General features: G+C 63.9%; 112 protein-coding genes and 2 tRNA genes (2 of these 114 cut by a window edge). 65 read left to right on the forward strand and 49 right to left on the reverse strand.

Annotated features, from left to right (window positions below; genetic code table 11):
• Both SZ64_RS15145 and SZ64_RS15150 read right to left on the reverse strand, forming a co-directional pair.
• On the reverse strand, nt 1-1,282 hold the 5' portion of the coding sequence (locus SZ64_RS15145; RefSeq protein WP_241773055.1) for an MFS transporter. The gene continues 62 nt to the left of window position 1, outside the view; 1,282 of the gene's 1,344 nt are visible here — the first part of the coding sequence; it begins with the start codon at nt 1,280-1,282; the stop codon falls past the left edge of the window.
• 82 nt (nt 1,283-1,364) lie between these two features.
• On the reverse strand, nt 1,365-1,802 hold the full coding sequence (locus tag SZ64_RS15150; RefSeq protein WP_241773056.1) for a MarR family transcriptional regulator: 438 nt from the start codon (nt 1,800-1,802) through the stop codon (nt 1,365-1,367).
• 94 nt (nt 1,803-1,896) lie between these two features.
• Here SZ64_RS15150 and SZ64_RS15155 point away from each other — a divergent pair, with 94 nt between their 5' ends.
• From SZ64_RS15155 to SZ64_RS15165, 3 genes are all read left to right on the forward strand, one after another.
• Nucleotides 1,897-3,366, forward strand: a complete 1,470-nt coding sequence (locus SZ64_RS15155; RefSeq protein ID WP_054531594.1) for a carotenoid oxygenase family protein — start codon at nt 1,897-1,899, stop codon at nt 3,364-3,366.
• Between the two features lie 25 nt (nt 3,367-3,391).
• Entirely contained in the window at nt 3,392-4,645 is a 1,254-nt protein-coding gene (locus SZ64_RS15160; protein WP_054531595.1) for a serine hydrolase, read from the forward strand.
• 89 nt (nt 4,646-4,734) lie between these two features.
• Nucleotides 4,735-5,529 (forward strand): HAD-IIA family hydrolase, encoded by a 795-nt coding sequence (locus SZ64_RS15165; protein ID WP_054531596.1) that lies wholly within the window; start codon nt 4,735-4,737, stop codon nt 5,527-5,529.
• Between the two features lie 78 nt (nt 5,530-5,607).
• Here the strand turns inward: SZ64_RS15165 and SZ64_RS15170 are convergent, their stop codons facing one another.
• Entirely contained in the window at nt 5,608-7,269 is a 1,662-nt protein-coding gene (locus SZ64_RS15170) for a GMC family oxidoreductase N-terminal domain-containing protein (protein ID WP_054531597.1), read from the reverse strand.
• A gap of 113 nt (nt 7,270-7,382) precedes the next feature.
• Here SZ64_RS15170 and SZ64_RS15175 point away from each other — a divergent pair, with 113 nt between their 5' ends.
• From SZ64_RS15175 to SZ64_RS15185, 3 genes are all read left to right on the forward strand, one after another.
• Nucleotides 7,383-7,844, forward strand: coding sequence for a DUF3237 domain-containing protein (locus SZ64_RS15175; protein WP_054531598.1), 462 nt, complete (start codon nt 7,383-7,385; stop codon nt 7,842-7,844).
• A gap of 166 nt (nt 7,845-8,010) precedes the next feature.
• Nucleotides 8,011-9,264 carry a hypothetical protein gene (locus SZ64_RS15180; protein ID WP_054531599.1) on the forward strand — a complete coding sequence of 418 codons (1,254 nt, stop codon included), beginning with the start codon at nt 8,011-8,013 and terminating at the stop codon, nt 9,262-9,264.
• Between the two features lie 78 nt (nt 9,265-9,342).
• Complete coding sequence (locus tag SZ64_RS15185; RefSeq protein WP_054531600.1) at nt 9,343-10,422, forward strand: hypothetical protein; 1,080 nt, start codon at nt 9,343-9,345, stop codon at nt 10,420-10,422.
• Nucleotides 10,423-10,430: 8 nt separating this feature from the next.
• Here SZ64_RS15185 and mdlC read toward each other — a convergent pair whose 3' ends face one another.
• From mdlC to SZ64_RS15225, 8 genes are all read right to left on the reverse strand, one after another.
• Entirely contained in the window at nt 10,431-11,981 is a 1,551-nt protein-coding gene (gene mdlC, locus SZ64_RS15190) for a benzoylformate decarboxylase (RefSeq protein WP_054531601.1), read from the reverse strand.
• Between the two features lie 4 nt (nt 11,982-11,985).
• On the reverse strand, nt 11,986-13,617 hold the full coding sequence (locus SZ64_RS15195; protein ID WP_054531602.1) for an MFS transporter: 1,632 nt from the start codon (nt 13,615-13,617) through the stop codon (nt 11,986-11,988).
• Nucleotides 13,618-13,697: 80 nt separating this feature from the next.
• Nucleotides 13,698-14,552: an SDR family oxidoreductase gene (locus SZ64_RS15200; protein ID WP_054531603.1), complete on the reverse strand. Its 855-nt coding sequence runs from the start codon at nt 14,550-14,552 to the stop codon at nt 13,698-13,700.
• A gap of 20 nt (nt 14,553-14,572) precedes the next feature.
• Nucleotides 14,573-15,601, reverse strand: coding sequence for a methyltransferase (locus SZ64_RS15205; RefSeq protein ID WP_054531604.1), 1,029 nt, complete (start codon nt 15,599-15,601; stop codon nt 14,573-14,575).
• 5 nt (nt 15,602-15,606) lie between these two features.
• On the reverse strand, nt 15,607-16,662 hold the full coding sequence (locus SZ64_RS15210; protein ID WP_054531605.1) for an amidohydrolase family protein: 1,056 nt from the start codon (nt 16,660-16,662) through the stop codon (nt 15,607-15,609).
• Between the two features lie 72 nt (nt 16,663-16,734).
• Nucleotides 16,735-18,165, reverse strand: a complete 1,431-nt coding sequence (locus tag SZ64_RS15215) for an NAD-dependent succinate-semialdehyde dehydrogenase (protein WP_054531606.1) — start codon at nt 18,163-18,165, stop codon at nt 16,735-16,737.
• A gap of 183 nt (nt 18,166-18,348) precedes the next feature.
• Entirely contained in the window at nt 18,349-19,116 is a 768-nt protein-coding gene (locus SZ64_RS15220; protein WP_054531607.1) for a nuclear transport factor 2 family protein, read from the reverse strand.
• A 124-nt stretch (nt 19,117-19,240) separates the two neighbouring features.
• A complete protein-coding gene (locus SZ64_RS15225) occupies nt 19,241-20,647 on the reverse strand; it encodes an MFS transporter (protein WP_054531608.1) in 1,407 nt (468 codons plus the stop codon).
• Nucleotides 20,648-20,843: 196 nt separating this feature from the next.
• Here SZ64_RS15225 and SZ64_RS15230 point away from each other — a divergent pair, with 196 nt between their 5' ends.
• The 4 genes from SZ64_RS15230 to SZ64_RS15245 are packed head-to-tail and all read left to right on the forward strand — an operon-like array spanning nt 20,844 to nt 23,227.
• Nucleotides 20,844-21,362 carry a nuclear transport factor 2 family protein gene (locus tag SZ64_RS15230; RefSeq protein WP_054531609.1) on the forward strand — a complete coding sequence of 173 codons (519 nt, stop codon included), beginning with the start codon at nt 20,844-20,846 and terminating at the stop codon, nt 21,360-21,362.
• Nucleotides 21,359-21,874, forward strand: coding sequence for a nuclear transport factor 2 family protein (locus SZ64_RS15235; RefSeq protein WP_054531610.1), 516 nt, complete (start codon nt 21,359-21,361; stop codon nt 21,872-21,874). Before SZ64_RS15230 ends, SZ64_RS15235 begins: the two co-directional genes overlap by 4 nt.
• Nucleotides 21,875-21,878: 4 nt before the next feature.
• Nucleotides 21,879-22,796, forward strand: coding sequence for an SDR family NAD(P)-dependent oxidoreductase (locus SZ64_RS15240; RefSeq protein ID WP_054531611.1), 918 nt, complete (start codon nt 21,879-21,881; stop codon nt 22,794-22,796).
• Between the two features lie 32 nt (nt 22,797-22,828).
• Nucleotides 22,829-23,227, forward strand: a complete 399-nt coding sequence (locus SZ64_RS15245) for a hypothetical protein (protein ID WP_054531612.1) — start codon at nt 22,829-22,831, stop codon at nt 23,225-23,227.
• Nucleotides 23,228-23,293: 66 nt separating this feature from the next.
• Here SZ64_RS15245 and SZ64_RS15250 read toward each other — a convergent pair whose 3' ends face one another.
• Both SZ64_RS15250 and SZ64_RS15255 read right to left on the reverse strand, forming a co-directional pair.
• Nucleotides 23,294-25,642 carry a DNA translocase FtsK gene (locus SZ64_RS15250; protein ID WP_054531613.1) on the reverse strand — a complete coding sequence of 783 codons (2,349 nt, stop codon included), beginning with the start codon at nt 25,640-25,642 and terminating at the stop codon, nt 23,294-23,296.
• Between the two features lie 145 nt (nt 25,643-25,787).
• Nucleotides 25,788-26,321 carry a thiamine phosphate synthase gene (locus SZ64_RS15255; RefSeq protein WP_054531614.1) on the reverse strand — a complete coding sequence of 178 codons (534 nt, stop codon included), beginning with the start codon at nt 26,319-26,321 and terminating at the stop codon, nt 25,788-25,790.
• Nucleotides 26,322-26,341: 20 nt separating this feature from the next.
• Between SZ64_RS15255 and SZ64_RS15260 the strand changes: the two genes are divergently transcribed.
• Nucleotides 26,342-27,004: a YggS family pyridoxal phosphate-dependent enzyme gene (locus SZ64_RS15260; protein WP_054531615.1), complete on the forward strand. Its 663-nt coding sequence runs from the start codon at nt 26,342-26,344 to the stop codon at nt 27,002-27,004.
• Between the two features lie 42 nt (nt 27,005-27,046).
• On the opposite strand, the gene SZ64_RS15265 is transcribed toward SZ64_RS15260, so the two are convergent.
• A complete protein-coding gene (locus SZ64_RS15265; protein WP_054531616.1) occupies nt 27,047-29,812 on the reverse strand; it encodes a [protein-PII] uridylyltransferase in 2,766 nt (921 codons plus the stop codon).
• Nucleotides 29,809-31,506, reverse strand: coding sequence for a class I adenylate-forming enzyme family protein (locus SZ64_RS15270; protein ID WP_054531617.1), 1,698 nt, complete (start codon nt 31,504-31,506; stop codon nt 29,809-29,811). Before SZ64_RS15270 ends, SZ64_RS15265 begins: the two co-directional genes overlap by 4 nt.
• A gap of 148 nt (nt 31,507-31,654) precedes the next feature.
• Between SZ64_RS15270 and lgt the strand changes: the two genes are divergently transcribed.
• The 7 genes from lgt to SZ64_RS15305 all read left to right on the forward strand — a co-directional run bounded on the left by lgt (nt 31,655) and on the right by SZ64_RS15305 (nt 38,180).
• Nucleotides 31,655-32,554, forward strand: coding sequence for a prolipoprotein diacylglyceryl transferase (lgt, locus tag SZ64_RS15275; RefSeq protein WP_082384620.1), 900 nt, complete (start codon nt 31,655-31,657; stop codon nt 32,552-32,554).
• A complete protein-coding gene (locus tag SZ64_RS15280) occupies nt 32,551-33,609 on the forward strand; it encodes an SAM-dependent methyltransferase (RefSeq protein WP_054531618.1) in 1,059 nt (352 codons plus the stop codon). The genes lgt and SZ64_RS15280 overlap by 4 nt, the downstream gene beginning before the upstream one ends.
• A gap of 4 nt (nt 33,610-33,613) precedes the next feature.
• Nucleotides 33,614-34,045, forward strand: a complete 432-nt coding sequence (locus tag SZ64_RS15285; RefSeq protein WP_054532298.1) for a VOC family protein — start codon at nt 33,614-33,616, stop codon at nt 34,043-34,045.
• Between the two features lie 127 nt (nt 34,046-34,172).
• Nucleotides 34,173-35,195 (forward strand): alpha/beta hydrolase-fold protein, encoded by a 1,023-nt coding sequence (locus SZ64_RS15290; protein WP_241773057.1) that lies wholly within the window; start codon nt 34,173-34,175, stop codon nt 35,193-35,195.
• Between the two features lie 4 nt (nt 35,196-35,199).
• Complete coding sequence (locus SZ64_RS15295; protein ID WP_054531620.1) at nt 35,200-36,216, forward strand: alpha/beta hydrolase; 1,017 nt, start codon at nt 35,200-35,202, stop codon at nt 36,214-36,216.
• Nucleotides 36,217-36,246: 30 nt separating this feature from the next.
• Nucleotides 36,247-37,284, forward strand: a complete 1,038-nt coding sequence (locus SZ64_RS15300) for an alpha/beta hydrolase-fold protein (protein ID WP_054531621.1) — start codon at nt 36,247-36,249, stop codon at nt 37,282-37,284.
• A 53-nt stretch (nt 37,285-37,337) separates the two neighbouring features.
• The gene (locus SZ64_RS15305; protein ID WP_156313661.1) at nt 37,338-38,180 is read left to right on the forward strand and encodes a hypothetical protein; all 843 of its coding nucleotides are present in this window, start codon (nt 37,338-37,340) and stop codon (nt 38,178-38,180) included.
• Nucleotides 38,181-38,183: 3 nt separating this feature from the next.
• Here the strand turns inward: SZ64_RS15305 and SZ64_RS15310 are convergent, their stop codons facing one another.
• The 4 genes from SZ64_RS15310 to SZ64_RS15325 form a co-directional block, all read right to left on the reverse strand.
• Entirely contained in the window at nt 38,184-39,980 is a 1,797-nt protein-coding gene (locus SZ64_RS15310) for a bifunctional metallophosphatase/5'-nucleotidase (protein ID WP_054532299.1), read from the reverse strand.
• Nucleotides 39,981-40,068: 88 nt separating this feature from the next.
• The gene (gene gyrB, locus SZ64_RS15315; RefSeq protein ID WP_054532300.1) at nt 40,069-42,585 is read right to left on the reverse strand and encodes a DNA topoisomerase (ATP-hydrolyzing) subunit B; all 2,517 of its coding nucleotides are present in this window, start codon (nt 42,583-42,585) and stop codon (nt 40,069-40,071) included.
• Nucleotides 42,586-42,758: 173 nt separating this feature from the next.
• On the reverse strand, nt 42,759-43,046 hold the full coding sequence (locus tag SZ64_RS15320) for a UrcA family protein (protein WP_054531623.1): 288 nt from the start codon (nt 43,044-43,046) through the stop codon (nt 42,759-42,761).
• Nucleotides 43,047-43,618: 572 nt separating this feature from the next.
• Nucleotides 43,619-43,912: a UrcA family protein gene (locus SZ64_RS15325; RefSeq protein WP_162225123.1), complete on the reverse strand. Its 294-nt coding sequence runs from the start codon at nt 43,910-43,912 to the stop codon at nt 43,619-43,621.
• A 572-nt stretch (nt 43,913-44,484) separates the two neighbouring features.
• Here SZ64_RS15325 and guaA point away from each other — a divergent pair.
• Genes guaA through SZ64_RS15340 form a run of 3 tightly spaced genes read left to right on the forward strand, consistent with a single transcriptional unit; the run spans nt 44,485 to nt 47,202 of the window.
• Nucleotides 44,485-46,059, forward strand: a complete 1,575-nt coding sequence (gene guaA / locus SZ64_RS15330; protein ID WP_054531625.1) for a glutamine-hydrolyzing GMP synthase — start codon at nt 44,485-44,487, stop codon at nt 46,057-46,059.
• A gap of 7 nt (nt 46,060-46,066) precedes the next feature.
• Nucleotides 46,067-46,516: a GNAT family N-acetyltransferase gene (locus tag SZ64_RS15335; protein ID WP_054531626.1), complete on the forward strand. Its 450-nt coding sequence runs from the start codon at nt 46,067-46,069 to the stop codon at nt 46,514-46,516.
• Entirely contained in the window at nt 46,513-47,202 is a 690-nt protein-coding gene (locus SZ64_RS15340) for a DNA alkylation repair protein (protein WP_054531627.1), read from the forward strand. Before SZ64_RS15335 ends, SZ64_RS15340 begins: the two co-directional genes overlap by 4 nt.
• An 18-nt stretch (nt 47,203-47,220) precedes the next feature.
• Here the strand turns inward: SZ64_RS15340 and phoA are convergent, their stop codons facing one another.
• The 8 genes from phoA to SZ64_RS15380 form a co-directional block, all read right to left on the reverse strand.
• A complete protein-coding gene (gene phoA / locus SZ64_RS15345; protein ID WP_054531628.1) occupies nt 47,221-48,666 on the reverse strand; it encodes an alkaline phosphatase in 1,446 nt (481 codons plus the stop codon).
• Between the two features lie 116 nt (nt 48,667-48,782).
• Nucleotides 48,783-49,337 carry a DUF924 family protein gene (locus SZ64_RS15350; RefSeq protein WP_054531629.1) on the reverse strand — a complete coding sequence of 185 codons (555 nt, stop codon included), beginning with the start codon at nt 49,335-49,337 and terminating at the stop codon, nt 48,783-48,785.
• 8 nt (nt 49,338-49,345) lie between these two features.
• Nucleotides 49,346-49,747, reverse strand: coding sequence for a hypothetical protein (locus SZ64_RS15355; RefSeq protein WP_054531630.1), 402 nt, complete (start codon nt 49,745-49,747; stop codon nt 49,346-49,348).
• A 98-nt stretch (nt 49,748-49,845) separates the two neighbouring features.
• On the reverse strand, nt 49,846-50,250 hold the full coding sequence (locus tag SZ64_RS15360; RefSeq protein WP_054531631.1) for a hypothetical protein: 405 nt from the start codon (nt 50,248-50,250) through the stop codon (nt 49,846-49,848).
• 118 nt (nt 50,251-50,368) lie between these two features.
• The gene (locus SZ64_RS15365; protein ID WP_054531632.1) at nt 50,369-50,875 is read right to left on the reverse strand and encodes a hypothetical protein; all 507 of its coding nucleotides are present in this window, start codon (nt 50,873-50,875) and stop codon (nt 50,369-50,371) included.
• Nucleotides 50,876-50,897: 22 nt separating this feature from the next.
• Nucleotides 50,898-52,322 carry a metalloprotease TldD gene (gene tldD, locus SZ64_RS15370; protein ID WP_054532301.1) on the reverse strand — a complete coding sequence of 475 codons (1,425 nt, stop codon included), beginning with the start codon at nt 52,320-52,322 and terminating at the stop codon, nt 50,898-50,900.
• Between the two features lie 69 nt (nt 52,323-52,391).
• Nucleotides 52,392-52,889, reverse strand: coding sequence for a hypothetical protein (locus tag SZ64_RS15375; protein WP_054531633.1), 498 nt, complete (start codon nt 52,887-52,889; stop codon nt 52,392-52,394).
• 189 nt (nt 52,890-53,078) lie between these two features.
• A complete protein-coding gene (locus SZ64_RS15380; protein WP_054531634.1) occupies nt 53,079-53,327 on the reverse strand; it encodes a zinc-finger domain-containing protein in 249 nt (82 codons plus the stop codon).
• A gap of 101 nt (nt 53,328-53,428) precedes the next feature.
• Between SZ64_RS15380 and SZ64_RS15385 the strand changes: the two genes are divergently transcribed.
• The 4 genes from SZ64_RS15385 to SZ64_RS15400 all read left to right on the forward strand — a co-directional run bounded on the left by SZ64_RS15385 (nt 53,429) and on the right by SZ64_RS15400 (nt 56,942).
• Nucleotides 53,429-54,415: an ABC transporter ATP-binding protein gene (locus SZ64_RS15385; protein WP_054532302.1), complete on the forward strand. Its 987-nt coding sequence runs from the start codon at nt 53,429-53,431 to the stop codon at nt 54,413-54,415.
• Nucleotides 54,416-54,423: 8 nt separating this feature from the next.
• Nucleotides 54,424-54,936 (forward strand): hypothetical protein, encoded by a 513-nt coding sequence (locus SZ64_RS15390; RefSeq protein WP_054531635.1) that lies wholly within the window; start codon nt 54,424-54,426, stop codon nt 54,934-54,936.
• A 64-nt stretch (nt 54,937-55,000) separates the two neighbouring features.
• Nucleotides 55,001-56,590, forward strand: a complete 1,590-nt coding sequence (gene nadB / locus SZ64_RS15395; RefSeq protein ID WP_054531636.1) for an L-aspartate oxidase — start codon at nt 55,001-55,003, stop codon at nt 56,588-56,590.
• 67 nt (nt 56,591-56,657) lie between these two features.
• On the forward strand, nt 56,658-56,942 hold the full coding sequence (locus tag SZ64_RS15400; RefSeq protein WP_054531637.1) for a GIY-YIG nuclease family protein: 285 nt from the start codon (nt 56,658-56,660) through the stop codon (nt 56,940-56,942).
• A 139-nt stretch (nt 56,943-57,081) separates the two neighbouring features.
• On the opposite strand, the gene SZ64_RS15405 is transcribed toward SZ64_RS15400, so the two are convergent.
• The gene (locus SZ64_RS15405) at nt 57,082-57,429 is read right to left on the reverse strand and encodes a hypothetical protein (protein ID WP_054531638.1); all 348 of its coding nucleotides are present in this window, start codon (nt 57,427-57,429) and stop codon (nt 57,082-57,084) included.
• Between the two features lie 551 nt (nt 57,430-57,980).
• Between SZ64_RS15405 and SZ64_RS15410 the strand changes: the two genes are divergently transcribed.
• The 3 genes from SZ64_RS15410 (at nt 57,981) to SZ64_RS15420 (ending at nt 60,948) form a co-directional block, all read left to right on the forward strand.
• Nucleotides 57,981-60,047 (forward strand): ribonucleoside-diphosphate reductase subunit alpha, encoded by a 2,067-nt coding sequence (locus SZ64_RS15410; RefSeq protein ID WP_054531639.1) that lies wholly within the window; start codon nt 57,981-57,983, stop codon nt 60,045-60,047.
• A gap of 154 nt (nt 60,048-60,201) precedes the next feature.
• Nucleotides 60,202-60,489 carry a hypothetical protein gene (locus tag SZ64_RS15415; protein ID WP_054531640.1) on the forward strand — a complete coding sequence of 96 codons (288 nt, stop codon included), beginning with the start codon at nt 60,202-60,204 and terminating at the stop codon, nt 60,487-60,489.
• A 162-nt stretch (nt 60,490-60,651) separates the two neighbouring features.
• The gene (locus SZ64_RS15420) at nt 60,652-60,948 is read left to right on the forward strand and encodes a hypothetical protein (protein WP_054531641.1); all 297 of its coding nucleotides are present in this window, start codon (nt 60,652-60,654) and stop codon (nt 60,946-60,948) included.
• A gap of 119 nt (nt 60,949-61,067) precedes the next feature.
• On the opposite strand, the gene SZ64_RS15425 is transcribed toward SZ64_RS15420, so the two are convergent.
• On the reverse strand, nt 61,068-61,286 hold the full coding sequence (locus SZ64_RS15425; protein ID WP_054531642.1) for a DUF2171 domain-containing protein: 219 nt from the start codon (nt 61,284-61,286) through the stop codon (nt 61,068-61,070).
• A 237-nt stretch (nt 61,287-61,523) separates the two neighbouring features.
• Between SZ64_RS15425 and SZ64_RS15430 the strand changes: the two genes are divergently transcribed.
• The 5 genes from SZ64_RS15430 to SZ64_RS15450 all read left to right on the forward strand — a co-directional run bounded on the left by SZ64_RS15430 (nt 61,524) and on the right by SZ64_RS15450 (nt 65,124).
• Nucleotides 61,524-61,907: a PepSY domain-containing protein gene (locus SZ64_RS15430; protein WP_054532303.1), complete on the forward strand. Its 384-nt coding sequence runs from the start codon at nt 61,524-61,526 to the stop codon at nt 61,905-61,907.
• Between the two features lie 61 nt (nt 61,908-61,968).
• On the forward strand, nt 61,969-62,475 hold the full coding sequence (locus SZ64_RS15435) for a hypothetical protein (RefSeq protein WP_054531643.1): 507 nt from the start codon (nt 61,969-61,971) through the stop codon (nt 62,473-62,475).
• Nucleotides 62,476-62,582: 107 nt separating this feature from the next.
• On the forward strand, nt 62,583-63,653 hold the full coding sequence (locus SZ64_RS15440) for a ribonucleotide-diphosphate reductase subunit beta (protein ID WP_054531644.1): 1,071 nt from the start codon (nt 62,583-62,585) through the stop codon (nt 63,651-63,653).
• 4 nt (nt 63,654-63,657) lie between these two features.
• Nucleotides 63,658-64,089: a hypothetical protein gene (locus SZ64_RS15445; RefSeq protein WP_199797079.1), complete on the forward strand. Its 432-nt coding sequence runs from the start codon at nt 63,658-63,660 to the stop codon at nt 64,087-64,089.
• A gap of 243 nt (nt 64,090-64,332) precedes the next feature.
• Nucleotides 64,333-65,124, forward strand: a complete 792-nt coding sequence (locus SZ64_RS15450) for a hypothetical protein (protein ID WP_054531645.1) — start codon at nt 64,333-64,335, stop codon at nt 65,122-65,124.
• Between the two features lie 49 nt (nt 65,125-65,173).
• On the opposite strand, the gene SZ64_RS15455 is transcribed toward SZ64_RS15450, so the two are convergent.
• Nucleotides 65,174-65,533 (reverse strand): hypothetical protein, encoded by a 360-nt coding sequence (locus SZ64_RS15455; RefSeq protein ID WP_054531646.1) that lies wholly within the window; start codon nt 65,531-65,533, stop codon nt 65,174-65,176.
• 174 nt (nt 65,534-65,707) lie between these two features.
• Here SZ64_RS15455 and SZ64_RS18840 point away from each other — a divergent pair, with 174 nt between their 5' ends.
• The 3 genes from SZ64_RS18840 (at nt 65,708) to SZ64_RS15465 (ending at nt 66,510) form a co-directional block, all read left to right on the forward strand.
• Nucleotides 65,708-65,860: a hypothetical protein gene (locus SZ64_RS18840; protein ID WP_193391532.1), complete on the forward strand. Its 153-nt coding sequence runs from the start codon at nt 65,708-65,710 to the stop codon at nt 65,858-65,860.
• A gap of 127 nt (nt 65,861-65,987) precedes the next feature.
• The gene (locus SZ64_RS15460) at nt 65,988-66,251 is read left to right on the forward strand and encodes a hypothetical protein (RefSeq protein ID WP_054531647.1); all 264 of its coding nucleotides are present in this window, start codon (nt 65,988-65,990) and stop codon (nt 66,249-66,251) included.
• A gap of 67 nt (nt 66,252-66,318) precedes the next feature.
• Complete coding sequence (locus tag SZ64_RS15465) at nt 66,319-66,510, forward strand: hypothetical protein (RefSeq protein WP_054531648.1); 192 nt, start codon at nt 66,319-66,321, stop codon at nt 66,508-66,510.
• Between the two features lie 30 nt (nt 66,511-66,540).
• On the opposite strand, the gene SZ64_RS15470 is transcribed toward SZ64_RS15465, so the two are convergent.
• Entirely contained in the window at nt 66,541-66,852 is a 312-nt protein-coding gene (locus SZ64_RS15470; RefSeq protein WP_054531649.1) for an REDY-like protein HapK, read from the reverse strand.
• Between the two features lie 166 nt (nt 66,853-67,018).
• On the opposite strand from SZ64_RS15470, the gene argB reads away from it, so the two are divergent.
• The 6 genes from argB (at nt 67,019) to SZ64_RS15500 (ending at nt 71,045) form a co-directional block, all read left to right on the forward strand.
• Nucleotides 67,019-67,918, forward strand: coding sequence for an acetylglutamate kinase (argB, locus tag SZ64_RS15475; RefSeq protein ID WP_054531650.1), 900 nt, complete (start codon nt 67,019-67,021; stop codon nt 67,916-67,918).
• Entirely contained in the window at nt 67,918-68,409 is a 492-nt protein-coding gene (locus SZ64_RS15480) for a hypothetical protein (RefSeq protein WP_054531651.1), read from the forward strand. The genes argB and SZ64_RS15480 overlap by 1 nt, the downstream gene beginning before the upstream one ends.
• 112 nt (nt 68,410-68,521) lie before the next feature.
• Nucleotides 68,522-68,812: a YggT family protein gene (locus SZ64_RS15485; protein WP_054531652.1), complete on the forward strand. Its 291-nt coding sequence runs from the start codon at nt 68,522-68,524 to the stop codon at nt 68,810-68,812.
• On the forward strand, nt 68,809-69,699 hold the full coding sequence (folD, locus tag SZ64_RS15490; RefSeq protein ID WP_054531653.1) for a bifunctional methylenetetrahydrofolate dehydrogenase/methenyltetrahydrofolate cyclohydrolase FolD: 891 nt from the start codon (nt 68,809-68,811) through the stop codon (nt 69,697-69,699). The genes SZ64_RS15485 and folD overlap by 4 nt, the downstream gene beginning before the upstream one ends.
• Entirely contained in the window at nt 69,699-70,406 is a 708-nt protein-coding gene (locus tag SZ64_RS15495; RefSeq protein WP_054531654.1) for a hypothetical protein, read from the forward strand. Before folD ends, SZ64_RS15495 begins: the two co-directional genes overlap by 1 nt.
• Nucleotides 70,407-70,409: 3 nt before the next feature.
• A complete protein-coding gene (locus tag SZ64_RS15500) occupies nt 70,410-71,045 on the forward strand; it encodes a MarC family protein (RefSeq protein ID WP_054531655.1) in 636 nt (211 codons plus the stop codon).
• 110 nt (nt 71,046-71,155) lie between these two features.
• Here the strand turns inward: SZ64_RS15500 and SZ64_RS15505 are convergent, their stop codons facing one another.
• Complete coding sequence (locus SZ64_RS15505; protein WP_054531656.1) at nt 71,156-71,767, reverse strand: LON peptidase substrate-binding domain-containing protein; 612 nt, start codon at nt 71,765-71,767, stop codon at nt 71,156-71,158.
• Between the two features lie 12 nt (nt 71,768-71,779).
• Nucleotides 71,780-72,715: a tetratricopeptide repeat protein gene (locus SZ64_RS15510; protein ID WP_054531657.1), complete on the reverse strand. Its 936-nt coding sequence runs from the start codon at nt 72,713-72,715 to the stop codon at nt 71,780-71,782.
• Nucleotides 72,716-72,891: 176 nt separating this feature from the next.
• Here SZ64_RS15510 and SZ64_RS15515 point away from each other — a divergent pair.
• Nucleotides 72,892-72,966: transfer RNA gene (locus tag SZ64_RS15515), tRNA-Gly, on the forward strand.
• 138 nt (nt 72,967-73,104) lie between these two features.
• On the opposite strand, the gene SZ64_RS15520 is transcribed toward SZ64_RS15515, so the two are convergent.
• Nucleotides 73,105-74,379, reverse strand: coding sequence for a hypothetical protein (locus SZ64_RS15520; protein WP_241773059.1), 1,275 nt, complete (start codon nt 74,377-74,379; stop codon nt 73,105-73,107).
• Between the two features lie 186 nt (nt 74,380-74,565).
• Between SZ64_RS15520 and SZ64_RS15525 the strand changes: the two genes are divergently transcribed.
• The 3 genes from SZ64_RS15525 (at nt 74,566) to SZ64_RS15535 (ending at nt 78,410) form a co-directional block, all read left to right on the forward strand.
• On the forward strand, nt 74,566-75,378 hold the full coding sequence (locus SZ64_RS15525) for an SDR family oxidoreductase (protein WP_162225124.1): 813 nt from the start codon (nt 74,566-74,568) through the stop codon (nt 75,376-75,378).
• Nucleotides 75,375-76,085, forward strand: a complete 711-nt coding sequence (locus tag SZ64_RS15530; protein ID WP_054531659.1) for a nuclear transport factor 2 family protein — start codon at nt 75,375-75,377, stop codon at nt 76,083-76,085. The genes SZ64_RS15525 and SZ64_RS15530 overlap by 4 nt, the downstream gene beginning before the upstream one ends.
• 150 nt (nt 76,086-76,235) lie before the next feature.
• A complete protein-coding gene (locus SZ64_RS15535; protein WP_054531660.1) occupies nt 76,236-78,410 on the forward strand; it encodes a TonB-dependent receptor in 2,175 nt (724 codons plus the stop codon).
• A gap of 204 nt (nt 78,411-78,614) precedes the next feature.
• Here SZ64_RS15535 and dcd read toward each other — a convergent pair whose 3' ends face one another.
• The 3 genes from dcd to SZ64_RS15550 form a co-directional block, all read right to left on the reverse strand.
• Nucleotides 78,615-79,169: a dCTP deaminase gene (gene dcd, locus SZ64_RS15540; RefSeq protein WP_054531661.1), complete on the reverse strand. Its 555-nt coding sequence runs from the start codon at nt 79,167-79,169 to the stop codon at nt 78,615-78,617.
• 222 nt (nt 79,170-79,391) lie between these two features.
• Nucleotides 79,392-80,390, reverse strand: coding sequence for an NAD-dependent epimerase/dehydratase family protein (locus SZ64_RS15545; RefSeq protein WP_054531662.1), 999 nt, complete (start codon nt 80,388-80,390; stop codon nt 79,392-79,394).
• 63 nt (nt 80,391-80,453) lie between these two features.
• The gene (locus SZ64_RS15550; RefSeq protein WP_054531663.1) at nt 80,454-81,344 is read right to left on the reverse strand and encodes an MBL fold metallo-hydrolase; all 891 of its coding nucleotides are present in this window, start codon (nt 81,342-81,344) and stop codon (nt 80,454-80,456) included.
• A gap of 564 nt (nt 81,345-81,908) precedes the next feature.
• Between SZ64_RS15550 and SZ64_RS15560 the strand changes: the two genes are divergently transcribed.
• Complete coding sequence (locus SZ64_RS15560) at nt 81,909-83,243, forward strand: sugar transferase (protein WP_054531665.1); 1,335 nt, start codon at nt 81,909-81,911, stop codon at nt 83,241-83,243.
• A gap of 19 nt (nt 83,244-83,262) precedes the next feature.
• Here the strand turns inward: SZ64_RS15560 and ligD are convergent, their stop codons facing one another.
• Nucleotides 83,263-84,138 carry a non-homologous end-joining DNA ligase gene (ligD, locus tag SZ64_RS15565; protein WP_054531666.1) on the reverse strand — a complete coding sequence of 292 codons (876 nt, stop codon included), beginning with the start codon at nt 84,136-84,138 and terminating at the stop codon, nt 83,263-83,265.
• A 97-nt stretch (nt 84,139-84,235) separates the two neighbouring features.
• On the opposite strand from ligD, the gene SZ64_RS15570 reads away from it, so the two are divergent.
• From SZ64_RS15570 to SZ64_RS15580, 3 genes are all read left to right on the forward strand, one after another.
• Nucleotides 84,236-84,907, forward strand: a complete 672-nt coding sequence (locus tag SZ64_RS15570; protein WP_054531667.1) for a glutathione S-transferase family protein — start codon at nt 84,236-84,238, stop codon at nt 84,905-84,907.
• Nucleotides 84,908-85,181: 274 nt separating this feature from the next.
• A complete protein-coding gene (gene msrB, locus SZ64_RS15575) occupies nt 85,182-85,580 on the forward strand; it encodes a peptide-methionine (R)-S-oxide reductase MsrB (protein WP_054531668.1) in 399 nt (132 codons plus the stop codon).
• 237 nt (nt 85,581-85,817) lie between these two features.
• A complete protein-coding gene (locus SZ64_RS15580) occupies nt 85,818-87,872 on the forward strand; it encodes a PBP1A family penicillin-binding protein (protein ID WP_156313725.1) in 2,055 nt (684 codons plus the stop codon).
• A 174-nt stretch (nt 87,873-88,046) separates the two neighbouring features.
• Here the strand turns inward: SZ64_RS15580 and SZ64_RS15585 are convergent, their stop codons facing one another.
• The 3 genes from SZ64_RS15585 to hflK form a co-directional block, all read right to left on the reverse strand.
• On the reverse strand, nt 88,047-89,573 hold the full coding sequence (locus SZ64_RS15585; protein ID WP_193391556.1) for a Do family serine endopeptidase: 1,527 nt from the start codon (nt 89,571-89,573) through the stop codon (nt 88,047-88,049).
• A 137-nt stretch (nt 89,574-89,710) separates the two neighbouring features.
• Nucleotides 89,711-90,556, reverse strand: a complete 846-nt coding sequence (locus SZ64_RS15590; protein WP_054531670.1) for a protease modulator HflC — start codon at nt 90,554-90,556, stop codon at nt 89,711-89,713.
• A gap of 3 nt (nt 90,557-90,559) precedes the next feature.
• A complete protein-coding gene (gene hflK / locus SZ64_RS15595; protein WP_241773060.1) occupies nt 90,560-91,735 on the reverse strand; it encodes an FtsH protease activity modulator HflK in 1,176 nt (391 codons plus the stop codon).
• A 93-nt stretch (nt 91,736-91,828) separates the two neighbouring features.
• Here hflK and SZ64_RS15600 point away from each other — a divergent pair, with 93 nt between their 5' ends.
• From SZ64_RS15600 to hemH, 3 genes are read left to right on the forward strand one after another with little or no spacing between them, the layout of a single operon-like run.
• Nucleotides 91,829-92,797, forward strand: a complete 969-nt coding sequence (locus tag SZ64_RS15600; protein ID WP_054531671.1) for an Mrp/NBP35 family ATP-binding protein — start codon at nt 91,829-91,831, stop codon at nt 92,795-92,797.
• A 22-nt stretch (nt 92,798-92,819) separates the two neighbouring features.
• Nucleotides 92,820-95,087: a molybdopterin cofactor-binding domain-containing protein gene (locus SZ64_RS15605; protein WP_054531672.1), complete on the forward strand. Its 2,268-nt coding sequence runs from the start codon at nt 92,820-92,822 to the stop codon at nt 95,085-95,087.
• 27 nt (nt 95,088-95,114) lie between these two features.
• The gene (gene hemH / locus SZ64_RS15610) at nt 95,115-96,137 is read left to right on the forward strand and encodes a ferrochelatase (protein ID WP_054531673.1); all 1,023 of its coding nucleotides are present in this window, start codon (nt 95,115-95,117) and stop codon (nt 96,135-96,137) included.
• A 102-nt stretch (nt 96,138-96,239) separates the two neighbouring features.
• Here the strand turns inward: hemH and SZ64_RS15615 are convergent, their stop codons facing one another.
• The 3 genes from SZ64_RS15615 to SZ64_RS18345 form a co-directional block, all read right to left on the reverse strand.
• Nucleotides 96,240-96,755, reverse strand: a complete 516-nt coding sequence (locus SZ64_RS15615) for a GNAT family protein (protein WP_054531674.1) — start codon at nt 96,753-96,755, stop codon at nt 96,240-96,242.
• A gap of 64 nt (nt 96,756-96,819) precedes the next feature.
• A complete protein-coding gene (locus SZ64_RS15620) occupies nt 96,820-97,386 on the reverse strand; it encodes an OmpA family protein (RefSeq protein WP_054531675.1) in 567 nt (188 codons plus the stop codon).
• A gap of 161 nt (nt 97,387-97,547) precedes the next feature.
• Nucleotides 97,548-97,715, reverse strand: a complete 168-nt coding sequence (locus SZ64_RS18345) for a DUF1674 domain-containing protein (protein ID WP_082384626.1) — start codon at nt 97,713-97,715, stop codon at nt 97,548-97,550.
• A 54-nt stretch (nt 97,716-97,769) separates the two neighbouring features.
• On the opposite strand from SZ64_RS18345, the gene SZ64_RS15625 reads away from it, so the two are divergent.
• The gene (locus SZ64_RS15625) at nt 97,770-99,002 is read left to right on the forward strand and encodes a methyltransferase domain-containing protein (protein WP_054531676.1); all 1,233 of its coding nucleotides are present in this window, start codon (nt 97,770-97,772) and stop codon (nt 99,000-99,002) included.
• Nucleotides 99,003-99,004: 2 nt separating this feature from the next.
• Here the strand turns inward: SZ64_RS15625 and msrA are convergent, their stop codons facing one another.
• Nucleotides 99,005-99,544: a peptide-methionine (S)-S-oxide reductase MsrA gene (msrA, locus tag SZ64_RS15630; protein ID WP_054531677.1), complete on the reverse strand. Its 540-nt coding sequence runs from the start codon at nt 99,542-99,544 to the stop codon at nt 99,005-99,007.
• A 110-nt stretch (nt 99,545-99,654) separates the two neighbouring features.
• On the opposite strand from msrA, the gene SZ64_RS15635 reads away from it, so the two are divergent.
• The 11 genes from SZ64_RS15635 (at nt 99,655) to SZ64_RS15685 (ending at nt 108,530) form a co-directional block, all read left to right on the forward strand.
• Complete coding sequence (locus tag SZ64_RS15635; protein WP_054531678.1) at nt 99,655-100,506, forward strand: class I SAM-dependent methyltransferase; 852 nt, start codon at nt 99,655-99,657, stop codon at nt 100,504-100,506.
• A 105-nt stretch (nt 100,507-100,611) separates the two neighbouring features.
• Nucleotides 100,612-101,064, forward strand: a complete 453-nt coding sequence (locus tag SZ64_RS15640; protein ID WP_054531679.1) for an SgcJ/EcaC family oxidoreductase — start codon at nt 100,612-100,614, stop codon at nt 101,062-101,064.
• A gap of 42 nt (nt 101,065-101,106) precedes the next feature.
• Nucleotides 101,107-101,958 carry an N-carbamoylputrescine amidase gene (gene aguB, locus SZ64_RS15645; protein WP_054531680.1) on the forward strand — a complete coding sequence of 284 codons (852 nt, stop codon included), beginning with the start codon at nt 101,107-101,109 and terminating at the stop codon, nt 101,956-101,958.
• A gap of 8 nt (nt 101,959-101,966) precedes the next feature.
• Nucleotides 101,967-102,467: a 2-amino-4-hydroxy-6-hydroxymethyldihydropteridine diphosphokinase gene (gene folK, locus SZ64_RS15650; RefSeq protein WP_054531681.1), complete on the forward strand. Its 501-nt coding sequence runs from the start codon at nt 101,967-101,969 to the stop codon at nt 102,465-102,467.
• 33 nt (nt 102,468-102,500) lie between these two features.
• Nucleotides 102,501-102,576 (forward strand) — tRNA-Lys (locus tag SZ64_RS15655).
• A gap of 118 nt (nt 102,577-102,694) precedes the next feature.
• Nucleotides 102,695-103,072, forward strand: a complete 378-nt coding sequence (locus tag SZ64_RS15660; protein WP_054531682.1) for a PilZ domain-containing protein — start codon at nt 102,695-102,697, stop codon at nt 103,070-103,072.
• A gap of 214 nt (nt 103,073-103,286) precedes the next feature.
• A complete protein-coding gene (locus tag SZ64_RS15665) occupies nt 103,287-105,362 on the forward strand; it encodes an EAL domain-containing protein (RefSeq protein ID WP_277813743.1) in 2,076 nt (691 codons plus the stop codon).
• Between the two features lie 57 nt (nt 105,363-105,419).
• A complete protein-coding gene (locus SZ64_RS15670; RefSeq protein ID WP_054531684.1) occupies nt 105,420-106,139 on the forward strand; it encodes a TonB family protein in 720 nt (239 codons plus the stop codon).
• A gap of 96 nt (nt 106,140-106,235) precedes the next feature.
• Nucleotides 106,236-107,276 carry a sugar phosphate nucleotidyltransferase gene (locus SZ64_RS15675; RefSeq protein WP_054531685.1) on the forward strand — a complete coding sequence of 347 codons (1,041 nt, stop codon included), beginning with the start codon at nt 106,236-106,238 and terminating at the stop codon, nt 107,274-107,276.
• Nucleotides 107,273-108,070: a class I mannose-6-phosphate isomerase gene (locus tag SZ64_RS15680; RefSeq protein WP_082384629.1), complete on the forward strand. Its 798-nt coding sequence runs from the start codon at nt 107,273-107,275 to the stop codon at nt 108,068-108,070. The genes SZ64_RS15675 and SZ64_RS15680 overlap by 4 nt, the downstream gene beginning before the upstream one ends.
• Nucleotides 108,071-108,089: 19 nt before the next feature.
• Nucleotides 108,090-108,530, forward strand: coding sequence for a DUF2721 domain-containing protein (locus SZ64_RS15685; RefSeq protein ID WP_054531686.1), 441 nt, complete (start codon nt 108,090-108,092; stop codon nt 108,528-108,530).
• A gap of 153 nt (nt 108,531-108,683) precedes the next feature.
• Here SZ64_RS15685 and SZ64_RS15690 read toward each other — a convergent pair whose 3' ends face one another.
• From SZ64_RS15690 to SZ64_RS19040, 4 genes are all read right to left on the reverse strand, one after another.
• The gene (locus tag SZ64_RS15690; RefSeq protein ID WP_054531687.1) at nt 108,684-108,992 is read right to left on the reverse strand and encodes a polyhydroxyalkanoic acid system family protein; all 309 of its coding nucleotides are present in this window, start codon (nt 108,990-108,992) and stop codon (nt 108,684-108,686) included.
• Nucleotides 108,992-109,747 carry a hypothetical protein gene (locus SZ64_RS15695; RefSeq protein ID WP_054531688.1) on the reverse strand — a complete coding sequence of 252 codons (756 nt, stop codon included), beginning with the start codon at nt 109,745-109,747 and terminating at the stop codon, nt 108,992-108,994. Before SZ64_RS15695 ends, SZ64_RS15690 begins: the two co-directional genes overlap by 1 nt.
• Nucleotides 109,748-109,757: 10 nt before the next feature.
• Complete coding sequence (locus SZ64_RS15700) at nt 109,758-110,966, reverse strand: toxic anion resistance protein (RefSeq protein ID WP_054531689.1); 1,209 nt, start codon at nt 110,964-110,966, stop codon at nt 109,758-109,760.
• A gap of 81 nt (nt 110,967-111,047) precedes the next feature.
• A protein-coding gene (locus SZ64_RS19040; protein WP_277813744.1) for a hypothetical protein crosses the window boundary here: on the reverse strand, nt 111,048-111,084 show its final stretch. It continues 95 nt past the right edge of the window; the window shows 37 of its 132 coding nt (coding positions 96-132); its start codon lies off the right edge, out of view; it ends in the stop codon at nt 111,048-111,050.

Here is a 111,084-nt window from a genome sequence, read left to right on the forward strand (position 1 = left end):
CGGGCAACATCAGGAACAGGATCAGAGAGACCACCGAACCCAGGGCCATGATGATGGAGACGGTCAGCAACTGATCGTTGCCCAGCAGCTTGAACAGCGCGCCGGCAAGCAGCGGGCTGCCCGCCGCACCAAGGCGACCGATGCCGAGCACGAAGCCGGTGCCGGTGGCGCGGGCATAGGCCGGGAAGCCGCGCGCGAAGGCGGCATAATACCCGCTGATAGCGGCATTGGTGAAGAAGCCGGTGATGATCGTTGCCCACTGCCAGCCGTTGAGGGTTTCGCGGCCAAGGCCGAAAGCGCCGACGCCCACGGCGCCGATCAGCAGCATCAACGCAGTCGGCCACTTGATGCCCAGACGCGCCATCACGAAGCCGAACAGCATCGAGCCGAAGAAGCCGCCGATGTTGGCCGTGGTCAGCACGGTCGCGGCAACCGGCGGCGGATAGCCCGGAGGATAGTCCGCCACGATCTGCACCGCGAACTTCAGGATGTAGTAGAAGGTGATTGTGTGGAACATGTAGCCGAAGGCGAGCAGCAGCGTAATCGGGCGCAGCTTCGGATTGGAAAGGATATCCGTTACCTTGGGCTTGGGCTTGCTGACATCTGCCGCAGGCAGGCCATCGAGCGGCGCCTTGCCAAAGGCGGCCAGAGTCTTGTTTACGCCGGCCAGGTCGCCGCGCGAGGCACGATAGGCGGCGGTTTCCGGGACGAGCAGCCAAAGTACCGGGATCAGCGCCGCAGTGACTACTGCGCCCGCTTCGAACACGCCATGCCAGCCGAAGGCTTCCAGGAGGCCGGTGAACTTGACCATGCCCAGCACGTCGCCCGAGGCGGCAAAGCCGCCGATAATGGCGCCCAAGGGGTAACCGGCCACATAGACACCGATGCAGAAACGCCGCCAATGGCTATTGCTCACCTCGGCCGTCACCGCATTGGTGGCGGACAGCATGCCGCCGATGCCGATGCCAGTCGCAAAGCGATAGGCGAACATGTCAGGGATGCCGGTCGCATGGCCAGCCATCCACATGCCGATTGCCATCACGATGAGGCAGGCGATCATGGTGAGCTTGCGGCCGTATTTGTCAGCAGCGCCGCCCAGCAGGACTGAACCGAAGCCCATGCCGACCAGTTCGGCAGACAGGACGATGCTGAGTTCGGCGCGGTCGATGCCCCAGTCAGCCGAGATGCCCGGCGCGGCAAAAGCGCTGGCCAGCACGTCGAAACCGTCAAGGGCGTTGAGCAGGACCATCAGGATCACGACGATCCACTGGCGCGCGCTCATCGGCGTGTCATTGATAACGGAAATCGGGTTCCCCCCCCCGGACGGAGCTGCCATTCTTCTTGATCCTCTCTCTTGCGCGGCCTCAATCGTGGATTCGCGCCAGCATTTCCACCAATTTTTCGATTTCTTCGCTCGTGAAGCGGCTCTTGAGCCATTCTTCATGTTCGTGAATGGCCAGCTTCGCCTTGGCGAGCGCATCTGCCCCCACGTCTGTGAGATAGAGTGCCTGTTTGCGGCCGTCGGTTTCCGAACGTTCGCGGCGCAGGTAATCGCGATCCTGCAGGCGGTTCACGATGGTCATGGTCGTCGCCCGGTCCATGCGCAGGCGCTGGCCCAGCTCGATCTGCGAAATGGCGGGATTTTCGCCGACCAGCCACAGGACGGAGACCTGCTTCTGGGTCAGTTCGAGATTGGCGAAGGTCTCTGCAAAGTGGCGATAGACGGCACCGTGGGCCAAACGGATATGGAACCCCACGATATCATTAAGCTCGCCAATGGCGCTATCATTGCTTTTGATCAAAGACGCCGCGCCCACTGGCTCTAACCCCACCGCTTGTCGCTTGCCTAATTGTTAGTGGAGCATACAATCGCGTGCAAGGAGAGGATTTAGACCGATGTCCCATTTCCCGAATACCCCGAATTTCACCGGCTTCAACACGCCCAGCCGGATCGAAGCCGACATTTTCGATCTCGCGCATGAGGGCGAGATTCCCAAGGAAATCAACGGCGCCTTCTATCGCGTGCAGCCTGATCCGCAGTTTCCGCCCATGTTGGGCGATGACATCGCGTTCAATGGCGACGGGATGATCACCCGTTTCCACATCCATGATGGGCAGTGCGATTTCCGCCAGCGCTGGGCCAAGACCGACAAGTGGAAGGCCGAGCATGAAGCCGACCGTGGCCTGTTCGGCATGTATCGCAATCCGCTGACCGACGATCCTTCGACCAAGGGCATGATTCGCTCCACTGCCAACACCAATGCCTGGATTTTCGCGGGCAAGCTGTGGGCGATGAAGGAAGACAGCCCGGCCCTGATCATGGACCCGGTCTCCATGGAAACCGATGCCTTCCAGACCTGGGACGGCGCGATGAAGAGCCAGACCTTCACGGCCCACCCCAAGATCGACCCGCAGACCGGCAACATGGTCGCCATCGGCTATGCCGCATCGGGGCTGTGCACCGATGATGTTTCCTACATGGAAGTCAGCCCGGACGGGAAACTGATCCGCGAGAAGTGGTTCAAGGTGCCCTATTACTGCATGATGCATGATTTCGGCATCACCGAGGATTACCTGGTGCTGCACATCGTGCCCTCCATCGGCAGCTGGGAACGGCTGGAACAGAAGAAGCCGCATTTCGGCTTCGACACCACCATGCCCGTCTATCTGGGCATCATTCCGCGCCGCGACGACCTGAAGCAGGAAGACATCCGCTGGTTCAAGCGCGACAATTGCTTTGCCAGCCACGTGCTCAATGCCTGGCAGGAAGGCACCAAGGTCCACATCGTGGTGCCGGAAGCCAAGAACAACATGTTCCCCTTCTTCCCTGACGTGCACGGCGCGCCGTTCAACGGGATGGAGGCCATGAGCAAGCTCACGCGCTGGACGGTGGACATGGCCAGCAATGGCGAGGACTTCGCCGAGATTGAGCAGCTTACCGATACTGCATCCGAATTCCCCCGCATCGACGATCGCTTCACCGGCGTGAAGAACCGTTACGGCTGGGGCCTGGAAATGGACATGAAGCGTCCTTGCGAGCTGAAGGGCGGCAGTGCCGGCGGTTTCCTGATGAACTGCCTGTTCCTGAAAGATCTGGAAACCGGCGCCGAACAGCACTGGTGGTGCGGCCCGGTCAGCTCGCTGCAGGAACCCTGCTTCATCCCGCGCAGCAAGGATGGGCCGGAAGGCGACGGCTGGATCGTAATGGTCTGCAACCGGCTTGAGGACCACCGCAGCGATCTGTTGATCTTCGATGCGCTCGACATCGAGAAGGGCCCGGTCGCCACGGTGAACATCCCCATCCGCCTGCGTTTCGGCCTGCATGGCAATTTCGTCCGGGCGGAGGAAATCGGCCTGGCAGCATAAAATGCGATAATTGGGGAGAGGATCATTGCTGAAGACGTTTCTGGCCGGCGCCACGCTGGCGGCTGGTGCTGTGTGTGTCACTGCCTGCAGTCAGCCCAATGATCCTCCTCCCGCATCCGAAGCGCTGGAAGGCAAGACCTATCCGCTGACTCCGGCAGTGATTGCCATGCGTTGGCAATTGCTCAATCCGGACGTGAACAGCTTCATCTTCCGCGAACTCGACACAATATTCGAAACGCGCCCGGTGCCGCACAGCGGCGAAGTGTGGGACCTGCCCAAGGGCAAGGCCATGGCCATGCCCGCCGATAGGTTCGGCGGCGGCAGCTACGATTACGGGCAGTTTGCGGAGCGCACTTACACCAACGCCATGCTGGTGATCCGCGACGGCAAGATCGTGTTCGAGGATTACCGCAACCGGATGGAGGACGGCTCTCCGCATATCGCCTTCTCCATGTCCAAGACGATCACTTCGCTGCTGGTCGGCATCGCGCTGGATCAGGGCAAGATCGGCTCGCTCGACGATCCGGCGACCAAATATGTGCCGCAGCTCAAGGGCACCGGCTATGACGGGGTGACGATCCGCCAGATCCTGCAGATGCGATCGGGAGTCGCTTATGAAGAGCGTTACGATTTCGGCGCCAATCCCAGCTTTGCGGGCAAGCTGCACGAACAGGCGATCGTGCTGAACAAGATGCGCTTTGCCGATGGTGCACTGGAGACGAAGCGGGCGAACGAGCCGGGCAGCACCTTCAACTATTCCACGCTGGATACGATGGTGCTCGGCTGGATACTGGAGGAAGCCACCGGGCAGAAGCTGGAAGACTATACCCGGGCCAATCTCTGGGGCCCGCTGGGCGCTGAAGCCGATGGCTTCTGGCTCGCCGATGGCCCGCCCGGTGCTGGCCGCGCACTCAACGGCATGGGTTTCAACGCCCGGCTGCGCGATTTCGGCCGGCTTGGCGAGCTGATGCTGAATGACGGGATGCGCGGCGAAACGCGCGTGATCCCGGAAGGCTGGATGAAACAGGCCACAACCATGCTGCCCACCGGCGCCCCGGCGGATCAGGGCTTCCCCGGCTATGGCTATCAGATCTGGCAGATCGACGATGAGCCGGGCGCCTATGCGGCGGTCGGCCTTGCCGGGCAGTTCATCTATGTCAGCCCGGCAACGAAAACCGTGATCGTGAAGCTGAGCTATTATCCGCCGGTTCCGCCGCCAACCGTGGACGGTGAAGTGATTTCCTATTTCAAGGCGATTGCCCATACGCCGGTGGAATAGGCGGATTTAGCGGATGCAGGATCGGGGCGGGCGCATTATCTCTCTCGTCATAAAGCAATAATCGAAGAAGCGAGGAGTGACGCCCGCCCATGACCACTGCCAATGTAAGTGACCGCAAGCCGATAGAATGCTGGCTGACCGATATGGACGGCGTGCTGGTCCATGAAGGCAATGCCCTGCCCGGCGCGGCGGAGTTCATTGCCCGGCTGGTGGAGAAACAGCGCCGCTTCCTGCTGCTGACCAACAATTCCATCTACACGCCGCGCGATCTGGCCGCCCGGCTGGAAAGTTCGGGCCTGAAAGTGCCGGAGGAATCGATTTTCACCTCTGCGCTGGCCACGGCGGATTTCCTCGCCTCGCAGCAGCCGCGCGGTACGGCTTTCGTCATCGGGGAGGCCGGGCTGACCACTGCCCTGCATGAGATCGGCTATACATTGACCGACAATGATCCCGATTACGTGGTGATCGGCGAATTGCGCAGCTACAGCTTCGAGGCGATCACCAAGGCGATCCGGCTGGTGGGCAAGGGTGCGCGCTTTATCGCCACCAATCCCGATGTCACGTCGCCTTCGCCCGAAGGGCCGCTGCCCGCCACCGGATCGGTCGCGGCGATGATCACCAAGGCGACCGGGGCGAAACCCTATTTCGTAGGCAAGCCCAACCCCATGATGTTCCGCAGCGCGCTGAACCGGATCGAGGCCCATTCGGAAACCACCGCCATGATCGGAGACCGGATGGATACGGACATCGTCGCAGGGATCGAGGCCGGGCTTGAGACGATCCTTGTTCTGACCGGTTCGACGAAGAAGGAACAGGTCGCCCGTTATCCTTTCCGCCCCAACCGGGTGCTGCCGTCCATCGCGCAGGTCGTCGATCTGGTCTGAGATAGCTGCAATGCGAAAAGGGCCGCCCCGGCATTCCGGAGCGGCCCTTTTTCATTCAGGCCAAAGCAACGCGCTGCGTCAGGCGGCGAGGGCGGCCTTCGCATCGGCCAGGATCATCGCGCTGCCCTTTTCGGCAACCATGATCGTGGGCGCATTGGTGTTGCCCGAGGTGATGCGCGGGAAGACCGAGGCGTCGATCACGCGCAGGCCTTCCACGCCGCGCACGCGCAACTGCGGGTCCAGCGGGAAGCGTTCGTCCGGGCCCATCGCGACAGTGCCGACCGGGTGGTAGACGGTTGCCGCTGCGATCTTGGCATAATCCAGGATCTGTTCGTCCGTCTCGCCGAAGGGATCGCCCTTCTGCGCCATATAGGGTTCCAGCGCCGGCTGCTGCCAGATCTTGCGGATGATCTTGAGCTGGGTGACGGCCATTTCCTGATCGTAGGCATCGGAGAAATAGTTCGGCACGATCTTCGGCGTCACGGTGCCGTCGGGCGACTTGGCGTGGATCGAACCGCGCGATTCCGGGCGCAGCTGGCAGGGGTTGGACGCAAGGCCCGGTTCCTTTTCCAGCTGCAGGCCCTGCGTGGTGGCCAGCACTTCAAGGTCCATCGAAGCGGCCATCACATGGATCTGCATGTCCGGCGTCGCCAGTTCAGGGCGCGTCTTCAGGAAGCAGCAGCCATGGGCCACGGCCATGGACAGCAGGCCCTTGCGGGTCAGGCCATACTTCACCACTTCCTTGACGAGGTTGAAGCCGGTCGAACGGTTGTTGATCGAGTGCCAGTCTTCCTTCAGGCGGGCCTGACAGCCGATCATCACGTGGTCCTGCAGGTTCTCGCCGACCATCTTCGATTCATGCACCAGCTGCACGCCCAGTTCCTGCAGCAGCTGGCCCTGGCCGATGCCGGAGATTTCCAGCAGCTTGGGGCTTTCCACCGAACCGGCGGCAAGGATGACTTCACGAGCGGCATAGACGCGGCGGGTCTCGTCACCCTGGCGGAATTCCACGCCGATGGCCTTCTTGCCGTCGAACAGGATGCGCGTGGTCATCGCGCGGGTTTCCACGCGCAGGTTGGAGCGGCCCATGGCGGGGTGGAGGAAGGCCACCGCAGTGGAACAGCGCGTGCCGTTGCGCTGGGTCACCTGGAAGAAGCTGGCCCCTTCCTGATCGCCGTCATTCAGATCGTGCTTGGCCGGAACGCCGGCTTCGACGCAGGCTTCCACCAGCGCCTTGGAAACGGGGTGTTCTTCCGGAAAGTCCGAAACGCTCAGCGGGCCGCCCTTGCCGTGGAATTCGTCGGCGCCGCGCTGCTGGTCTTCGCTCTTGATGAAGTAGGGAAGGCAATCGTCCCAGCTCCAGCCCTGTGCGCCCATCTGGGCCCAGCCATCGTAATCGGCGGCCTGGCCGCGCACATAGAGCAGGCCGTTGATGGAGGAGGAACCGCCCAGCACCTTGCCCTTGGGCCATTTGTGCGGGCGTCCGCCGGTGCCTTCGTCCACTTCGGTTTCGTAGAGCCAGTTCACCTTCGGATCGTTCAGCGTCTTGCCGAAGCCGATGGGGATGTGGATCATCATGTTGGACATGAACTGCGAAGGTTCGCGCAGCGGACGGTCGTCGCCGCCGGCTTCCAGCAGCACTACCTTGAATTCGCCGCTCTCGGTCAGTCGGTTGGCCAGAACGCAGCCTGCGCTGCCCGCGCCTACGATGACATAGTCTGCATGAAGGTCGCCCGACATACCGCAATTCTCCTCTCAGATTTCCGCCGCGCAATAGCGCGATTCGCTTGCGATGGAAGCTAGGATTCTTCAAGCGTTGAGCAACGTAAAAATGCCAATTTCCGGAGAGGACGATGATCAAACCCGAACTTGAGTTTGTCTATGAAGCAGGCGGCGAGCTGGATGCCCCGCGCCAGATCGGCCAGACCTATGACGGCACGCGGCGCATCATTCCCATCCTGACGGGTGGCTATGTCAAAGGGCCGCTGATTTCCGGCCGGCTGATGGGCAATTCCGCAGACTGGCAGGTTACCCGCCCCGATGGGGTGACAGTGGCCGATGCGATCTATGCGATCGAGACGGATGACGGTGCGGTGATCCAGATCCGCAACAAGGGCCTGCGTCATGGTCCGCCCGAAGTGATGGCCCGGCTGGCTGCGGGCGAGGACGTCGATCCGGCGGAATATTATTTCCGCACCGTGCCTGAATTCATCGCTCCCGATGGGCCGTATGACTGGCTCAACCGTTCGATCTTCATTTGTGCAGGCGCACGCTATGCCAGCAGCATCAAACTGTGGGTCTGGCGCGTGCTTTAAGGCCGGTCCCGGCTTGCCCATGGCCGGTGGGAACGCTAGGGCAAAGATGACAAAGTCCGAACTTCACGCAGCGACGGAAATCTCAGGATCGTTCTGCGCGCGCGCGAGTTGAAGGCAGGTCTGGGTGAATTCTAGTAAGCTAGAAATAGAACAGGGAGATACTGAAATGGTCCGTCCTTCGCTGGCCTTGCGCCTTTCTGCCACTGCTGCCGCGATCGGCCTTGCCGCCGCCGCGCTGGCCGGCCCGGCCGCAGCTGCGGATACGCCCCCGGCGGGCGTGCCCGCTGACCTCACCGCGCTGCCGGCGACCCCTACCGACTATACTCCGGGCAAGACGCCGTGGGGCGACTGGGATTTCCGCGGCACCTGGCCGATCGAGAACCTGCCTTCCACCCGCATCCTGTTCCAGCGCATGACCGGCTATGGCGACCGCATCTGGCTGACGCCCGAAGAACATGCAAAGCGCGTGGCCAATGCCCAGCGTTCGGACGAATCCTATTCCGCCGAAGGGCAGGGGCTGAATGTCAGCGGCACGGAAGGCCTGCTCGACTGGGTGAAGAACTCCACCTATTCCTGGCGCACCTCGATGCTGGTCAGCCCGCAGGACGGCCAGCTGCCCGCGCTCACCCCCAATGCTGAGAAGCTTTATAAAGAAGGCCGCTCGGGCTGGGTTCCGGGCCAGGATTACGACTGGGTGGACGATTTCGACAGCTGGGATCGCTGCGTCTCGCGCGGGTTCCCCGCCTCCATGTTCCCCTTCCGCTACAATAACGGCATCCGCGTGTTCCAGTCGCCGGGTTACGTCGTGATCCAGCTTGAAATGCTGGGCAACCGCGTCGTGCCGATCATGGACAAGGCCAAGGCCCAGTCCATGCACTGGCCGAGCGACGTGGAAGCCTGGATGGGCAATTCGGTCGGCTATTGGGAAGGCAAGACGCTGGTGATCGAGACGACCAACATCGTCTCGGGCGACAGCGCCACGCGCGACGTTTCCAAGCGCGCCGCTTCGCCGCTGAACATGGCGACGCAGCACGTGCCGCCCTTCAACACCATTCCGATGAGCAAGCAGGCCAAGACGGTCGAGAAGCTGACCATGACCGGCCCGAACGCGATCCTCTACGAGATCACCTATTCGGACCCCGAAGTGTTCACGAAGCCCTGGACCGCCCAGCTCGAATGGAGCCGCGACGACAAGTACCAGTTCTTCGAATATGCCTGCCATGAAGGCAATGTGCAGCTTCGCAACTACATCTCCGCCTCGCGTGCGCATCGTGCGGATATCGCGGCGGGCAAGGAAAAGCCCGAAACGGCCGAGGAAGATTCGCGTTCGCGCTTCGCCAACCAGTTCGACTTCGATCCGGTGGCACCGGGCGCGCCGTCCTTCGGCCCGCCGCCGGCGGCTCCTTCGCGCGGCGAATAATCGCCCGTTGGCCGCACGCGCGGCATTGGGATACAATCTCCGCAAACATGGCCCAGCCGTGTTTGCGGAGATGTTCCAATGATGCGGCCCGTCTGGAAGCTGCGCTTTCTTCCTGTCTGCGTGACGGTATCGGCGCTCGCCGCAATCTGTGGCCGCGCCGATGCGCAGCCGCCTGATGCCGATCCCGCAGGTGCCACGGTCGACGCGTCACATGCCGGCTGGCCGAAGACGCCATGGGGCGATCCCGATTTGCGCGGGACATGGCCGCTCCAGAATATCAGCGATGCCGGTATCCCGCTTCAGCGCCCTGTGGCGATAGGAACCCGTGCCGAGCTGACCGATGAGGAATTCGCCGAACGGCTGCGCGAGGCCGAAGAATCCGATGCTGCCTATTCGGTCGAGATCGACGGGGATGGCACGGCAGGCCTGGCGGACTGGCTGAGGGCCTCACCGCTCGGTCGGCGCACCTCCTTGATCGTCAGCCCGGCCAATGGGCGCCTGCCGTCGCTTACCCCGCAGGCGGCAGAGCTTTATGCCAAGGGCAGGTCCACATGGCAGTCAGCCGATGTGGTGGACTGGATCAGCGACCTCGACCCCTTCGAACGCTGTATCACCCGCGGCTTCCCGGCAGTGATGCTGCCGCAGCCCTATAATAACGGCATTCGCGTGTTCCAGTCGCCGGGCTACGTCGTGCTGCAGCTTGAAACCTTCGGAACCCGCGTGATCCCGCTTGGTCCAACACCGCCATGGCCCACGCAGATGCGCGCATGGCACGGCAACAGCCGCGGGCATTGGGAAGGCGACACGCTGGTGATCGAGACGAGCAATATCGTCAGCGGCGATAGTGCGACCACCGATCTTGCGAAACGTGCCGCTGGTCCCGTTCCGGGCCGCAACAATGCGACGCTGCCGGTCGGCCCGGATGCCAGAGTGATCGAGCGGCTGACCATGATCGGGCGCGACACGATTGCCTATCGCTTGACCTATGACGATCCCGCAGTGTTCACTGCCCCGTGGACGGCGGACCTGCAATGGACCCGCGACGAGAGCTACAGAATCTACGAATATGCCTGCCACGAGCGGAATACGGTGACCGAGGCCATCGACGGATCGCGCGCGAAAAGGCGGGCGGATGCCGAAGCCGTGGCAGGCAATTAGTCAGGTGGTCAGGCGATCCTGATATCCAGCAGCGATGGGCCGGTCTGGGCGAAGCTCCATTCCAGCGCCTCGTCCAGTTCTCCGACCGTATCCACCCGCCGCGCGGGCACGCCGTGCCCTTCGGCGATGCTGACGAAGTCCAGCCCGGTCAGATCGCAGCCGGGCACGTGGTTCATGCCGAACTCGCCGGAAAAGCCGGTCAGGGCGGCATAGGCCGCATTGTTCAGGATCAGGAAGCTGACATTGGCCGCTTCCAGCCTTGCCGCGAACAGGCCCTGGATCGTGTACATCGCACTGCCATCGCCAAGGATCGCCACGACCTTGTCTTCCTGCCCCAGAGCAATGCCGATGGAGGCGGGCAGCGAATAGCCCAGGCCGCCGCTGGCGCAGGTGTAGAACCCGCCCTCCCGAGTGATGGGCAGCACGTCATGCTCTGGCCCGCGTGCGGTCGGGGCCTCTTCCACAATCACGGCCTGCTCGGGCCGCAGTTCCGACACGCGCTTGAGCACATAGGGGGCGTTCATGGCGGGTTCGGGGCTTTTCAGCACATGGCTGGTGCCGTTGAATACACGCTCATTTGTGAACTCGGCGAGGATTGCCAGCCCGGCGCCGACATCGCCCAGCACGCCGAAACCGCCGGGCAGGGCCGCCAGATGATTGGGATCGTCGCTCAGCGCGGCAAGCTGCGCGTGCTGTGGCCAGTGCGGCCCGCTGCCTTCGACGTGATAGGTAAACACCGGCGCCCCCGCGACCAGGATCGCGTCAAAAGGTGCCAGCAGCGCCTGGATCTGGTCCCGCCAGGCGGGCAGAAAACCGGCGAATTGCGGGTGCGTTTCCGGGAATGTTTCCCGCGCGGCATAGGGCGCGGCCCACACGCTGGCGCCGATCTTCTCGGCCAGTTCGATCGCATCGTCCCACCCGCCACAATTGGCGACACCGGTGCCCAGCACCAGCGCGGGCTTTTGCGCCGCATCGAGCATCTCCGCGATCCGGGTCAGCCCGTCGCCATCGGGTGTGCGCGACAGGGTGACTTGCGGCAGCAGCGGCATTTCGCATTCCCGGTCCCAGTCATCGACCGGGATGGAAACGAACACCGGCCCCATCGGCGGGGTCAGCGCGGTGATGAAGGCCCGGATCAGCGCCTGCGGCACATCCTGCGCGCGGGCAGGCTCCACCGAGAACTTCACATAGGGGCGCGGGAATTCGGTCGCCCGTTCGGCAAAGAGGAAGGGATCGTATGGCAGGATGCTGCGCGCCTGCTGCCCGGCGGTGACGACGATGGGCGTATTGTTCTTATAGGCGGTGAACAGATTGCCCAGCGAATGGCCGGTGCCTGCCGAGCTGTGCAAATTCACCAGCGAAGGCTTGCCCGTGGCGCGGGCATAGCCATCGGCCATGCCCATCACCACGGCTTCATTCAGACCCATGACATAGGGGAAGGGCATGGCCTTCAGCATGGGCAGTTCGGTGCTGCCCGGATTGCCGAACAGCCGGTCCACGCCGAAGTGCTGGAAGATACGGAATGCCGCCTCGCGGACGGTGACGATTTCAGTGCTCATGATTTCAGACAGGCTCCCCGCCGGCGCGCGCGCGATCCAGCATGGTTGATTCATCGCGGTTGATGCGCAGCAGCACAACCAGCAGGATTAGGACGATGGCCGGGCACACGACGTTGACCGAGATGATGGCCTGACCCAAATCCCCCCCATTCTTGTCGCTCACGATGCCCACGAAATAGGGGCCCATGCCAAGGCCGAGCAGAGTGGACACGATGATATAGACCGAACTGGTGATGCCCCGCATGCGCGGCAGGACCAGATCGTACATCAGCGAATAGATCGGCGGCAGCCACAGGGTCAGGATCAGGCTATAGACCGTGAAGCGCAGATAGAAGCTGGTCGCATCCTCCGCACTATAGGTCCAGATACCGAAGAAGGGCGAAATGCCCAGCGCGGCCAGCGTAAGCCACACCCGGCCCCTGCCGCCCAGACGGCGGGTGAGGAAGTCAGAAAGCGGCCCGGCCACGACTGGCCCGACAATGCCGAGCGCGGCGGACAGCAGGCCGAATTGCAGCCCGGTGGCCGCAGGCGAAAGGCCGAATTCGCGGATCAGGAAGGATGGGGTGAAGCCCATCACACCGTAATTGATCGAGGTCTGCAGGCCGCCCACCACCATCAGCAGCATCAGCGAGGGCGAGAGAATGACATTATAGGCGGGCTTGTCCGTCAGCTTGAAGCTCTGGAACAGGTTCACGATCACGAAGGCCCCGAAGGCCACCACGAACCATTGCAGCACATGCGGATCGAACGACATGCCCAGTGCCTCGATCGGCGGGCGGGGCGAGAAGCCCTGCGTGACCTTCGTCATGCCGATGCAGACCATCAGGATCAGGGCGAGGGCGGCGATATTGATCGTCCATTGCTTCGCGCCCGCCTTGCGGTGCCAGAGATAGAACCAGTTCGTGCCCGGCGTCACCGCCGCCAGCACGCCTGCGCTGGATTTGAAGGGGGCAGGGTCTTTCGGGGCGGTGATGCCGTCCATCCCGCCGCGCACCGGCTCGCGCATGCGCCAGATCAGCCAGGCGAGCGGCAGGCCGGGGATGGAGGCGATCAGGAAGGCGGCCTGCCAGCCGGCGAAACCGCCCGGCCCGCTGCGGCCGGGGAAGGCCGCATCCCACCATTGGGCGACCACGCCGCCAAGGGTCATGGAAAGGCCCAGGCCCAGCGCCACGGCAATGCCCAGCGCCGCCATGGCCGTGCCGCGCAGATGGCGGGGAAATTCGTCGAAGATGATCGAATTGGCGGCCGGCTGGGTCGCTGCCTCGCCCACGCCCACGCCGAGGCGCGAGATTGCGAGCAGAGTGAAGCTTTGCGCAAAGGCGGCAAGGCCTGCCGAAAGCGACCATGCCGCAAGGCAGATCGCCAGCAGTTTGGTGCGCACCCAGCCATCGACCAGACGGCCGAGGGGGAGCGAGAACAGGGCATAGAACAGCGCGAAGAGCGTGCCGTAAAGCAGGCCCAGCTCGGCATCGCCGATCCCCAGATCCTCGCGGATATGGGGCGCCAGGATGGAGAGAATCTGCCGGTCCAGCAGGCTCATCGCCTGCGCGGCGGATACCATGGTAAGCGCATACCAGCCCGCGCGGCTGACCTTTTTGCCCTCGCTCAGGCCTTCATCGGCTGTGCTGGTGGCCATGGCTCAAGTCTCCTCCCTGTCGGGTCTTGGCTGCCTTTGCGGCATGCAGGCCCGATCCGTATCTCGTCAGTCGAACCAGCTTAACGCAGTGCAGCCGCGATCGTTTCCGCAATCGGCGTGGTCGGGCGGCCGATCAGCCTGCCCAGCGTTCCGCTATCGTCCTCCAGCGCGCCGAGGCTGGTACTATAGGCCGAATTGGCGATCACCTTGGCGACATATTCGGGAAAGCCGTTCTCCGCGAGCGAACGGGCATAGTCTTCCTCGCCCATGTTCACATAGGTGACCGGCTTGCCCGTCTGGCGGGAAAGTTCGGCGGCAAATTCGGACAGGGTCCAGCCGTGGTCGCCTGCCAGTTCGTAAATGTCGCCGCCCTTGCCGGTCACCAGCACGGCGGCAGCGCCTTCGGCCAGGTCCTTGCGCGAGGCGGAGTTGATCTTCCCGTCACCCTGCGCGCCGGTAATCACGCCGGCTTCCGCCCGCGCGGCCACGGCCATCACGTAATTCTCGTTATACCAGCCATTGCGCAGCAGATCGTAAGCAAGGCCGCTGGCGGCAAGCGCGGCTTCGGTCGCGCGATGTTCCTCGCCCAGCTTGATGGGCGAGCGGTCCGCATGGAGGATGGACGTATAGGCGATATAGCCCACGCCCGCTTCCTTCGCGGCGTCGATCACGGCCTGATGCTGGCGCGGGCGCTGGCCCAGTGCATTGCCGGAAATCAGCAGCAGCCGGTCTACGCCGGCAAGGGCGGGGGCCAGTGTTTCGGGCGCATCGTAATCCGCCGCGCGCACATCCACGCCCCTTGCCGCATAATCGGCGAGCTTGGCAGGATCGCGCACCAGGGCGACGACATTGGCGGCGGGCACTTTTTCCAGCAGCGCATCAAGCGCCAGATGGCCGAGCTGGCCGGAAGCACCGGCGATGGCATAGGTGGTCATGTCACTCTCCTGCGGTCCGTTCAGGCGCGGACTTTGGCCTCGATTACGAAGTGGTTGTCGGAGAGAGGCACCGCCTGCGTCAAGGCGAGATTGCCGCAAGCCAGCAATGCCTCGAATTCCGTGAGCGTGCGTTCCTTGCCGTCCCACAGCATCATGGTGAGATCGCCCTGCGCGGCCTTGGCGTGATCGGCCCGTGCCTCGAAGCGGTCGGGCATGATCCGGTCTATCACCAGCACCGTGCCGCCATTGCGCGCCGCCGCTTCGCCCACGCGCGCGACGATCCGCTGCGCATAGGCATCGTTCCAGTCATGCAGGATGTATTTCAGCACATAGCAATCGGCCGCCTCGGGCAGCGGATCGAAGAAGCTGGCGGTGACGAAGCGAGCGCGTTCGCCAAGCCCTTCCCTTGCGAACAGGGCCAGTGCGCCTTCGCGGGCATGGGCCAGGTCCAGCACACAGCCTTGTGCGTCCGGCGCGGCGTTCAGCAGGGTGGCCAGCACCGCGCCATAGCCGCCGCCGACATCGGCAAGCGTGGCGAAGCGCGTGAAATCATAGGTTGCGGCGGCCTCCGCGGCGAAGCGGCGGCTATTGTCGACCATGGACTGGTTGAAGATGGCCGCGGCTTCCGGATTGTCCGCGAATTCGGCGAACCCGTCCGGCCCGTGGGCAATGCCTGCGGGCGGGCGGCCCGTGCTGACGCATTGGGCCAGTTCCGTAAAGGCCGGGGAAAGCTGCGTGCCGACATGCAGCGCCATGCCCTTCAGCGAAAGCGGGCTGTCGCTTCGCAGGCACTGGCCCATTTCAGTCAGCGCGAAGCGGTTTTCCCCTTCGTCGCTCACCAGGCCGATGGCGGCCATGGCGCGCAGCAGGCGGGCCAGCGCCGAAGCATCCGCGCCCAGATCGGCGGCGAGGGCGGAGGCGGACACCGCCCCCGCACCCCCGAGCCTGTTCATCGCATCCGCCACGCCCAGCCTTGCTGCGGCAGTGACGACATGCGGCTTCCAATAGGCGCCGATCAGTTCGCGAAGCTGATCCTGAGCGGTCGCCATTGTCGTCAGAGCTTGAACCAGCGCTCTGCGTTGGTCTGGAAGAACTTCTTCTTCTGCTCCGCCGGAATATCCATGTCGTCCAGCCAGCGCACTTCATCGGGCAGGTATTCGTAGGGATAATCCATCGCGTACATCACCCGGTCTTCGCCCATCACCTCGATCATCAGCTTGATCGCGGGGGCAAAGGCCATGCCGCTGTTGGTGGCCAGCACGTTGTTGCGCAGATAGTGGAACAGATCGTGCTGCAACGGCTTGAGGCGTTCATACCGCTTCGAGCGGACGCCGGCCTGATGCATGTAATTGTGGCGATAGATCCAGTAGGGGATCGCCTCGCAGCCATGGCCCAGCATCATCTGCAGGTTGGGATAGCGGTCGAACACGCCCGAGGTCATCATGCGCAGGCCGTGGAAGCTCGTTTCCACGCCGAAGCCGAATACCGCGCCGTCCAACCCGGCTTCCACCATGGTGCCGATCATGCCGTCCGGCGGACCCTGCGGGTGGATGTAGAGCGGCAGGTCCAGATCGGCGCAGGCGCGCAGGATCGGGTCGAACTGTTCCTCGTCCAGATAGTGGCCATGGGTGTGGCTGTTGATCTGCACGCCATGGAAGCCCAGTTCTTCCTTGCCGCGCTTGAGTTCTTCGGCCGACCATTCGGGGTCGATCGGGGCGACCGCGATCATGCCGTGGAAACGATTGGGATAGCGTTCGCAGGCGGCCTTCAGCTGGTCGTTCGAGCTGCGGGCGATGCGGCGCGCTTCCTCGGGATCGAACAAGGATTGCGTGCCCGGGCTGGTCAGCGCCAGCACGGCCTTGTCGATGCCGGCATCGTCCATCGCCTGAATGCGCAACTCGCCAAGGTCGAGCAGGCGTTCGCGGATGAAGGTGGTGCGTTCCGAAGCGCTGGTGCCGTAAAAGCCCCACAGCGACATCGTGCCCTTGTCGGCGCGGCCTTCCTTCACCAGGCGCATGATCGCGTCGAATTGTTCCTGGGTGGCAAAGGCTTCTTCGGTGGCAATACGCAGATAGCCGCGATCGCCGCCGGTCTTGAGTTCGTGTGTCATGTCAGTTCCGAATATTGCTGGGGAAGCGGGCCCTGCGCGAGGGCCCGTGCCCTGATTTCCTTCGTGGCCGGATTACCCTTCGTGAACGGCCTTGGTCACCATGCAGGCAAGCACGCCCTCGGGGCCGTCTTCGCTGCCGTGGCCGGACCACTTCACACCGCCGAACGGCGCATCGGCGCCGCCGATCATGTGGCTGTTGATGCCGATCATGCCGGATTCGATTTCGCGGGCCAGACGCTGCTGGCGCTTGGCGTCGCTGGTCCAGGCATAGGCCGCAAGGCCGTAGGGCAGGCGGTTGGCCTCCGCGATCATCTCTTCCTCGCCCTTGAACGGGTTGATCAGCGCCACCGGGCCGAACGGTTCTTCGTTCATGATGTCCGCATCCAGCGGGATTTCGGAGAGGACGGAGGGCGCATAGAAGAAGCCCTGATTGCCGATGCGTTCGCCGCCGGTGCCCAGCTTGGCGCCCTTTTCCTTGGCCTGGCCGATCAGGCGGTCCATCGCTTCGGGGCGGCGCTGATTGGCCATCGGGCCCATCTGGGTGCCATCCTGCAGACCATCGCCGACCTTGATTGCCTTGGCGCGTTCGATGAAGCCGTCACGGAACTTCTCGAAGATGTTTTCTTCCACGATGAAGCGGGTGGGCGAAACGCAGACCTGGCCGCAATTGCGGTATTTGCCGCCAACGGCCGTATCCAGCGCCTTGTCGATGTCGGAATCGCCGAACACCAGCACCGGGCCGTGGCCGCCCAGTTCCATCGTGGTGCGCAGCATGTTTTCGGCCGACAGCTTCATCAGGTGCTTGCCGATCACGGTGGAGCCGGTGAAGCTGAGCTTGCGGATGATCGGGCTGCCCAGCAGGTGGCGGCTCACTTCATCCGGCACGCCGAACACGGCCTGGGCCACTTCCTTGGGCAGGCCCGCGTCATAGAAGCACTGCAGCACGGCAAGGGCGGAAGCCGGGGTTTCCTCGGCCGACTTGAGGATGACAGAGCAGCCCGCGGCGATGGGCGCGCCCAGCTTGCGGCCCGGATTGCCGATGGGGAAGTTCCACGGAGCGAAAGCGGCAACGGGGCCGACCGGTTCGTGCCGGACGACCGAGCGGAAGCCGTCCGGGCGGACGAGTTCGCGGCCATAGATGCGCTGGCATTCACCGGCGTAGAAGTGGAACAGGCCGACATTCATCATTACTTCGATGCGGCTTTCGGCCAGCGGCTTGCCTTCTTCCATCGTGGCGATGCGGGCGATTTCCTCCTGCCGTTCCGCCATCAGGCGGGCGGCACCGGAAAGCACGGCGGCACGCTGCGCGGCAGTGGCCTTGCGCCAGATCTTGAAGCCGCGGTCTGCCGTTTCCAGCGCGCGGTCGAGATCGGCGGGGTCCGCCAGCGGCAGTTCGCCCAGCGTTTCGCCGGTAACCGGGTTGACCACGGGGAAAGTCCGGCGTCCGCCGCCAGAAACCTTCTCGCCGTCGATAACCATGTGGAGGGAGGGGTATGCACTCATTTCAAGCAACTCCGTTCGCCCGGGGGATGTGGCAGCGCGGTTGATCCATTGCGCCCGAGTTGCAAGCGAAAAAGCGCCTGCGGGTGCGGGCCTGCGTCATAGGGGAGGCATTTTGTCGCGGGCCGAAGCGAATTCGGGCCGCCACGAAAAAGGGAGGCGACCATGCGCCTCCCTCCTTCAAACCTACTTGGCGGCTTCGGCCTGCTTGGCCGCGGCGCGTTCCGCATCGCGCTTGGCATCGCCTTCCCAGCGGCTGGCCACCATTTCCTCACCCGTGATCGGGTGCTTCATGTGGAAGGGCAGCAGCTTGTGGGTCGGCCACAGCCAGTGATCCTCGATCAGCTCGTCCGGACCGGCGGGGTCTTCGGGGTAGAGCGTCTTGGGGAAGGGCACATATTCCGCATCGGTATAGGCCCAGCCCTTGTCGAAATCGGCATGCCAGTGCGGGAAGTAATTGAGCACCTGGATGCGCCACTTGCCGTCGGCGCCCTTGGTATAGGTGTTCTCATACAGGCCGCCTTCCCACCATTGGCGCACGCCCAGGCCCTTTTCGGGATCGGCGTAATCCTTGTGGCGTCCGGCCTGCATCGTGCTGCGGCCGCGCAGGCGTGCGGTTTTGCCGTCGGCATCGATGTCCACGATCGCCTGGATCTGCGGATGGTCCAGCAGGAAGCCGTCCACCGGGCCGTTGTTATTATGCGTGAAGCGCTTGCGGAAGCGGTCGATATAGAGGCGGGCCACGCCGGCCTTGCCCTTGTAGACGCCGCCGAAGAAACGCACTTCGCCATCGTCGGCAAACAGGTCGATCACCTGATCGTACATGCATTTATCGATCAGATAGCCGTAGAGATATTGCAGCTTCTTCACGTCCAGCTCGTCCTCGCGGACGGTCAGGCGCGTTTCGAGTTCTGCCAGTTTCGCTTCAAGCGCGGCAACCCGGTCATCGGACATACGGTACTCTCCCGAAATAGTAAGCTTTGCTTACAAATTGCGCAGTGGCGTTGACCTGTCAACGGCCCGATGCGGCGGCCTGTGCGCCTTCCGCCTCGGGCCGTCGCGCCTACTTGCCGGGGCCTTATTTGCCCTCGGCTTCCAGCCGCTCCACTTCCTCGCGATAGGGCTTGATGCCGCGCCACATGAAGAAGGTCGCAGTGGGCAGGAAGATCAATGCGGTGATCAGGATCGCTTCCCAGATCTTGTCCTCGTCGCCCACGATGAAGGTGCTGACCGATCCGATCACCCAGCTGCCCAGCCCGCCGAAGAAGGTGAACATGAACAGGTAGAGCGCGCTGACCTGCCCGCGCATTTCGTTGGGGACGATACGCTGCACGGCGGCATTCTGCGCCGGCGCACCGGCCAGGCCGAAGAACACACCCAGCGCCATCATCGTCACCGCCAGTTCGCCCGTGGGCATCAGTGGGGCTGCAATGGTGGTCACCGTGGTGCAGGCGAAGATAATTGCCGTGGCGCGGATATTGGCATCCTTGTAGCGCTTGCCCATCCAGGTCACGAAGACGCCGCCGGTGAAGATACCGGCCAGCATGGCGAAGAGCAGCAGCGTGCCCAGCAGCGCGCCTGTTTCAGCCTCGTTCCAGCCATAGGTGCGAGCCATGAAGGGAATGCGCCATGCGGGCAGGCCCTGGCTTTCGACAGCCGACAGGGCCAGCGCGGCGAACAGCGGCAGGAACACCGTCTTGCGCTGCCAGATAGCCACAGCGGCATCCCAGCCCATGAAGGCGGCGAACTTGCGGCCGATGGAAGCATTCTGGTCCACGAGCTGGGCCGATCCGGCGGGGCTGCGGCGCGGCGGTTCCTTGACCATGAGGAAGATCAGCGCAGCCAGCAGGCCGGGCAGGCCGATCATGATCAGCACCAGCTGCCAGCTGAAGATTTCGATGCCCAGCAGCGAGATCCTGTCGGACATGGTGGAGGTCCAGGCGATCATCTGGCCGCCCAGAATATTGCCGAAGGAACTGCCGCCGATATAGCCAAGCTGCAGCAGCGCGAAGACCAGCGGAATGCGCAGCGGGCGGAAATAATCGCTCAACAGCGAATAGGAACCCGGCCCGTTGGCGGAGCTGGATGCGCCCACGAACAGGCGCGTGCTGACCAGCTGGGCGAAGCTCTGCGCGATGCCGCCCAGCGCCATGATCGAACCCAGCAGGGCGATCCCTCCGGAAAGGACATATTTGCGGGGATAGATGTCCACCAGGCGAGCGAGCGGAATGCCCACGATCACATAGGCGATCAGGCTTGCCGGGCCGAGCAGGAAGCCCAGAGTCGCGTCGGAAATGCCGAAGCTGCCCTTCATCTTTTCCGCCAGCATGCCGAACACGGTCTGGTCGAAGAAGGTGATGAAAGTGGCGAAGATGATCGCGAACAGCGCGAAGAACCCGGCCTTTTCCGAGGGCCAGGGTTGGGTGGAACCAGCGCTCTCGCTGGAGCCGGCAGTCAAATCCTGTGCATTGGGCGCGATGGCCATTGCCTGATCCCCTCCTGGAACGTCTCTCTATCTTATGGAGACTCGCGGATTGTGCTTGGCCATTTTGTAAGTGGTGAATACAAAAAGGCGAAGCGAAAATTGACATTGTCCGTAACGCCAAGAGGCTACGGCAACGCTAGGGAGAGTGCATCATGCAGGCCATTTCAGGCAAGCCTTTGCTGCGGGGTTCGCTCGCATGAGCGGCGCAGCAAAAACGGCGGAATATGCCGAGGATCGCGCGGCGATCGAAGACCTCATGGCCCGGTATCTCTTCGCCATGGATTGGGGCGATTACGATGCCTATCTCGACATGTTCACCGAGGATGGCGAGCTTGAATTTGCGCGCGGAACGGCAAAAGGCCGCGAGGCGATTGGCGAAAGCGTGCGCGCCTTCAAGCAGGCGATCGGCAATTTCTACAAGGATGCCGACGGCAACCCCGCCGTCCTGCGGCATATCATCGCGCAGACGGTGATCCGCGTGGAAGGCAATCGGGCCTTCGCTGTCGCCTTCTGGTGGGAAATGGCCAATGACGGGCCGGGCGGGAAGCCCAAGGCCGGCACCTTCGGCACCTATGAGGACGAACTGGTGAAGCAGGACGGCCGCTGGCTGTTCGCGAAGCGCCGCATCCTCAACGAATTTCTCGAAGGCCGGGCGACGGGCGAGGTAAACCCCGTGCGCCTGCTGGATGAGCGGGCGGAAAGGGCTGGCGCATGAGCGATCCCGCCCAGCTTGCCCGCGACCGGGCCGAGATCAAGGATCTGATGGGCCGCTATCTCTTCGCGATGGATTGGCACGATACCGATGCCTACGCGGGCTGCTTCACCGAGGATGGCGTGCTGGATTATGCCATGGCCACTATCGTGGGCCGCGACGCGATCCGCGAAGGCGCAGTGAAATTCCGCGAGGCAGTGGGCAAGCTGTTCACCCGTGAAGATGGCAGCCCCGCGATATTGCGCCATGTGCTGGACCATATTGTGATCCGCGTGGAAGGCGATGAGGCATGGACCACCGCCTTCTGGTGGGAAATGACCGATGGCGGCCCGCGCCGCACGCCGGAAATCCAGAGCTTCGGCACTTATGAAGACGAACTCGTGAGGCAGGACGGTCAGTGGCTGTTCAGGCGCCGCAAGATTTACAACGAGTTCATTCCGGGCAGGGAATCCCCGGTCGAAAACCCGGTCCATCAATATGACGAGGCGGCAAAGGCCGCCGCTGCGAGGAACTGAAGCGATGAAGGATTTTGCGGGCCGCACGGCATTCGTCACCGGGGGTGCCAATGGCGTGGGCATCGGCATCGTGCGCAACCTCCTCAATGAAGGTTGCAAGGTCGCCATTGCCGACATCCGCCAGGATGCGATCGACCGGGCACTGGCCACGCTGGACAATCGCGAAGTGATGGGTGTGCAGCTGGATGTCGCCAGCCGCGAAGGCTTCAAGGAAGCGGCGGACAAGGTGGAGGCCGAATTCGGCCCGGTCAGCCTGCTGTTCAACAATGCCGGGATCAACCTGTTCCAGACGATCGAGGACAGTTCCTATGACGATTGGGACTGGGTGCTGGGCGTCGATTTCCACGGCGTGGTGAACGGGGTGATGACCTTCGCACCGCGCATGAAGGAACGCGCGCTTTCCGGTGAAGTGAAGGGCGGGCACATCGTCAACACCGCCAGCATGGCCAGCTTCATCGCGGGCGGCGCGCCGGGTATCTACAACACGGCCAAATTCGCGGTGCGCGGCATGTCCTATTCGCTGCGCCATTCGATGTACAAATACGGCATTGGCGTATCGGTGGTGCATCCCGGCCTGGTGAAAAGCTATATCTATGCCAGCGACGATGTGCGGCCCGATGCGCTGAAAGGCGCGATGAAGCCGGTCGATACCGAAGCTGTGAAGCGGCTGGAGGGGCTGCACGAATTCGGCATGGAGCCCGACATCATCGGCGCCCGCATTCTGGACGGCGTGCGGGAAAACCGGGCGAACATCTTCACTCACCCCGATCACAAGGAAGAGCTGAAGGAATTGTTCGACGAAATCCTGGCCGATTACCGCGACTATCCGCAGGATCCGGGTTTCGAACAGCGCGTCGGCTTCGAGAAGATGCGCCGCGACAATTTCGAGGAAACCCGCCGCGCCGCCGATGCAGTGCAGTGATCGTTAAGGCCGGGCGTGCAAGGCAAGGCGCGATGAACCCTATCCTCCTTGCCGGCGCGCTCGCCCTCACCGCCTCTTCCGCATTGGCCCAGACAGGCAATGGGCCTGCAGCGGCGCAGCAGCTCGATCTGGAACAGAAGACCAGCCTGCGCTGTTCGGCCGCCTTTGCGATCATCGCCAGCGAACAGGCGCGCGGCGTGAAGAGCGCGCTGGCCTATCCTCCGCTGGGGGAACGCGGGAAGGAGTTCTTTGTCCGCACCAGCGCCCGGCTGATGGGCGATCTGAAGCTGTCCCGCGAACAGGTACAGGCACTCTACATGGACGAAGTGGGCCGCCTGCAGAATGAAAGCATGAAGGCGAAAGACCCGCAAAAGGCCGTATCCGGGATCATGCAACCTTGCCTGCTGCTGCTGGACGCTTCGGGGATTTAACTGGCCGGTCTTTCGTCGTCCCTGGATTGATCCGGGATCTCTGGCGCCGCCCCCGGACGGGCTGGATCAAAGAGGGTTCCCGTCCCGGTCGCGGAAGATTTCGCGGCGCCCCACATGGTTGGCCGGGCCGACCAGCCCGTCTTCTTCCATGCGCTCGATCCATTTGGCGGCGGTGTTGTAGCCCACGCCCATCTGGCGTTGCAGCCACGAACCGGAGGCCTTCTGGTTCTCGATCACGATCTGGCAGGCCTGGCGATATTTGCGCTCTTCCGGATTGTCGGAGGCAGTGAACTCGTCCTCGAAGCCGAAGCCGCTGTCTTCCGTCTCTTCGGTCACGGCGTCGATATATTCGGGCTTGCCCTGCTTGCGCCAGTGATCGGCAATCGCCTCCACTTCCTCGTCGCTCACGAAGGGGCCGTGCACGCGGGTCAGCGCGCCGCTGGAGGGCTTGTAGAGCATGTCGCCCTTGCCCAGCAGCTGTTCGGCGCCCTGCTCGCCAAGGATGGTGCGGCTGTCGATGCGGCTGGTGACGTGGAAGCTGACGCGGGTGGGCAGGTTCGCCTTGATGACGCCGGTGATGACGTCCACCGAAGGGCGCTGCGTCGCCATGATCAGGTGGATGCCCGCGGCGCGGCTCTTCTGCGAAAGCCGCTGGATCAGCACTTCGATTTCCTTGCCGACCGTCACCATAAGGTCGGCCAGTTCGTCCACGATCAGCACGATCTGGGGCAGCGCCTCGTAATCGAGCTGTTCTTCCTCGAACAGTTCCTCGCCCGTATCGGGATCGAAGCCGATCTGCACCCGGCGGCCCAGCGGCTTGCCCTTGGCGATGGCGCTGGTGACACGTTCGTTGAAGCCGTTGAGGTTACGCGCGCCGATGGAGGACATCATGCGATAGCGCCGCTCCATCTCCTCCACGGCCCATTTGAGCGCGCGGATGGACTTGTGCGGTTCGGTCACCACCGGGGCCAGCAGGTGCGGAATGTCGTCGTAGCTTTTCAGCTCCAGCACCTTGGGATCGATCAGGATCATGCGCAATTCGCGCGGCGTGAAGCGATAGAGCAGCGACAGCAGGATGCAGTTGAGGCCCACCGACTTACCCGAACCGGTGGTGCCCGCCACCAGCAGGTGAGGCATGGCGGCAAGGTCCGCCACGATGGGTTCGCCCGCAATATCCTTGCCCAGGATGATCGGCAGCATGCCCTTGTGCCCGGCAAAGGCCTCTGACGCGGCGAGTTCCTTCAGGGCCACGGTCTGCCGGTCGGCATTGGGCAGTTCGATGCCCATCACTGTCTTGCCCGGAATGGGCGAAACGCGCGCGCTGATCGCGCTCATGTTGCGGGCGATGTCTTCGGCAAGGCCCACGACGCGGCTGGCCTTGACCCCGGCAGCCGGTTCCAGCTCGTACATCGTCACCACCGGGCCGGTGCGCACGGCGGTGATTTCGCCCTTCACGTTGAAATCGTCGAGCACGTTTTCCAGCAGGCGCGCGTTCCGCTCCAGCGCCAGCTTGTCGACCTTGGGCGCCGAATTGGCCGGCGGGTCTTCCAGCAGGTCGAGGCTGGGCAATTCGTATTCGTCGAACAGATCCTTCTGCCGTTTGCCGGTGCCGCTGATCTTCGCAGGCTTGGGCGGGGCGGAAGGATCGGCGATTTCGGGCGGCTTGCGCGCGGGGCCGTCGGCAACGGGGGCGGCGCGCGGCTCTGCCCGTTCGGGCTTTTCCGCCTTTTCGCGCTTGTGCACGAAGGGCAGGGAATCAGCGCTGGGCAGCGAAGGCGCGCGCTTCAGCGCGGCGGGAATGGTGAGCAATTGCGCCCAGTCGATCGCGAAGACGCGGCCCACCATATAGGCCCCGCCTGCAAGGCAGACGAAGCCCATGCCCAGGATGGCCCAGCCCTGCCCGGCTTCGGGCAAGCGCGCTGCCAGCGCCTCGATTGCGCCCTTGCCCAGCAGGCCGGTGATCCCGCCCAGGGATGCGGGCAGGCTGCCGCCGAACGAAGTGAAAGTGAGCGAAAGCACCGTGGAAAGCAGGGCCATGGCGAAGATCAGCATCCCCACCGTGCGCCACCAGCGCGTGCCGTGGGGCGTATCTTCCTCCCCATCCGCATCGCGCCACAGCTTGCGCGCGAAGGCATAGAGCAGCGGAATGAGCAGCACCGAGACGAGGCCGAACAGGAACAGCCCGCGCTCCGCCGCCCAGGCCCCGGCGGAACCCATCCAGTTCAGCGGCGGCCCGCCTGCAGCGGTGGAGGGAGAAGGATCGGTCTGGTGATAGGATGCCAGCGAGAGGGTGAAGAACAGCATCGCCGCAAACAGCGCCAGTGCGCCCGAAAGCTGCAGCGCACGGCGCAGCGACCGCCGGAAGGCGGCGCGCCAATCTGCCTGCGGGGCCTTCCCGATTGGGCGGCTGGCCATGAATATTCCCCTCTGGTCTGGAAGGGGAGAATCGCAGAGTCGGGACTCGCGGTCAAGAATCCGCGGGTTGGGTCGCGCGGAGAACCCAAATCCCCTCCTGCGCGGGGATGACGAGAAAAAGGAGGTGAAGCGCCTGGAGAAGAACTCAGGACAATCCATCAATCGCCGCCCAGTGCGGCCATTCGAGGCGCTTTGCCTTGTGCTTGCTCATGCCCCCAAGCGCGATCACCGGCACGCGCGAGCGGGTAGCCAGCAGGCGGAAGCGAAGCGGGCCGAGGCTCGGGCCGCCAGGGTGGGAGCGGGTGGGGAAGACGGGCGAGAGCAGCATGGCGTCCACGCCCAGCAGGTTCGCCTCCCCGATTTCGCGCAGGCTGTGAGCGGTAGCGAGGCGCAGGTGCCGCCGCCGGGGCCACAGGGCACGCGGTGCACCGTAAATGCCGCCTGCGCCCCATTCGGTCGCGGTGAGGGCGGAATCTGCCAACACGGTTGCGATCCCGCGCGCCCGCGCGATGCGGGCGAGGGTGCGGAAGCGCGCGATCCGTTCGGCCGGTTCGAGATGGTAATGGCGATAGATGAAGCCCGATCCGCGCGGCAGGCGTTTGAGCGCCGCCTCCAGCCCCGCATCGTTGCGGGCATCGGAGATCAGCCACAGATGCGGCAGGGTCTGGCGCGTCACCATCAGGGCGCTATAGGCGCGGCATGGACCACGCTTCAACTCCGCTGGAGGCCGTCGAGGCCGGGATCGCCCGCGCCGCGAAGATCGCCGGGCGCAACGCCGAAGACATCACGCTGATCGCCATCAGCAAAACGCATGATGCCGGAACCATTGTGCCGCTGATCGAACAGGGGCAGCGCGTGTTCGGCGAAAATCGCGTGCAGGAAGCGCAAGGCAAATGGCCCGCGCTGAAGGAACGGTTTCCTGACATCGAATTGCATCTGGTCGGCCAGTTGCAGTCCAACAAGGCGGAAGACGCGGTCGAACTGTTCGATTGCATCCACTCGGTCGACCGGCCCAGCCTCGTGACCGCGTTGGGCAAGGCGATGGACAAGGCGGGCCGCAAGCTTCCCTGCTTCATCCAGGTGAATATCGGCGAGGAAGATCAGAAGGGCGGCTGCGCGATTGCCGATCTGCCCGCCCTGCTAGAACAGGCGAGCGAGGCGGGTCTGCCGGTAGTCGGCCTGATGTGCGTGCCGCCCGCGGAGATCGAACCGGCGCCCTTCTTCGCCTTCCTCGCCAAGCTGGCTGCGGATAACGGCCTCGACCAGCTGAGCATGGGCATGAGCGGCGATTACGAAACCGCGATCATGCTGGGCGCCACCCATGTACGCGTGGGCAGTGCCCTGTTCGGGGCGCGGAGTTAAAACGGAACGGGCCGGCATTTCGTTCTCACGAAGTGTGCTGGCCTAAGCCTCCACTTTCTCTGCCATGGCCTGTGCCTCGTCGCTCGATGCAGTGAGCAGCGCTTCCTCGATTGCCTTGAGCCGGTCGGCCGAGGTGATCTTTCCTCCCAGCAGATCGGTGACGTAGAACGTATCCGCCGCGCGCTCGCCGTAATTGGTGATGTGTGCGGAATTCACCATCAGCCGGTTTTCGAACAGGGCACGGGCGAGCCGGTTGAGCAGGGCGGGCCGGTCACGCGCATTCACTTCGATCACGGTGAAGCGGTTGGATGCCTTGTTGTCCGTAAATACGCGCGGGCGCACTTCGAAGCTGGCGGCGCGGGCGTGGCTGAGGGGGCGCTTGGCGAGCTGGGGCACCAGTTCGATCCGGTTGGCCAGCGAATCCTCGATGGCCGTCGCCAGCCTTGCCAGCTGCGCTTCCTCGCTGAAGGGGCGGCCCAGCGGATCCTGCACCAGGAAATTGTCGACTGCCTTGCCCACGCGGGTGGTGTGAATGCGCGCGTCGATGATGTTGCCGCCCGCAAGGCTTATCGCGCCCGCGATGCGGTAGAACAGGCCCGGATGGTCGTCCGCAATCACGGTGACGAGCGTAGCCCCGCGCGCCGCGTAATATTCGCAGTGGATCGACAGCCGCTTCTGCAGTTCCTTCGCCTCGGCATATTGCCGCAAATTCATGGCGATGATGTCGGCCGGCTCGGCGATCCAGTAGGAATCGTCGAACCGGTCGTCCAGTTCCTCCATCACATGGCCGCCGGTGCCCAGAATGGCGGCCACATCCTCACGCTTGAGCTGCACGCGCTCGGTCCGGCCGCTGCTGACATGGCCAAGGCGCAGGGCCTCTTCGGCCAGCGCATAAAGCTGGGTGAGCAACTGGCGTTTCCAGCTGTTCCAGATGCCCGGCCCCACTGCGCGAATGTCCACGATGGTCAGCAAGGTCAGCAGGCGCAGGCGCTCCACGCTCTGCACTTCGGCCACGAAATCGGCGATGGCCTTGGGGTCCGACAGGTCGCGCTTGAAGGCCGTTGCGCTCATCAGCAGGTGCCAGCGCACCAGCCAGGCGACCAGTTCGGTCTCGTCTTCGTCCATGCCGAGGCGCGGGCAGAGCTTTTCGGCCACTTCCGCGCCAAGGATCGAATGGTCCCCTCCGCGGCCCTTGGCGATGTCATGCAGCAGTACCGAGACATAGAGCGCGTTGCGCGACTGGAGCTTGGGGAACAGTTCCGTGGCCAGCGGGTGATCCTTGCGCAGATCCCCCCGCTCGATCTTCGCCAGCAAGCCGATGGCGCGGATCGTGTGCTCGTCCACCGTATAATGGTGGTACATGTCGAACTGCATCTGCGCGTTGACGCGGGCGAAATCAGGCACGAAGCGGCCGAACACGCCCGCCTCGTTCATCCAGCGCAGCACCATTTCCGGGTCACGCCGGCCGGCCAGCAATTTAAGGAACAGGGCATTGGCGCGCGGATCGTTGCGGACATCTTCCTTGATCAGCGTGCAGTCGCGTGCGGCCATGCGCATGGTGGCGGGGTGGATTTCCAGCCCCTCTTCCTCGGCGATCTGGAAGATTTCGATCAGGCGGACCGGATCGTCCCTGAACCAGTCGTCGCCCTGCGCGGCGATGCGCCCGCCGAACACTTTGTAACCGCGCACGGAGCGGGCACGGGCGCGGAAACCTGCCAGCAACCCGCGCGGCGTCTTGCGGGCGAATTGCTCGTCCAGCTGGGCCAGGAAGATGCCCGAAAGGCTGCCCACGCGCTTCGCCTGCAGGAAATAATACTGCATGAAACGCTCGACCGCGCTCTTGCCCGGACGGTCGGCGAATTGCATCCGGCGGGCCACTTCGCGCTGCAGGTCGAAGGTCAGCCGGTCTTCCGCGCGGTTGGTGATCGTGTGCAGGTGGGATCGCACCGCCAGAAAGAAGCCCTCCGCCCGGCGGAAGGCTCGATATTCGGCGCGGGTGAACAGGCCGACCTCGACCAGTTCGGCGGCGCTCTTCACCTTGTGGATGTATTTGCCGATCCAGTAGAGCGTCTGCAAATCCCGCAGGCCGCCCTTGCCTTCCTTGATGTTCGGCTCGACGACATAGCGGCTGTCGCCCAGGCGCTTGTGCCGTTCGTTGCGCTCGGCCAGCTTTTCGGTGACGAATTGCCGTTCCGTCCCGGCGACCGCTTCGGCGAAGAAGCGCGCGCTGGCTTCCTCGTAAAGCTCCTGATCGCCCCACAGATAGCGGCCTTCCAGCATGGCAGTGCGGATCGTCAGATCGCCGCGCGCCATGCGCACCATATCGTCCAGCGAGCGGCTGGAATGGCCCACTTTCAGGCCCAGATCCCACAGGAGATAGAGCATGGCCTCGATCACCTGTTCGCACCAGGCGGTCTGCTTGCCGGGAGTGAGGAAGGCGATATCGATATCCGAATGGGGCGCCATCTCGGCGCGGCCATAGCCGCCCACGGCCATGATCGTCAGCCGCTCGCCCGAACTGCGATTGTTGACGGGGTAGAGATCGGTGACGACGTGATCGTGCATCACGCGGATGATCTGATCCATCAGGAAGGCGAAACCGGCCGTGATCTCGTGCCCGGCGGAAGGCTTGTCGGCAAGGCGGCGCGTCAGTTCCGCGCGCCCTTCGGCCATGGCGCTGCGCAGCAGTTCCACCACGCGCTTGCGTGCCTTGGCGGCACCGGCATCGGCCACCGCTTCCGCGATGTCGCCTGCCAGCTTGCGACGGTCCAGAACCGCGCGTTGATTGGGTATCCTGATTGCGCTCACTGAACCTCAGATAAAGCCAGATATTTTTCGCGCAACGCACGCTTGTCCACTTTTGCCGTTCCAAGGCGGGGCAATGGCTCTGGCGAGCGCCACATCCGGGCGGGAATCTTGAAGGGCGCAAGCGTTTCGGCAAGGAATTCGCGCAGGTCCGCCTCGTCCAGATCGTGCCCTTCGCGGGGCAGCCAGACGGCGGCGGGAATCTCGCCGAACCGGTCATCCGGCAGGCCGAAGACGGAACATTCCGCAATCGAGGGATGGGCATAGATCGCCTGTTCCACCTCGATGCAGGAGATATTCTCGCCCCCGCGGATGATGATGTCCTTCTTGCGGTCGACGATAAAGAGATAGCCGTCCTCGTCCAGGAAGCCGAGATCGCCGGTCAGGAAATAGCCATCCTCGCGCATGGCTTCGCGCGTGGCCTCCGGATCGTTCCAATAGCCCAGGAAATTGCAGACGGACCGGATCGCCACTTCGCCCGTCTCGCCCGGCGGCAGTTTCGCGCCATCCGCGCCGAAGATCGCCAGATCGGCCAGCGGCAGGCTGGCGGGGCCGGTGCTGCCCGGTTTGGCGAGGTAATTCTCGTTGAAATTGCCGCAGCCCACGGCGTTGGTCTCGGTCAGGCCATAGCCGATGATCGGATAGCCCGATGGCATATTGGCGCGGATGCGCTGGACGTGATCGGGCGGCCGGGCCGCGCCGCCCGCCGCGAAATTGGTGCAGCTTGAAAGGTCGAACCGGCCACGATCCGGGTGAGTGGCCAGTTCGATGCTCATCAGCGGAACGCCCACGAAATAGGTGATTTTCTCCGCCTCGATCAGGCGCATTGCCTCCAGCGCATCCCATTTCGGCAGCATCACCAGCCGCCGCCCCAGTGCGAAGCTCTGCAGGAACAGGGGCACTTCGCCGGTCACATGGAACAGGGGCACGGCCACCAGCGATGCGGCGGGATATGCCGGGGCCTCGCCGCGCTTGAGCATATGGCCATAGACCATCAGCGTCTGCGCCCCGAAATTGAGCGTTGCCTGCACCACGGCGCGGTGATCGGACAGGACACCGCGCGATTTGCCGGTGGAGCCGGAGGTGAACAGGATCGTGGCGTGATCGTCAGGCCCCAGTTCAGGCAGCGGCGTTTCGGCCCCGCCGCCCTTGGCAGTGAGTTCGCGCAGCCCTTCCAGCGGCAGGGCATCATGGGTGAAGACCAGTACCGGCGTGCCCTGCGCCCGTCCGTCCAGCCGGGCGGCGCGCTGGGGATCGGCCAGCACCAGGCTGCACTGGGCCAGCGCGATCGCTTCGGCCAGTTCCTCGCCGGTCGAAAAGCCGTTCAGCAAGGTCACGCAGCCGCCTGCCAACAGCACGGCTATATAGGCAATGGCCCAATTGGCGGAATTGCGCGCGGCGATGCCGATCCGGTCGCCCTTGCGCACCCCGTGCCCTTCCACCAGCCCGCCTGCCAGCGCGCGGGCGGAGGCGAGGCTTTCGGCAAAGCTCAGGCGGAAATCGCCGTCGACCAGAAAGGTCGCATCGCCATGCCGGGCGCAATAATGCGCGAAATAGGCCGGCAAGGTGGGCGGGGCATGTTTGAACAGCGGCAGATCGGTGCCGAAGCGTGGGATGGTAGTGAGTTCGAGCGGCGCGCCCGGGGCAAGGCTGGCTTCCAGATTCGCCTTCAGGCTGCGGTCCATCTCGCTCGGCATCGGCACCTCTTCTCCAATCCCATGCGTCCGGTATTACCCGGCCGCCTGTGGAGGGCAGAGTGCAGCGCAGGCTTTCGCCGCGCCATCCGCTGTGCCACAAGCGCCCGCGTCCCCGGCGCTGTGAAGCCGATAGTAAGAGGAACACCAAGTGCTGTCACTATTGGCCGCCACTGTCGGCGAAGCGGTGGGCAACGGACCGATTCATTGGGCCGATCTGGGCCTCAGGCCGGGGATCGAACTGGGGTTCTTCACCCTGCGATTCTATTCGCTGGCCTATATTCTCGGCATCGCCTTTGCCTGGTGGCACCTGTCCAAAATGGTGAAGGCGCCCGGCGCCCCCATGGCGCAGCGCCATGTGGAAGATCTGTTCTTCTACTGTACACTGGGCGTCATTCTGGGCGGGCGCCTTGGCTATGCCACTTTCTACACCGGCGGCGATACCGGCATTCCCAGCTTGTGGGCCCATCCCGGTCAGCTGATCAAGCTGTGGGAAGGCGGGATGAGCTTCCATGGCGGGGTGATCGGCGTGGTGCTGGCCGTGCTGTGGGTCTGCTGGCGGGGCAAGCTGCCCTTCCTGCGCGTGATGGATTACGTGGCAGTCAACGTGCCGGTAGGCATGATGCTGGGCCGCCTTGCCAATTTCATCAATGGCGAGCTGTGGGGCCGCCCCACCGACGTGCCATGGGCCATCGTGTTTCCCGGCGGCGGCCCGCTGCCGCGCCATCCCTCGCAGCTTTACGAGGCGGCACTGGAAGGCGCCTTGCTGATCGTGGTGATGCTGCTGCTGTTCTGGAAAACCAATGCTCGCTTCCGCCCCGGCCTGATGGCGGGCGTGTTCACCGCAGGCATCGCGCTGGCCCGCTTCACCGTTGAATTCTTCCGCGAGCCGGATGCCCAGCTGGCGGAATTCGCGCGGCAAACCGGGCTTTCGATGGGCCAGTGGCTCACCGTGCCGCTGATCGTGCTGGGCCTTGCCGTGGCGGCACGCGCATTGCTGCGCCCGCCGCTGGCCACCGGGGCACCTGCGGGAGGCAAGCCAGCGGCATGAGCGGCAGCGGAGAGGGCAGCCTCTCGGCCAGCTTCCGGCGCCTGATCGCGGCCACCGGCCCGATCAGCCTGGCGCATTACATGGCCGAGGCGAATGCCCGCTATTACGGCTCGCGCGATCCCTTCGGCACGGCGGGCGATTTCATCACCGCGCCGGAAATCAGCCAGATGTTCGGCGAGCTGGTGGGCCTGTGGCTGGCCGATATGTGGCACCGCGCGGGCCAGCCCCAGCCGGTGCATTATGTGGAGCTTGGCCCCGGCCGCGGCACGCTGGCGCGCGATGCGCTGCGGGCCATGGCGCGGGCAGGGCTGACTCCGCAGGTCCATCTGGTGGAAGGCTCCGCCGCCCTGCGCGAAATCCAGCGACAGGCAGTGCCGCAGGCCCAGTGGCACCATGATCTGTCCACCCTGCCCACCGATGGGCCGATCCTGCTGGCGGCGAACGAATTTCTCGATGCCCTGCCGGTACGGCAATTGGTGAAGGCGCCGAGCGGCTGGCGCGAACGGATGGTGGCGGTGGACGAGGAAGGGGCCTTCGTCTGCGTGGCAGGCAGCGCGCAGATGGACCCGGCCCTGCCGGAAGACAGGCGCGAGGCCGAGGAAGGCACTCTGATCGAAACCTGCCCTGCCGCATCGGCGGTAGTGCAGGAAGTGGCCCGCAGGCTTGCCGCTCAGGGCGGGGCGGCCCTGTTCATCGATTACGGCCATGCCCATTTCCGCACCGGCTCCACGCTGCAGGCCGTGCGCGCGCACAGGAAGGTCGATCCCTTCGCCGATCCGGGCGAGGCAGACCTTACCGCCCATGTCGATTTCGCAACTTTGGCCCCACTGGCACAGGCCCATGGCGCGCAATGGCTCGGCACGACCGGGCAGGGGCCATGGCTCACGGCGCTGGGGATCGAGGCGCGCGCCGCCGCGCTCACCCGCGCCGCGCCGCATCTGGCGGGCGAGATCGAGGCGGCCCGCCACCGCCTCGTTGCGGAAGAGGAAATGGGCGATTTGTTCAAGGTGATGGGCCTTGCCGCGCAGGGCTGGCCCCAAGGCGCGGGGTTCTGAAGCCATGGGTGCGCGCGGCCTCGTCCACCATGTCGACCTGACGGTGAGCGATCTGGCCCGATCCCGCCCCTTCTACGACGCGGTGCTCGGCTACATGGGCTATGCCCGCGCAGACGATCACGCAAATGGCACGGATTGGGACTGGCGCGGCGCTGCGGAAGCGGGGGCACCGTTCCATTCCATCGGCATAGTGCTGGCCCGGGGCGAGAATGCCGGGCGCGGGCATGATCGCTTCTCGCCCGGCCTGCATCACATCGCATGGACCGCCGCCGATCCGGCCGATGTGGACCGGCTGCACGCCCTGCTGCTGGAAATCGGCGCCACGGTGCTCGATCCGCCGGCCTTCTACCCGCAATATGGCCCGGATTATTACGCACTGTTCTTCGCCGATCCGGACGGGCTGAAGCTGGAATTCGTTTGCGGGCGGACGGGGTAGTCTTGCGTCATTGCCCCTCGCAATGACGAAGCGGGTGAAGACACCCCCAATTTGACAATGTCCGTGACAGGTCGCGGCGTCTTTGCTTAACTGCCCCGCAGAAAACATCTCGGGGGAGATAATGAGGATGCTGCAGCGTATCATGCGGGGCATTGCCCTGCCCGCACTGGCTCTGGCCGCCATGGCCACCAGCCCGGCACAGGCCCAGGAAAAGGCGCGGATCGAGTGGAAGACGCTCCACAGCCGCGCGATGGAAGGCAATCTGGAAGGCAATTCGGCCGATCGCGGGGCCTATGTCGTCACCCCTCCGGGTTATGACGAACATCCCGACAAGCATTATCCGGTCGTCTATTTCCTGCACGGATACTGGGCCACGCCCCAGATGTATCAGGATCAGATGAAGTTCGACGAAGCGGTGGATGAAGCCGCTCGCGCCGGCAATGAAGTGATCATGGTGATCCCCGATGGCCATTCCAAGCTGAAGGGCGGCTTCTATTCGAACTCGCCCACCGTGGGGAATTACGAAGCCTTCGTGGGCGAAGATCTGGTGAAGTGGGTCGATGCCAATTACCGCAGCATTCCGAAGCGTGAGGCGCGCGGCCTTTCCGGCCATTCCATGGGCGGATACGGCACGATGCGGCTGGGGATGAAATATCCCGAAACCTTCTCCAGCCTCTACGCCATGAGCGCCTGCTGCCTCTCGCCCATGAAGATGGATGAAGCCGGGGCGAAGAAGATCGAGGCGATGACCGCAGAGGATATCGCCAAGGCCGATTTCGGCGGTCTGGCCCAGCTTTCCACGCTAGCCACCTGGTCGCCCGATCCGACCAAGGCACCCAAATATGTCGATACCGGCCTGAAGGCCGACGGCACGATGGACCCGCTGGTCAATGCGAAGCTGGCCGCCAATTCGATCCTCGCCATGGTCCCGCAATATCTGCCCTCGCTGCGGCAGATGGAGGCGATCAGCCTGGAAGTGGGCGACAAGGATTTCCTGCTGAACGACAATGTCGCCCTGAATGCCGAACTCACCCGCTATGGCGTGGCCCATGGGTGGGAGACTTATGACGGCGATCACGGCAACCGTATTGCCGAACGCATCCGCACGAAATTGCTGCCGTTCTTCGCGCAGCATCTTGACCGGAAGTAGGGCCATGGTGAAGCCTCTTGTCGCCCTTCTGGCGGTCGCTCTGGCCGCTGTCGGCCCCGTTCAGCCCGCTTTCGCGCAGGAAAAGGCGCGGGTCGATCTGGTTAAGGTCCATAGCCCGGCCATCGCGGGCAATCTGGAAGGGAATACGGCGGACCGCACGGTCTATGTCGTTACCCCGCCGGGTTACGACCAGCACCCGGAAAAGCGCTATCCGGTGGTCTATTTCCTGCACGGCTATTTCGTGGAGCCGAAGGCCTATGCCGATCTGTTCGACCTTGGCGAAGCGCTGACCGGCGCGGCGGGTGCCGGGAACGAGGTGATCTTCGTGATGCCGGATGGCTTCTCCAAGCATCGCGGCTCCTTCTATTCCAACTCGCCCACGACCGGGAATTACGAGGATTTCGTGGCGCATGACCTCGTCGAATGGGTGGACGGGCATTACCGCACGCTCGCCCGGCGGGAGAGCCGGGGCCTCGCCGGTCATTCCATGGGCGGCTATGGCGCGATGCGTGTGGGCATGAACCACCCGGATGTGTTCTCCAGCCTCTATGTGATGAGCGCGGGAGGCGGCTCGGTTAAGGTCGTGACCAGGGAAATGGCCGAACGCGCGCAGGCTGATGATGGCACGGTGGACCTGTCCGCCCCTATCGGCGGTGCGCAGGGCGATTTGGCCCAGCTTGCCGCATGGTCGCCCGATCCGAAACGCCCGCCCAATTTCGTCAATGCGGGGCTGTTGCCCGATGGCACAATCGACCCGGTCGTGCAGGCGCGCATGGCGGCCAATTCGCTGATGGGCATGCTGCCGCAGCACATTCGCGAGTTGAAGCAATATGAAGCGATCATGCTCGACGTGGGTGACAAGGACGGGCTGGCTCCGGACAGCAAGGCCATGTCGGCGGAACTGACCCGCTTTGGCGTCGTTCACACGCTGGAGGTCTATGATGGCGGCCATGGGGACAAGGTGAAGGAACGGCTGCGCGCCAATGTCCTGCCCTTCTTCGCCGCGCATCTCGACCGCTAGAGATTCAGGAAAAGGGGAAGGATTGCTGCAATGCTGAAGAAACTCGCCGTGCTGGCGGCCGCTTGTGCCGCCATGCTCGCCGCGCCTGCCATGGCGCAGAACATCACCGCGCCGGCCGCGCCTGTGCCCGAAGGTATCAAGGTGGATACGATCAAGGTCCACAGCCCCGCGCTGGAAGGCAATCTGGAAGGCAATTCCACTGATCGCGAGGCGCTGGTGGTGCTCCCGCCGAGCTATGGCAAGGACAAGAAGAAGCGTTACCGCGTGGTCTATTACCTCCACGGTTTCGCAATTGACGGGCGCAATTTCTACAACTTCATGAAGGTGCCTGATGCGGTGAACAACTCGGCCAAGCGTGGCGAGGAATTCATCGTGGTGGTGCCCGATACGCTGACCAAGCTGGGTGGCAGCATGTATTCCACCTCGGTGACGACCGGCGATTTCCGGGCCTTCGTGGCCAAGGATCTGGTCGCCTATGTCGATAGCCATTACCGCACTATCGCCAAGCGCGAAGGGCGAGGCTTGGCCGGCCATTCCATGGGCGGTTACGGCACCTGGGTGATCGGCATGACCTATCCGGAAACCTTCGCCGCGATCTATGCGCAGAACGCCTGCTGCATCAGCCCGCGCACCGAAACGGAAGAAAGTGCGAAGAAGATGGCCAGCGTTTCCATCGAAGACGGCGTGAAGGCCGACTTCGGAATGCGCGCGGGCCTTTCCTCCATGGTCGCATGGTCACCCAACCCGCAGAACCCGCCCTATTTCGCGGATTTCCCCTATAAGGACGGCAAGGTGGACCAGCTGGTGATCGCCAAATGGGCGGCCAATTCACCCTATGCCATGGTGGCCTCGCATGTCCCGGCCCTGCGCAGCTTCCGCGCCATCGGATCGGACGCGGGCGACAAGGACGGGCTGCTGCATGACGATACGATGATCCACGAAGAACTCGACCGCTTCGGCATCGTGAACCAGTGGGCCGTCTATGACGGCGATCACGTCAACCGCATCGGCCAGCGTTTCGACGAAGTGGTGCTGCCCTTCATGGCAAAGCATCTCGATCGGAAGTAAGCGTTAGAGGCGCGGGGTCCAAAGGCCTCGCGCCTCGCATCTTGGAGGGAGCGATGGCATTTCAGCCCCTTGGAATGCGTTTCGAAGTCGCCTCTTACCTTGCTCCGCCAGAGGCGACGGCCGCCATCAAGGCTCGCCTGAAGGACTGGTTCGATGTCACGCGCGGGCCTCGGGGATGGATCGTAGGCCCGGTCATCTGCCTGTGGCTCAGTGCCTTCGACCGCCACGGCCCAATGCTGTTCGGCATGATGTCCAACCGGGACGGTGTAACCCGGATAAGGGGGCGCGCAGGCTCGAACCTCAACGGGATGGTGTTCGCAGTATTTCTGGCTGTGATTCTTCCCATCGTTGCCATCGGCCTCGTCTTGCATCGTCAGGCTTCGGCTGCGCTGCTGTTCGTTCTTGGATTCTCCGTTCTGTTTTGCGGCCTGGTGTTGTGGTCAGGGCATGCCTTCCGGCGGGACGCTGCGCCTCTGGTCGATTTTCTGGATAAGACCCTTTCAAAGGGGCCTCCGCTACAGCGCCGGGAAGCGCCTGTTTCCGAATATGCCGGGCCCTATCTTCCGATGACCTTGCAGGTCGACGGAGAGAAACTGAAAGGTCGCGCCACGCCTGAAGTCATCCGCGAGGCAATCGACGGGATCGCGGCGGCCGGGACAGGTTTCGCGATCCTCGATCATGCGGATGGCAGCTTCATTCAGGCCGCGCTGGAATATCCGGGCTTCGTGATCGAACGCGGCCCCGGTTCGGGTGAGTATGTTGCCGCCCGGCGTCTGTCGGCGCCATCGGAAGAAGAGTGGACATCCCCTCGCCACTTTTCCGGCGCGGAAGTGCAGGCGGCCTTCATTGCATTTCTTGCCGGCAATTCGGAACCTAAGGGGATGCTGTGGGGATAGTGCCTACTGGATTACGGCCTTCTGCGCCGCGTCCACTTCGCGCTGTTCCTGCGGTACCGCGCGTTTGGGCGGCCCTTTCACCCAGATTTCCAGCGCGTCGATGTCGCTCATGCCGATAATTGCATCGCGCTGGGCGGCCAGAAGGGTGAAGCTGTCTCCGCCGCCCGCCAGGAAGCTGTTGGTGGTCACACGGTAGCTGGCGCTCATGTCGAGCGGCTTTCCGTCCAGTTCGATCCTCACCACCCGGTCGCCTATGGGGCGGCTCTTGTCGTACCAATAGGTGAAACCGGTCGAGGGGGAGAGGTGCTGCTCGGGCGCGTTATCGTCGAAACCCTGTTCGAGCACGGCCTTGATTTCCGCGCCGGTCATGGTCTGCGTCACCAGCGTATTGGCAAAAGGCTGCGTCTTGTAGAGATCGCCGAAAGTCAGCGATCCGTCCGGCGCGGGGTTGAGCGTGGCGCGCACGCCGAAGGGGTTCATGAAGGCGATCTGGGCGCCCGCCTTGCGCGTGGCGGCCAGTTGCGCATCGGCAATCAGATTACCCGCCGTGCCGCCATCCGGTCCCTCGCCCTTCAGGGCCGCCCCGTCGAGCGCGCCCACCGGCCGCAGCGAGAATTGCGCCGCCCGGTCCGTATAGAGCTTCACATAAGCGGCGATGTCCGGGCGCGGCTGGAACTGTGCGAACAAGGGCGAGTTGGCAATTTCGCCGCGCGAGGAGACATAGGGCCGCGATTGCACGATGACGTTGCGGGCGCGCTTGGTCATTACCCTGTCTGCCGCTGGATCGATCTGCAGCGTGATATCCGTCACCAACTCGCCATAGACGCCCGCGCTGGTCAGCAGGAACGGGCGCGACGGGTCGATCGTGCCGTAATCGCAGACATAGGACGAATGGGTGTGGCCGGAAACGACCACGTCCACACGCGGATCGAGCCGGGACAGGATGGGCAGGATTTCGCCTGAGAGCGCCTCGCATCCATTGGGATTCGGCGGGCCTTCAGTGCGCCCGCCCTGATGGATCAGCACCACGATGGCGTCCGCGCCTTCGCTCTTCAGTTCAGGGATCGCGGCATTGATGGCCTTGGCCTCATCGCCGAAAGTTAGCCCGGCCACACCGTCGGGCGAGACGAGACTGGGCGTATCCTTCAGCGTCAGCCCGATAAAGCCCACACTGACCTTGGCCTTGCCGTTGCCGAAGCTCTTGATCCCGGTGGCGGGGAACAGGGTCTCGCCATCCTTCGTGAAAGTGCTGGCCGACAGGAAGCGGAAGGATGCGCCCGCGAATTGTTCGACCTGGCAAGGCTCGCGCGAGGTGAATTTCGCGCATCCGCCTGCCTGCTTGCGCAGCAATTCCTGCTCGCCACTGTCGAATTCGTGATTGCCCACCGCGTTGAAGTCCAGCCCGATGCGGTTCATCACGCCGATGGCCGGTTCGTCGAGAAACAGCGAGGAGGCCAGTTGCGAGGCGCTGATCAGGTCGCCCGCCGAAACCACGGCATTGTTGGGATATTCCGCCCGGATCGAATCCACGGCCGAAGCCAGCCACGCGGCACCGCCCGCGGGAACCAGCGTGACGCCGCCCTTGCCGTCGTCCACCTGAACCGACTGGTTCGGCGGTTCCAGCGCACCATGGAAATCATTGATCGCCACGATCCCCACCGTGACTGTTCCGCTCGGCGCAGCCTCGGGCGCCTTCTGACGCAGGGTGAAGGTGCCGTGATCGTAATTGGCCGCACAGCCCGAAAGTGCGAGGGCGAGAACTGCCGGAGCGACGATGGCGCGAAGAGTGGAACGCTTCATGCGCGAATCCTGATCGGAGAGCATGACAGGATCATGGCGCGGCCTGCCACGATGGCCAAGCCGCGCAGTAATTCTCCGGTCTGCCGGGTCAGATATCCAGATTGGCCACGTTGAGCGCGTTTTGCTGGATGAAGTCGCGCCGCGGTTCCACCACGTCGCCCATCAGGCGGGTGAAGATTTCGTCCGTCACGTCGGCGTCTTCCACCTTGACCTGCAGCAGCACGCGGTTCTCCGGGTCCAGCGTGGTTTCCCACAACTGATCGGCATTCATTTCGCCAAGGCCTTTATAACGCGAGATGGACAGGCCCTTGCGGCCAGCCTCAAGCACGGCTTCCAGCAGCTGCGCCGGGCGGGTGATGCCGCCATCGGCCACTACCGAGATAGCGGGTGCTTCCTCATCTTCGCCGGTGGTTTCCGGCTCCTGCTCCGCATCGGCGCTGCCCTTGGTGAGGCGGGCGGGCGCGTCGTAGAATTCGGCCATTTGCGTGGCGAGCTGGTGCATCTTGCGCGCTTCGGCACTGGTCAGGAAGGCGGCTTCGATTTCGTGAACGTCGGTCACCCCGCGCCACAGGCGGGCGAAGATCACCGAACCGTCATCGCGTCGCTCCACGCTCCACGCGGCTTCGGGATCACCCATGCCGAGGTGGCGGGCAGCCTTTTCCAGTGCGGTCATGCGGGCGGCTTCCGCCAGTGCCGGATCGAGTGCGCCGGAAAGGCCCATCGCCTCCACCACGGCAGAATCATATTTGCGCGGCACGAAGGCCATCAGGTTCTTCATGCGCAGGGCATGTTCGACCAGGCTTGTCAGTTCCGCCCCGCCGCGCACGATGCCCAGATTGTTTTCCAGCACGCGGCCCTGCAGGCCCGCTTCCACCAGATAACGGTCAAGCTCGCCCTGATCCTTCACGTAGACTTCGCTGCGGCCCTTGCTGACCTTGAACAGAGGCGGCTGTGCGATGAACAGGTGCCCGGCCTTGATGATCTCCGGCATCTGGCGATGGAAGAAAGTGAGCAGCAGGGTGCGGATATGGGCGCCGTCCACGTCGGCGTCGGTCATGATGATGATCTTGTGGTAGCGCAGCTTGCCCAGATCGAATTCGTCGCGCAGCCCGGTGCCCATGGCCTGGATCAGCGTGCCGACTTCCTTGGAACTGATGATCCGGTCGAACCGCGCGCGTTCCACGTTCAGGATCTTGCCGCGCAGGGGCAGGATCGCCTGATACTGGCTATCGCGCCCGCTCTTGGCCGAACCGCCGGCCGAATCACCTTCGACCAGGAACAATTCGCACTTGCTGGCATCGCGCTCGCGGCAATCGGAAAGCTTGCCGGGCAGGCTGGCGATGTCCATCGCGCCCTTGCGCCGGGTGAGTTCGCGGGCCTTGCGCGCGGCTTCGCGCGCGGCGGCGGCGTCCACCACCTTCTGCACGATTTCCTTGGCGTTGGCGGGGTTTTCTTCCAGCCACTCGTTCATCTTGTCCGCCATCAGGCTTTCCAGCGGCTGGCGCACTTCGGAGGAAACCAGCTTGTCCTTGGTCTGGCTGGAGAACTTCGGGTCGGGCAGCTTGACCGAAACGATTGCGGTCAGCCCTTCGCGCATGTCCTCGCCGGTGAGGTTCACCTTTTCCTTCTTCAGCAGACCCGATTTTTCGGCGTAATTGTTGAGAGTGCGGGTCAACGCGGCGCGGAAGGCGGCCAGATGGGTGCCGCCGTCGCGCTGCGGGATGTTATTGGTGAAGCACAGCACGTTCTCGTAATAGGAATCGTTCCATTCGAGAGCGACGTCGATCCCCACGCCGTCCCGGTTGGAACTGATCGCGATGGGATCGGCCAGCAGGGCCTGCTTGTTGCGGTCCAGATATTTGACGAAAGCCGCGATGCCGCCTTCGTAATACAGATCGTGTTCGGCCACTTCGGCATGGCGCTTGTCGCGCAGCAGGACATGCACGCCCGAATTGAGGAAGGCGAGCTCGCGATAGCGATGCTCCAGCTTCTCGAAATCGAACTCGGTGACGTTCTTGAACGTGTCGGTCGAGGCGAGGAAGGTCACGCGGGTGCCCTTCTTGGGCAGGCCGCTTTCCAGCACCGGCGCGTCGCCAGTGATCTTGAGCGGGTCGACCGGATCGCCATGCTCGAAGCGCATCCAGTGTTCTTTGCCGTCGCGCCAGACGGTCAGTTCCAGCCATTCGGACAAGGCGTTCACCACCGACACGCCCACGCCGTGCAGGCCGCCCGAGACCTTGTAGGCATTATCGTCGCTGGTGTTCTCGAACTTACCGCCCGCATGAAGCTGGGTCATGATCACCTCGGCGGCGGAAACGCCTTCTTCCGGGTGAATGTCGGTGGGAATGCCGCGGCCGTTATCTTCTACCGAGACGGAACCGTCAGGGTTCAGCTCGATCAGCACAAGGTCGCAATGGCCGGCCAGAGCTTCGTCGATTGCGTTGTCGGAGACTTCGAACACCATGTGGTGCAGGCCCGAACCATCGTCGGTATCGCCGATATACATGCCCGGGCGCTTTCGCACTGCATCCAGCCCCTTGAGGACCTTGATGCTGTCGGCGCCATAGGTGTTGGTGTTCGGGGTGTTTTCGGGAGTCTCTGCCATGGCCATCATATAGGCAGGACAGGCCCAGTTAGGAAGCATTGAAGCCCATGTTCCACAGGCTTGTGGGGCGCGGCATCCATGCCTGCATACAGAATGGCCCGCTGCAGAGGGAGAGGAGTGCAGCGGGCCGAACCGTTCAACGCCTTGCGGCGGAAGAAATTGGGTCAATCAGATCATTCGGCAGCGGGCAGGCGGGCTTCCAGCTCGTTCAGCGCCTTGGCCTTGCCGTCCACCATGCAATCCTCAACGGCCTGCTTGCCATAGAAGCGGAACATGGCGGGCACCTTGCAGGCGCGGGAAACGGCGGAATCGATGCGATCCTTGGCGGTGTCGAGCGCGGCGGGATCGGTGAAGTCGATGTCGGCCATGCGCACGCGGATGGTCACTTCGCCGGCAAGGGCGGGGGTTGCAGCACCGGCAACGGTGGCAGCAGCGAGAAGGGGGAGGACGAACTTACGCATTGCACATTCCTTTTCGAAGTTTTGCGACCTTATCGTTGGGCCCTCTCGGTGGATCGGTGCCTGAAGCGGTCTGTCGTTGTCGAAGATCATGCTGCAGTGCAGCAGGAATTTGTGCAAATGCAAAAAACTCGCGGGTTGTTGCGTCTTGGGCAACGCCGCCGGGTGAGCCCGAATGTGGACCGCGCAAACGAAAACGGCCGCCCCGAAGGGCGGCCGCCTGTCATCCCGCGGGATGCATTCAATCGGCGCTTAGAGCGTCCAGATGAACGGCATCGGGTAGCGCGAGGCACCGCGAACATAAAGTTCGACAACGCGCTTTGCGAAAGTGGCCATGGTTGCCTCCTTTAATGGGTATCGCGGGCAGCAAAGGGGGGGGAGAGGAGCTGCCCGCGAAACTGTCTAACTGCTTCTGGGGCGCATATGGTTGCGCGCCTCGAATGCTGCAAGTGCGAAAATCGCGAGCACTGTTGCGTCAAACGCAACTTTGGATTGGCCCTGGAAACGGAGCCTGAAAAGCACAATGCCGCCCGTCATAGACGGAGCGGCACTGTGTTTCGACGGCGGCCCGAATGTCAGATGCTGGCGAGTTCGAAGCTCTTGGCCAGCTGTTCTTCGGCACCGGATTTGGCAGAGGACTTGCAGCTTTCCCAAGCCTGCATGGTCTTGAGATCGCGAGCTTCCGGCTTGGCGCAAGCAACCTTGATCGCGGCGGCGACGCGGGTTTCCAGAGCCTTCTTGCCTGCCGAGGTGGTCAGGTCGAGATCGGTGTGACTCACGGTCACGGTTACTTCCTCAGCCGCAGCGGGGGTGGCAATTGCACCCGAAAGGCACATGGCGGCGAGGGCGGTTACGACAAGATTACGCATTTCGGTTACTCCATAAGGTGGCTGTCGGCCGCCTTCCTTGGTCATCCTTGCTTGTCGTTTTCTGTGATTTCATGGTGCACTGCACAAGCGATGTGTGCAAATGCGAAATTTGCGCCAGGCATTGCGCGAAACTCAACGCAGTTTGTCATCGAAATGACATGGCGGAGGTCTGGAAAAGGCATGGCGGAAACGCCAATCGGCGCCGCCCCCTGGTGCGGGAGCGGCGGCCTTTTGGGGTCCAGCGAGGCTAAGATCAGACGATCGCGGCGCTCAGCAGCAGGCCGCTGGTCGAAACTGCGGCAAGCAGCGGAAGGACGGTTGCGAGAATGCGCATGGTGTCCACCTAAGGTTTTGTGTTTTCTTTGGGTTAGCCGGAAGGCTTCGTGCCCCCTCGGCTTCCGGGGGCGCAAATGGTGTGCGCAACGAAATGTTGCAAGTGCGAAATATTACAGTTGTGTTGCAAAATTTTCATCTGCGGTTGCGTATTACAGGCGCAGAACGAGCCCCTCGCGCGGGGGATGCGCGCGCGCGATGGCTGGACAGCGCGGCTTCCTTGATATTAACGCGCCGGGATGGAACCAGCCCACCTTCCCGACTCCATCCTGATCGTCGATTTCGGCAGCCAGGTGACCCAGCTCATCGCCCGCCGCGTGCGCGAAGCCGGCGTCTATTCCGAAATCGCACCCTTCTCCATGGCGGAAGAGGCGTTTCATCGCCTGAAGCCGAAGGGCATCATCCTGTCCGGATCGCCCGCATCGGTATGCGATGAAGGCAGCCCGCGCGCGCCGCAGGTGCTGTTCGAAAGCGGATTGCCGATTCTGGGCATCTGTTACGGCCAACAGGTGATGAGCCATCAGTTGGGCGGTGAAGTGCGCCCCGGCCACGAAACGGGCGAAGGCGGCGAATTCGGCCGCGCCTATCTCACCGTGACGGAGCCTTGCGTGCTGTTCGACGGGCTGTGGGACGTGGGCGATCGCCATCAGGTGTGGATGAGCCATGGCGACAAGGTGACGAAGTTCGCCCCCGGCTTTCGCATTGTTGCGACTAGCGATGGCGCGCCTTTTGCGCTGATCGCGGATGACGAGCGGCGCTATTACGGCACGCAGTTCCACCCCGAAGTGGTGCACACGCCCGATGGCGCCAAGCTGATCGCCAATTTCGTGCGCCATGTCTGCGGCCTCAAGGGCGATTGGACTATGGCCGAGTTCCGCAAGACCAAGATCGAGGAAATCCGCGCCCAGGTCGGCAGCGGGCGCGTGATCTGCGGCCTTTCGGGCGGTGTCGATTCGGCGGTGGCCGCGGTGCTGATCCACGAAGCGATCGGCGATCAGCTGACCTGCGTCTTCGTCGATCACGGCTTGATGCGCATGAATGAGGCCGAACAAGTCGTGACCCTGTTCCGCGACCATTACAACATTCCGCTGGTCCATGTGGACGCGGAAGAGATGTTCCTGGGCGGTCTGGCCGGGGTCACCGATCCGGAAGCCAAGCGCAAGTTCATCGGCAAGGCCTTCATCGACCTGTTCGAGGCCGAGGCGAAGAAGATCGGCGGGGCGGACTTCCTCGCGCAGGGCACGCTCTATCCCGACGTGATCGAAAGCGTTTCCTTCACCGGCGGGCCTTCGGTGACGATCAAGAGCCACCACAATGTGGGCGGCCTGCCCGAACGCATGAACATGAAGCTGGTGGAACCGCTGCGCGAATTGTTCAAGGACGAGGTCCGTGCGCTGGGCCGCGAGCTAGGCTTGCCGGAAATCTTCGTGGGCCGTCATCCCTTCCCGGGGCCGGGCCTTGCCATCCGCATTCCTGGCGAAGTGACCAAGGAGCGCTGTGACATCCTGCGCAAGGCCGATGCGATCTATCTGGAAGAGATCCGCAATGCCGGGCTTTACGATGCGATCTGGCAGGCCTTTGCCGTGCTGCTGCCTGTCAAGACCGTAGGCGTGATGGGTGACGGGCGCACATATGACAGCGTCTGCGCCCTGCGCGCGGTGACCAGCACCGATGGCATGACCGCCGACATTTATCCTTATGATGCCGCCTTCCTCAGCCGCGTTGCCACGCGCATCATCAATGAAGTGCGCGGCATCAACCGCGTGGTTTACGACTATACGTCGAAGCCGCCGGGCACGATTGAGTGGGAATGATCCGCATATGGGCGCATCGGGCCTGCTGATCCGCCCGGCCCGGCAGGCCGATGCCGCGGCGATTGCCGTGCTGATCGACCAGTTGGGCCATCCCGGAAGCAGCGCCGCCGATGTTGCCGCGCGCCTGCCGCTGATCGAAGCGGCGGGGATGGACGCGTTGGTTGCCGAACTGAACGGGCGCGTGGTGGGTTGCCTCACCACATCCGTCATGCCGGTGCTCCACCGTGCGCAACCCGTGGGGCGCATTTCCATGCTGGTGGTGGAAGATGCTCTGCGCGGGCAAGGGATCGGCGCGGCCTTGCTGCGCGCTGGTGAGGCGGCACTGGAGACGCGCGGCTGCGCTATGATCGAGGTCACCAGCAATATGAAGCGCAAGGATGCCCATCGTTTCTACGAACGGGAAGGTTATGAGGCGACCAGCCTGCGCTTCTCGCTTAATTCCGAAGCTGGCCATTGAGCGCGACCCCGCTCGCCCGGAGCATACGCTCTGCGCTGGAAGGCCTGGCCGACCCGGCCCGCGCGCCGGGAATGCAGGCCTATATGAAAAGCACCATGCCCTATCTCGGCGTGAGCACGCCGGTGCGGCGGCGTATGTGCCGCGACCTGTTCAAGGGGCTGGAATTCGCATCTGCCGCCGAATGGCAGGCCGAGGTGCTGGCGATCTGGCGCGGGGCGGAATTCCGGGAGGAGCGCTATTGCGCCGTGGAGCTTGCCGGTATCCGGCAGGCCCGCTCGTTCCAGCGCATGGACGCGCTGGCGATGTATGAGGAACTGATCGTTACCGGCGGCTGGTGGGATTACGTGGACTGGATCGCCAGCCAGCACCTGTTCGCCATCCTCAAGACGGAACCGGAACCGATGAAGCGCGCGATGCTCGACTGGTCAGTAGGCGAGGATATGTGGAAGCGGCGCAGTGCGATATTGTGCCAGTTGTTGGCGAAGCAGCAGACCGATCTCGATTTGCTTTACGCCGCAATCGCCCCGTCGATCGGTTCGAAGGAGTTCTTCCTGCGCAAGGCCATCGGCTGGGCGCTGCGGCAATATGCGCGCACTGACCCCGCCGAAGTCGCCCGCTATGTCGCCGCGCATGAGGCCGAGCTTAGCCCGCTCTCGAAGCGGGAGGCGCTCAAGCATATTGCCTGAGCGCCCCGCTGCTGGCGATCACTTGGCGGCAGGCAGCCCCAGCGCATCGCGCATGATGTAGAAGATGTCCGTCTGGTCGAGCAGGCCGGTCACGTTGAAGGAACGCGGGCCATAGGCGGCAACCCGCAATTGCGTGCCGGTGTGGCCCATCGACTTATCTTCGCTGTTGCCATAGCTCACCGCCATTACCGCGCCGTCCTTGGTCATCAGAGCCTGGGTCAGGCCGGGGGCCTTTTCGTCTGCATAGATGATCTGCCCGGCATGGGCATGGTCGGCAGTGACGATCACCAGCGTGTTGCCGTCCTTGCGGGCGAACTCCAGCGCCACCTGCACCGCTTCGTCCAGGTCCACTGTCTCGCCGATCTGGCCGCAGGGATTGGCACCATGCGATTCCTTGTCGATCGAGGCGCCTTCCACCTGCAGGAAGAAGCCCTTGGGCGCGGGCGAGAGCAGGTCGATCGCCTTGCGCGTCATGGCGGCCAGCGTGGGCTGGTTTGCCGGACGGTCCGCATTGGCGGCGCAGGTCACGGGCGGCAAGTCGATGTTGCCGTGATAAGTGGCACGTGGCCCCTTCCAGCGCACCGGCATATTGCCATCCGCGAACAGGCCGAGCAGCGGCTTCTTCTGATCGGCGGACGTAACGGCCGCAAGCTGCGCCGCATCGGTGACGAGCACGAAGCCGCGGTCTGCTGCCTGATCCAGCAGCGTCTTGCCCTTCCACTTGCCGGCATTGGCCGTCTGGCGGAAATATTTCGCGCCGCCGCCCAGAGTCACGTCGGGGCGGGTGTCCAGCAATTGTTCGGCAATGGAGCCGCGTCCGCCATTTTCCAGCGCATCGGCGGGGCAGGCCTTGAGCGTTTCCTGCGGGCCCTTGCAATCGCGGTCAGCCACATGGGCGATCTGTGCACCGGGAGTGGCGTCCTGAATTTCGGCAGTGGAGACGTCGCCCGTGGCAAGGCCGGCGGCGCGTGCCAGAGTGATCAGGCTGGGATGGGCCTGCCCGCGAATATCCACGCCGATGGCGCCATTATAGCTCTTCACTCCGGTGGAGAAGGCCGTGGCGGATGCGGCGGAATCGGTGACGTAGACGGGCTTCCCGGTTTCCCGGTCGAGCGAATAATGCGTGTACTGGCCGCTGACGGGCAGCGCGTCGATGCCCTTGAAATAGCCGCCGGCACCCTCGGCATAATTGCGCGCCAGAGTGATTTCGGAATCGCCCATTCCGTCGCCGATCAGCAGGATCACGTTCCGAACCGGCTTTGCCGCATCGGCCGCCGCCATCGCGGCATAGTCAGCACCCAGATCGCGGTCGAGCCGGCGGGCGCCGTCGGGCAGGCTGGGATCGGCCGAGGCATCGCGCGGCATGGCCGAAAGATCGGGAGCCGGGGAGCCTTCCTGTGCGAGCAGAGCCTGCGGCATGGCCGCGCCGAACAGCAGCGCGATCGCGAAAACGGGATATTTCATGGGGAGCCTCGAGCGCCTGATTGCATTGGGAAATCCCCGTCACGCAGGAGGGAAATCTGCAATCGCCTTGGCCCGGCTCTATGACACCTTGGTGTCACAAGTCAGGAATTGGGCCCCTACCAGTGATTACCTGCCGCAATGGCCGCGATCTCGGCCGGCGTGCTCTTGCGGCCCAGCACTTCATTGCGATGCGGGAAGCGGCCAAAGCGGGCGACCATCCGATAATGGGCGCGGGCGAAGGCCAGAATGAAGGCGCTGTCCAGCGCGGTGTAGTAGGAAAGCGAGGCGAGCTGCATCGCCTTTTCCTCGCTATGCATCAGCGGCAGGCCGAGGAACTGGCGTTCCGGCCGGGTCAGGCCCCGGTTCCATCCGCGTTCGATGGCACCCACGCAAATCGCATGGGCCAGCGGATCGAAGGCGAAGGCATCGGCGGTGCCGCGATAGAGATTGCGGGGAACCTGATCGAACAGCAGCACCGCCGCGCGGGCGGTAAGCGGGTCGGTCAGGAAACGGTCCGCGCTCTGCGTGTAGAGCGCCAGCAAGTCAGGCTCGAACCGGCGGCGCAAGGCCTCATCCACGTCCGGCCCGCCGCCGAACCAGTCACGCGGGCCGAGTGTGTGGAACCAGAAATGCAGCAATTCTGCCGCCCAGCGGCGCGGAGCGGCAGCCATGCGTCAGATCAACTCTGCGCCTTGGTGTAGGGGACGAATTCCCGCAGCAGGACTTGCGTCCGGGCCCGGCTATCGAGGTTCACCGCCACGATCGTATCCGTAGCGCAAAGACTGGCGCCGCTCTGCCGCGAGAGCGTCAGCGTATTGTCCCTGCGCAGATGATCCGGATTGAGCGGCCGCCCGACATAGATCGTATCGCCCACTTCAAAGACGACGGCAGTCCGGTCAATGACCTTGAGATTGTCTTTGCCAGTGACGGTGAGGCAGTGTGTCGGTTCGCCAGCGACACGTCCGGCGATCATTTCCTGGAGTTGGGCTTCGCCTTCTCCGGCAGCCGAGGGCTTGGCCATCGCCAAGCCACCCGGCAAGGAAAGAGCAGTAGCCGCGAGCACGATTACGAGCCTGCGCATGGTCTTCTCCCTATTCTGAATGCGTCATTATGCCTCTGGTTCAAAAACATTGGCAATAACGCATTCCTCCGGGATGGAGCCTATACGCCCCCGCAGGTTCAGCCCTTCGGCTTGGTATAGGGGACGAATTCCTTGAGGAAGACGGCGCCCGTATACATGCCGGAGGTCTGGTCGATCGTGTACAGCGTGTCGTTGGTGCACAGCTGGCTGCCATTCACCCGGTCGATCACCAGAATATCCGTGCGGCGCAACTGGCGCGTGTCTGTCGGCCGCGCGACCCACACCGTATCGCCAGCTTCATAGACGATGGCGGTCCGGTCAATGATCCGCATGCCGTCGCGGCGCATGGTATTGATGCAGTTCTTCGGCTCGCCCGCAGTGCGGCCTTCGATCAGCTTCTGGAGCTGGGCTTCACCCTTTTCCGCAGCAGTCTGCTTTGCGCTGACGGCGCCGCCGCTGAGGGCGAGGGCAGAGATGGCGAGAGCAGTCATGATCTTGCGCATATGAATCTCCGTATGTTGGTGGACCCATTATCACCAGCAGGCTTAATGCATCCTGACAGCGGGTTCCTGCCTGAAAGACGGAATCGCGGGGCGCAAACCCCAGCAGCAACCCCAGTGCCTAGCGGCCGTTGCAGCGGACCAGATAGGAAATGTCGTCCGGTTCGGAATCGGCCCTCGGGCTGATCAGTGCGATCCGGTCATCCGCCACGATGGCGATCATCCCGGCGAAGAATTCCCGATCCTTGAACAGGCCGCGTCGTTCGAACAGGATCGGCAGGACATAGGATGCATCCTCGAAGCCCGGAACCGTCGCCGGATCGATTTGGCCGCCCAGCGAGACGGAAGAAACCACCGGCTCGCGCCGTGTGGCCACATCCTGCGATCCGTTGGATTGCACTTCCAGATGGGCCAGATCGCCGGAAAAGACATAGGCGGAATCGGCGCGCGGATGGCCCAGCCGGCAGGGCGCGTAGATGAAATCTTCCGGCAAATCCTTCCAGTCCGATCCGGCATCGCCCCAGCGGCCGGAAAGGAATGCAGCCAGATCCTGATCCTGCGCGTGGCCCGGCGCGGGCAGGGCCAGCGCGGCGACGAGCAGGCAGGCGCCCTTCGCGAAAATCTTCATTCGATTGCCCCCTGTTGGCCGTTCAGGCCGTGCCGCCCACCGTCAGCCTGTCCACCAGCAGGGTCGGCTGGCCCACGCCCGCGGGCACGCCCTGTCCGGCCTTGCCGCACATGCCGATGCCGGGATCGAGTTCCAGATCGCTGCCGATGCCGGTTACGCGGGTCAGCACGGTCGGCCCGTCGCCGATCAGCGTGGCGCCCTTGATCGGCGCGCCCAGCTTGCCGTTCTCCACCAGATAGGCCTCGGTGCAGCTGAACACGAATTTGCCCGAAACGATGTCCACCTGCCCGCCGCCGAAGCTCTTGGCGAAGATGCCGCTCTTCATGCGAGAAAGCAGCTCTTCCGGATTGTCGTTGCCGGCCTTCATGAAAGTGTTGGTCATGCGCGGCAGGGGCGCGTGCTGATAGCTTTCGCGGCGGCCATTGCCGGTGGGCTCCATGCCCATCAGCCGGGCATTCAGCCGGTCCTGCATATAGCCTTTCAGGATGCCGTCCTCGATCAGCACCGTTTCCCCGGTGGGCGTGCCCTCATCGTCGATGGAGAGCGAACCGCGCCGGTCATGGATCGAACCATCGTCCACCACGGTCACGCCGGGGGCAGCCACACGTTCGCCGATGCGGCCGGTGAAGGCGCTGGTGCCCTTGCGGTTGAAATCGCCTTCCAGCCCATGGCCGATGGCCTCGTGCAGCAACACGCCGGGCCAGCCGGGGCCGAGCAGCACGGTCATTTCGCCAGCAGGCGCGGCCACGCTGTCGAGATTGACCAGGGCCTGACCCAGCGCATGGTCGATCGCCTCGTTCCAGGCGCTTTCCACGAACAGCCGGTCATACAAATGCCGCCCGCCGATGCCGTAGCTGCCGGTTTCGCGCCTGCCGTTAACTTCCGCGACGATGGAGACGTTGAGCCGCACCAGCGGGCGCACATCGGTGGCCACGAAGCCATCGGCGCGCACGATTTCCACCACCGACCAGCTGCCCGAAAGGCTGGCCGTAACCTGCGCCACGCGCGGATCGCGGGCGCGGGCGGCGGCGTCGATCTTTTCCAGCAGGGCCACCTTTTCGGCAAAGGGCACAAGATCGAGCGGGCTGACATCGGTATAGAGGTGGCGATTGTTGAGGCGCGGCGGCGCGGCGGGCGTGCCGGTCGTCGGGTCGAGCAGCTTCAGCGTCTCGCCCGCCCGCGCGATGGCACTGGCGGAAATGTCGTTCGCATGGGCAAAGCCGGTCATCTCGCCCGAAACGCCGCGCAGGCCGAAGCCCGAATCGCGCGAATAATCGGCGGTCTTCAACCGCCCATCGTCAAAGGCGAAGCTCTCCGATGCCACGAACTGGAGATACAGTTCCCCATCGTCGCATTGCGCCAGCGTCTTGCGGGCGAGGGCCTGGGCTTCTTCGGGCGAAAGCTTGCCGTCTGCATAGAGATGGCCGCGCGGATCGGTGAAAGTCATGCCGGGGATATAAGCCCGCCCGGCCAAGCGCGAAAGGGCGGGTTCGGGCGTCTGGTGCATATTCTCGCCTCAGCGCAAAGGTGACACAGAACGCGGGGCGAAACCTTGTGACCTTCCGGGCGGCGATCCGCTTTGCCGCCCCGCCCGGTCAAGCTGGGCCAGATAGGCAAGAAGCGCGGAATTGTCCGCCTTTCGCATGGTGCCGACGTGCTGGCCGCCATAGGTGACGGGCTTGAGCAGGCCGAACAGAGCGCGCTGCCCGCGTTCCTGCGGTGTGACCTTTCGTTTCTGCGCGGCGTCGGCCTGTGCCGGTGCGCGCCCCAGCACTGCATCCCATGCCGCCGCGAAGCTTTCCGCGCCCGGCTTCGCCCGCAGGCGATAGGCGGTTTCCCGCGCCATGCCGACCCGGCGCGCGGCTTCGCGGACGGAGCGGGTGATGGCCAGATGGGCGAGGAAGGCAGCCTGCCGCCGGGGCGTCCACCCATCGGCGCGAGCGCGCAGGGGAACGGGCGAAAAGGCGGGAACACGCGCATGGCGCGCCGGGCGGCGGGGCGGGTAGCTTTTCATCCGCGAGTTTAAGGCAGATTTCGGCGATGTAGGAAAATGGTTTTGGGCGAGAGTCAGCGTCTCTCGCCGTTTCGTCATTGCGAGGGACCTGGCCAAACCGCAATGTGAGCTCCTGCGAAAGCAGGAGCCTGCTCGCGGGGGAGAATCTGTCAGGCAAGGTTCCTGCTTTCGCAGGAACTCACAGCGATCTCAGATGCTGGCGCCCGAGGAAATATCCGGCAGTTGCGACTGGTCCGCGCCGTCGGCCGGGCCGCCCTTCAGGATGAAGCGGTGGTCGCAATAGCCGCAATCGACATAGCCATGCTCGTCGATTTCAAGGAACACGCGCGGGTGGCCAAGGGCAGCGGCGCGATAGCTGGCGCCGCCGCGAATACCGCCCGAGCCGTCACACGACACGCGGGTGGTTTCGACGATGGTGGTTTCTGGCGGCGGAAGCATGGATTCGCCACTAACCCCAGCCCGCACGATCCGCAAGACGGTAGCGCATCTGTCACAGCTTGCCCTTTACGCGCGGGCGCGGCTGGCCCAAGGAACGGGCCATGAGTGACAGCAGCGTTGCAATCGCAATTCGGGACCTCGTCAAACGCTATGCCCCGGTGAAGGGCAAGGGCGGCAGAGCAGGGCAAGGCGGGGCCGGTCAGGGTGCGGAAGGCAAGCTCGCCCTGGGCGGGGTCAGCTTCGATGTGCCGCAGGGCCAGATCTTCGGCCTGCTCGGCCCCAATGGCGCGGGCAAGTCCACCCTGATCAACATCATGGCTGGGCTGGTGATGAAAACCAGCGGCACGGTGGAGATCTGGGGCCACGACATCGATCGCGATTCCCGCAATGCCAAGGCTTCCATCGGCATCGTGCCGCAGGAAATCGTGTTCGATCCCTTCTTCACTCCGTTTGAGGTGCTGGAGAATCAGGGCGGGCTGTGGGGCGTGCCCAAGGCGCTGCGCCGTTCGGAAGAATTGCTGAAGGCCGTCCATCTGGCGGACAAGCGCAATGCCTATTCCCGCTCGCTCTCGGGCGGGATGAAGCGGCGCCTGCTGATCGCCAAGGCCATGGTCCATTCGCCGCCGATCCTCGTGCTGGACGAGCCGACCGCGGGCGTGGACGTGGAACTGCGCCGCCAGCTGTGGGAACTGGTCAGCGAGCTGAACCATCAGGGCGTGACCGTGGTGCTGACCACGCATTACCTCGAGGAAGCCGAGGAACTGTGCGACCGGATCGCGATCATCAATCACGGCCAGCTGATCACTAACCGTCCCACGCGCGAACTGGTGGAAATGACGCGGGAGAAGATCCTGCTGCTGACACTGGATCGCGACATTGGCGACCTGCCCAGCCACCCCGCCTTCGTCAAATGCCGCAAGGCCGGGGAACGGGTGCTGGAAATCACTTATGACAAGGATCGCGTCACCGCAGGCGAAGTGCTGGGCCAGGTACAGGCGCAGGGCTTCGTGATCGTGGACGTCTCCACGCAGGAGCCGGACCTTGAGGATGTGTTCGTCCAGCTGACGAGCGACAGGGAGGCTGCGTGAGAAATAGCATGTGGCGAAACATCGCGATCACCGCACTGATCGGTTTGTCCGGTATGCAGCCGGTTTCCGCTCATGCAGCCGAGACCTATCGGGTCCAAGGCGGACTTCTGGCTCAGTTTCATATCTTCTTTGACCCGCAGAAATACCGGGACTGGAGGGAAGGCAAAGGCGGATTTGACGAAGCTACGGCCGTCCCGGCGAAACTCGCGGACGTTCCTTTCCTCGTCATGGTTGCGGTTGGCGACTGCAAGGCAGGAGCGAACGGCAATTGCAACGTGACTGCTGACTACACCGTATTCGATCCCAGCGGAAAGAAGGTCGTCGATAATCCGGGCCGCAAGATCTGGACTAAGGCAGCCCAGCGCGAGGGTATTGTGGCGTTCAGCGAAGATCCGGTGCCGGCAATGCTGCAGTCGAGCGATCCACCCGGTTCCTACCGGCTCCATGTCGTCCTGCACGATAACAATGCGGACACGACTTTAGAGATGGAGCGAGTGCTGGTGCTGGAAGCACGGCCGTGATTTTCCGCGAGAAGCCCGGACGGGACGGAGTTCTCTTACAAATCGCTTTTGAGCGGAGTTCAATGTGAGCGGCAACGGCACCTACGACGTCCTTATCATCGGGTCCGGCGCGGCGGGGCTGACTGCGGCGCTGACACTGGCCGAGCGCTGCAAGGTGCTGGTGCTGGCCAAGGGCGCGCTCAATTCGGGCTCCACTGCCTGGGCGCAGGGCGGGATCGCCGCCGTGCTCGATGCCGGGGACACGTTCGAGGAGCATATTCGCGACACGATGATCGCGGGCGCGGGCCTCAACCGGCGCGAGACGGTGGAATTCGTCATCGAAGGCGCCCCCCATGCGATCGACCGGCTGATCGAGCTGGGCGTGCCCTTCAACACCGAAGGCGCCAACCTGCACCTCACGCGCGAAGGCGGCCATTCGCACCGCCGCATCGTGCATGTGGCCGATGCCACCGGCTGGGCAGTGCAGATGGCGCTGCTCAAGGCGGCGGAGGAACATCCCAATATCACTCTGCTGCCCAATCGCAGCTGTATCGAACTGATCACCGGCAAGAACGAGCTGCGCTATTCCGGGTCGGGCCGGGTGTGGGGCGTCTATGCCCTGAATACCGAGACGGACCGGGTGGAAGTCTACACCGCGCGCGCCACTATCATGGCCTCGGGCGGGGCGGGGCGCGTCTATCAGTTCTCCACCGCGCCGCGCGGCGCCACGGGTGACGGGATCGCCATGGCCTGGCGCGCGGGTGCCCGCGTCTCCAACATGGAGATGATGCAGTTCCACCCCACCTGCCTCTATAATCTGGACGTGAAGAACTTCCTCATTACCGAGGCAGTGCGGGGCGAAGGCGGGCGGCTGATCAATCCGCGCACCGGCAAGCGCTTCATGGAATATTACGATCCCGAGCGGCTGGAACTGGCCCCGCGCGACGTGGTGGCTCGCGCGATCGATTCCGAGATCAAGCGCTTCGGGCTGGATTACGTCCATCTCGACATCAGCCACCAGCCGCCCGAATTCGTGCGGGAGCATTTCCCCAACATCCACGAAAAGCTGCTAGGCCTCGGCATCGACATGACGAAGGAGCCGATCCCGGTGGTGCCCGCGCAGCATTATACCTGCGGCGGCATCCTGACGGACCTCAACGGCCGCACGGACCTGCCCGGCCTCTATGCCGCGGGCGAATGCAGCGAAAGCGGGCTGCACGGGGCCAATCGCCTCGCCTCCAACAGCCTGCTGGAATGCTTCGTGTTCGGCGAGGCAGCGGCCAAGGACATCCTGGCCCGCTGGGACAGTTTCGATGCCCCGCCCCAGATAAAGGCATGGGACGAAAGCCGCGTGACGGATTCGGACGAGGCCGTGATCATCAAGCAGAACTGGACCGAGATCCGGCGCTTCATGTGGAACTATGTCGGCATCGTGCGCACCACCAAGAGGCTGGAACGCGCGCAGCACCGCATCAAGCTGCTCTATGAGGAAATCGAGGATTATTACGGCCACTTCCGCGTGACCACGGACCTCATCGAATTGCGCAACCTGCTGCAATGCGCCGATCTGATCGTGCGCAGCGCCTTGAAGCGCCACGAGAGCCGGGGTCTGCACTACACGCTGGATTATCCGGGGATGCTGCCGGAGGCGCTGGATACGGTGCTGGTGCCTTAGGGGGAAACCTCCACATCCGCTCAGCCTGAGCTTGTCGAAGGCCACGCGCCGCCGTTAGCCCCAGTGGATGGCGTTCTACGCATATCTCCTGCGCTGCAACGACGGCAGCTATTATGCGGGCCACACGGATGACCTCGACCTGCGTATGGCCCAGCACCAGACTGGTGCGCTGGGCGGCTATACGGCGAAGAGATTGCCCGTCGAACTCGTCTGGTCAGACAGTTTCCCAAGCCGGGACGATGCCTTTGCCGCTGAACACAGGATCAAGGGCTGGAGCAGGGCGAAGAAGGAAGCGCTGATCGCGGGGGATTGGGAGTTGGTTTCCCGGCTTTCGGTGAACCGGCAGGGTTAGCGGACTGTGGGGTGATGTGGGCGCGTGGCCTTCGACAGGCTCAGGCTGAGCGGCCCTTGTAGATAGTCGGCTTATCCCGCCATATCTAATCACATCCGCCCAGCCTGAGCCTGTCGAAGGCCACGCGCTGCCGCCCCCCCTACTTCCCATATTGCCCCGCCAGTGCCTCGGCCACGCGGCCGATCAGCTCCAGCGGCAGCGGGTCTTTCAGCGGAAAGGCCAGATTGCCCTTGGGCCCGCGCCATGGGGCCAGTTCCTCCACCAGGGCGGCAGGTTCCTGCACCGGGGGATAGATGCCGATGTGTTTCCTGAAGGCCGCGAAATAGAAGAACACGCGCCCCTTGCGCAGGGCGGGCATCTGGTAGGCCATGCAGCGCGTGGCATCGGGCACGCGCCCTTCGGCTTCGCTGCGGATCGCTTCCAGCAGGGCGCGAATCTCTTCCGGCTGGCGGGCGAGGTAATCGGCATGCGGATCGGGTGCGGTCATGGCTGCGGTTTCCTCTCCCCCATGCTTCGAAACTGGCCCCGGCTTCGAAACGGGGCATTTCCGCGCTTTCTCGCGCAGCAAAATTTCCGGCCCCGATTCGATTGAATCAAAGCCCTGAAAGAGAAAACTTCACAGCAAAATTTTTGCCCGGATTCATTTTGACTCTTGCGCCCCACGCCAGCCGAGCTTTGACCGCGCGTCGCGCTGTATTGCCATCATAGAACACCGAGTCTTGACGGCGTAATATATGGTGAATCCGGAATTTAAGGCCTTGCGCCTGATTCCCGGTAAAAGCACTATGCCTAGGTCGAACAGCGGGGGGCACCCACAAGACCTAGTTGCCGTAGCGGGAGCCGAATCGCTCCTGCGAAATGCGGTTCGGGTCTGCCTGGGAAGCCCGCCGGCCATTCGGCTGGGGACAGGCGGGGGAAAAGTATTTCCCTGTCCGGGGCCTCGAATTGGTAGTCTGGACGCTTGGCTGCCGATTCGAACGAATGTAGAACACGGGCATTGAAACCGATGCCCGGGATGATCAGATCGGGGGCTCGTACATGGATTTCAGGACTGGGGACGGAGCTGCGATGGGGCTCGACGACGTGGACGCGCTGGTGGGCAAGGATTCCGATGGCGCGCAGCAGGAAACCAAGGCTGGAAAGAACCAAGGCAAGACAGATGGCCCGGCAATGACGATGGACAGCAAGGATACAGCCACCGAAACTCTGGTGGAAACGGCCGCCGCCGATGCGCTTGCGCAGGCGATGACGGCTGCCGCCCAGAGTGCTGCGGCGCCCAAGGACGATTCCAAGTCCGTGCGACCGCGCCGCTTCAATGTGGTGACCGATAACAGCCGCGATGCGCTGCTGACCGATTTCGGCAAGGAAACCCTGACCGACCGCTATCTGCTGCCCGGTGAGGATTTCCAGGATCTGTTCGCCCGCGTGGCCGATGCCTATGCGGACGATGCCGATCACGCCCAGCGCCTGTACGATTACATTTCGAAGCTGTGGTTCATGCCGGCAACGCCCGTGCTGTCCAACGGCGGCACCAATCGCGGCTTGCCGATCAGCTGCTATCTCAATTCCGTGTCCGACAGCCTCGAAGGCATTGTCGGCACCTGGAACGAAAACGTCTGGCTCGCCTCGCGCGGCGGCGGCATCGGCACCTATTGGGGCGCGGTGCGCGGCATTGGCGAGCCGGTGGGCCTCAACGGCAAGACCAGCGGCATCATCCCCTTCGTGCGCGTGATGGACAGCCTGACGCTGGCCATTTCGCAGGGTTCGCTGCGTCGCGGTTCGGCGGCCTGCTATCTCGATGTGTCGCACCCGGAAATCGAGGAATTCCTCGAAATCCGTAAGCCTTCGGGGGATTTCAACCGCAAGGCGCTGAACCTCCACCACGGCGTGCTGCTGACCGACGACTTCATGGAAGCCGTGCGGGACGGCAAGGAATTCGAGCTGAAGAGCCCGAAGGACGGTTCCGTGCGCGGCAAGGTCGATGCGCGCAGCCTGTTCCAGAAGCTGGTCGAAACCCGCCTCGCCACGGGCGAGCCTTATATCGTGTTCTCCGATACGGTGAACCGGATGATGCCCAAGCATCACCGCGACCTGGGGCTGAAGGTTTCCACCTCCAACCTCTGTTCGGAAATCACCCTGCCCACCGGCAAGGACCACTTGGGCAACGATCGCACGGCTGTGTGCTGCCTCTCCTCGCTCAATCTCGAGACCTGGGACCAGTGGAACAGCGACAAGCGCTTCGTGGAAGACGTGATGCGCTTCCTCGACAATGTGCTGCAGGATTATATCGACCGCGCGCCCAGCGAGATGGCCCGCGCCAAATATTCCGCCGAGCGTGAACGGTCTGTCGGCTTGGGCGTGATGGGCTTCCACTCCTTCCTTCAGATGAAGGGCATCGCGATGGAAAGCGCGATGGCGAAGGCGTGGAACCTCAAGATGTTCAAGCACATCAACGCCAAGGCCAATGAAGCCTCCATGCTGCTGGCCGAAGAACGCGGCGCCTGCCCGGATGCGGCCGATCAGGGCGTGATGGAACGTTTCAGCTGCAAGATGGCAATCGCGCCTACCGCGTCGATCAGCATCATCTGCGGCGGCACCAGCGCCTGCATCGAACCGATCCCGGCGAATATCTACACCCACAAGACCCTGTCGGGCAGCTTCGTGGTGAAGAACCCCTATCTGGAAAAGCTGCTGCAGGCGAAGTCCAAGGATTCCACCAATGTGTGGAACACGATCCTGGAACGCGGCGGCTCGGTCCAGCATCTCGATTTCCTCTCGCCGGAGGAAAAGGCGGTCTACAAGACCAGCTTCGAGATCGACCAGCGCTGGCTGCTGGAATTCGCGGCCGACCGTGCGCCCTTCATCGATCAGGCGCAGAGCCTCAATCTGTTCATCCCGGCCGATGTCGACAAGTGGGATCTGCTGATGCTGCACTTCCAGGCATGGGAAAAGGGCATCAAGTCGCTCTATTACCTGCGGTCCAAGAGCGTGCAGCGCGCGGGCTTTGCCGGCGGGGTGGAGGCCGACAACACCAAGGATGCGGCCAAGTTCGAACTCAGCGCCGGCGAACAGACCGATTACGAGGAATGTCTCGCCTGCCAGTAAGCGGCCTGAGGCCTGCCGCTGAACGCGGCGAAGTGAATAGAGGGCGGGCGGCGCTGCGGAACCATCCGCGCCGTCCGCCCGTTTCATATCCATCGGGCATCGGGGGAACCGAAGGGGGGAACCGGGGGCAGTTCAACCTTCGAGGAGAGCCCGAATGCCCCTTTACGTTCCCCAGATCGCACTGGCCCTCGCCATCCTGCTCACCGCGGCCACCGGCATCTGGCTGCTGATCAACGCGCGCGCCGTCGCGCGCCTGTTCCGCCGCAGCGACATTATCCAGCCCGGCCCAGCGCTCGGCCGCCAGACCCCGCCGCCGCGCCGTCTTGTGCTGGCGATGCTGGCAGGCTTCACACTGGGCTGGGTGGGCAGCGTGGCGATCTGGAGCTGGGCCATGACGGAGGAAGCGGTGGAAGTGGTGGATGCGCGGGCCTCTGGCGCTTGAGCAAGATCGTTTGGCTGCATCGTCATTGCGAGGGCCAGCGGCCCGAAGCAATCAAGAGCGCAATGCGCTACGCCCTAGATTGCTTCGTTGCGCTCGCAATGACGAGCTATAACGCGCAAACAGGGTGGCGTTCCGGCAAGTTCTGGAAGCAGGAGCATTACGATGACGAAACAGCTTGTTCGGCCCGCCGCACTGGCGCTTGCTATCCTCCTCCTCACCGCCTGCGCGCGGCAGGTGCCCGAGGCCGTGAGCCATGGCGCCGATGTGCCCGGCTTCTGGTGGGGGCTGTGGCATGGCTTCATCTTTCCCTGGGCCTGGATCGGATCGCTCTTTTCGCCCGACATCGCCGTCTATGCCGTGCCCAACAGCGGCGGCTGGTACGATTTCGGCTTCTTCGTGGGGATCACCGTGCTGGGCGGGGGTTCGTTCTTCGGATCGCGCCGCCGCGACCGCGACTGACCGCGCCCGCCGCAATTCCCGCCGCTCTTGCGCAGGAAAAGGCCCCGGCCCCCTACCGAGGAACCGGGGCCTCCCCCCGGCCATTCCGCACGGCAAGGGCGGAACGGCCATCGCCTGACCTATGCAGACGGTGAAATGCGCGCCTCCGGCTTCAGATAGACGCGATTGTCGTCGATCCGGGCGACGTCATCCAGCAGCAGGAAGTGGTGGCGGGCATCGCCGCTGTCGCTGCGGGTCAGCTTGATCCGCTCGTCCTCCACCGCATCCACGGTGCCCACATGCTGGCCGCTGGCATTGGCCACTTCCATGTGTTCCTTGATCCTGAGCTTTTCGAACATGGCATGCTCCTTTTCGGTTGCAGCCCCCGGTTCGGCCCTGTTGCCCGATCAACGGACGGGCAGGCGCGGGCGTTCCCCCGTCTGTCGCAGCCCATGCACCGAACCGGGGCGAGCCGTTACCAGCCGCGACATTTCGCGGCTTGGCCGGCAGAGGCTCAGGGCTTATATTAGCAATATGGAATGCGGTTCGGGCTAGGTCCGCGTTTCCGGAACGAAACGCACATAAAGGCTTATCCCATGCGCAAATGGCATCGCTGGATCTCGATCTTCTTCGGGGTCTTCATGGCCTGGATCGCCGTCACCGGCATTCTCAGCCAGGTCTTCGTCCTCTGGCCCACGGGCGCGGAAGGCCCGGCGGCGCTGCCTGCCACGCCGGAAGGCTTCACCTGCCCCGAAGGCTGGCGCTGCATGCCCGCGGCCGAACCTTCGGGCATGCGCAGCCTTGTCGGCCTGATGCACCACCTCCATTCGGGCGAGAGCTTCGGCGCGGTGGGCACGGCGATCTCGGTACTCTCGGGCTTCGCGCTGCTGTTCTTCGCCGTCTCGGGCCTGTGGCTCTACATCCAGATGTGGCGCAACCGGGCGAGCCGGGGCCTGAAGGGCGGCATGTTCTGGAAGTGATTTTCCCTGACTTGCCGATTTGTTGAACCGTGTTAGCCCTCATTCGGCAATGGGGGCTGACATGGTGGATGGCATGATCGGGGTACTTGGGCCGTTGCCGGTGATGGCGGACCTTACCGCTGCCCTCACTCTGCCCGTCATCGCCATGTTCGGGGCCGGGGCAGTTATTGCGCTATGCGCGCAGACATTCCCGCGCTTGCACTATCTCTTCACCAAGCTCAGGCCGCGCCAGGAAATGGCCGAATATCGCTCCGGCCAGGAGGAAGGCGCACCCCCGGAAATCGAGTTGAATCGCCTTGTTCCGTCCATGCTGATGGGCGCTGTTCTTGTTGGTGGACCCTACCTGCTCGACGAACTGGAGATAAACGGTTGGATCGTGGCGGGCTGCGGGATAATTTTCGCCGGCTGGCTGCTCGTGTGGATATGGCGCAGGCTCAACAACCCACCGGAACTGCACCAGCCGCTGCTGCCGGATGCGACTATCCCGCAGGAAGCGGTGCTTGGCGCCCTCTCCGCAGGGGCCATTGTCATCTTCGCGCTGGCGATGCTCGTGTGGGTCATTTTCTGAGCGCAGATAATTCGCTTTATCCCCGCCGAATCATTCCCTCTTGCCTTCGAATCACAGGCATGATTCCCTATGTTGGCTGTTCGCACTGACGCCCATGGAGACACAACATGTCGCTGCTCGAAGCACGCAAGACCTACAAGCCCTTTGAATATCCCTGGGCTTACGAGTTCTGGAAGCGTCAGCAGCAGGTCCATTGGCTGCCGGAAGAAGTTCCCCTGGGCGAAGACTGCCGCGACTGGGCACAGAAGCTGTCCGATCACGAGCGGAACCTGCTCACCCAGATCTTCCGCTTCTTCACTCAGGCCGACGTGGAAGTGCAGGATTGCTACCACGAAAAATACGGCCGCGTGTTCAAGCCGACCGAGGTGAAGATGATGCTCACCGCCTTCTCCAATATGGAGACGGTGCACATCGCCGCCTATTCCCACCTGCTCGACACGATCGGCATGCCCGAAAGCGAATATGGCATGTTCCTCGAATATGAGGAGATGAAGGCCAAGCACGATTACCTGCAGGAATTCGGCGTCGAAACGGACGAGGATATCGCCCGCACGCTGGCCATGTTCGGCGGCTTCACCGAAGGGCTGCAGCTCTTCGCCAGCTTCGCCATGCTGATGAACTTCCCGCGCTTCAACAAGATGAAGGGCATGGGCCAGATCGTCACCTGGTCGATCCGCGATGAAAGCCTGCACTGCGAAGGCATCACCCAGCTGTTCCACGCCTTCTGCGCGGAACGCGGCTGCCTGACCAAGGCAGTGAAGGACGACATCATGGACATGTGCCAGAAGACGGTGCGCCTGGAAGACGCCTTCATCGATCTGGCCTTCGAAGCAGGCCCGGTGCCGGGCATGACGGCGAAGGAAATCAAGCGCTACATCCGCTATATCGCCGACTGGCGCCTCAGCCAGCTGGGCCTCCCGGCGATCTACATGGTGGACGATCACCCGCTGCCCTGGCTCACCCCGCTGCTCAACGGCGTGGAACACGCCAACTTCTTCGAAACCCGCGCCACCGAATATTCGAAGGGCGCCACCAAGGGTAACTGGAACGACGTCTGGGCCAGCTTCGACCAGCGCCGCAAGGCCAAGACCGGCGACAGCGCGAACGATCTGGCCACCGACGATGGCGAGCCGGATATGTTCGGCGATGCCTCGGGTGGGGTGCAGGCGGCGGAGTGAGGAGGTGGCGCTGATTTATGCGGCGCCGCCGGGACTGAAGCTTCCGCAGGAGACTTACAGCCGGTGGCTTCGTCGTAAAGCAGCGTCTCATTTGAAGCGCGATCGTCTGCGCTGTGATCATCCGATCAAAGGTGAGGAATATCGCCGGAAAATTCATGCGGCGGTCTGCGACCACGGAACGCATGATTTTTACACCGGCGAGGAACTGAACTGGCAGCTTGTTTGCACCTATTCGAATGAAGAATCTCGGGTGGGCCGGTCGCATTACAAGGCGAGCTTTGCCATGCTGCCGACGGTCGATCACGTGTTGGGTGAAGATGGGCGTTATGACTTCGTCATATGCTCCTGGCGTACAAATGACGCGAAAAATGATCTTGCTCATGCAGAGTTCGTCGAACTGTGTCGCAAGGTCGTGGCCAAGGCTGGCGCTGGTTAGTTCAGTTTTCTTGTAGGGTGTTGTGCGGAGGCGGGCTCCCCGTTTTAGACATCGTCATCCCGGACTTGATCCGGGATCCCGCTATTTCTCGCTTGGGAAGCTGGACCCCGGCACGAGGCCGGGGTGACGGGCCACAACAATCCCGCGTCAATTTTGCGGCGGCAGAAGGGCGGAATACCCTTACGTGACAATTCCCCGCCCCTTCCGTTAAACCGGCGCGGTTCTGCAAAGCGGAGGGAAGCGATGCGCTCGATTGTCCGGTCTGTTGCCGCGCTTGGCCGTGTGGCCTTTTGCCTGCCCTTCTGCGCGGGCGCGCTGGCCCTGCTGCCTGCCCCGGCGCTCGCCTGCTCGGTGGGGAACGATTACCGCGTGCCGACCAATCTCGAACTGGCGGGCGATGCCGATCTGATCCTGCTGGGCAAGGTCACGGGCGGGTCGCTGGGCATGTCCGAAGGGCCGGAGAATACAGACATTACGGTGGAGCCGATCCGGGCGATCAAGGGCGATTTACCGGGGGAGGCGATCACCCTACGCGGGCTCAGCCTTTCGGAGCCGCGCTTTCTGGCACTGAGTAATCCCTATGAACTCGTCGATGCCCATCCGCTCAGCTATATCGGCGGCTGCATCCGCTATATGTTCCCGCTGGGCACCAGGGCACTGTTCTTCCTGAAGCGCGGCGAGGATGGCGACTGGCAGGCCACGGGGCGCCCGTTCAGCCGCTGGGCCGAAGACGTGCCGGACGAAGATGCGCCCTGGGTGCGGCTGAGCACGCTCTATGCCCAAGCCGCCGCGCTGCCGGACGCGGAACGCACCGCCATGCTGGAACGGGCGCGCGATGAATGGGCAGCCATGGCCGACGATCCCGTGGCGCAATTGCTGGCCGCCAATGTCACACGCCAGTTGGCCGGGCAGAACGAGCCATGGAACCTGCTGATGCAGCGCGAACTGGGCCTGCTCGGCTATCCCGACGAACAGGAAGAAGCCCCGGCCAGCGTGGATGCCGCGTTGGAAAAGATGCGCGGCACCGAAGACTGAGCCTTGCTACGGCGCCCGCTTAAGCCAGCCCCGTTTGAGCCAGCCCCGCTTAAGCCAGCCACGTGCCCGGATTGGGCATGGGGGCCTGCTTCTGCGCGTTCACCAGGCTCAGCACGCTGCGCACCACCACCAGCACCGCCACGGCGGGCAGCACGATCAGGCCGATCAGCACGAAGACCAGGATGAAGCCGACCACCCCGCCGATCAGGCCGATCCAGAAGGTGCGGATCAAATATTCGTAATGGGAAACTTCCCAGGCCGCCTTGGGCTCGCTCTTCCACACATAGGCCAGAACCACGCCCACCAGCGCGGTGATGCCGGTGATGAAGGATGCGAGATAAAGCAGGCTGACGATCGTGGGCTGGTTGAGATCGAACCCGCCCGATGCCGGGGTTTGGGGATTGTCCATCGCGTTCCTCCTGTTGCGGCGCTCAGGCTATCCCAATTCCGGGACAGGAGGAAGTCGGCGCCCACCGGTTGTATCGGGAGGGGAGGGCGATTGTTCCGATTGCGATGAAGCATGGAACCCGCGCCGCCTCGCCCCGTTGGTCTGGCAGGATAACAGGCAGAAGGAGGATGCAGCATGGAAGTCGTGACCATGGAAGATCGCCGCAAGGAACTGGCCAGCCTGCTCCGGCAGATGGAGGCCCATCCCGAACGGGACTGGAGCGCGGAGAAGGCGCGGGCCAATGTGCTGCGCGAAATGCTCGGTCGGCCCGAAGGCGCGAACGACTGACGCACTGACGCGATAGCGGCCGGAGGTAACGGCCGGTGCGGATCATATTTCCAGTGCTTGCGTGGTGGCGCGGGCGCGGGCTGTGGGGTATCGTGCCCGGCGGATCAATGAAGAGGGAGACCTTGTAATGACCGAACCCGCACCCAAGCAAACAAGCAAGCTGCTTCTGGCAGTCGCCGCCATCGTGCTGGTGCTTGCCGTCGTCTGGTATTTCGTCGGCAGGCAGGAACCCGCCCCCACTGAAGTGAAGGTGGATGCCACCGATGTCAGCGGCGGCGAACTGATCGTTACCGAGCCGACTCCGGGCGAAGTTCCGGTGGACGTGCCCGATACGCCGATGACCAATGTGCCGCCCAGCGAGGGTGCCTCGGCCAGCCCGGCCGCGGAATAGGATTTCCGGCCGGTTGCGCGCCTGCACGGGGAGGGTTCGTTAACCACCCCCGTGCTAGGCGGGCGCCATGTTCGGCCCGCGCATCACCACTGTTTTCGCCAGCCGCTGGAAGGCCCTGTGGTGGGCCGCCGGCATCATGCTGACTGCCTATTGCAGCATCCCCGCCCCGGAAGACACGAAGCATCCGGCTGCCCAGCAGGAACAGCCGGAGCATATCAATCCATGGGCCATCAAGAAGACGGACGCGCCCAAGGATTGAGCGCGCTCGCCAGACCGCGAGCGGTGCTGCTTACAGCTTCTCGGCCAACAGGAATTCCGGCGCATCGGCAAAGCCGGTGAATTCGCCCATCACCTGCTGCACGGTGGCGCCTGCCATATCCTCGCTGCTGAAGCCGGCCAGATCGGGAATGTCGAACAGTTCGACATAGGCCACGCTCGGCTCGCCTTCGCCCACCAGCAGGCCCTCCACGCGATAGGTATCGAACGCCTTGACCCGTTCCAGCCCGCGCATGGTCGGCTGGTCCACCTGCTTTACCCAGGCTTCGAAATCCTCGCGCGTGACGCCCGGCTTCAGGCGGTATTTGATGATGATCGCTGCCATTGTCTGCCCCCTTGGAAATGGCGATTCGCCATGCTGTCTCCAGATGGCGGACACTATCGCGCGGCGCGGGGCTGGCAATGGGCGCTGCGCGCACTTCCCTCGCAGGCGGGGAGGCGCTAAGGCGCCGCGAACTCTCAGGAGAGGCAAGGTTGTGGAGGCACGCGCGATGAGCGTCAGCGAAGATAAGTCGATGCTCGCCAAGGCGGAAACGCTGATCGAGGCGCTGCCCTTCTTCCAGCGCTATGCCGGGCGCACTTTCGTGGTGAAATATGGCGGCCACGCCATGGGCGATCCCGAAGCCGCGCGTGACTTTGCCGAAGATATCGTGCTGCTCAAGGCCGTGGGCATCAACCCGGTGGTGGTGCATGGGGGCGGCCCGCAGATCGGCGCCATGTTGAAGAAGCTGGGCGTGGAAAGCACCTTCGTCGACGGGCTGCGCGTGACCGACAAGGCAACCGCCGAAGTAGCCGAAATGGTCCTGTCGGGCGCGATCAACAAGGAACTGGTCGGCTGGATCGCCAATGCGGGCGGCAAGGCCATCGGCATTTCCGGCAAGGATGGCGGGCTGGTGAAGGCCACCAAGGTGACCCGCACCACCAAGGATCCGGAAAGCAATATCGAACAGGCGATCGACCTGGGCTTCGTGGGCGAGCCGAGCAAGGTGGATACCACTCTGCTGGAAACCGTCAGCAAGGCCGGGATGATCCCGGTGATCGCCCCCATCGGCGCGGGCGAGGACGGGCACACCTATAATATCAACGCCGATACCATGGCGGGCGCCATCGCGGCGGCACTGGGCGCGGCGCGCCTGTTCCTGCTGACCGATGTGCCCGGCGTGCTCGACAAGCAGAAGAACCTGCTTACCGACCTGACCCCGGCGGACATCGCCAAGCTGCAGGCCGACGGGACGATTTCCGGCGGGATGATCCCCAAGCTGGAAACCTGTGTCCACGCGGTGGAAGCCGGGTGCGAGGCGGCGGTGGTGCTGGACGGCCGCGTGCCGCATGCCATGCTGCTGGAATTCTTCACCTCGCGCGGCGCGGGCACGCTGATCCGGGCCGATTGATGCGCGCGGCGCCGGCTCTTGCCGCGCTGCTGGCGCTGGCTGCCTGCCAGCAGGCGCAGGAAACGCCGTCTGCCGGGGCGAGCGAAGCACCGGAAGCAGCGGCATCTTCGGCAGCGCCTGCTGCCGCCCCGGCCACGCCTGACCCCCTGCAGGAGCGCGAAAATCCCGACCGGGTGCTGGCGTGGTTCTCGCAGCAGATCACCGATGGCCAGTGGGACCAGGCCGCGCTCGCCTGGCGCAAGGGCGAAATGGACGGGGCCACGCTCAAGGCCCTGATGGGCGATGCGCCCAGCCCGATCTTTGCCTTCGGCCATGGCGAGATCGAGGGTGCGGCAGGCTCTCTCTATTACGAACTGCCCGTCACGCTGGTGGCCGATGGCGGGCGGCTGACCCGGCAGGGCACGCTGACCATGAAGCGCGTGAACGACGTGCCCGGTGCGGAAGACTGGCAGCTGGCGTGGCATATTGAAGAGCTGGAATGGACGCAGTGATGGCCTGCCGTTCAAGCCGGGGTTCATCTCGCGATGCGTATTATGCTGTTGATACACTCGGCGACGCTCGGCTAGGTTCGCCGCCTCGCATGCCCCCCTGGAGGAATTCTTGATGGTAGCCCTGACGCTGCTGGAAATCGTGCTTTACCTGATGTCGATCGTCTCGGTCGTCGTCATCGTGCAGTTCGTGCTCAGCCTGCTCATCTCGTTCAACGTGGTGAACATGCACAACAACCTCGTCGCCTCTTTGTGGCGCGCGGTGAATGCCATTCTGGATCCAATGCTCAATCCGATCCGCCGCATCATGCCCGATACCGGCATGATCGACTTTTCACCGATGGTGCTGCTGATCCTGCTGCGCATCCTCACAATCATTCTGTCCAATCTCGGGAGTTATGCATGAGTGCCGCATTGATCGACGGAAAGGCCTTCGCAGAAGGGCTGCGTCAGAAGATCGCCAAGTTCGCCGGCGAATTCGAAGCCAAGGCTGGCCGCAAGGCTGGCCTCGCCGTGGTTCTGGTGGGTGAAGACCCGGCCAGCCAGGTCTATGTCCGTTCCAAGGGCAAGGCCACCGTGGCCGCCGGCATGAACAGCCTTGAATACAAGATGCCTGCCGATTCCACCGAAGAGGCGCTGATCGCCAAGGTGACGGAACTGAACGCCGATCCCGCCGTGGACGGCATTCTGGTGCAGCTGCCGCTTCCCAAGGGTCTGGACGAGCAGGCCGTGATTTCCACCATCGATCCCGACAAGGATGTCGATGGTTTCCACATCATCAATGCGGGCCGTCTCTCGGTCGGCCAGAAGGGCTTTGTGCCCTGCACGCCGCTGGGCTGCCTGATGCTGCTGAAGGATCGCCTGGGCGATCTGTCGGGCAAGGATGCCGTGGTGATCGGCCGTTCCAACATCGTCGGCAAGCCGATGGCGCAGCTCCTCACCGATGCGAATGCCACGGTCACCATCGCGCATAGCCGCACGGCGAACCTGCCCGAAGTGGTGAAGCGCGCCGACATCGTCGTGGCCGCCGTGGGCCGTCCGGAAATGGTCAAGGGTGACTGGATCAAGCCCGGCGCCACCGTGATCGACGTGGGCATCAACCGCGTTGACGGCGAAGACGGCAAGACCAGGCTGGTGGGCGACGTGGATTTCGATTCCGCCCGCGAAGTGGCCGGCGCCATCACCCCGGTGCCCGGCGGCGTCGGCCCGATGACCATCGCCGTGCTGCTGCGCAACGCGCTCGTCTCCGCCTATCGCCGCGAAGGCATCGCACTGGACGAAGACGCGCTGTGATGCGTCGCGCGCTCGCCCTCGTCTCGGTGCTGGCGCTTGTCGCCTGCTCCGGCGGGGGTGGGCCGCGTGGCCCCGGCGGGCATGGCCCCGCCTTCCGTCCCAGCGCCAATCCCGGCCAGGTCGTAGCGACCGAGCTGGGCTTTGCCCGCACCGCCCGCGAAAAGGGCCAGTGGACTGCCTTTGCCGAATATGCGGCAAAGGATGCGGTGATGTTCCAGCCCGGCCCGGTGAAAGCGCAGGACTGGCTGAAGGGGCGGGCGAACCCGGCCAAGGCACTGCGGTGGGAGCCGCATCAGGTCTGGTCGAGCTGCGATGGCTCGCTCGCAGTATCCCGAGGCGGATGGAAGGATGCAGACGGCAATGTCGGCGCTTTCACCACCGTGTGGGTACGCCAGCCCGACGGCGCCTATAAGTGGGTGCTCGACGTGGGCGAGAAACTCGATAAGCCGCTTGAGGAGCCGGAACTGGTGCAGGCCGAGGTTGCCGATTGCCAGCCGTCGCCGGTGGCAGACCCATCTGTCGTGGTCACCGTCCATGACGGGCCGCGCCGTTTTGCCAGCTATGTGTGGGAGAAGAATTCAGGCGACGGGTCCCTGACGGCCGAGGTCATCCTGGATCGCGACGGGAAGGGCAGGCTCAGCGCCTTTTTGTCAAAGAAGGCGGGTTGGGTGGAGATCCCCGGCGTTCCGATCGATACGGGCGCCTGATAGATGCTCGAACTGTTCATCTCCGCCTTCATCACCCTGTTCGTGGTGATCGACCCGCCCGGCTGTGCGCCGATCTATGCAGGGCTTTCGGCCGAAGCACCGCCGCGCCAGCAGCGCAGCATGGCCTTCAAGGCGGTGGTGGTCGCCACGCTGATCCTGCTGGGCTTCGCCCTGTTCGGTAAGCAATTGCTGGCCGCGCTGCATATCGAACTCGATTCATTCCGCATCGCGGGCGGGATCATGCTGTTCTTCATCGCGATCGACATGGTGTTCGAAAAACGCACCCAGCGGCGCGAGGAACGGGCGGAAAAGATCCGCGCGCATAATTCGCAGACGCCTGAGATCGAGGACATCTCCGTCTTCCCCATGGCCATGCCGATGCTGGCCGGGCCGGGGGCAATTGCCACGGTGATGCTGGTGGTGGGCCAGGCGCATGGCGCGGAACAGACCATCGTGGTGCTGGGCGCGCTGGCGGCTGTGATGGTGCTATCCCTGCTTGCCCTGCTGCTCGCCGCCCCGCTGATCCGGCTGGTGGGGGCAAGCGTCGAATCCGCGATTACCCGCCTGCTGGGTGTGCTGCTGGCGGCACTGGCCGCGCAATATGTGATCGACGGGCTGCGCGGTTCCTTCGGGATTTGATCGGCAGGACTGCCAGCAGTTCGTCATTGCGAGCGTAGCGAAGCAATCCAGGGCGGCTCGCGTTGGGCACTGGATTGCTTCGGAGCTTCACCCCTCGCAATGACGATCGCCTATTGCAGGGTCATCCGGTCATCCATGCCATCATGCCGGCCGAAGAACTGCATCAGCTGCACCAGCAATTCGCAGCGCGCGCGAATGCCCGGGGCTTCCAGCAGCACCTGCTTGGCCGCCGCATCGAAAGGCGCGATCTGGCTGACGCCGTTGATCAGAGCCGTATCGTCCAGCCGGGCAACCGAATCCCAATCCACTGAATAGCCTTGCCGGTCGGCAAATTCGCGCGCCTCATATTCGAAGCTTGCCCGCTCGGCAGAGCTGAGCACTTCGTCGGCATCTTCCAGCAATTCGGCCTCAATCTGGCGGAACGGGGTGGACACATCCAGCTCGCGCAGCAGGCGGAAGCGTGATTGCCCTTCCAGCACGATATTGAAGCGCCCGTCCTCCAGCGCCTCCACTTCGCCGATCTTGCCCACGCAACCGATGGCGAACAGCGGCGCCCCTTCCGACGCCGTCTGCGGCTGGATCATGCCGATCCGCCGGTCACGCGCCAGTGCATCGCTCACCAGCGCGCGATAGCGCGGCTCGAAAATATGCAGCGGCAATTGTTGGTCCGGCAGCAGGATCACGCCGGACAGGGGAAAGATCGAGAGGCGAGTTCCGGCCATTGCGCGATCGCGTCAGCCGAACAGCAGCAGCGAAAGCTTGCGGCGGGCAGCGGCCACCCACGGGTCTTCCAGACCCACGGCTTCGAAAATCTGCAGCAGCTTGGCCTTGGCGGCGCCCTCGTTCCAGTCCGGCTCGGTGCGTATCATCGCCAGCAGCGCTTCGGCCGCCTCGTCGCGGTGCCCGGCGGCAAAGGCCGCCTGCGCAAAGGCGAAGGCGGCATCCATATCGGCGGGGTTCGCCTCGGCGGCGGCGCGCAAGGCGGCCAGTTCGCCATCGTCCTGCGGGGCATCGGCGGTCAGTTCCAGCAGCTTGCCCGCCTGCGCCAGGGCGGGATCGGCCTGCATTTCTTCAGGCAGTGCACCGAATGCCGCGCGCGCAGCCTCGATCTCGCCCAGTTCCATCAGCGCGCGAAGCAGGCCGGCCTGCACCTGCACATTATCGGGTGCCATTTCGGCCAGCTGCGCAAACACGCCCAGTGCGCGTTCCGCATCGCCGCCGGCCTGTACATCCTCACCCATGGCGATCAGCTGTGCCAGCTCCTGCGCGCCGGCATCTGGCGCGCCTGCTTCCACCGGCAGCTTTTCCAGCAACTGGTCCAGCATCTGGCGCAGCTGGCTTTCGCTGCGGGCATTGGTCAGGTCTGCCACGGGCTGGCCGCGGAACAGGGCGTAGACGGTGGGGATCGACTGCACACGGAACTGGGAAGCGATAAAGCCTTCCTCGTCCACGTTCAGCTTGGCCAGAATCACGCCCTTGTCGGCATATTCTGCGGCAACCTTTTCCAGCACCGGGGCCAATGCCTTGCACGGCCCGCACCATTCGGCCCAGAAATCGAGGATGACCAGCTGTGTCATCGACGGTTCGACCACGTCCTTGCGGAATCGGTCTACCGCTTTCTGTTCTTCGATATTCAGGCCCAGGCTTGCCAAAGGGATGCTCCCGCTCATGCTTTAGGTAAGCTGCTAATGTGGACCTTCGGGCGGATTTGTGAAGGGGTTACGGCGTTTCAGGCCGGGAAGTGAAATTCCTATCACAAAACATGATTTTTCCCCTTGCAGGGTATGGGGACCGATGCTAACCGCGCGCCTCCCCACCGGGACAAACGGACCGGTCGAACGCCAGAGCGGGCGTAGCTCAGGGGTAGAGCACAACCTTGCCAAGGTTGGGGTCGAGGGTTCGAATCCCTTCGCCCGCTCCAGTTTTCCAACAGTGTCGGGAAATGAAAACGGCCCTTTATCGGGCCTTTTTTCGTTTGGGGCTGCGCGAGGTGTTAGGTCTACGGGGGATGTTCGGCGCGGGCAGATTTCCATCCTCCCGCGCCTGAAACCACTATGGCTCAGCAGCCGTTGCCGCCGCCTCCACCGCCCAGCACAGCGCCGGCGAGGCCGCCGAACAGGCCACCGCTTTTCTTGGGCTTGCATTCCTTCTTGCCCTGCGATGCGGTGTTGGCGGGCGCTTCGTCATCGTCGGCCGCGCTGGCGCCCATCATGCCCATGTTCATGCCCTGCGCTTCCATCCAGCTTGTGGTGGAGCGGTGGCGGATGCGGGCGGTCCATTGCAGATCCCAGCGGGCCTTGGCGTCGGCCGGGCGCGGGGGATAGGAGAAGTTTTCTTCCGGCCCGAAAGCGGTGAGCGTGCCCATCCGGAAATCGGATGCGGCGGCGATCACTTCGGCGGGGACGAGGCAATTGGTGGTCTGCGGGCTCATCACCGTCTTGTCTTTCACCAGCGGAGAGACCTGACCGGGCGAGAGCCAGTCCGACAAGCCGCCACCGAACTGGCGGTTCGAACTGCTGGACCACATCACAATGTCACCCGTCTTGCCGCCCGGCCCTTGCTTCGATCCGAAGAGCGAGGCGAAATAGCCGGTCGAATCCGGCACCGCGCCCCAACTGAGCAGCGAAGCACCGCTGGGCTGGCTGGCGGTTTTCACCGAAAGCGCCTTCATGAAATCCTTGGTGAGAGTGAACGACATTTCAGGCGAGTAATTGCCCGCCACGCGGTGGGCGCCCAGCAGCGAGCTGTCACCCTTCACGGTCTTCCCGTCTTCGGCCGGCCAGCGGCCGAAGGTCTTGCTGTTTTCCAGATTCGGGCCCCAGTCGGCCGGGACGGAACTGGTCCACACGCCCGGGGGCACCTGGCCCTTGGCCAGCTTGGAAAAGTCGATGATCACCGGCTGGCCCTTGGGCGCGTGTTCGCCGCAGCCCCAGAAGATCAGCATGCGGCCGGAAGGTTCCTGCCGTTCATCGAAGCGGGGGATTTCATCCACCGGGCCGCGTTCCTCGCGCGGGGTGACAAGGGCCACGGATTTGCCCAGCTTCGCGCCGTCGGGCATGAAATGGTCCGCCTTGGGCTTGCCGTTGGCGGCCGCAGTGGAAGAACCGAGGCGCAGCCACAATTCATGCTGGGCCTGCGATTTGCCGCCGCCGCCCATCATCATGGACATCATGCCGCCCATGCCCCCACCCATGCCGAAGCCAGAGGTGGTTCCGGCGCGCATGTCGTAGCGGGCGACAGGGCCGCTATCGGGCGCGCGCTGGGCAAGGGTAGGTATGGCAATTGCGGTGGCGGAGCCCAGCAGGGCCACGGCGATCAGGCGTTTCGAATTCATGAGTCGAGTCCTCACTCCCGGGAAGAAACAGATGATACCAGTATTGACTGGCCAATGCTTGTCTGTTTGCGTCGCGGCGACGCCTCTCGACAGCGCTTCGGCAGAACATTAGCCCTGCGGGAAAACGGAGACATCGGCCGTGAACATTGGCCGGGCCCGAAAAATAAAAGAGAGAGGATGATGCCGATGGGAATACTTGGCGGTCAGGTTGCGCTTGTCAGCGGGGCAGGGCGGGGTTTCGGCCGCGCGATTGCCGAAAGGCTGGCGGGAGAAGGTGCGCGCGTAGCGTTGCTTGCACGCTCGCTGGAACAACTTGAAGAGGTTGCCGGTACTATCCGGGCAAGCGGAGGCGAAGCCCTGCCGCTGGCCTGTGACGTGACTGACCGTGCTTCGATCGAGGCGGCAGTGGAGGCGGCGCAGGAAGGGCTCGGCCGGATTGACCTGCTGGTCAACAATGCCGGGGTGCCCGGCCCCTTCGGCCCGATCTGGGAAGTGGACCCGGACGAATGGTGGCGTGCGCAGGAAATCCACATTCGCGCGCCGATGCTGTTCATGCACGCCTTGCTGCCAGGCATGGTGGCACGCGGGCGCGGGCGGGTGGTGTGCGTTTCGGCCATTGCCAGCCGCATGGTGGCGCCCAACCTCTCGGCCTATTGCACTGGAAAGATCGCGCAGAACCGTGTCGTGGCGGAAGCGGCGGCGGAACTGGCGGGCACGGGCGTTTCGGTGTTCGCGATCGATCCGGGCTTTGTCTTCACCCAGCTTGCGCGCGAGACGATGGAAAGCCCCGAGGCGCAGAAATATCTGGGCGGCATGGTGGACCGGCTGCGCGCCGCATCGGGCGATCCGGCGGCACAGACCGACCTTGCCCGCTGCGCGCAGCGCGTGCTCGATCTCGCATCCGGCCGTTATGACGCGCTGTCCGGCAATTATTACGAACTGCCGGACGATCTGGATGCCGAACTTGAAAAGAAGAACAGCACGGAGGATGCCCGATGACCCTGGAAGACCGGCTTGCCGCCGCAGAAGATGCCATTGGCCAGTTGCAGCACGATCTGGCTGTGCAGCAGGATATCGAAGCGATCCGCAAGCTGCAGATCAGCTATTGCTATTACATGGACAAGGGCCTGTATGACGAGGCGGTGGACTGCTTTGCCCCGGATGGCGAATTGCAGTTCATGGGCGGCATCTGGCGCGGCACGGACAGCATCCGGCGGCTCTATTGCGGGCGGCTGCGCAACAGCTTCACCAACGGGATCAACGGCCCGGCCTATGGCATGATGTGCGAACACTGGCCCACGCAGGACGTGATTTCCGTCGCAATGGACCGGCAGAGCGCAAAGGGGCGCTGGCGCTGCACGCTGATGGGCGCACAGCATGACAGCAAGAAGGACACCAACCCACGCCTGCCGCGCCAGTGGTGGGAACATGGCATGTATGAAAACCGCTATGTCCGGCAGGATGGCGTGTGGAAGATCGCCTGCCATGCCTATCACCTGTTCACGCAGGTGGATTATGAAATGGGCTGGGCAGCGGCCAAACCGATCCCTTCGCCTTTCCTCACCGCAACCTTCCCGGAAGATCCGAACGGGCCGGACGAGATCAACGGCAATGCACATCCGGCCTGGCCGAACACCGATCTGGTGCCGTTCCACTATGTCCACCCGGTAACGGGAAAGCCGGTGGTGCCCGAAAACGCTTGCTGATCTCAGCGCGAGTTAAACGGTTCGTCGCCAGAATGATGCGTTCTGGCGACAAATCGCCGTGCCGGGAAACAAAGCGATTGCAATTCTGCCGCAGGTGCGAAGAGACGTTATAACATCATAGACTCGCAGCTTGCAGGATTTCCCCTACCCATGAAAACCCGTTCCGCATCGCTTTTGGCGGCCGCAACCATGCTCATCCCCTATCAGCCCGCATTCGCTGCAGACATGGCGCAAACCACCCCGCAGGCCGCAGTGCAGGACAGTGCCGGCGATGGCGCGGCGGCGAACGATCCGCAGGCTGCGACCGCCCGCGCGGGCGATGATTATCACGGCGAAATCCTAGTCACTGCACCCGGCCTTGGCCGGCTGGACATGCTGGCCGGCACTTCGGTGATGGATGGCACGGATCTGCAGCGTAATCTGGGCGCGGGCACGCTGGGCGATGTGCTGGAAAAGCTGCCCGGGGTTTCATCCACCAGCTTTGCCCCCGGCGTGTCGCGCCCGGTGCTGCGCGGCTTCACGGGCGAGCGCGTGCGCGTGCTGACCGACGGGATCGGTTCCATCGACGCGGCCAGCACCTCGGCCGACCATGCAGTGACGATCGACCCACTGCTGACCGACCGGATCGAAGTGCTGCGCGGGCCGGCCGTGCTTCTTTATGGCAGCCAGGCGATCGGCGGCGCGGTGAACGTGATCGGCAAGCGCATCCCCCCGCGGGTGCCGGACGAGGCTGTGCATGTCGATGCGCTGGCAGCCGTGGATACGGCTGCGGACCGGCGCGAGATCGGCAGTTCGGTGGACGTCCCGCTGGGCAGTAATGTCGCCTTCCATGTGGATGGATCGTGGCGGAAGTCGGGCGATGTCCAGGTGCCGGGCTATGTCGCATCGGATACCTTGCGTTCCGAACTGCTCTCCGGGGCGGACCAGCTTGAGGATGACGGCTTCACCGAAGAAGCGGACGAAGTACGGGCCACTGCGAATCTGAAGGGCAAGCTGCCCAACAGCCAGACCGAAACGACCAGCCTGGGCACCGGCATTGCCTTCTTCTCGGGCGAGAGCAACCTGGGCGTCTCCTTCGGCTATTTCGACACCAGTTACGGCGTGCCCGAAATGCCCGGCGTGCCCGATCCGCTGGATAGCGAGGCAGAAGAAGAAGCCCCCGTAACGATCGGCATGAAGCAGTATCGCGTCGATCTGCGCGGTGTGCTCGATCTGGGTGACGGGTTCTTTGACAAGCTGCAGACCCGCTGGGGCTGGTCGGACTATACTCACACCGAATTTGAAGGCGAGGAAACGGGCACCCGTTTCGACGTGACCGGGATCGAAGGCCGGCTGGAACTTGTCCAGTCGCAGCGCGGGGGCTGGGGCGGTTCGCTGGGCGCGCAATATTCGCACCAGAACTTCGAGGCGAATGGCGAGGAAGCCTTCGTCCCGCCCAGCAAGACCGATTCCTTCGCCCTGTTCGCAGTGCAGGAATTCGACCTGGCCCCCTTCGAAGTGGAAGCGGGCGGCCGTTACGAGCGGACCGACATCGACGTCTCCTCCCTTAACGAAGCGCGCGGCTTCGATACATTCTCCGGCGCCCTGGGCCTGTCTTTCGGGCTGAGCGAAGGGCTGCGCATCGGCATCAACGGTTCCCGCGCGGAACGCGCGCCTTCGGTGCAGGAATTGTTCGCCGACGGGCCGCATGTGGCCACCCAGCAATATGAGCTGGGCAGTCCGGAGCTGACGAAGGAAGGCGCCTGGGGCCTGGAAGGCTATCTGCGCGGCACCGTGGCCGGCGCGACGGTGAGCTTCAGCGTCTACCAGAACTGGTTCGACGGGTTCATCTTCCTGTCGGAAGCCGGCACGGAGGAAGACGGGCTGCCCGTCTATGAATTCCTCCAGCAGGATGCGAAGCACTTCGGGATCGAGGGCGAGATCAGCGCTCCGATCTACAAGAGTTCGGGCTTTGCCCTGCTGGCCGACCTGCGCGGCGATTATGTGCGCGCCACTCTGGCCGACGGCACGCCGGTGCCGCGCATTCCGCCGCTCAGCCTGACAGGTGCGCTTGAAGCGCAGATCGGCGATTTCGATGCGCGGGCCGAAGTGGAATGGTATGACAAGCAGGACCGACTGGCCCCGCTCGAAACGCCGACCGACAGTTTCGCCCTCACCAATCTCTCGCTCGCCTGGCATCCGCTCAGCGGGGCGGACAACGTCACGCTGATGCTGCAGGCGGACAATATCTTTAATGTGGAAGGCCGGCGCCATGCCAGCTTCACCAAGGACTTCGTGCCTTTGACGGGTCGCAATTTCCGTCTGAGCATGAAGGCGAGTTTCTAGGTTCTCGTCATTGCGAGGAGGCAAAGCCGACGCGGCAATCCAGAGCCCAACGTGACGCCCTGGATTGCCGCGCGACCTGCGGTCGCTCGCAATGACGAAGGGCGACGAATCGCGGAAAAGGCTAACTACCAACACCCGCTCAGGATGAGCGGACATTGTTGAGTGGAGAGAGGGGTCGAGTGGGGAGAGGGTTCGGGCGAAGCCTCAAAGCTTGGGCAGCGTAACTCCGCGCTGGCCCATATATTTGCCTGACCGGTCGGCATAGCTCTGCTCGCAGGATTCATTGCCCTGCAGGAACAGGAACTGGCAGGCGCCTTCGTTGGCGTAAATCTTTGCAGGCAGCGGCGTGGTGTTGGAAAATTCCAGCGTCACATGGCCTTCCCATTCCGGTTCCAGCGGAGTGACGTTCACGATGATGCCGCAGCGGGCATAAGTGCTCTTGCCCAGGCAGATCACCAGCACGTCGCGCGGGATGCGGAAATATTCCACCGTGCGCGCCAGCACGAAGCTGTTGGGCGGGATCACGCAGACATCGGTCTTCACATCCACGAAGCTGTTGGACGAGAAATCCTTCGGATCGACGATGGCGTTGTGGACATTGGTGAAGATCTTGAACTCATCCGCCACGCGCGCGTCATAGCCATAGGATGACAGGCCGTAGCTGATGCAGCCATCGTTCTGCTGGCGCTCCACGAAGGGCTCGATCATGCCGCTGTGGCGGGCTTCTTTCCGGATCCACCGGTCGCTGAGAATCGACATGGTGGAGTGATTCACCACCCGTGGCGCGGGGGCAAGGGGGCAGGTGACATGTCTGCCGGAATTATGGGGTGTGGGCGCCTGATTCCGTAACTCCTTCCGTAACCCCGCGCCCCATTTCCAACCTCCGTTCACCCTGAGCCTGTCGAAGGGCACGCGCGACATTCGCCCATGTAGCTGGCCGTATCGCGTGGCCTTCGACAGGCTCAGGCTGAGCGTGTGTTGTTATTGGCTGTGATATTCCCGGAACCATTCCACGAAGCGGGGCACGCCCACTTCAATCGGGGTGGTGGGTTCATAGCCCAGATCGGCGCGGATCGCCTCGATGTCGGCGAAGGTCTTGTGCACGTCGCCCGGCTGCATCGGCAGCATTTCCAGTTCCGCCTTGCGGCCGCAGGCATCTTCCAGCAGCCCGATGACCTTCATCAGCGGCTCGCTGCGGTGATTGCCGATATTGTAGAGCGCATGGGGCTTTGTGCTGCCGCCGGCTTTTTCCGCATCGTCATCGGCAGGCGGGTGGTCCAGCGCGGCGACCACGCCGGTCACGATATCGTCGATATAGGTGAAGTCGCGATACATGTCCCCGTGGTTGAACACGGGGATCGGCTGCCCCTTCAGGATCGCGGAAGTGAACTTCCACATGGCCATGTCGGGCCTGCCCCACGGGCCATAGACCGTGAAGAAGCGCAGGCCGGTCAGCGCAATGCGATAGAGATGGGCATAGCTTTCGCTCATCAGCTCGTCCGCCCGCTTGGTCGCGGCATAGAGCGAGACGGGATGGTCCGCCCGGTCCTCCACCGAAAAGGGCAGCTTGGCATTGCCGCCATAGACGGAGCTGGAGCTGGCATAGACCATATGCTCCGTCCCCCGGTGCCGGGCCAGTTCCAGCAGGTTGAGATGCCCCACCAGATTGGCGCTGGCATATTCATGCGGATGTTCGATCGAATAACGCACTCCTGCCTGCGCGCCCAGATGGACGATCCGGTCGAACTCCAGCCCGGCCAGCGCGGTGGCAAGCCCCGCCATGTCGGAGAAATCGAGCGCCAGCGAGTGGAAGCGGTTGCCGCCCATACCTTCCAGCCGGGCAATGCGCGCCTGTTTCAGCGAGACGGGGTAATAGGAATTGAAATTATCGATCCCGATCACGCCGTCGCCGCGCGCCAGCAGCCGTTCGGACACAGCCGCGCCGATGAAACCCGCCGCCCCGGTTACCAATACACGCATGAGAAACCCCTCTACAGGCGGCCCTGCTAGCGCCGAACCCCTAGGACGTGGTTAAGGCGTGGCTCAGTCGCTGAGGAACTCATAGCGGAAAACATCGCCGTCGCGCTTCACCTTTCCGGCGGAGGAGCGGCGGAAATGGGCCGGGAAGCAGATCGTATCCGTATCGGCCACGCGCTGCATTACCGCCTTGCGGGTGCGGCTGGCGGCTGGTGCATCCATGTCGAAGGCGAAAGGCAGGTCAGGCCGGATCAGTTGCACCGGATGGTGGATCACGTCGCCCCAGAAGATGCCGGGCGCCCCGCCATGCTGGGCATTGATGGTGCAGCAGCCGGGCGAATGGCCGAAGGCCGGCTCCAGCCAGATGCCCTTGCCGATCTCGCGGTGGATGACGCGGTCCTCGTCCACGATCTCGCCCATGCCGGCTTCCATTACGGGCACGATGGAATCGAGGAAGGCCTCATTATGCAATTCCTCGCCTTGCGGGTTCTGCTGGAAATATTCGAAGTCGCGGCGGCTGAAGAGATAACGGGCATTCTGGAATGTGGGCACCCACTTGCCGTTCTCCAGCCGCGTGTTCCAGCCGACATGATCGAAGTGCAGGTGTGTGCACATCACCAGATCGATGTCGCCCGGCTCGAACCCGGCGGCGCGCAGGTTTTCCAGATAGCGCGTGTCGAGCTGGTGGACTTCAGGCAGGCCACGGTTCTTGTGATTGCCGCAGCAGGTGTCGACCAGGATGGTCAGCCCATCCACTTCGATCACCCAGCTATGGACGGAAAAGGTCATCAGCGCGGCTTCGGGATCGGCGCAGATCTCGTCGGGCTGATCGTACCAACGCATCAGGCGCGTCAGGTCTTCCGCGGTGGTTCCGGGAAGCTGGCTCAGCAGCGGAACCGGGCTGTCCATCTCGTGGACCTTGTGCACGGTGATGTTGCCCAGCCTGATTGGCGCCATCGTCTCTCTCCCCAATTCCCACTGTCTGTTTTCTTTGCGCATAGACCATTCGCAGCGAGCGGCGAAGCGGAATAGGACAATGCTGCACGCGCAAAAATCCGTGCTGCACGATGATGCGCGCCATTATTCGGACGGACACTTGTATGCTGCGGTGCCCTGGGGCGCGAAGCCGCGAGATGTGTCCGATTGTGTCAAAGCTAGGTTTGACCGGGATTTGTTCGATCAAGTCCGAATTCAACAAAATGACATTAAAGTCATGCAGTTGCAGTCTGCGGGGCGGCAGAGGCGCGCGATGGGCGCAACTCCATTCGTCCCGTAAAAGAGGGTAAACATCTAATTTGCGTTCTTGCGTAACCCTCTCGAATGATAACGGGTGCATCACGCATCAGCCGATGGTGCAACGCAGCGAAGAGCCGAAAGACCATGGATGGGTATGACAGAACTGCCCTGGAAAGGGAGTTCGGCCAGATAGTACATTGTCCGGCCGCCCCGGCGCTCGGCCCTCCGATGGCGGAGGGTGGGGCGCACCCTATCGCAGGCGAAATTGAACTGCGTCTCGAGAAATTGCGCGGGACCAGGATCAAGCGCCGGCTGCTGGCGGTCGCGCTCGTCGTATCCGATATGATCGCTTGCCTTGTCGCTGTGCTGCTCAGCCAGCTGGCCTATGGCGCTCCTCTGAATCTGGCGGTTGCGGGCACTGTGCTGGGCGTCACTTTCCCGGTCTATTTCCTCGCCGGTCTGCAGACCGGGGCGCATAATCCGTCGGTTGCGCATCGGGCCGGAGCCAGCATCCGCAGTGCTGGCATTGCCTTTGCCGTGACTGCGGCGATCTTCTTCTTCGCCCTTTTCGCTACGAAGCTGGGCGCGCAGGTTTCGCGCCTGCAGGTGGGGCAGACCCTGCTGATCTGCCTCGTGCTGGGCACGGCGGCCCGCTATGCCATCGCACAGCGAGCGCAGCGGATGCTGGGGCCGAAGCCCTTTGCCGATCTGTGCATCTATGACGACGTGCCCATGCGCGGCGCGCGCGGCCCCGGCGCGATCCGCGCGGTGGAAGCAGGGCTGGTTCCCAATCTGGCGCGGCCGGAAATGGTCAGCCGTCTGGGCGCCCTGGCGCGCGGAATGGACCGGGTGGTGGTGCATTGTTCCACCGAACGGCGTGAGGCATGGAGTCGCGCGCTCAAATGCGTGGACATCCGGTCGGAAATCGTGATGCCGGAACTGACCGGGCTGATGCCGCTGGATATCCGCCATCGCAATGGCGAGGTCAGCCTCGTGCTCGCCAATGGCCCGCTGCGCTGGCACCAGCGGCTGATGAAGAACCTGTTCGATCGCGCGGTGGCCGCTGTCGCGCTGGTGCTGTGCCTGCCGCTGATGGGGCTGATCGCGCTGGCGGTGAAGCTGGACAGCCCCGGCCCGGTGCTGTTCGGGCAGGAACGGATCGGGCTGGGCAACCGCCATTTCAAGATCTGGAAGTTCCGCACCATGCGCGCAGAACATACCGATCATCGCGGTGATGTTTCCACCGAGCGGGGCGATTACCGGATCACCCGGCTGGGCGCCTTTCTGCGCAACACCAGCCTCGATGAACTGCCACAGCTGTATAACGTGCTGATCGGGCAGATGAGCATTGTCGGCCCGCGGCCCCATGCCGCCGGATCGCGGGCGGAACAGCTGCTGTTCTGGGACATCGACGAGCGCTACTGGTATCGCCACTCGATCAAGCCGGGGCTGACCGGTCTCGCACAGGTGCGCGGCCTGCGCGGGGCGACGCTCAAGCGTTGCGATTTTGAGCAGCGCCTGTTTGCCGATCTCGAATATGTGGCGAATTGGTCCCTGCTCAGTGACCTGCTGATCATCTTCAAGACCTTTCAGGTGCTGGTCCACCGCAACGCCTTCTGAGCGCGAAGTTCGGCAGCCCTTATCGCGGCAGGCCCTGCTTCGCCGTGCCCCAGCCTTTCAGCGCCTTGTCCTCTGCCCGTTCCAGCAGCTTGGCGGCATCAGCCAACCCATAGCGTTTCGCTTCCTTCATACCCGCAAGTTCCTCCCAACTGACCGGCGCGGCGACCGGCGCCCCCTTGCGGGCGCGAGGGGAATAGGGGGCAATTGCTGTGGAGCCGCGCGTGTTGCGCAGCCAGTCGATGAAGATCTTCCCCTTGCGCTTTTCCTTGCTCATCGTGGCCGTGAAGCGATCGGGCTGTTCTTCGGCCAGCGCCCTGGCGAAACCTTCGGCAAATCCGCGATGTTCGTCCCATGTGGCGCCGGGGGTGAGTGGCACCACGACATGCACGCCCTTGCCGCCGGTCAGCATGGCAAAACTGGCTAGGCCCAGCCGTTCCAGCCGGGCGCGGATTTCCGCGGCAGTGGCCGCGACCTCGGCAAAGCCCAGCCCTTCGGCGGGATCGAGATCGAACACCATCCGGTCGGGCTTCTCCACGTCCTCTGCATGACTGGCCCAGAGGTGAAACTCCACGGTGCCCATCTGCACGCATTCCAGAATGCCCTCGGCGTTCTCGAGATAGAGGTAAGGCTCCACATCGCCCTCTTTCTCCGCAATCGTCTCGCTCAGCACATGCGGGCCGAAGCTGCCCGTATGGTGTTTCTGGAAGAAGCAGTGCTGTGCGATGCCTTGCGGACAGCGCACAAGGCTCACCGGCCGCCCGGCAAGAAAAGGCAGCATGGCCGGGGCAATCGCGCGGAAGTAATCGGCCAGATCGCCCTTGGTGAATGCGTCTTCGGGGAACACCACCCGGTCCCGGCTGGTGATCTCCACCTCATCGCCTGTGGGGCGCGTCATGCCTGGCCTCCCTTCCGGCGCAGTTTAGCCCCTCAATCCCCAGCCGCAAACGGCTTGCCGGTGGACGCACGTTAGCAGTTGCGGCAAGGATGGGCGCATGTGGCAACTCTATCAATTCCCCCTTTGCCCCTTCTCCCGCAAGGTCCGGTTGCTGCTGAGCGAAAAGGGCGTCGCCTATGAGCTGGAGCGCGAAAATCCGTGGGAAGGGCGTGACGAGTTCTATGCGCTGAACCCCGCCGGGCGCACCCCGGTGCTGCGCAATGCGGAACGCAACATCACCCTGGTGGATAGCCGGGCGATCTGCGAATATTTCGAAGAGACGGTGGACAAGACGCCGATGATCGTGGGTACGGCCCAGAACCGCGCGGAAATCCGCCGGTTGGTGGCCCTGTTCGACGAGAATTTCTATAACGACGTCACTCTGCCGTTCCTCAACGAGCGGATGAAGAAGCGCCTGTTCATGCGCGCGCCGCCGGATTCGCAATTGCTGCGTTCCGCGATGAAGCTGGCGAACGACCATCTCGATTACATGGACTGGCTGATCGACAATCGCCCCTGGCTGGCGGGTTCGCAGATGAGCCTGGCCGATCTGGCCGCCGCCGCGCAGATTTCCGTCGCGGATTATCTGGGCGGGATCGACTGGTCCGGCCATGAACAGACGCGCGGCTGGTATTCCGTGTTCAAGAGCCGCCCGAGCTTCCGCCCGCTGCTTTCCGAGCGGATGGACGTGATCAAGCCGCCCAGCCACTACGCGGATGTGAATGCGTGAGTGACTTCCCTTAAAGGGAGAGTTGCCGAGCGCGTTCTGAATTGAACTGACTGCTCAGCTTCACTACAATTCCGGATGCAGATGGCATTTGTCACCGGGTTCATCGCTCGGGTTGTTGCGGACGTCCAGGCAAGGGTCATCTGCTTCCAATCAGGCGCTCGACAAATGTGCTCTTGAGGTAAGTTCAGCGCCTGTCGCCGGGGTTTTGCACAGTTTCCCCTCCCCTTGCAGGGGGGGACCTGCATCCCCCATATTCGGGCGAAAGGAGATTCCCATGCCCGAGAAGATGAACCTCACCGAAGAGGAATGGCGCGAGCGCCTTAGCCCGGAAGCCTACACAATCCTGCGGCGGGCGGGGACGGAGCGGGCTTTCACCGGCAAGTATGAGAAGAACAAGGCTGCCGGCATCTATCACTGCGCGGGCTGCGGCTTGCCGCTGTTCGCCAGCGAAACCAAATATGACAGCGGATCGGGCTGGCCCAGCTTCATGGCCCCGGTCGAAGGTGAAGCGGTGGAGGAACTGCGCGATGTGTCGCATGGCATGGTTCGCACCGAAGTGCGCTGCGCCCGCTGCGAAGGGCATCTGGGCCATGTCTTCCCCGATGGTCCGGGACCGGACGGCCTGCGCTATTGCATCAATTCCGCCAGTCTGGACTTCGAGCCGAAGGACTGACGGTGCCGCCGGGAAGGTGGGTGGCTAAATTCGCCGTTAACGCCCCGTTACTATTCCCCTATGCATCGAAAAACTCGGAAGCGGGCTGCGCGGCGTGCGCAGGCGTCAGGGCAAGGATAGAATAGCCGCATGGCACGCAATCGCAGCGTGGGTTCGAAAGCGAAGCCGCGCGACAGGGTGAGGGACAGCGGTTCTGGCGGTGGCGGTCGGAAGTCCTCCGGCCGGTTCCGCCTGTGGATGAAGCGCCTGTTCCTGTGGGGTGGCTTTCTTGCGCTGCTGGGCGCGATCGCTCTGGGCACGGCCGTCTATTTCGCCGCCAGCAACCTGCCGAGCTTTTCCGAACTGAAGGACATCAAGGCCGGGCAGACCATTGTGCTGCGCGCGCGCGATGGTTCCGAGATCGTCGCCATGGGCCCCAGCTATGGCGAATGGCTGAGGTCGGACGAAATCCCGCAGGTGATGAAGGACGCAATGGTCTCCGTCGAAGACCGGCGGTATTATTCGCATTTCGGGATCGACCCGCTGGGCCTTGCCCGCGCCATGTGGGTTTCCTGGCGAGATGACGAGCGTGCCCGCGCCACGTCCACCATCACGCAGCAGCTGGCCCGCAACATCTTCCTCAATTCCAACCGCACCTTCGACCGCAAGGCACGCGAGGCCGTGCTGGCCATGGCGCTGGAATGGAAATTCTCGAAGGAACAGATCCTCGAGCTGTATCTGAACAAGGTCTATTTCGGGGGCGGGGCCTATGGCATCGATTCCGCCAGCCGCAATTTCTTCAGCCATTCCGCCCGCGATCTGTCGCTGGGCGAGGCGGCGATCATTGCCGGGCTGGTGAAGGCGCCCAGCCGCTATTCCCCCACCGCCGATGTGCAGGCCGCCGTGACCCGCGCCAATGTGGTGATCGCCCAGATGAAGAAATACGGCGCGATCTCCCCGGACGAGGCGGATGTGGACGTTTCCGCGGTGAAGCTGGCGCCGCAGCAGGCGCAGAATTCGGTGCGTTACTTCACTGACTGGGTGCTGCCGCAGCTCGACCTGCTGCTGCCTGAAACGGACGAGCCGCTGGAAGTGTGGACCACGCTGGACGTGGGCATGCAGAAGGCGGCGACCGATGCGATCCGGGCCAATACGCCCAAGGGCGCACAGGGCGCGCTGGTCAGCCTGGACCGCGACGGGGCCGTGCTCGCCCTGATCGGCGGCACGGATTACGTGGCCACCAATTACAACCGCGCCACCAATGCGGTGCGCCAGCCCGGCTCTGCCTGGAAGCTGTTCGTCTATCTCTCGGCGCTGGAAGCCGGATATACGCCCGACGACAAGGTGGTGGACGAGCCGGTGACGATCGACGGGTGGAGCCCGCGCAATTCGGGCGGCAGCTATGCCGGCGAGATCGACGTGCGCAGTGCCTTTGCCTATTCGAAGAACACCGTGGCCGCGCAGCTGGGCAATGAAGTGGGCTTCGGCACCGTGGCTGCCATGGCCCGCCGCTTCGGCATTTCCACCCCGATCAACACCAACCCGTCCATGGTGCTGGGCACGTCAGACGTGCGCCTGATCGACATGACGAGGGCCTTCGGCGAAGTCTCCGCGCGGGGCCGCTCCATCGAACCCTATGGCATTGCCAAGGTGACCACGGTTGACGGCGATGTGCTGTACAGCCGCGAGGCGCCGCGCAGCCAGCAACTGGTGCCTGATTATGTTGCCGCCGGGATCACCGACCTGCTGCAATCGGCGGTCAGCGTCGGCACAGGCCGCGCCGCGCAGATCGGGCGGCCTGTCGCGGGCAAGACCGGCACGACCAGTTCCAACAAGGATGGCTGGTTCCTGGGCTTTTCCAGTGGGATCACCACCGGCGTATGGATGGGCCGCGACGATGCCAAGGCCGTGGGCGGCCTTTCAGGCGGCACAGCGCCCGCACGGGCCTTTGCCTCTTACATGAAGGTTGCGGTGAAGGATCGCCCGGTCGAGAAGTTCGAAACCGATCTCAAGCTGCCGGACTGGCAGTTGGAACCCGATGACGAGTTCCTGTTCGGTGATCCCGGCGATTATTACTACGTGGATGAAGACGGCAATCTGATCGAGCCTTCCGGCCCGCAGGAATCGCGCACCCAGCCCTTCCCGCCCGAGGATGGCAGCCCGCAGGTGCCGCGCGGCGCGGGGCTGGTTCCGGCCAGCCCGGCACCGCCTGCCGCCAGCCAGGACTTCCTCGAGCGTGCGACCGGCAGCCGGGCGCAGCCATCCGGCTCGCCGCGACCGGCAGGGCAGGGCGGAGCGCAGACTTCGCCCTGAGGGCAAGCGCGGCTAATTCCTCCGTTGCAGGCGGCAGCCCACGGGGAGGAATGGCAGCTGAAACGAGTTAGGCATGACGGGATTCGCCAAGGCGATCTCGTCCCCGAAAAGAAAGAGCGCGCCGCCCGGCTTCGGGAGGCGCGCTCTTTTCTGTAGCGCTGCGGATTTACCGGATCAGCGCAGGCGGATCGCGATGTAATCCTGCGGGCGACGCAGCGGCTTCACCTGAAGCAGCACGGCATCGCGGCCCGAATCCTTGGCTGCCTGCACGGCCGCTTCGAATTCCTGGATCGTTGCGACCGGCTTGGTATTCACGCCCAGCACCACGTCGCCGCGCTGCAGCTTGCGGCCGGCATCGGCGCTGGAATCCACCGCATCGACCAGCACGCCCTTGGTGTCGCGCGGCAGGCCAAGCTGGCCCGCGATCTGCGGGGTCAGTTCGGCGGCACGGATACCCAGCGCCTTTTCGAGTACGCCTTCCACCTGTTCCGGCGCGGGCTTGTTCGCCTGCGGCTGGGCTTCGGGATCGAAGACCCGTCCGGCGAGTTCTTCCTCGCTCGGGCGCTTGCCCACCGTTGCGGTCAGGGTCATCTTCTGGCCGTTGCGCAGCACTTCCAGCGGAACCTTGGTGCCGGGTGCGATATTGGCCACGAGGTAGGACAGGGTCTGGTCAGGCGTTACATCCTGCCCGTTGACCTTCAGCACGATGTCGCCGGACTGCAGCCCGGCCTTGTCTGCCGGTTCGCCAGTCTCGACCGAGCGGACGAATTCGCCATGCTTGGCGGGCACGCCCAGCGATGCGGCAATATCCTCGTCCACCGGGCTGATGCGCACGCCCAGATAGCCGCGTTCGATCGGCTGGCCCTTGATCAGCTTTTCCACGATCGGCTCGGCGGTTTCGGCCGGAATGGCGAAGCCGATGCCCACGCTGCCGCCCGAAGGCGAGAAGATCGCATTGTTGATGCCGATCACCCGGCCCTGCATGTCGAACAGCGGGCCGCCCGAATTGCCCCGGTTGATCGAGGTATCGGTCTGAATGTAGCGGTCATAGGCGGAGCCGGAACCGGTGTTGCGATAGACGGCGGAGATGATCCCGGCCGTAACCGTGCCGCCAAGGCCGAAGGGCTGGCCGATGGCGATCACCCAGTCACCCACGCGCGACTGGCGGGAATCGCCGAATTCCACGAAGGGGAAAGGCTTGCTGCGCTCGATCTTCAGCACGGCAAGGTCCGACGCGGCATCGGTGCCCACCAGAGTGGCGGGATATTCGGTGCCGTCGGTCAGGGTGACGGTGATTTCTTCCACCTTGCCCTGCCCATCGGCAGTGATGACGTGATTATTGGTCACCAGATAGCCATCGGCGGAAATCAGGAAGCCGGAACCGAGCGACTGTGCCTCACGCGTCTGGGGCACGCCGCCGCCGCGCGGGGTAAGGCCGCCGAACAGGTCGCCGAAAGGCGTCCCGGCAAAGGGGCTGGTGTTTACGGTGATGCGCTGGCGGGTGGAGATATTCACCACGGCCGGCTGCAATTGTTCGGTCAGATCGGCAAAGCTGGCCGGGGCACCCGCCCGCGGCACCACGTGCTGCATCTGGCTCTCATTATTCTGGGCGACCTGGGCGCCGGCGGGATGGCCGGTGATCAGCGAGACGGCCGCGCCGCCGATCAGCAGCGCGGATGAAAATCCATAAGCGTAACGCACGGGCTTCACGTCCTCTATTCCTCTCGTCTTCGCGCATTGCTGCGCTGGCTCGGGCAGCCGCACTTTCTGCGCGTACGGCCTGAACCCAAATTGAATGACATCCGTAGTCGACCCGGAACGCCCGTCAGCCCGCGGCTTTAGCGGTTGCCGCGGAACTGGCGGAGATACTCGTTATCCGGTGACAGGATGATCGAACTTTCCGACTCGGTGGAGCCGAAGGTCGTGTCGTAGCTCTGCATGGCGCGGTAGAAGTCGTAGAACTGCGGATCCTTGCCGAAGCTGTCGGCATAGATTTTCGCAGCCTGTGCATCGGCTTCGGCGCGGATGATCTGCGCGTCCCTCAGGCCGGTGGCCTTGGTGGTCGCCGCTTCCTGTTCGCGCGCGGACTGCATCCGGGCAAAGGCCGATTGCAGCGGAGAGCCCTGCGGCAGGTCAGCCCGCTTGATCCGCACGTCCAGCACCTGCGCGCCATATTCGCGGGCTTCGGCGTCCAGCTTGTCGCGGATATTGTGCATTGTGTTGCCGCGCTCTGCCGTGAGCAGCGAGGCGAAGCTGCGGCGGCCCAGTTCCTGGCGCACGACCGAACTGAAGATTGGCGAAAGCTGCGCTTCGACATTCTCGGTGGAGCCCACGGTGCGCACCATCCTCTTGGGGTCGATAATACGGTAGCGAGCAAAGGCATCCACTTCGAGGCGGAGCTGGTCGGTGGAAAGCACCTGCTGCGGCTGCATATCCAGATCGCGTACGCGCTTGTCGATGCGCTGCACGGTTTCCACGAAGGGAATGCGGAAATGCACGCCTGCATCGGTCTGCCCATAGGGCACCTTGGGGCGGAACTGGTTGTAGACGCGCACCGGATTACCGGTCTGCACGATCACGACCTGTTCGGATTCAGGCACGACGATCACGCTCGACAGCAAGGCGCCCAGCGCGACGAGCATAGCGATGATGGCTACCTTGTAGCTCTGCCAGATCTGGTTCATCGCTTATTGCCCTCCCGCAGGCTTGGCCACCGGAGCGGCGCGCTTCTTGATTTCGGGCAGCGGCAGGTAAGGCGTCACGCCATTGGCTTCCACGATGGTCTTGTCGGTGCGGCTCAGCACACGCTCCATGGTTTCATAATACATGCGGCGCCGGGTCACTTCCGGGGCCAGCCTGTATTGTTCATAGACCTTGTCGAACGCGGCGGCATCGCCCTGCGCGCGGGCAAGCACCTGCTGCGCGGCGGCTTCCGCCTGGTTCTTGTAGGTTTCCGCTTCCTGCTGTGCGGCGGACACGGCCTTGAAGGCTTCTTCAACCTCGCTTGGCGGATCGGTCTTGCGGATTTCCACGCCGTGAATCTGCACGCCCGAGCGATAGGCATCGAGCACTTCCTGCATGCGTCGGCGCACGTTGGTTTCGATGTTGGAGCGGCCTTCGCCGGAGAACACGCTGTCCAGCGGCTCTTCCGCCACGGAGGCGCGCATGGCCGCTTCGGCCACTTCGCGAACGGTGTTTTCCGGTTCGGCCAGCTGGAAGCGGTACTGCTTCAGATCCTTGATGCTCCAGCGTACGAGATAGGACAGGTTCACCAGATTCTGGTCACCCGTCAGCATCAGTTTTTCCGCGTCGCCTTCAGGAATCTGGAAGATGCGGATTTCGGAAACCTGTTCCACATGCACGTCCTGAATCGGCCAGGGCAGCGTCAGCGAGATGCCCGAACCGATGGTGCTGGAATATTTGCCGAAGGTAGTGACGACGCCCTGTTCCTTGGGGCCGAGCTGGTGGACCATCGAGAATGCCAGCCACAGGCCGACCACGCCGGTAACCGCCAGCGGCATCCAGCTGCGCCCGCCGGGGGCGGGGGGCAGGCGGAAATTCGGGCCGCCCGGACCGCCAGGGCGACGGCGCGGGCCTTCGGGGCCGCGCGTCTTGAAGATGTCTTCGATGCTGGCGGAACGGCGCGGTTCTTCGCCATTGCCACCGCCGGGAAGCCAGGGATTGCGCGGCCCGCGCGAACGGTCGCCCGGCTGGTCTGGCTGCTTGCCGCCATCGCCTGCGGGGGTGTCCCCGCCTTCGCCGTCATTGCCGTTGCCGCCATCCGCGCCGCCGCTGCCACCCCAGGGGTTCTTGCCTGCCATGGCGAGCGCGATGCGATCGAAAAGTCCGCCCATTCGTTCCATGGGGCCACTTATAGGCACGAAATGCGTGAAAAACAGGGTGCGCGTTGCAGATTTTCCCTGCAACCCCGGCAGAGCTTCGCTAACGGGGCAGGGATGAGTAGCGAAGACATTCTGAAAAGCCGCCTTCCCGCCATGGCGCTGGAGCGGTTGCAAACGCTGCGCCTGTCCGACGGCGTGGCCACATTGATCCTCGATGCCAGCGGGCTGGATGCCCTTGCACGCGATCGTCTGGAGATCGCCGTGCGCGATACTTTGCGCGATGCCGAAGGCGTGAGCGAAGTTCGCGTGGCCCTGATGGCCGACAAGGCGCCGCCCGCCGCGCGGCGCATCGTGGCCATCGGATCGGGCAAGGGCGGGGTGGGCAAATCCACCCTCACCGCCAATCTCGCCGTCGCGCTGAAGAAGGCGGGGCGCAAGGTGGGCGTGGTGGATGCCGACATCTACGGCCCGTCCCAGCCGACCCTGCTGGCGAGCGAGGGCGAAAGGCCCCGTGCGGAAGGCAACAAGCTGATCCCGGTGCCCAGCGCCGCGGGAATTCCGGTTCTGTCGATGGGCCATCTGGTGGAACCGGGCAAGGCGATCGCCTGGCGCGGGCCGATGGCGGGCAATGCGCTGGGCCAGCTGATCGATGCCGAATGGGGCGATGTGGACGTGCTGCTGATCGACCTGCCGCCGGGCACGGGCGATGTGCAGCTGACCATGCTGCAGCGCTTCAAGCCTGCGGGCGCAGTGATCGTTTCCACGCCGCAGGATCTGGCCCTGATCGACGCGACCCGCGCGATGCAACTGTTCGAAGCCGGGCAGGTGCCGATCATCGGGATCGTGGAGAACATGGCAGGCTATATCTGCCCCCATTGCGGTGAAGTGTCCGATCCCTTCGGCCATGGCGGTGCGGAAATCGCCGCGCGGGAAAAGGGCGTGGACTTCCTTGGCCGCGTGCCGCTGGCGATGGAAATCCGCATGGCCAGCGATGCGGGCACGCCGCCTGCCGCGGGCGACGGAGCGGAGGCGCAGGCCTTTGCCGCCATAGCGGCCCGCATTTCGGACTGGCTCGGGGCCTGACGCAACCGGGGGGAGGCACGCCATGCAGATTTCGCGCAGAGGGGTGCTGGCAGGGGCGGCGGCAGGCGGCGGCTTGCTGGTCGCCTGGATGCTGCGCCCCCGCCGTTTCGCCGCGCCGCTGAGCGCGGGCCGTGACGAGGCGGTTTTCGATGCATGGCTGAAGATCGCGGGCGACGGGGTAATCACCGTGGCCGTGCCGCAGCTGGAAATGGGGCAGGGCGTTACCACCATCCTGCCGCAGGTCGTGGCGATGGAACTGGGCGCGGACTGGCGGCAGATCGCGGTAGAGCCGACCCCGGTCAGCGGCGCCTATGCCAATCTGCCGCTCGCCGCGAAATGGGCGCCGCTGTGGAAGCCGGCGCTGCCCTTCATGGCGGACGATGCGGATGACTGGCTGGTGCGCCGTTTTGCGGAAGATCGCCGCTTCATGGCCACGGCGGATGGCATGTCTCTGGCTGCTTATGAGGCACCCTGCCGCCATGCAGCTGCCGCTGCCCGCGCGATGCTGGCGATGGAGGCCGCGAGCCGCTGGGGCGCGTCATGGGAAGAATGCGAGGCCGAAGGCGGCTTCATCATCCATGGCAAGAAACGGCTGAGCTTTGCCGAACTGGCCCTGGATGCCGCACGGCAGACGCCGCCCGATCCGCCGCCGCTGCGATCTTTGCCGCCGCTGGAAAAGCCCAATGAACTGGGGGCGGAAGCACCGATCTTCTATCCCCGGCTGGACCTGCCCGCCAAGGTGGACGGATCGCTGCTGTTCGCGGGCGACGTGCGCCTGCCCGACATGGTCTATGCCGCGATCAGCCATGGGCCGATTGACCGTTCCACCCTGAAGCATTTCGATGTGGAGGCGGCCGCCGGTTCTCCTGGGCTGGTGGGCATCGTGCGTGGCAAGCGCTGGATCGCCGCCGTGGGCAACACATGGTTCGCGGCCGACAAGGCGCTGCGCAGGCTGGACCCCACCTTCATGGTTTCCGGCGCGGTCGATAGCGGGCGGATCGAGGAGGCGCTCGACACCGGCGTAATGAAGCGCAAGGGCAAGCGCATCGTCACGCGCGGCAATGGCGACAGCGATATGGGCAAAGCCACTTATCGCGCGCGCTATGACGTTTCCCCCGCGCTCCACGCCGGGATCGAGACGGCCAGCGCGACTGCGCGGCTTTCCAACGGGCGGCTGGAATTGTGGATCGCCACGCAGGCGCCAGAACATGCGCGCGAAGCGGCGGCCAAGGCGCTGGGCCTCTCCGTTGCGGACGTGGTGCTTTATCCCATGCCGGCAGGCGGCAGCTTCGACCGGCGGCTGGAAGTGGACCATGCCGTCGAAGTGGCGCTGATCGCACGAGAAACGGGTCGCCCGGTCCAGCTCGTCTGGTCGCGCGGGCAGGAGGCGCTGGCAGGGCGCCCCCGCACACCGGTGGCAGCGCTGCTTTCGGCCAAGACCAGCGAGAACGGCCATATCGCCATCTGGCGCGCCAAGCTGGCCCTGCCGCCCTCGGCGCAGGAATTCGGCGAGCGGATGTTCAACAATCTGGCCAGCTGGTCCGCCATCGAAGCGAGCGAGGGGCGCGCCGATCCCATGGCCGTGGAAGGGGCGGAACCGCCCTATGGCTTCGACCATGTGGCAGTGGAACATGTGCCCACCAATATCGGCCTGCCCACCGGGCGGATGCGCGGCAATGCCCATGGCTATACCTGCTTCTTTACCGAGAGCTTCATGGATGAACTGGCCGCGCTGCACGACCGCGAGCCTTTGTCATACCGCATGGAAATGCTTGGCAACGATCCGCGCCTTGCCGAATGCCTGCAGCGCGCAGCGCGGCTGGCGGAATGGGGCGGCGGCGGGGATCAGAGCGGGCAGGGCCTTGCCTGCCACCGCATGGGGCCGATGGAAGCGGGCGGGCGCATCGCGCTGATCGCCACGGCCAGCCAGGGCGAAGGCGGGGTGAAGGTGGAGAAATTGTCTGCCGCCGTGGACATCGGGCGCATCGTGAATATCGACATTGCCCGCCAGCAGATCGAAGGCGGGCTGATCTTCGGCATGGGCCTCGCGCTGGGGGCGGCCACGGATTATGAGCGGGGCCAGCCCACGAATATCCGGCTGGCGGCCATGGCCCTGCCTGCGCTGGCCGATTGCCCGCAGATCGACGTGGAATTCGTGGATAGCGATGCCGAACCCTTCGATCCGGGCGAGTTGGGCGTGGCCGTGGCGGCGCCTGCCATCGCCAATGCGCTCTATTCGGCAACCGGGCTGCGCCTGCGGCGCCTGCCCTTGTTGTCAGGTGGCTTGTAGGGCAAGGCGGCTTATGGGGCCTTCGCTATGACTTACGCCGAACAGAAACTTCCGGCCGATCACCCGCCCGTCCTCACGGGCGGACTGGGTGTGCTGCTCGTCAATCTCGGCACGCCCGATGCGCCTACTCCGGCGGCGGTGAAACGCTATCTGGCGGAATTCCTGTCCGATCCGCGCGTGGTGGAGATTCCCGCGCTGATCTGGCAGCCGATCCTGCGCGGCATCATCCTCAATACCCGCCCGAAGAAATCCGCCCATGCCTATCAGCAGGTGTGGACCGAAAAAGGCTCTCCGCTGGCTGCCATCACCGAGCAGCAGGCCGAGGCACTGCAGGCGCGGCTGGGCACTGCCGCCACGGTCCGCTGGGCCATGCGTTATGGCAATCCCGCCATCCCGCAGGAACTGAAGGCGCTGATGGATGCGGGGTGCGACCGCATTCTGATCGCCCCGCTCTACCCGCAATATTCGGCCGCCACCAATGCCACGGTGGTGGACAAGGCGGGCGAGGCCCTGCGCGCCATGCGCTGGCAACCGGCCCTGCGCACGCTGCCGCCCTATTATGACGATCCGGCCCATATCGCCGCGCTGGCGAAGGATCTGGGCGCGCAGCTCGATGCGCTGGACTTCGAACCGGAAGTGCTGCTGCTGAGCTTCCACGGCATGCCGGAGCGCACGCTGCATCTGGGCGATCCCTATCATTGCCAGTGCCAGAAAACCGCACGCCTGCTGGGCGAGGCGCTGGGGCGGCCCGGCCTGCGGATCGACACGACCTTCCAGTCCCGCTTCGGCCGGGCCAAATGGCTGGAACCGGCAACCGATGTCGTGCTGGAAGCAGAGGCGAAGGCTGGCACGAGGCGCATCGCGGTCGCCGCGCCAGGCTTCTCCGCCGATTGCCTCGAAACACTGGAAGAACTGGCGATCCGCGGGCGGGAACAGTTCCTTGGCGCTGGCGGCGAACATTATGCCACGCTGGCCTGCCTCAATGCGGGCGAAACGGGGATGGATATGCTGGAAGCACTGGTCCGCCGCGAACTGGCGGGGTGGGTTTAGGGAGCCGTTCCGACTTCGTCATTGCGAGCGTAGCGACGCAATCCAGAGCACAATGCGTTTCGCCTTGGATTGCTTCGGTCCTTTGGACCTCGCAATGACGCATCAAGTAGCCGCAGCCCAGTCCCGCGCCTCCAGCGCCATGTCCACACTGTCCAGCCATTCACCGCCAATATACCAGCTCTTCTCGCGATAGCCCGCCTCGGCAAAGCCCAGCCGGCGGAGCAGCTTGAGGCTCCCCTCGTTACGGGGATCGACATCGGCGACGATGCGCGCGAGCAGGTGCCTGGTGAAGCCGCGTTCGATCACCGGGCGCAGTGCCTCCTGCGCGAAGCCTTGGCCCCAGCAAGCGGGGTGGAGGACATATCCGATGGCGGGGAAGCGGTGGAAGCCCGCCTTGCCGATGGCGCGGCCATCATGTTCGATGATGAAATCCTCGCCCTCTTCCGGGCGGGTGGCGATCATCGCGGCGAGCCACTTGCGCGTGGTCTCGACAGAGGAATGCGGCAGGCTGGACCAATAGGCCATCGCGCGCGGATCGCTCAGGATTGCATGCATCCCATCCACATCGCTTTCGGCGGCGGGGCGCAGGATCAGGCGTTCGGTGCGGATCACGGTCATGGCCGGACCTATCGCTCGCCGCGCATCGGGGCGCAAGCGGGCCACAGGCCCGGCCGGGATGGCCTTACTTGAGGACCACGATCACCACGCGGCGATTGGCCGCGCGGCCGGCGGCCGTGTTGTTGGGGGCGACGGGGGCTTCCTCGCCATAGGAAATAGTGGCCATGCGGCTGAGCGGCACGCCCGACTTGTAGAGCGCCAGGCGGACGGCTTCGGCGCGTTCCATGCCCAGCTTCTGGTTATAGGCGTCCGAACCGGTGGAATCGGTGTGGCCCTGAATTTCGAGATAGGCGTTCGCGTTTTCGGCCTTCAGCTGGTTTGCCAGATCGGCAAGGCGCTGCTGCCCGGTGGGCGAAACCACCGCGCGGTTGCTGTCGAACTTCACGGCATCGTCTGAAAGGACGACATCATAGGCGAACTTGCCTTCGGCCAGCTTGCCTGCGGCAATGGCTCGTTCCAGCGCTTCACGGCTGGTCTTGTCGATCTGGTCCATCCGCTGATCGGCCTGATCCATCCGGGCGTTCTGGCGCGTTTCCAGTTCACCGACCCGATCCTTGACGTAACCCTTGGTGGCGCAGCCAGACAGGGCAATCGCTGCCGCTGCCAGAAGCGCGGTGTGGGTAAGACGCATTGAATTCTCCAATTGTGCAACCTGTTCTTCTTGGGCTGCGCGCGCGTGTGCCCCCACAGGCAGGCGCGGCCAAGCGAGGCCCTCGTGCCGTCCAACTGCGGGACGAAGTAGCGCTAAGGGTTAATGCGGTGCGTATTTGCGGTGGATTGGTTGGATCGTGGTCAGAAATCGACCGCGATGCCGTCTTTCACCCAATCGCCATAGCGCGTGGGGCTGAGTCCCTGCGGGTCTTCGGTCGGCTTCGCATCCTGCGGCGCGGGCACGGGGGCATTGTCCCAATGGGTGGGTTTCTTGAAGGGCTGGGGCCGCTGGGTGGCGCGCTTCGTCATTGCATAAACATGGGCGCGCTGGCGCCGCGATGCAATGGCGGATAGGGGGGAGCCATGGCTGACATACCCGGACTTCCCGCGCGCCGCGCCGCGCTCAAACTCACCGATGCCGTGCTGCGCCGGGGCGAAACGCTCGACGTGGCGGCCCATGCCGCGCTGCAGGGGCTGCAAAGCGGTGCGGACAAGGCATTGGCCCGCGCACTCGCTTCGGAAGTGCTGCGCTGGCTGGTCGATCTGGATGCGCTGATCGATTCGGCCACGCGGCAGGTGCTGCCCGAAGATGCGAAGCCGCGCGCCGTGCTGCGGTTGATGCTGGCGGGATGGCTGCGGCTGGATACGCCGCCCCATGCCATTATCGCCACGGCCCTGCCGCTGCTGGCAGGCGGCCCGCGCCGTCTGGCCCATGGCGTGTTCGGCGCGCTGGTGCGCAAGGGCGTGAAACTGCCCGATGCGCCCACTCTGCCGGAAAGCGTCGCGGCGCGCTGGGGCGAACGGTCGGCAGCGATTGCGGCGGCCCTTGCCGAACCGCCCCCGCTTGATCTGTCGCTGCGCGATGCGGCGGAAACGGCGAAATGGGCAGAGATATTGGGTGGCACCTCGTTGCTGCCCGGCCATCTGCGCCTGCCGCGCGGAACGGCAGTAGAGGAACTGGCCGGTTTTGCCGAAGGTGCATGGTGGGTGCAGGATCTGGCCGCCAGCCTTCCCGCCCGCGTGCTGGGCGAAGGGAAAGGCCGCCGCGTGCTGGACCTGTGCGCCGCGCCGGGCGGCAAGACGCTGCAGCTCGCCGCCGCCGGATGGGATGTGACCGCGCTCGACCTCGGGCCCAAGCGCATGGCGCGGCTGAAGGAAAACCTCGCCCGCACCGGCCTTTCCGCCACGCTGGTGGTGGCCGATGCCCTGAAGTGGGAGCCGGAGGGGCCGTTCGATGCCGTGCTGCTGGATGCGCCCTGCACCGCAACCGGCACCAGCCGCCGCCATCCCGATGTGATCCACCGCATCGGCCCACGCCAGATCGAGGAAATGGCCGAGCTGCAGGCACACCTGCTCGAACGGGCGGCGCGCTGGGTCGTGCCGGGGGGCGAACTGGTCTACGCGGTCTGCTCGCTTGAACGCGAGGAGGGGGAGGGTCAGGCCAGCCGTGTGGCGCTTTCAGCCGACCCTGTGCCTGCTTCAGTCCTCCCTGAGGGTGTTTCTGTCACGCCCGAGGGCTGGGTGCGAACCGATCCGGGAATGCTGGCGCAGCAGGGCGGAATGGACGGCTTTTTCATCGCCCGCTTCCGCGCCTGAAATCAGCCTTCCTTCACCCGCTGAGCAAAGCCCTTGCGCAATTTGGCCAGCTTGGGCGGGATCACGGCCAGGCAATAGGGGTTACGCTGGCCTTCGCCCTGCCAGTATTCCTGATGGTAATTCTCGGCCGGGTACCATTCCGCCGGGCCTTCGATAGTGGTCACAACCTTGCCGCCGTGCTCTGCATTGGCGCGGTCGATCGCTGCCTTGGCCTCGGCTCGCTGGGCATCGCTCAGCGGGAAGATCGCGGAACGGTATTGCGTGCCGATGTCATTGCCCTGCCGGTTCAGCTGCGTCGGATCATGCGTGGCCATGAACACGTCCAGCAGATCGGCATAGGAAATCACCGAAGGATCGAACACGATGCGGATCGCTTCGGCATGGCCGGTATTGCCGGTGCAGACTTCCTTGTAGCTGGGATGGGGCACGCTGCCGCCGATATAGCCGCTTTCCACGTGTTCTACCCCGGCGCACATGCGGAACACCGCTTCGGTGCACCAGAAGCATCCGCCGGCGACGATGGCCGTTTCCTGTCCGCTCATTGTGGGATCTCCTTTGCAGGGAAGATAGGAAGCCGATGGCCGCTTGTCATCCGGCCCCCTTCGCCTAGAGTTCCGCCGCGAGAATTGCTGACTCCACGGGGAGAGGATCGATGAGGAAATTTGTGGGCATTGCCGCGCTTGCTGCGGCATCGGTGATGGGCGTGGCGGCCGCCCCTGCGCTGGCCGAAACGAAGGGCGCCGCCGTGCCCGCCAATCCCGCGCTCGACGCGGCGCTCGCTTCGAAAATCCGGGGTGAGGACGGCAAGCGCGACAAGTTCCGCCATCCGGCCGAAACGCTGGCCTTCTTCGGCGTGGAGCCGGGGATGACCGTTGTGGACTATATGCCCAATGGCTGGTGGTACACGCGCGTGCTGGTGCCCTATCTGGGCAAGGACGGTTCCTATATCGGGATGAACCCCGATGTCTCGACCCAGACCGGCTATATGAAGAACACCTATGACGATGTTGCCGGCAAGCTGGCAGAGGAACATGGGAAATGGGCCGGGCCGAACGACGCGAAGGTTTCGGGCTTCAACGTCAATGCCGTGCCTGAAGGGCTGGACGGCACGGTGGACCGGGTGCTGATCTTCCGCGAAGTCCACAACATGTTCCGTTTCGACTGGCTGAGGCGCGATCTGGCGATCATGCGCAAGATGCTGAAGCCGGGCGGGTTGATCGGCATTACTGACCATCGCGTGGCCGAAAACGTCCCCTTTGAACGCAGCGACGGTAACAAGGGCTATATGCGCGAAAGCGACGTGATCGCCCTGTTCGCCGCCAGCGGCTTCGATCTCGTCGCCAAGAGCGAGATCAACGCCAATCCGAAAGACCCGACCGACTGGCAGATCGGCGTATGGGAATTGCCGCCCTCCTATGCCGGGGCGGACGATGCCAAGCGGGCAAAGGTGGATGCGATCGGCGAGAGCGACCGCATGACCATGGTGTTCCGCAAGCGCCCCTGATCCGGGCGTGATGCGTGATGCAGGGATGGTGCGGGGTGTCCAGGGTGGACAGCCCCGCGCCGCCCGATAGGATCGCACGCACAGTTCAATCCGGGGGGGATTGCAATGATTCGAGCCGCTGTGATCCTGTGCGCTGCCCTGTCGCTCGCTTCCTGTCAGGTGGCGAAAGAGCCGGAGGCGGCGGAGATCGAGAAACAGGCTGTCGTGGCCGCGCTGGCGGAAAGCACGGCGGGCTGGAACAGCGGCAATCTGGATCGCTTCATCGGCGTCTATTCCGAAGATCCGCAGGCCAGTTACGTCACCGCCGAAGGGCTGGTGCGCGGGCGCAAGGCCCTGGCGGATCGCTATTCGACCAAATATGATTTTTCCAATCCGGCAACGCGCGGGGCACTGAGCCTTGAAACGCTGGATTTCCGGCTGCTGGACCCGCAGCATGCGCTCTATATCGGGCGCTACACGCTGGCCTATCCGGATGGGAAAACGGCGTCCGGCCCTACCAGCCTCGTCCTCCAGAAAGAGGCGGGCGGGTGGAAGATCATCGCCGACCATTCGAGCTAGGGGCCTAGACTTGGCCACCGTGGAGCAATAGGTCCGCCTGCCATGAGACAGATCACCGTCGCCGCCCTGCAGCTTGCCCTCAATGCCGAGGACGAACGCGATAATATCGCCGCCGTCGGCGCGCTGGTGGAAGAAGCATCGGCCAGCGGGGCGCAGATCGTTCTGCCGCCGGAACTGTTTTCCGGCCCCTATTTCTGCAAGGTGGAGGACGAGGCACTGTTCGCGCTGGCCCGCCCGACGCTGGAACATCCCGCCGTCATCGCCATGCGCAACATGGCCCGCGCGCTGAAAGTGGCGATCCCCACCAGCTTCTTCGAGCGGGACGGGCACCATTATTACAACACTATCGCCATGATCGGCCCGGATGGCGAAGTGATGGGCACTTATCGCAAGAGCCACATCCCCGATGGCCCGGGTTACGAGGAAAAATACTATTTCCGCCCCGGCAATGACGGGTTCAAGGCATGGGACGTGTTCGGCGCGCGCATCGGTGTCGGTATCTGCTGGGACCAGTGGTATCCCGAATGCGCTCGCGCCATGGCACTGCTGGGCGCCGAAGTGCTGTTCTACCCCACGGCCATCGGCTCAGAACCCTATGACGCCGATCTCGACACCAGCCGCATGTGGCGCCGGGCGATGATCGGCCATGCCGTGTCCAACTGCATGCCGGTGGTCGCGGCCAATCGCATCGGCATGGAAGACGGGCAGCGTTTCTACGGCCACAGCTTCATTGCCGACGAATGGGGCGATTTCATCAGCGACGTCGGGGCAGAGGAAACCGGCGTGCTGCTCGCCACGCTCGATCTGGACCGGGCCGCCACGCATCGCGCGGGCATGGGCTTCTTCCGCGACCGGCGGCCGGAGCTTTACGCCCGCCTTGCGCGCGACGAGTGAGGGAAGGGATGCGGGGGAAGCATCATTATCTTATCGCCCTCGGCTCCAACCGCCGCCATCATCGTTTCGGCCGCCCGCGCGACGTGGTGGAGGCCGCACTGATCGCGCTGGTGGAAAAGGGCATTCATGTCTCCCGCGTTTCCCCCATCGTCCTCACGGCGCCCATCGGCCCCTCGCTGCGGCGCTATGCCAATGCGGCGGCGCTGATCGAGACTGACCTTGGCCCGCACAAGCTGCTGCGCCTGTTCAAGAAACTGGAACGCAAATTCGGCCGCCGCCCCGGCGGGCAGCGCTGGACTTCACGCGTGATCGATCTCGACATCGTGTTGTGGAGCGGCGGCAGTTATGCGGCGGCGGACCTGACAATCCCCCACCGGCTGTTTCGTGAACGCGATTTCGTTCTGACCCCGGCACTGGCCGTGGCGCCCGATTGGCGCGATCCGATTAGCGGTTTGACGGTGCGACAGCTAACAGCGCGCTTGACCGCACCCCGCCCCCTTTCTAGGTGAGCCCCTCGCGGCCACCCGCGCATCCCTTGGTAAGGGCCCTTAGCTCAGTCGGTAGAGCAACTGACTTTTAATCAGTAGGTCGCTGGTTCGAATCCAGCAGGGCTCACCATTTCCCCGCGCGCCAGGCGCATCAGGGGAATTGCGCAAGTACTGGTTAACTGCCGGACAAGACGCGTTCTCCATTATCATGCCCCTATTCTTCAGTTGTTCGAATGCAGGGGCACGGCATGGACAATATCGAACGGCGCAGTTCTCCGCGCGCCGGTACGCGTAAGCAGATTCGGCTGCGCGATGCATTTCAACTGGTCCCCGGGGCCGTGTTGATGGACCTTTCTGTTACGGGCTGTCAGGTTTCGTTGCGCGGTGTGCAGCTGGCGATTGGCCAGATCGTGGTCGTCCGGCCGGATGGGCTTGAGGGCCTTTCGGGTGTGGTCCGCTGGATCGAGGGCGGGCGCGTGGGGATCGAATTCGACCGGCCGCTGCATCCCGGCGTCGCCGCGCATATTGTCGCCGCTCCCGCTCCGGCGCCCGGTGGCGCACTGGCGGACTATTCCGCGCCGTCCCGCCGCTATGTCGCGATGCAACTGCTGAAAAGCGTCGCTTGACCAACGCCGGGCCGCACAAATCCTATCTGTGGATGCACAGGAAGATTTGGGTTAAAAGGCGCTGGATTGGTCAAAGGCAATTCGAACGATCAGGGGTGGGGATAGACCTCAGGTGCGTTGTCCAAGTAAAACGGCTGATGAAGCGGACCGCCTGCGCGCGCTGGCTCAGTACGGGCTGGATTCGGACACCGGATTGCCAGGCCTGGATCCTATCGTGGACATGGCTGCCCAGATGTTCGATTGCCCTGCAGCAGCGGTCAATCTGGTGGGGGACGATCACGTCTTTATCGTCTCGGCCTATGGCATAGACGAATATGATCCGGGGCGGGATGTCTCGTTCTGCGCCCATGCCATCAATCAGGGCAAGGTGCTGGTGGTGCCGGATGCGACGTTGGACCCGCGCTTTCACGATAATCCGCTGGTGGAAGGCGGCTTCATCCGTTTCTATGCCGGTGTTCCGATCATGAGCCGGGAAGGCCACGCGCTGGGCGCCTTATGCGTGCTGGACACCGCGCCCCATCTGCAATTCCCGCCTGAGGACCAGCAGCGGCTGATGGAGCTGGCGAAGCTGGCGGCGGACCGGCTCGAATTGCGGCGCCTGCATGTCGCTGCCGAGACGAGCGCCAGCCATCTGGAAGCCAGCGCGGCGACATCGCCCAATGCCATCGTCTGCTTCGATGCCGATGCGCGGATCACCGCGTGGAACGAGGCGGCGGCGCAGATGTTCGGCCATGACGAGCAACAGGCGCTGGGCCAGCCGCTGGACCTGATCGTGGCGGAAGAGGATCGCGCCATGGTCCATGCCGGGATCGCCCGCGTACTGGGCGGCGGCAGCCCCCGGCAGGAAGGCACGGCATTGACCGCGCGGCGGCGCGATGGCGGGCGCTTCCCGGTAGAACTGAACTGGTCGCGCTGGATGGAAGGCGGGGCGATGCATTTCGGCGCGATCATCCGCGACATGACCCAGAAGCGCAGCGAGGAAGAGGCGCTGATCTACCTCGCCAATTACGATCCGCTCACCGGCCTGCCCAACCGCAACCGTCTGTATGGCGAGATTACCCGTGCCCTGTCCGAAGGGGTGCCGCTGTCGCTGATCGTCACCGATCTCGAAGGCTTTCGCGATACGAACAACACGATGGGACACGAAACGGGCGATCTGGTGCTGCGCATCGTCGCGGGGCGGATTCGCGAAGTGGTACCTTCAGGCGCTCTGTTCGCGCGCATCGGGGGCGATGAATTCGGCACTCTGCTGAGCGGGGCGAACGATCCGGTGATGCTGGGCGATGTCGCCCGGCGGATCAATGCCGCGCTGGCCGAACCGATCGTGGTGGACGGGCAGGAAGTGCGCCTTGCCGGCAATTGCGGCATGGCAATTGCCCCGCAGCATGGCGAGACGGTGGAGGAACTGCTCGGCAGTGCCAATCTGGCCCTGTTCCAGGCGCGCAGCGAAGCAGGGCGCGGGGGAACCTGCCTGTTCCATCCGGCCTTGCGCGCAGAAGCCGTGGCCCGGCGGATGTACGATGCCGAACTGCACCGCGCCTTCGAGCGGGACGAGTTCATGCTGTTCTATCAGCCGCAAATGCTGCTGGCCGACAATTCGCTGGCCGGGGCGGAGGCGCTGATCCGCTGGCGCCATCCCGTGCGCGGCCTGCTGGCGCCGGGGGCCTTCCTTCCGGCGCTGGAGGCTGGCGTGCTTGCCGACAGGGTGGGGCGCTGGATTCTGGACGAAGCCTGCGCGCAGACGGCGGCCTGGCGTAAATATGTGCCCGGCTTCACCATGGGTGTGAACCTGTTCGCGGCGCAGTTTCGCGATGGCAACCTGCCGCAAACCGTGATCGAGGCGCTGGAACGGCATAAGCTGCCGCCCGATGCCATCGATCTGGAAATCACCGAGAACATCATTCTGGACCGGCAGGAGGAAGTGCTGGCCCAGTTGCAGGCGCTGCGCGATGCGGGCTTTGGCCTTTCCTTCGATGATTTCGGCACCGGCTTTGCCTCGCTCAACCTGCTGCGCAATTTCCCGGTCAGCCAGATCAAGATCGACAAGGGCTTCACGCAGGTGATGCATGATTCGCCCAGGGACAAGGCCATCGTCTTCTCGCTGATCGACCTTGCCGGGCAGCTGGGGCTGAAGGTGGTGGCCGAAGGGGTGGAAAGCCGGGAAGACCGCGATCTGCTGCGCGATCATGGTTGCGACAAGGGGCAGGGCTACTTCTTCGGCATGCCCGTACCTGCCGCCTTGTTCGAGGAACAGTTCATGGGCGGATCGCCCGAAGCGCGCCGCGCCTGACCCAGCCTGCCCTCCGGGGCGCTTGCGGCACGGGGCGGGCGCGCCGATAAGGCGGCGATGGAGCAGATGCCCGGCAAATCGCCTCGCCGCAGGCCCAAATGGGGCACGTTGGCGCTTGTCGTGCTGTTCCACTTGCTGGTGATCGCGGGGCTGGCGCGGGCTTTTGCCCCCAGTTTCACGGCGCAGGTGGTGGAACAGGCGGCATCCGTCCTCACGGTGACGATCACCGCGCCCAGCGAAGAACCGCCCGCCCCCACTGCCTCGCCGGAGCCGGATGAAGGCGCCGCCGCGCCGCAGGGCAAGCAGGCAAAGCCGCGCGAGGTTTCAGCGCCGCCCGCCCAGATCCCGGTGAAGCCAACCGCGGCCCCGCCGGTCAGCTCTACCGGCAGCGAAAACCAGTCCGGCGCGCGAGACGAAGGGGAAGGCACCGGCGCCGGGGGCGAAGGTAGCGGGACGGGCAGCGGCGCTTCCGGCAGCGGCCAAGGCAATGGCGGTGCGCGCAAGCTGGAAAAGCTTGCGGGAGACATCAATTCGGCAAAGGATTATCCGAAGAAGACCCGCGACCTGCGGATCGGCCACAGCGTTACGATCCAACTGACCGTGGGCACGGACGGGCTGGTGAAGGATTGCAAGGTGGTCGAGCCAAGCCCAGACACTCAGGCCGATGCCATCACCTGCAGCCTTGCGCGCGAACGGTTCCGTTTCAATCCCGCCACCAATGCGCGGGGCGAGCCGGTCGTGGGGCAATATCGCTGGCGGCAGCGCTGGTTTTATTGATTTGGCCACTCGGCATTGGCGCTTTCGTAATCATATTTGGCGATGCATAGGCAGGCGCGAGGGAGGCAGTGCGCTGGCAACGGCGCGAATCTATCCATGAATTCCATCACACCCGTCATCCTGTGCGGAGGCAGCGGCACGCGCCTTTGGCCCCGCAGCCGCAAGGCCGCGCCCAAACCGTTCCTGCCGCTGGTGGGCGACGTAAGCCTGTTTCAGGCAGCGCTGGCCCGCACGTCGGACCCGGCGCATTTCGCCGCGCCGCTGATCGTGGCCGGCTCCATGCATCTCGATTTGATCGAAGCGCAATTGCCGCAGGGCGGCGGCGCGCGGCTGGTGGTGGAACCGGCGGCGAAGAACACTGCCCCTGCCATTGCCCTTGCCGCGCAATTGCTGCCGGAAGATGCAATTATGCTGGTGTGCCCCAGCGATCACCATATCGCTGATGAAGCGGCCTTTGTCGCCGCTGCCCTGCAGGCGGCCAGCCTTGCGGCGGAAGGCTGGCTGGTGGCCTTCGGCATTGCGCCCACCCGGCCTGAAACCGGCTATGGCTATATCCGGCAGGGCGAGGCGCTTGCGGGCGGCTATCGTATCGAACGTTTCGTGGAAAAGCCGGATCTGGAACGCGCACAGGCCTATCTGGCCGAAGGCACCTATTGCTGGAACGGCGGCATCTTCGCCTTCCGCGCGGGCACTTATCTGGAAGAACTGGCCCGCCACCGGCCTGACATGGCCGCCGCCGTGCGCGAAGCGGTGAAGCAGGGCAGCAGTGACGGCGCCCGCTTCCACCCGGCCGAAGTGCCATTTGCGGCGATTGCCGGGGATTCGGTGGATTACGCAGTGATGGAACTGACCGACCGTGCCGCCATGGTGGGTGCGGATATGGGCTGGTCCGACATCGGCAACTGGCAGAGCCTGCGCGAAGCCCGCGCCGACGAGGCGGACGAGGCGGGCAATATCGCTCGCGGCCCCGCCGAATTGCTCGATTGCCGGGATGTGATGGTGGACAGCGATGGTCCGCGCGTTTCGGTAGTGGGCCTGGACGATGTGATCGTGGTGATCGACAGGGGCGAGGTGCTGGTGACGAGCAGCCGCGGCGCCGCCAATGTCGGCAAGCTGAAGGGGCCATCCGCCCAGTGAAAGCCCCCGCAGCGACCAGCCTGCTGCCCACGCTCCGGGTTGAAAAGCCCTGGGGGCGCGAGACTTTGCCGGCCGCTTTCGGGGCAGAGCCGGGCGAGCGCGTGGGCGAAATCTGGTTCGAGCCTCCGCCGCAGCTGGACAGCCTGCTGGCGAAATACATCTTCACCAGCGACAAGCTGTCGGTGCAGGTCCATCCAACAGGCGATGTCGGCAAGGACGAATGCTGGCTGGTGCTGGAGGCAGAGCCGGGCGCCGTGCTGGGGATCGGCTTTACCGGCCCCGTTACCCCCGAACAGATGCGCGCCGCCGCGCTGGACGGTTCCATCGAGGATATGCTCGCCTGGTATCCGGTGAAGCCGGGCGATTTCGTCTATATTCCCGCCGGCACGGTCCACGCCATCGGTGCGGGGATCAGCCTGGTGGAAGTGCAGCAGAACCGCGACTGCACCTATCGTTTCTACGATTATGGCCGCCCGCGCGAGCTGCATCTGGAAGATGCGCTGAAAGTAGCGCGGGGGCAGCCGCACGATCCGGCCCTGCGTACCCAATTGCCCGAACGGGGCCAGATTTCGCTGGTGCGCGGGCCATTCTTCCGGCTGGACCGGGCGGACGGTGCGCCCGATGCCGGGCTTGCCGCGCGATATGGCGATGCGCCGCTGCTGGTGTTGCCGCTGGGCGAAGGCACCCGCGTGAACGGGGAAGCGGTGGATTGCGGCCAGTGCGCGCTTGCCCGCTCGCTTGCCGATGTGGAGATCGTGGAAGGCGCCCGCTGCCTGCTTGCGCAGCCCTGCTAGCCCGGCGCATAAAGCGGGCATGATCGCCCATACGATCCAGCTCGCCCTTGCGCCCGTTTTCGTCCTGGTGGCGATCGGCAATATCCTGAACATTCTTGCCCAGCGGCTGAGCCGCGTGGTGGACCGTTCCCGCGTGCTGCAGGACCGGCACAAGCAGACCACCGGGGAAGAACACGATATGGTGGTTCTGGAAATCCGCACGATTGACCGGCGCATCCAGCTTATCAGCCGGGCGATCCTGCTGCTGGTGATCAGCGGCATCACCATCGGCTTCACCGTGGCGCTGTTGTTCCTCGAAGAATTCCTCGGCCTCAGCGTTCAGCCCGTGGCGGGCGGCTGCTTCATCTTCGCCATCTCGCTGCTGATGGGCGCGCTGATCCTGTTCATGCAGGAAACCCGCACCGCCACGGCCCTGCTGCGCATCCCGGAAGAATTTCTGGAGAGCCACCGCAAGCTGTGAGGGGCGTTCCTCTCACCTCGTCATTCCCGCGAAAGCGGGAACCTAGCAGCGAGTGTTGCACTGGGTTCCCGCTTTCGCGGGAATGACGAAGGGATGGGTTTTCGCGTATCTCCTTGCGTTTGCGCAGGCGAGAAAACCCAAAACCAAGGGCCTCTACCCTTTCGGCGGCGCCAGCAATTTCTCGCCCATCTGGCGCATTGCGGCTTCCGCCATCGGTTTGGCGAAGGACAGGGCCAGCGGCAGTTCCAGTTCGAACGCCACGTCTTCTTCCCCGATCTCGACTGCGCCAGCCAGGTTCTGGCCCATGGCCGAAATCACCATGGTCATGCGGTCTTCGCCTGCCCAGTCGGTGGTGACGTCGGCCATGCCTCCGGGCAGGTGCCCGGCGATCTTGTGGCTGTTGTCGTGCAGGCGGCGGCGCACTTCCTCTTTGCCGAGGCTGTGTGGAAGGACGATGCGCATCAGTTCTGCTCCGGCGCGGCGTGATCGGCCTCGCCATATTTGTAATCGAGATAGCGGGTACGGATCGCCAGGTCGTCCAGCGCGCCGGCGGCGAGCTGGCGGGTGACGCTGTCGATCTCGGTGCTGATAAGGCCCAGCCCTTCCATCAATTGCTTGTTGGGGTTCGACCCGGCGTGTTCCTCATAGCGCAGATGCTCGGGAATGCGGCGGTAGCCTTCGATCATCTCAGGAAGATCCTCGCCCACCAGCTTGCGGATCTGCGCGGCCATCGGATGTGCCTGATCGACTTCCTCCAACTGGAGCTGGAGCCCGTCGAGCTGAAGGCCGATCTGGCTGATCGCCTTGGCGGCCGGCGGGGGCAGTGCACGGCGCTGCGCCTCCAGCCACAATTCCGTTTGCCCGACCAGTCGGCGGACATCGTCGGTTTTCAGGTCGGCGCGTTCGGGCACTTTGAGCGATGGATAGGACGAAAGCACGCCGACCGCGATGGCCGCGAGGACAATCGCACCCATCAGCCCGGCAAAGCCGATCCCGCCCAGCACAACTCCCAGGGCGCTGAAGCCAATGAGAATTACCGCCAGCGCCAGAGCGATATTGCGGAGTTTCCGCAAGGCGTGCCCCGCCTTCATCTTGGCGGAAGCCCGCCCGATGGAGCGTGTGCCAGCCAGCCGGTGCCGCCCGCCCGAGCGGTTATCGCGCAGCAGGGCGCGGCTTTCGTCCAGTGCCCGGTCCGTATCGCGGGAAAGATCGACCATCGGGTTTGCTTCAGCCTTCCAGCGAGAGGATTGAAGGGCCGCTTACTTCCTTCTTGGCCTGGGCGGCGCCTTCGGCCCGCGCGATATAGCCGCGCGATTTTTCGAGTTCGGAAGAAAGCGTATCGACCGTCTGCTTCATGGAATCGAGCGCCTTGACCTTGAAGGTGTCGATATTGTCCATCGTGTCATAGATATTCTGGAAGGCGCGCTGCAGCGTTTCGATCGGAATGGTCGAGCTGGCGGCCTGTTCGTGGATCTTGCTGGTCTGGTCGGCCAGCAGGGTGCTGGTGGAATCGATGATATTGGCGGTGGTCTCGTTCAGCGCGGTGATCTGTTGCAGCACCAGCCGCTGGTTGGTCATCGCCTCGGCCACGGTCACGGCCGTGCGCAGCGCGGCCACGGTGGTGGTGCTGGCGCGGTCCACGCCCTTCACCAGTTCCACATTGTTCTTCTTGACCAGATCGAGCGCGAGATAGCCCTGCACGCTTACCGCCATCTGCGTCAGCAGATCCTGCGTGCGCTGGCGGACATAGAACAGGGCCGATTCACGCACCGCCTTGGCCTTGGCCGGATCGGTCGCGTCCAGTTCATTCGCCTTGTCTTCAAGCCGCGCGTCGAGCGTCTTGGAGATGTGGATCATCTGTTCCAGATTGCCCATGGCATCCCACAGCTTCTGGCGTTCCACATCGATGGCGGCATTGTCCATCAGCAGCTCGTCCTTGCCGGAAGCCAGCTTGGACAGGATCGCCTGAATGTGGCTCTGCGCGCTCTGATAGCTCTGGAAATAGTTCTTCAGGCTGTTGCCGAAGGGGATGATGCCCAGGAACTTGCGCCCCGGGCTGAGCTTGCCGCGCTTGGCGGGATCGAGATCTTCCACCACGCGGCGCAGTTCGGTGAGGTTCGCCCCCACACCTTCATCCTGCCCCATGGCGCGCACCGGCCGGTCGAGGAAACGGTTGGACATGCCGGAAGCCGCCATGATTTCCTTGCGGCCCATATTGGTGAGCTGGTCCACCTTCTGGCCGAATTCGGGCGAATTGGCGTCGGCGGAGACAAGGTCTTCCACGAAGGCGTCCACCTTCTCGTCCAGCTTGCTGCGCTTCTCGTCCGAAACGGGCACCAACCCGGCCGCCTTTTGCGGGGCCACGGTGGGCACGGGATCGGGCGGCGTCAGCGTGAAATCGGTTGCGGTCGCCGTCTTGGTTTCGTTGCTCGCCATGGTTCCTCCAAACCTTCCGGAGGCAGCGCCCTGCAGGGCACAAGCCTCAGCATAGTGTATTAATGGGATAAGACGCTTATTTCAAGGATCGCCGCCCCAGTCCCCCGCGCCCGTTGCC

Origin of the sequence: Erythrobacter sp. SG61-1L, from assembly GCF_001305965.1 — a bacterium.
Taxonomy (GTDB): Bacteria; Pseudomonadota; Alphaproteobacteria; order Sphingomonadales; family Sphingomonadaceae; genus Andeanibacterium.

Excerpts from the sequence above, each read along its gene's own strand:
- SZ64_RS15155 (WP_054531594.1), top strand. The coding sequence starts at position 1,897 with ATGTCCCATTTCCCGAATACCCCGAATTTCACCGGCTTCAACACGCCC.
- SZ64_RS15165 (WP_054531596.1), top strand. The coding sequence starts at position 4,735 with ATGACCACTGCCAATGTAAGTGACCGCAAGCCGATAGAATGCTGGCTG.
- SZ64_RS15170 (WP_054531597.1), bottom strand. The coding sequence starts at position 7,269 with ATGTCGGGCGACCTTCATGCAGACTATGTCATCGTAGGCGCGGGCAGC.
- SZ64_RS15175 (WP_054531598.1), top strand. The coding sequence starts at position 7,383 with ATGATCAAACCCGAACTTGAGTTTGTCTATGAAGCAGGCGGCGAGCTG.
- SZ64_RS15180 (WP_054531599.1), top strand. The coding sequence starts at position 8,011 with ATGGTCCGTCCTTCGCTGGCCTTGCGCCTTTCTGCCACTGCTGCCGCG.
- SZ64_RS15185 (WP_054531600.1), top strand. The coding sequence starts at position 9,343 with ATGATGCGGCCCGTCTGGAAGCTGCGCTTTCTTCCTGTCTGCGTGACG.
- mdlC (WP_054531601.1), bottom strand. The coding sequence starts at position 11,981 with ATGAGCACTGAAATCGTCACCGTCCGCGAGGCGGCATTCCGTATCTTC.
- SZ64_RS15195 (WP_054531602.1), bottom strand. The coding sequence starts at position 13,617 with ATGGCCACCAGCACAGCCGATGAAGGCCTGAGCGAGGGCAAAAAGGTC.
- SZ64_RS15200 (WP_054531603.1), bottom strand. The coding sequence starts at position 14,552 with ATGACCACCTATGCCATCGCCGGTGCTTCCGGCCAGCTCGGCCATCTG.
- SZ64_RS15205 (WP_054531604.1), bottom strand. The coding sequence starts at position 15,601 with ATGGCGACCGCTCAGGATCAGCTTCGCGAACTGATCGGCGCCTATTGG.
- SZ64_RS15210 (WP_054531605.1), bottom strand. The coding sequence starts at position 16,662 with ATGACACACGAACTCAAGACCGGCGGCGATCGCGGCTATCTGCGTATT.
- SZ64_RS15215 (WP_054531606.1), bottom strand. The coding sequence starts at position 18,165 with ATGAGTGCATACCCCTCCCTCCACATGGTTATCGACGGCGAGAAGGTT.
- SZ64_RS15220 (WP_054531607.1), bottom strand. The coding sequence starts at position 19,116 with ATGTCCGATGACCGGGTTGCCGCGCTTGAAGCGAAACTGGCAGAACTC.
- SZ64_RS15225 (WP_054531608.1), bottom strand. The coding sequence starts at position 20,647 with ATGGCCATCGCGCCCAATGCACAGGATTTGACTGCCGGCTCCAGCGAG.
- SZ64_RS15230 (WP_054531609.1), top strand. The coding sequence starts at position 20,844 with ATGAGCGGCGCAGCAAAAACGGCGGAATATGCCGAGGATCGCGCGGCG.
- SZ64_RS15235 (WP_054531610.1), top strand. The coding sequence starts at position 21,359 with ATGAGCGATCCCGCCCAGCTTGCCCGCGACCGGGCCGAGATCAAGGAT.
- SZ64_RS15240 (WP_054531611.1), top strand. The coding sequence starts at position 21,879 with ATGAAGGATTTTGCGGGCCGCACGGCATTCGTCACCGGGGGTGCCAAT.
- SZ64_RS15245 (WP_054531612.1), top strand. The coding sequence starts at position 22,829 with ATGAACCCTATCCTCCTTGCCGGCGCGCTCGCCCTCACCGCCTCTTCC.
- SZ64_RS15250 (WP_054531613.1), bottom strand. The coding sequence starts at position 25,642 with ATGGCCAGCCGCCCAATCGGGAAGGCCCCGCAGGCAGATTGGCGCGCC.
- SZ64_RS15255 (WP_054531614.1), bottom strand. The coding sequence starts at position 26,321 with ATGGTGACGCGCCAGACCCTGCCGCATCTGTGGCTGATCTCCGATGCC.
- SZ64_RS15260 (WP_054531615.1), top strand. The coding sequence starts at position 26,342 with ATGGACCACGCTTCAACTCCGCTGGAGGCCGTCGAGGCCGGGATCGCC.
- SZ64_RS15270 (WP_054531617.1), bottom strand. The coding sequence starts at position 31,506 with ATGCCGAGCGAGATGGACCGCAGCCTGAAGGCGAATCTGGAAGCCAGC.
- SZ64_RS15280 (WP_054531618.1), top strand. The coding sequence starts at position 32,551 with ATGAGCGGCAGCGGAGAGGGCAGCCTCTCGGCCAGCTTCCGGCGCCTG.
- SZ64_RS15285 (WP_054532298.1), top strand. The coding sequence starts at position 33,614 with ATGGGTGCGCGCGGCCTCGTCCACCATGTCGACCTGACGGTGAGCGAT.
- SZ64_RS15290 (WP_241773057.1), top strand. The coding sequence starts at position 34,173 with ATGCTGCAGCGTATCATGCGGGGCATTGCCCTGCCCGCACTGGCTCTG.
- SZ64_RS15295 (WP_054531620.1), top strand. The coding sequence starts at position 35,200 with ATGGTGAAGCCTCTTGTCGCCCTTCTGGCGGTCGCTCTGGCCGCTGTC.
- SZ64_RS15300 (WP_054531621.1), top strand. The coding sequence starts at position 36,247 with ATGCTGAAGAAACTCGCCGTGCTGGCGGCCGCTTGTGCCGCCATGCTC.
- SZ64_RS15305 (WP_156313661.1), top strand. The coding sequence starts at position 37,338 with ATGGCATTTCAGCCCCTTGGAATGCGTTTCGAAGTCGCCTCTTACCTT.
- SZ64_RS15310 (WP_054532299.1), bottom strand. The coding sequence starts at position 39,980 with ATGAAGCGTTCCACTCTTCGCGCCATCGTCGCTCCGGCAGTTCTCGCC.
- gyrB (WP_054532300.1), bottom strand. The coding sequence starts at position 42,585 with ATGGCAGAGACTCCCGAAAACACCCCGAACACCAACACCTATGGCGCC.
- SZ64_RS15320 (WP_054531623.1), bottom strand. The coding sequence starts at position 43,046 with ATGCGTAAGTTCGTCCTCCCCCTTCTCGCTGCTGCCACCGTTGCCGGT.
- SZ64_RS15325 (WP_162225123.1), bottom strand. The coding sequence starts at position 43,912 with ATGCGTAATCTTGTCGTAACCGCCCTCGCCGCCATGTGCCTTTCGGGT.
- guaA (WP_054531625.1), top strand. The coding sequence starts at position 44,485 with ATGGAACCAGCCCACCTTCCCGACTCCATCCTGATCGTCGATTTCGGC.
- SZ64_RS15335 (WP_054531626.1), top strand. The coding sequence starts at position 46,067 with ATGGGCGCATCGGGCCTGCTGATCCGCCCGGCCCGGCAGGCCGATGCC.
- phoA (WP_054531628.1), bottom strand. The coding sequence starts at position 48,666 with ATGAAATATCCCGTTTTCGCGATCGCGCTGCTGTTCGGCGCGGCCATG.
- SZ64_RS15350 (WP_054531629.1), bottom strand. The coding sequence starts at position 49,337 with ATGGCTGCCGCTCCGCGCCGCTGGGCGGCAGAATTGCTGCATTTCTGG.
- SZ64_RS15355 (WP_054531630.1), bottom strand. The coding sequence starts at position 49,747 with ATGCGCAGGCTCGTAATCGTGCTCGCGGCTACTGCTCTTTCCTTGCCG.
- SZ64_RS15360 (WP_054531631.1), bottom strand. The coding sequence starts at position 50,250 with ATGCGCAAGATCATGACTGCTCTCGCCATCTCTGCCCTCGCCCTCAGC.
- SZ64_RS15365 (WP_054531632.1), bottom strand. The coding sequence starts at position 50,875 with ATGAAGATTTTCGCGAAGGGCGCCTGCCTGCTCGTCGCCGCGCTGGCC.
- tldD (WP_054532301.1), bottom strand. The coding sequence starts at position 52,322 with ATGACTTTCACCGATCCGCGCGGCCATCTCTATGCAGACGGCAAGCTT.
- SZ64_RS15375 (WP_054531633.1), bottom strand. The coding sequence starts at position 52,889 with ATGAAAAGCTACCCGCCCCGCCGCCCGGCGCGCCATGCGCGTGTTCCC.
- SZ64_RS15380 (WP_054531634.1), bottom strand. The coding sequence starts at position 53,327 with ATGCTTCCGCCGCCAGAAACCACCATCGTCGAAACCACCCGCGTGTCG.
- SZ64_RS15385 (WP_054532302.1), top strand. The coding sequence starts at position 53,429 with ATGAGTGACAGCAGCGTTGCAATCGCAATTCGGGACCTCGTCAAACGC.
- SZ64_RS15390 (WP_054531635.1), top strand. The coding sequence starts at position 54,424 with ATGTGGCGAAACATCGCGATCACCGCACTGATCGGTTTGTCCGGTATG.
- SZ64_RS15400 (WP_054531637.1), top strand. The coding sequence starts at position 56,658 with ATGGCGTTCTACGCATATCTCCTGCGCTGCAACGACGGCAGCTATTAT.
- SZ64_RS15405 (WP_054531638.1), bottom strand. The coding sequence starts at position 57,429 with ATGACCGCACCCGATCCGCATGCCGATTACCTCGCCCGCCAGCCGGAA.
- SZ64_RS15410 (WP_054531639.1), top strand. The coding sequence starts at position 57,981 with ATGGATTTCAGGACTGGGGACGGAGCTGCGATGGGGCTCGACGACGTG.
- SZ64_RS15415 (WP_054531640.1), top strand. The coding sequence starts at position 60,202 with ATGCCCCTTTACGTTCCCCAGATCGCACTGGCCCTCGCCATCCTGCTC.
- SZ64_RS15420 (WP_054531641.1), top strand. The coding sequence starts at position 60,652 with ATGACGAAACAGCTTGTTCGGCCCGCCGCACTGGCGCTTGCTATCCTC.
- SZ64_RS15425 (WP_054531642.1), bottom strand. The coding sequence starts at position 61,286 with ATGTTCGAAAAGCTCAGGATCAAGGAACACATGGAAGTGGCCAATGCC.
- SZ64_RS15430 (WP_054532303.1), top strand. The coding sequence starts at position 61,524 with ATGCGCAAATGGCATCGCTGGATCTCGATCTTCTTCGGGGTCTTCATG.
- SZ64_RS15435 (WP_054531643.1), top strand. The coding sequence starts at position 61,969 with ATGGTGGATGGCATGATCGGGGTACTTGGGCCGTTGCCGGTGATGGCG.
- SZ64_RS15440 (WP_054531644.1), top strand. The coding sequence starts at position 62,583 with ATGTCGCTGCTCGAAGCACGCAAGACCTACAAGCCCTTTGAATATCCC.
- SZ64_RS15450 (WP_054531645.1), top strand. The coding sequence starts at position 64,333 with ATGCGCTCGATTGTCCGGTCTGTTGCCGCGCTTGGCCGTGTGGCCTTT.
- SZ64_RS15455 (WP_054531646.1), bottom strand. The coding sequence starts at position 65,533 with ATGGACAATCCCCAAACCCCGGCATCGGGCGGGTTCGATCTCAACCAG.
- SZ64_RS18840 (WP_193391532.1), top strand. The coding sequence starts at position 65,708 with ATGGAAGTCGTGACCATGGAAGATCGCCGCAAGGAACTGGCCAGCCTG.
- SZ64_RS15460 (WP_054531647.1), top strand. The coding sequence starts at position 65,988 with ATGACCGAACCCGCACCCAAGCAAACAAGCAAGCTGCTTCTGGCAGTC.
- SZ64_RS15465 (WP_054531648.1), top strand. The coding sequence starts at position 66,319 with ATGTTCGGCCCGCGCATCACCACTGTTTTCGCCAGCCGCTGGAAGGCC.
- SZ64_RS15470 (WP_054531649.1), bottom strand. The coding sequence starts at position 66,852 with ATGGCAGCGATCATCATCAAATACCGCCTGAAGCCGGGCGTCACGCGC.
- argB (WP_054531650.1), top strand. The coding sequence starts at position 67,019 with ATGAGCGTCAGCGAAGATAAGTCGATGCTCGCCAAGGCGGAAACGCTG.
- SZ64_RS15480 (WP_054531651.1), top strand. The coding sequence starts at position 67,918 with ATGCGCGCGGCGCCGGCTCTTGCCGCGCTGCTGGCGCTGGCTGCCTGC.
- SZ64_RS15485 (WP_054531652.1), top strand. The coding sequence starts at position 68,522 with ATGGTAGCCCTGACGCTGCTGGAAATCGTGCTTTACCTGATGTCGATC.
- folD (WP_054531653.1), top strand. The coding sequence starts at position 68,809 with ATGAGTGCCGCATTGATCGACGGAAAGGCCTTCGCAGAAGGGCTGCGT.
- SZ64_RS15495 (WP_054531654.1), top strand. The coding sequence starts at position 69,699 with ATGCGTCGCGCGCTCGCCCTCGTCTCGGTGCTGGCGCTTGTCGCCTGC.
- SZ64_RS15500 (WP_054531655.1), top strand. The coding sequence starts at position 70,410 with ATGCTCGAACTGTTCATCTCCGCCTTCATCACCCTGTTCGTGGTGATC.
- SZ64_RS15505 (WP_054531656.1), bottom strand. The coding sequence starts at position 71,767 with ATGGCCGGAACTCGCCTCTCGATCTTTCCCCTGTCCGGCGTGATCCTG.
- SZ64_RS15510 (WP_054531657.1), bottom strand. The coding sequence starts at position 72,715 with ATGAGCGGGAGCATCCCTTTGGCAAGCCTGGGCCTGAATATCGAAGAA.
- SZ64_RS15520 (WP_241773059.1), bottom strand. The coding sequence starts at position 74,379 with ATGAATTCGAAACGCCTGATCGCCGTGGCCCTGCTGGGCTCCGCCACC.
- SZ64_RS15525 (WP_162225124.1), top strand. The coding sequence starts at position 74,566 with ATGGGAATACTTGGCGGTCAGGTTGCGCTTGTCAGCGGGGCAGGGCGG.
- SZ64_RS15530 (WP_054531659.1), top strand. The coding sequence starts at position 75,375 with ATGACCCTGGAAGACCGGCTTGCCGCCGCAGAAGATGCCATTGGCCAG.
- SZ64_RS15535 (WP_054531660.1), top strand. The coding sequence starts at position 76,236 with ATGAAAACCCGTTCCGCATCGCTTTTGGCGGCCGCAACCATGCTCATC.
- dcd (WP_054531661.1), bottom strand. The coding sequence starts at position 79,169 with ATGTCGATTCTCAGCGACCGGTGGATCCGGAAAGAAGCCCGCCACAGC.
- SZ64_RS15545 (WP_054531662.1), bottom strand. The coding sequence starts at position 80,390 with ATGCGTGTATTGGTAACCGGGGCGGCGGGTTTCATCGGCGCGGCTGTG.
- SZ64_RS15550 (WP_054531663.1), bottom strand. The coding sequence starts at position 81,344 with ATGGCGCCAATCAGGCTGGGCAACATCACCGTGCACAAGGTCCACGAG.
- ligD (WP_054531666.1), bottom strand. The coding sequence starts at position 84,138 with ATGACGCGCCCCACAGGCGATGAGGTGGAGATCACCAGCCGGGACCGG.
- SZ64_RS15570 (WP_054531667.1), top strand. The coding sequence starts at position 84,236 with ATGTGGCAACTCTATCAATTCCCCCTTTGCCCCTTCTCCCGCAAGGTC.
- msrB (WP_054531668.1), top strand. The coding sequence starts at position 85,182 with ATGCCCGAGAAGATGAACCTCACCGAAGAGGAATGGCGCGAGCGCCTT.
- SZ64_RS15580 (WP_156313725.1), top strand. The coding sequence starts at position 85,818 with ATGAAGCGCCTGTTCCTGTGGGGTGGCTTTCTTGCGCTGCTGGGCGCG.
- SZ64_RS15590 (WP_054531670.1), bottom strand. The coding sequence starts at position 90,556 with ATGAACCAGATCTGGCAGAGCTACAAGGTAGCCATCATCGCTATGCTC.
- hflK (WP_241773060.1), bottom strand. The coding sequence starts at position 91,735 with ATGGAACGAATGGGCGGACTTTTCGATCGCATCGCGCTCGCCATGGCA.
- SZ64_RS15600 (WP_054531671.1), top strand. The coding sequence starts at position 91,829 with ATGAGTAGCGAAGACATTCTGAAAAGCCGCCTTCCCGCCATGGCGCTG.
- SZ64_RS15605 (WP_054531672.1), top strand. The coding sequence starts at position 92,820 with ATGCAGATTTCGCGCAGAGGGGTGCTGGCAGGGGCGGCGGCAGGCGGC.
- hemH (WP_054531673.1), top strand. The coding sequence starts at position 95,115 with ATGACTTACGCCGAACAGAAACTTCCGGCCGATCACCCGCCCGTCCTC.
- SZ64_RS15615 (WP_054531674.1), bottom strand. The coding sequence starts at position 96,755 with ATGACCGTGATCCGCACCGAACGCCTGATCCTGCGCCCCGCCGCCGAA.
- SZ64_RS15620 (WP_054531675.1), bottom strand. The coding sequence starts at position 97,386 with ATGCGTCTTACCCACACCGCGCTTCTGGCAGCGGCAGCGATTGCCCTG.
- SZ64_RS18345 (WP_082384626.1), bottom strand. The coding sequence starts at position 97,715 with ATGACGAAGCGCGCCACCCAGCGGCCCCAGCCCTTCAAGAAACCCACC.
- SZ64_RS15625 (WP_054531676.1), top strand. The coding sequence starts at position 97,770 with ATGGCTGACATACCCGGACTTCCCGCGCGCCGCGCCGCGCTCAAACTC.
- msrA (WP_054531677.1), bottom strand. The coding sequence starts at position 99,544 with ATGAGCGGACAGGAAACGGCCATCGTCGCCGGCGGATGCTTCTGGTGC.
- SZ64_RS15635 (WP_054531678.1), top strand. The coding sequence starts at position 99,655 with ATGAGGAAATTTGTGGGCATTGCCGCGCTTGCTGCGGCATCGGTGATG.
- SZ64_RS15640 (WP_054531679.1), top strand. The coding sequence starts at position 100,612 with ATGATTCGAGCCGCTGTGATCCTGTGCGCTGCCCTGTCGCTCGCTTCC.
- aguB (WP_054531680.1), top strand. The coding sequence starts at position 101,107 with ATGAGACAGATCACCGTCGCCGCCCTGCAGCTTGCCCTCAATGCCGAG.
- folK (WP_054531681.1), top strand. The coding sequence starts at position 101,967 with ATGCGGGGGAAGCATCATTATCTTATCGCCCTCGGCTCCAACCGCCGC.
- SZ64_RS15660 (WP_054531682.1), top strand. The coding sequence starts at position 102,695 with ATGGACAATATCGAACGGCGCAGTTCTCCGCGCGCCGGTACGCGTAAG.
- SZ64_RS15670 (WP_054531684.1), top strand. The coding sequence starts at position 105,420 with ATGGAGCAGATGCCCGGCAAATCGCCTCGCCGCAGGCCCAAATGGGGC.
- SZ64_RS15675 (WP_054531685.1), top strand. The coding sequence starts at position 106,236 with ATGAATTCCATCACACCCGTCATCCTGTGCGGAGGCAGCGGCACGCGC.
- SZ64_RS15685 (WP_054531686.1), top strand. The coding sequence starts at position 108,090 with ATGATCGCCCATACGATCCAGCTCGCCCTTGCGCCCGTTTTCGTCCTG.
- SZ64_RS15690 (WP_054531687.1), bottom strand. The coding sequence starts at position 108,992 with ATGCGCATCGTCCTTCCACACAGCCTCGGCAAAGAGGAAGTGCGCCGC.
- SZ64_RS15695 (WP_054531688.1), bottom strand. The coding sequence starts at position 109,747 with ATGGTCGATCTTTCCCGCGATACGGACCGGGCACTGGACGAAAGCCGC.
- SZ64_RS15700 (WP_054531689.1), bottom strand. The coding sequence starts at position 110,966 with ATGGCGAGCAACGAAACCAAGACGGCGACCGCAACCGATTTCACGCTG.